We start from the raw sequence: 115343 nt of genomic DNA, 5'->3' as shown, positions 1-115343 counted from the left end.
CGGGCTGCGAGGTCTCGACCACGCTCTCGGCCGTGACCACCAGCCGGTCGTGCGTGGCCTCGAGCGCGAAGAAGGCACGCGCGTTGCCGTACAGGTCGGCCTGCTCGCTGCGCTGTGCCGGCGCGGGCTCGATGGAGAGCTTGTGGCTCACGAGCTTCTGCGAGCCGGTGACCAGCGGCTTCAGGTGCGCGAGATGCTGCGCCGTCTCGACCGGCGGCGAGTATTCGTAGCGTGTTTCGTGGGTGACGTGCAGCAGCATGGCGAAGCCAGTCGGGTGAGTGCGTCGCTCTGGCCGCCTACTTCGACTCTGCGCCGAAGTACGAGGCGTAGATCTTCGCGTAGGTGCCGTCGGCGCGGATCGCCTCGAGGCCCTGGTTGATCTTGGCGAGCAACTCGGCGTTGCCCTTCTTCACGGCGATGCCGTACTTCTCGACCGGGAAGCTGGTGTCGCTCACCGTCTTGAAGCCGCCGGCGGTGTTGTTGGCGAGGTAGTGCACCACCACGCCGTTGTCGGCCACCACGGCCTGCACGCCGCCGGCTTCCAGTTCCTTGAGCGCCAGCGGCGTCGACTCGAAGCGCTTGATGGCGGTGCTCGACTTGCCCAGCAGCTTGCCCACCACCTCGTCGCCGGTGGTGCCGTTCTGCACGCCGACCTTCAGGGGCTTGAGGTCCTCGAAGCTGTTGATGGGCGCGTCGTTGCGCACGGCGATGAGCTGGCGCGCGTCGAAGTAGGGCTGCGAGAAGTCCATCGTCTGGCGGCGCTCGTCGGTGATGGTGATGGCCGACACCAGCAGGTCACGGTCGCCCTGGGCGAGCGAGTTGAAGATGCCTTCCCACGGCGTGTTGACGAACTTCACCTCGAAGCCGGCCTTCTGCGCGACCGCCTTCACCACCTCGATGTCGAAGCCCACGATCTCGCCCCGGTCGTTCTGCGACTCGAAGGGCGTGTAGGCGGCGTCGGTGCCCACCACCAGCACGCGCGCTGCTGCCGGCGGGGCCGCGGCAGCGGCCGGCGCCGATGCGGGCTCCTGCTTGCCGCAGCCGGCGATGGCCAGGGCCGCGAAGACGCTCGCGGTGGCGAGTGCGAAGCGGCGGTTGATGGTGATATGGCGAGGCATGGCGGTGGTTCTCCTTGAACTTATTGTGGAACGCCGCGGAACCGGCTTTGCCGGGCCGCAGGCGTTGCCCCCGGCGAGGGGGTGTGCGTAGCGACACGAAGTGCGCGAAGCATGGGGGAGTACCTGTTCAGGCGCCGACCGAGCGCAGCGACTCGGAGGTCAGCGTGAAGTAGCGCGTGCCGATGGCGTCGGACACGTGGTAGGCCGCCGTCTCGCAGCCGGCGAGCAGCTTCACGAGCTCCGGGTAGTCGGCGTCGGGCCCGGCGGCGCAGAGGTGTTCGAGCGTCCAGCCGGACGGATCGGGCAGCTCGTACGAAAGGGCCGTCAGCTTGCCCGGCGCGCTGCCGGCCAGCCGCGCGATGCGCCCGCGCAGGGTCTGCGTGACCCAGGCCAGCGAGCGCGGGTTCTCGGCGTCGAGCACCAGCAGGTCGACCATGGTGGCGACGTCGCGGCGCTGCTGGTAGCGGGCGTGGAAGGTGATGGTGCTGTCGAAGAGGGCCACCATGGCCTCGAAGCCGCTCACCTCGTGCACCGCGCCGTTGTCGAAGCCGGCCTCCAGCGCATTCGCGAGGAAGCCCAGCCGCTCGATGTGGCGGCCGATGGACAGGAGCCGCCAGGCGTCGTCGCGCGTCATGCGGTCGGTCTGCGCGCCGGTCATGGCGGCGAGGGCGTTGCTGGCGGATTCGAGGGCGCGCAGCGCAGCGCTGGCGGCGAAGCTGCCTTCGTCGGCCTGCTCGGCGCAGCGGCGCAGGAAGTCGGCCTCGGTGCGCACGATCTGGTTCCAGGTGTCCTGCGAGAGCCGCTCGCGCACCGCGGCCGCGGCCTGCCGGATGCAGCGCAGGCTGAAGCCCACGCTGCCGCCGCGCGCCACGTCGCCCAGCTCGGCGATGAGCGCGCGCTCGAACACGCGTCGCGACTGCGGCGCGCTCGGCACGCCGGCGGGCACCAGCGCATTGCGCAGCGCCATGCGGTGCAGCCATTCGAGCAGCGGGCGTGAGGACTGGTCTTCGCTGCCCAGCAGGCTCAGCGTCAGGCGGGCCAGGCGCACCGCGTTCTCGGCACGCTCGGTGTAGCGGCCCAGCCAGAACATGTTCTCGGCCGCGCGGCTGGTGACCGGCGCGCGATGCCGCGCGAGCGATGCCGGCGTGCTGTGCGGCTGCAGCAGCGTGGTTCGGTCGACCTCTCCGTGCGTCTGCACCCACACGTCGGCACTGCTGCCGCCGCGCTGCATCGAGGCGAACTGCGCGTCGGGCTCGGTGAGCCGCGCCAGGCCGCCGGGCAGCACGCGCCACGACTGCGCGCCGTCGCTCACCGCGAACACGCGCAGCATCACCGCGCGCGGCGCGATGTGGCCCGGGCCGAGGTCGTTGGCCCAGGTGGGCATCTGCGACAGCGGCATGTAGCCCTGCACGGTGTGGACGTCGCCCTCGCGCACGATGCGGCCGGCCCATTCGTCGAGCTCGCGCCGGCCGAGGTGGCTGCCGAGCACGGCGTCGAAGCTCGCGCGGCCGTCGAAGCCGGGGTAGGTGGGCTTGATGGCGCAGTCGCCCAGCTGCGGCAGCACCGATTCGAGCGCGGCGCGCTCGCCGCACCACCAGGTGGGCAGGGCGGGGAGCATGAGCTTCTCGCCGATCAGCCGGCGCGCCAGCCCGGGCAGGAAGCCCAGCAGCGCGGGCGATTCGAGGAAGGCCGAGCCCGGCATGTTGGCCACCAGCACGTTGCCGGCGCGGATGGCCTGCAGCAGGCCGGGCACGCCGAGCGTGGAGTCGGGGCGCAGCTCCAGCGGGTCGAGGAACTGGTCGTCCAGCCGCTTGATGAGGCCGTGCACCGGGCGCAGCCCCTGCAGCGTCTTCAGGTAGAGCCGCTGGTCGCGCACCGTGAGGTCGCTGCCCTCGACCAGCGTGACGCCGAGGTAGCGCGCGAGGTAGGCGTGCTCGAAGTAGGTCTCGTTGTACGGGCCGGGCGTGAGCAGCGCGATGTGCGGCGGCACGCCGGCCGGGCACATGCGCTGCAGGCCTTCCATCATGGCGCTGTAGGTGGCGGCCAGCCGCTGCACGTGCAGCGCCTCGAAGGCCTGCGGAAACTGCCGCGTGATGGCGAGGCGGTTCTCCAGCAGGTAGCCCAGGCCCGAGGGCGCCTGCGTGCGCTGGGAGACGACCCACCAGTTGCCGTCTGGGCCGCGCGCCAGGTCGAAAGCGGCGATGTGCAGCCAGGTGTCGCCCGGCGGCTTCACGCCGTGCAGCGCGCGCAGGTAGCCGGGGTGGCCGCGTACTAGCGCGGGGGGAATGAGGCCCTCGGCCAGCAGCTGCTGGGGGCCGTAGGCGTCGGCCATCACGCGGTCGAGCACGCGCACGCGCTGCAGCACGCCGGCCTCGATCCGGCTCCAGCTCTCCGGCGAGACGATCAGCGGGAACAGGTCGAGCGACCAGGGCCGCTGCGGGCCGTTGGCGTCTGCGTACACGTTGTAGGTGACGCCGTTGTCGCGGATCTGCCGCTCCAGGCTGGCCGCGCGACGGGGCAGGTCGTTGAAGCCGCCCGGGCCCAGCTGCTCGAAGAAGGCGTTCCAGGCCGGGGTGAGCGGCGGTGGCTCGCCGGAGGCCTGTGTCTGCGCCTGGGATTGCGACTGGGTGGTCGGCTGCGTGGGTGACTGCGAATTGGGCTGCGCCTGGGATTGGGACTGCGACTGGCCCGCCGCGGCATCGTAGAGCTGCGGGGCGGCCGGGGCTGGGGCCGTTGTCGAAGGCCCGGGCGCCGGCCGGAGCGGCGCCGCCGGCGTGGCCAGCCCGCGCATTTCGTCGAAATGGCCGGGCAGGGCGGGCGGGGCGAGCGCCGACGCCAGGGCCGCCGGAAACTCCAGTGCCTGGGCGTCGAACAGGGATTCGTTCAAAGGTTCCACAGGGGGGTAATTGTCACACTGCCGTCACGGGGGGCGTTCGGGCAGTGTGACGGATGTCCCCTCAGCGCCGCAGATCGAGCGTGAACGGGAATTCGCGGCTGCCCGGCAACTCGATGGTGGCCGGCGGCGTGCGCAGCAGGCCGGGGGTGTGGCCGGTGCGGGTGAAGCGCGAATGGCGGCGGCTTTCGGCCTCGTAGGCATTGACCGGGAAGGTCTCGTAGTTGCGCCCGCCCGGGTGGGCCACGAAGTACTGGCAGCCGCCCAGCGAGCGCTTCATCCAGGTGTCGACCAGGTCGAAGGTCAGCGGTGCATGGGCCTTGATGCTCGGGTGCAGCGACGAAGGCGGGTTCCAGGCCTTGTAGCGCACGCCGGCCACGAATTCGCCGGTCACGCCCGTGGGCTGCAGCGGCAGCACCTTGCCGTTGACGGTGACGACGTGGCGGCTCTCGTTGAGGCCGGTCACGCGCACTTCGATGCGCTCCAGCGACGAATCCACATAGCGCACCGTGCCGCCGACCGCGCCTTCCTCGCCCATCACGTGCCAGGGCTCGAGCGCATTGCGCAGCGACAGCTCCACGCCCATCGCCTGAACCTGGCCCACCAGCGGGAAGCGGAACTCGAAGTGCGGCGCGAACCAGTCGGGATCGAAGGCGAAGCCGGCCTGGCGCATCTCGCTGATGACGTCGTCGAAGTCCATCTTCACGAAGGTCGGCAGCAGGAAGCGGTCGTGCAGCTCGGTGCCCCAGCGGGTGACGGGCGCCTTGTAGGGCTCGTCCCAGAAGCGGGCCACCAGCGCGCGGATCAGCAGCTGCTGCGCGATGCTCATGCGTGCGTGCGGCGGCATCTCGAAGGCGCGCAGTTCCAAGAGGCCGAGGCGGCCGGTGCTGGAGTCGGGCGAGTAGAGCTTGTCGATGCAGAACTCGCTGCGGTGCGTGTTGCCCGTGACGTCGATCAGGATGTTGCGCAGCGTGCGGTCGACCAGCCAAGCCGGCATGTTCTGGCCGTAGATCTCGCGGTTCTTCGCGATCTCCTTCAGCGCGATCTCCAGCTCGTAGACCTGGTCGTTGCGCGCCTCGTCCACGCGCGGCGCCTGGCTCGTCGGGCCGATGAACATGCCCGAGAACAGGTAGCTCAGCGACGGATGGTTGTGCCAGTACAGCAGCAGGCTGGCCAGCAGCTCGGGCCGGCGCAGGAAGGGGCTGTCGGCCGGCGTCGCGCCGCCCAGCACGAAGTGGTTGCCGCCGCCGGTGCCGGTGTGGCGGCCGTCGGTCATGAACTTCTCGGCCGACAGGCGGGTTTCGAAGGCGGCGTTGTAGAGAAACTCGGTGTGGTCGACCAGTTCCTTCCAGTTGTGGGCCGGATGGATGTTGACTTCGATCACGCCCGGGTCGGGCGTGACCTGCAGCAGCTTCAGGCGCGGATCGCGCGGCGGCGGATAGCCTTCCATCACGATGCGCACGCCCAGGTCGCGCGCAGTGGCTTCCACGGCAGCGACGAGGTCGAGGTAGTCCTCCAGGCGCGCAAGCGGCGGCATGAAGACGTAGAGCACGCCCGAGGCGCTGCCCTTCTTCTCGGCGGCGGGGCCGTTGGCGCGGCGCGGGTCGCGCACTTCGACGCACAGCGCGGTGCGGGTGATCCAGTGGGCGGATTCGCCGCGCCGTGGCTGGCGGTTGACCGTCGGATCGACGGAGTTGGCGGTGTCGTTGTCGTCCACGCCATGGCCTTCGCCGTCGCTCGCGGCGCCCGGCGTCTGCATGCGCAGCGAAGAGGGCACGGCGGGCGGTGCGCCGAAGGTATAGGGAACGGCACCCAGCCCCGTCGCGGCGCCGCCGGCATCGCCCGCGGCCATGGCGTAGCGCGCCTGGTAGTCGGCCCCGCTCGGCAGCGCGCCGCGCTGCGCGTTCGGGTCGCGCTCGATCATGTAGGGGTAGTCGCCCTTGCTGGCCCACGGTTGCGAATCGAGCGGCAGGCGGTAGCCCATGGGCGAGTCGCCCGGAATGAGGTAGAGCCGGTCGTCGCGCAGGAACCACGGGCCGGTCTTCCAGGCCGGGCCTTCGAGCGCGGGGGCGTCGCGGTTCGCGTTGCCGGGTTCCAGCGGCAGCATGTAGCCGATCACGGCATCGAGCTTCTGCGTGAACACGCGGCGCAGGCGCATGCGCTCCAGCTCGTCGTCGAGCTTGGAGTCGAAGGGGTCGACGTTCACCGGCAGGCGGCGTTCGCGCCAGAGGTAGTAGTAGATGTCCTCGTAGCCCGGCTGGATGTAGCGCTCGGTCAGGCCGAGCTTCTGCGCGAGCAGGTTGGTGAAGCGGCGCGCGTCCTCGCTCGTGTAGTGCGTGGGAAAGCGCTCGTCGGCGAACAGGTCGGGGTCGTGCCAAAGCGGCTGGCCGTCGGCGCGCCAGAAGATCGACAGTGCCCAGCGAGGCAGCTGTTCGCCCGGGTACCACTTGCCCTGGCCGAAGTGCAGGAAGCCGCCCTTGCCGTATTCGGCGCGCAGCTTGTGCACGAGCTCGGTGGCGTAGCCGCGCTTGGTGGGGCCGAGCGCGTCGGTGTTCCATTCGGGCGCGTCGCGGTCGGTGGTGGCCACGTAGGTAGGCTCGCCGCCCATGGTCAGGCGCACGTCGCCGGCCTTCAGGCGGGCATCCACTGCCTCGCCCAGCGCGAGCACGTCGGCCCACTGGTCTTCGGTGTAGGGCTTGGTGACGCGCGGCGATTCGTAGATGCGCGTGACCTTCATGTCATGGCCGAACTCGACCTCGGATTCGTCGACGCCGCCCTCGATGGGCGCGGCGCTAGAGGGCGTGGGCGTGCAGGCCAGGGGGATGTGGCCCTCGCCGGCCAGCAGGCCCGAGGTGGCGTCGAGGCCGATCCATCCCGCGCCGGGCAGGAACACCTCGCACCAGGCGTGCAGGTCGGTGAAGTCGACCGTGGTGCCGCTCGGGCCGTCGAGCGCCTTCACGTCGGGCGTGAGCTGGATCAGGTAGCCCGAGACGAAGCGTGCGGCCAGCCCGCAGTGGCGCAGCAGCTGCACCAGCAGCCAGCCCGAGTCGCGGCAGGAGCCGCTGCCGTTGGTGAGCGTTTCTTCCGGCGTCTGCACGCCGGGCTCCATGCGGATGAGGTAGTTGACGTCCTTCTGGACCTGCCGGTTCAAACCGACCAGGAAGTCGATGGTGCGCTGCTCCTTGCGGTCGATCTTGTCGAGGTAGGCCTGCAGCAGCGGCGTGACCGGGTCGGCCACGAGGTAGGGAGCCAGTTCCTCGGCCTGCGAGGGCGTGTACTTGAAGGGGAAGTTCTCGGCCTGCGGCTCGAGGAAGAAGTCGAAAGGGTTGTAGACCGCCATCTCGACCACGAGGTCGACGGTGACCTTGAACTCGCGCGTCTTCTCGGGAAACACGAGCCGCGCCTGGTAGTTGGCGAACGGGTCCTGCATCCAGTTGACGAAGTGCTCGGCCGGCTCGACCCGCAGCGAATACGAGATGACGTTGCTGCGGCAATGCGGCGCGGGCCGCAAGCGCACGACCTGCGGGCCCAGCTGCACCAGGCGGTCGTACTTGTAGTGGGTGACGTGGTGTAGAGCGGCGTGAATGGACATGCGTTTTTTTGTGCTGTGCTGGCAGATTGCATCGAGAAGATGTCTCTGGTGAGACGCATACTAGCCGAGATGCTTAGCAATTAACGCGCCATTGAGCGCGGGTTCGGGGAGGGTTTGCATCATGGGTTCGGGAGTTGTCCGATGACGCGGAATCGCGCGTCACGCCGGGCTGTGGGCGCTGCCGGCGCATTCGCGGCGCTGGGCGGTTCGCTGTTGGGAGCGGCCTTGCAACTGCAGCAGCCGGTGCTGTGGCCGGCATGGGTCTATGCCGGTTTGCTGTGGGCCGCAACGGCCGGAATGTGTTGGCGGCTGCTGCCGGGAAGGGCGCTCCTGCTCATCGCCCTGGCCTGCGGGGCGATGGCCGGCGCGGGGCTCGCGGGGTGGCGTGCCGTGGCCTATGCCGCAGGCGCACTGGCCCCTGCGCTCGAAGGGCAGGACCTGCGCGTCACGGGGGTCGTGTCCGAGATGCCCCAGCGCAACGAGGCCGGCACGCGCTTCACGCTGGATGTCGAATCCGCCCGTTGGGCCGACGCCGGCGCCCAGGGCCTGCCCGTCGTCCCCGATCGCATCGCGCTCGGCTGGTATGCCGAGGGTTCCAGCCTCTGGAGCCGCGCACCCCGGGCCGTTGCCGACGTCGCCGTGCTCCACGCGGGCGAGCGCTGGAGCCTGACGGTGCGCCTGAAGGCGCCGCACGGCAACCGCAACCCGCATGGCTTCGACGGCGAACTCTGGATGTGGGAGCAAGGCCTGCATGCCAGCGGCCATGTGCGCAGCGGCACGCGCGACGTGGCGCCGGTGCTGGTCGACTCCACCTGGCGCCACCCCATCGAGCGGGCCCGCGAGGCCGTGCGCGATGCGATCTTCGAGCGCGTGCCCGACCGCGCCCGCGCAGGCGTGATCGCGGCCCTCGTCACCGGCGACCAGAACGCCATAGACCGCGCCGGCTGGGACGTGTTCCGTGCCACGGGCGTGGCGCACCTGATGTCGATCTCGGGCCTGCACGTCACGATGTTCGCCTGGCTCGCTGCGCACGTGGTTGGCCTGCTCTGGCGCCACAGCGCAAGGCTGATGCTGAGGCTGCCCGCCCAGCAGGCGGCGCTGGTCGGCGGCGTGCTGCTGGCCGCACTCTATGCGCTCTTCAGCGGCTGGGGTGTGCCGTCGCAGCGCACGGTCTGGATGCTCGCGACGGTCGCGCTGCTGCGTCTCACCGGTCGGCGCTGGCCATGGCCGAACGTGTGGCTGCTGACCGCCGCCGTGGTGGTCGCGCTCGATCCGTGGGCCCTGATGCAGGCTGGCTTCTGGCTGAGCTTCGTCGCGGTGGGCGTGCTCTTCGCGACGGACGCCGGAATGCCGGGCGAGCAGCAGGCCGCCGGGGCCGCTCGGCTGCTGCGCTTCTTCCGCGAGCAATGGACCATCACGCTGGCCATCACGCCGCTGAGCCTGCTGCTGTTCCAGCAGGTGTCGCTGATCGGGCTGGTGGCCAATGCGGTGGCGATTCCCTGGGTGACGCTCGTGATCACGCCGCTGGCGATGCTCGGCGTGGCGGTGCCGCCCCTGTGGGACGCTGCTGCCTGGGCCGTGCATGCGCTCGCGCTCCTGCTGCAATGGCTGGCCGGCCTGCCGCATGCCACGCTGTCGATGGCAGCGCCTCCGCTGTGGATGGCCGCCTGCGGCGTGGGCGGCGGCGTGTTGCTGGCGATGCGGCTGCCGTGGTCGCTGCGCAGCCTTGGCGTTCCTCTGCTCCTGCCGGTGCTGCTGTGGCAGGCGCCCCGGCCTGCGATGGGCGAGTTCGAGTTGCTCGCCGCAGACATCGGCCAGGGCAACGCGGTGCTCGTGCGCACCGCCACACACAGCCTGCTCTACGACGCCGGCCCGCGCTACAGCCTCGAAAGCGACGCGGGCCACCGCGTGCTGGTGCCGTTGCTGCGGGCCTACGGCGAGCGGCTCGACACGCTGGTGGTGAGCCATCGCGATGCCGACCACATCGGCGGCGCGCCCGCGGTGCTCGCGATGCAGCCCGAGGCCGAGCTGCTGAGCTCCATCGAGGCCACGCACCCGCTGCAGGCGATGCGTGCGTCGAAGCGCTGCGAGGCAGGGCAGTCGTGGAGCTGGGACGGCGTGCGCTTCGAGGTGCTGCATCCCTTCGAGAGCGATTACCGCAGCTTCGGCAAGCCCAATGCGGTTTCGTGCGTGCTGCGCGTCGACAACGGACGCGCGGCGGCACTGCTGGCCGGCGATATCGAGCGGCTGCAGGAAGCGGCGCTGGTCGTGCGCACGCCCCAGCTGCTGCATGCCGACGTGCTGCTGGCGCCGCATCACGGGAGCAAGACTTCTTCGGGGGAGGCTTTCCTCGACCAGGTCAGGCCGCGCATCGTGCTCGTGCAGGCGGGGTACCGCAACCGCTTCGGCCATCCGGCCCGGGAGGTGGTCGCGCGCTACCTCGACCGGGGCGTGCGGCTGATCGAGAACACCCGCTGCGGCGCCGCGCATTGGAGCAGCCTGCATCCTGCCGACGTCGTCTGCGAACGGGAGCAGCGCGCCCGGTACTGGCAGCACCGCCTGCCCCCTTCGGAGCCCCCGGGCTCTTGAAACTGTGAATTAATTGTCAAAAGTAGCTTAAAGGTATTCATTTTCACGAATCCAAGCCGAAGAATCCTGCGTTTTACTGGGTAGCTACAACTCGGTAACAAGGGGGCAACATGTACAGACGTCCACGCTTGCAGCGGGGCGTGACCGCAGGGCGGGTTTCATGACGACAGCGGTTCCGGCCATCACCAGCGCGAGCGCCGCGCCCGCGTCGGGCGCCAGGCTCGACATGCACCGCGAAGGCCCGGTGCTCATCCTGACGCTCAGCAACCCGGAGGCGCGCAACGCCATCAATCCCTCGGTCTACCGTGCGGCGGCCAAGGCGATACGCGCCACCGCGGGCTTCCGCACGGTGCGCGCCATCGTGCTGCGCGGCGAGGGCGATCACTTCAGCGGAGGCGGCGACCTGCGGCGGCTGGCCCGCCAGCGAAAGCTGCCGGCCGCCGAGCAGCGCGGCCACATCGACGCGCTGCACGAATGGCTCATGGCGATCGAGGAGGCGCCGCAGCCCGTGATCGCCGCGGTCGAGGGGGCGGCGATGGGCGGCGGCTTCTCGCTGAGCCTGGCCTGCGACCTCATCGTGGCCGCCGAGGACGCGAAGTTCGCGATGTCGTACATCAACGTCGGCCTCTCGCCCGACGGCGGCGGCACCGATTCGCTGGCCCGCGCTCTGCCGCCGCAGGCCGCGCTGGAAATGCTGCTCGACGGCACGCCGTGCACTGCCAGGCGGTTGCATGAGCTGGGCGTGGTCAACAAGGTGGTGCCGCATGGGGAAGCCGGTGCCGCCGCGCTCGCCTGGGCGCAGCAGCTTGCGCGCGGGCCGTTCGAGGTGCAGGCGCGCATCAAGCAGCTCGTGTATGCGGCGCGCGGACGCAGCCGGCGCGAGCAGCTGGAGGCCGAGCGGGAGTCCTTCCTGACGAGCCTCTACAGCGACGAGAGCGGGGAGCGCATCAAGGGATTCCTGTCGCCCCGCAAGAAGCAGGAAGCGAGCGAGGCGGGGAGCGAGGAGGGCTCCGCCGGCTGAGCGAGGAAAGATCATCCGGCCCGTCTCCGGCCTTGGCATCAGGGGTTCTACTGGCCCTGAACTTGCTAAGCTACGAGCTCAAGGAGATTGGTCGTTCCATGCACAAATTTGACGAGATGTACGAGCAGCTTCCCTACGCTGGAGCTGCGATTCGACAGCATTACAAGCGCTACGACCAATGGCTCGCGAAGCAACCCGGTGAGGTGATGCGTTCGCGACGCGAAGAGGCGGAAATGATCTTCCGCCGGGTCGGCATCACCTTCGCGGTGTACGGCGCCAAGGACGAGGACGGCTCCGGCACCGAGCGGCTCATACCGTTCGACCTGCTGCCTCGCATCATTCCCGCCCACGAGTGGGACAGCATGGAAAAAGGGCTGGTGCAGCGCGTGACGGCGCTCAACCGCTTTCTTCACGATGTCTACCATGACCAGGAAATCATCAAGGCCGGCATCATCCCGGCCGAGCAGATCCTGAACAACGCCCAGTTCCGCCCCGAGATGATGGGCGTGAACGTGCCGCACAACGTCTACTCGAACATCTCGGGCATCGACATCGTGCGGGCGCCCGACGCCTCGGGCAACGGCGAGTACTACGTGCTCGAAGACAACCTGCGCGTGCCCAGCGGCGTGAGCTACATGCTCGAGAACCGCAAGATGATGATGCGGCTCTTCCCCGAGCTCTTCAACCAGAACCGCATCGCACCGGTCGCGCACTACCCCGACCTGCTGCTCGAAACGCTTCGCGCCAGCGCGCCGCCGGCCACGGCCGAGCCCACGGTGGTGGTGCTCACGCCGGGCATGTACAACAGCGCCTACTTCGAGCACGCCTTCCTCGCGCAGCAGATGGGCGTGGAGCTGGTCGAGGGGCAGGACCTGTTCGTGAAGGACAACTTCGTCTACATGCGCACCACGCGCGGGCCGAAGCGCGTCGACGTCATCTACCGCCGCGTGGACGACGACTTCCTCGACCCCGAGGTGTTCCGCCCGACCTCGACCCTGGGCTGCGCGGGCCTGATGCGTGCCTACCGCGAAGGCAACGTCGTCATCTGCAATGCGGTGGGCACCGGCGTGGCCGACGACAAGTCGATCTACCCCTACGTGCCGAAGATGGTGGAGTTCTACCTCGGCGAGAAGCCGATCTTGAAGAACGTGCCCACCTACATGTGCCGCAACAAGGACGAGTTGCAGTACACGCTCGACAACATGAAGGACCTGGTCGTCAAGGAAGTGCACGGCGCCGGCGGCTACGGCATGCTGATCGGCCCCGCCGCCACGCAGGCGGAGATCGAGGACTTCAAGAAGGCCGTGATCGCCAAGCCCGACGGCTACATCGCCCAGCCCACGCTGAGCCTGTCGACCTCGCCCACCTTCGTCGACGCCGGCATCGCGCCGCGCCACATCGACCTGCGCCCCTTCGTCCTCTCGGGCAGCGAAGTGCAGATGGTGCCCGGCGGCCTCACGCGCGTGGCGCTCAAGGAAGGCTCGCTGGTGGTGAATTCGTCGCAGGGCGGCGGCACCAAGGACACCTGGATTCTCGAAGCCGACCGTGTGCCCAAGTCCAAGGCTCCCGCACAGTCGCAAAGCCAATCGCAGTAGGAGCACGAACGATGCTGTCCCGCACCGCAGACCACCTCTATTGGATGTCCCGCTACACCGAGCGCGCCGAGAACACGGCGCGCATGCTGGACGTCAACTACCAGACCTCGCTCCTGCCGCAGTCCGCCGAAGTCGCCAAGTACGGCTGGCAGGGCGTGCTCTCCATCAGCGAACTGCTGCCCTGGTACAACCAGAAGTACGACCAGATCGCGCCCAAGGAGGTGATGGAATTCATGGTCAAGGACGAGAGCAACGCTTCGTCCATCGTCTCCTGCCTCAAGGCCGCTCGCGAGAACGCACGTGCCGTGCGCGGCGCGCTCACCACCGAAGCCTGGGAAACGCAGAACACCACCTGGCTCGAAGTCAATCGCATGCTGCGCTCGGGCGACTTCGAGCGCGACCCCGGCCAGTTCTTCGAGTGGGTCAAGTTCCGCTCGCACCTGTCGCGCGGTGTCACGCTGGGCACCATGCTGCAGGACGAGGCCTTCTACTTCTCGCGCCTGGGCACCTTCCTGGAACGTGCGGACAACACAGCGCGCCTGGTCGACGTGAAGTTCCACGCGCTCAACAGCGAGTTTTTCGGCGCCGCCACCGAGGAAGACCAGGAGTACGACTTCTATCACTGGAGCGCGATCCTGCGCAGCGTCTCGGCCTTCGAGGTCTACCGCAAGGTTTACCGCGACGTGATCAAGCCGGAGCGCGTGGCCGAACTGCTCATTCTTCGCGCGGACATGCCGCGCTCGCTGCATGCGAGCCTGGTCGAGGTGGTCAACAACCTTGCGAAGGTTCAGAACGAGCAGAGCGCTGAAACGCAGCGCCGCGCCGGAAAACTTCTGGCCGATCTGCAATATGCGCGTGTCGACGAAATTCTGGCGACGGGGCTGCATGCGTATCTCACGCAATTCCTCGATCGGGTGAATGAGCTGGGGGTTCGGATCAGCCAGGATTTTCTGGTTCCGGCGCATTGATCTTCTAGCGAAATGAGGAAGCATCGTCCTTCTGGCAAAGGCGATGCTTTACCTGTTTCGCTTCAATTTTTGACAATTGTTGACGTTGTGAAATATCAACAATATTTAATCCATAAGAATTAATCTTTCTGATAAGGCTCACCTAAGTCGTTGAAAAGCATGTATTAATTCCTTGAACGCAAGCGCCGCTCTTTCATAATCGCGCCCCGTAGCTTTCATTTCGTCACAGATTTGAATGTGACGTGACAACTATCAGGGAGCGTCAGAACAATGAATCGGCACTTGCACCGCGTGGTCTTCAACGCGGCCAGAGGGATGCGCATGGTGGTCCAGGAAACGGCCGCCAGCACTGGAAAGGGCGCCAGCAGGGCGACGACCGCCGCAGGTGCTGCCGCCCTCGCAGGTGTGCTAATCGCAGGAGCCGCACACGCCCAGATCGTCGGTGCCCCGAACGTCCCCGGCAACCTTCGCCCGACCGTACTGATGGCACCCAATGGCGTGCCGCTGGTCAACATCCAGACGCCTTCCGCCGCGGGCGTCTCGCGCAACGTCTACAACCAGTTCAGCGTCGGTTCGAACGGCGCCATCCTGAACAACAGCCGGGTGAACGTGCAGACCCAGCTTGGTGGGTTCGTTCAGGGCAACCCCAATCTGGCCACGGGCCCGGCGCGCATCATTCTCAACGAGGTCAACGGCGGAACGCCCAGCCAGCTTCGCGGCTACATCGAAGTGGGCGGCCAGCGCGCGGAAGTGATCATCGCGAACCCGGCGGGCATCAGCGTCGACGGCGGCGGCTTCATCAATGCCAGCCGCGCCACGCTTACCACCGGCACGCCGCAGTTCAACGCCGTCGGCGGCCTCGATAGTTTCCTGGTTCGTGGCGGAACCATCACCATCGACGGCGCGGGCCTCGATGCAAGCAAGACCGACTACGCGGCCATTCTTGCGCGTGCTGTGCAGGCCAACGCGAGCATCTGGGCGAGCGAGCTCAAGGTGGTGACCGGCGCGAATCAGATCAGCGCCGACCATGGCCAGATCACGCCCACGGCGGGTACGGGCGCTGCTCCGACCTTTGCGCTCGACGTTGCTGCATTGGGCGGCATGTACGCAAACAAGATCGTCTTGATCGGGAGCGAGGCTGGTCTGGGCGTGCGTAACGCCGGCAATATCGGCGCGGGTGCAGGGGGACTTGTCGTTACTGCGGCAGGCCGCCTCGAGAACATCGGCACGCTGGAAGGCCAACGCGTCGAACTGACCACGCCTGGCGATATCTCGAACCGTGGCGGCACGATCCGCCAGGGCAGCTCGGCGGGCCTGACGATTACCTCGCCGGTCTTGAGCAATACCAGTGGCGGAGTGATCGGTGCTGAGCCAGTGAGCGCCGGTACAAGCGGCGGCGGAACAGCAACCCCGGGGACCTCGACGCCAGGCAGCGGTGGGGGCTCCGCGACGCCATCGACAACGGATACTGGCGGCACCAGCACCGGTGGCGCGTCCACTCCGGCAACGTACACGCCACCCGCACCAGGCGTCATCGCTGCCGGCGGCACCATCTCCAACGACGGCGGCAAGATCTACGCGGGTGGTCCCATCACGCTCAACACGCCGCAGATCAACAATGCAGGCGGCTCGCTCAATGTCGCGGCGATGGCAGTGAGCGGTCCGAACTTCAGCAATGCGGGCGGCACGCTCAACGTCAGCAACAGCTTCAGCGCCAACGTGGGCCAGTTGGACAACAGCGGCGGCACCCTGCGCGCAGGCAGCCTGCAGATCAACACGACCGGCGATCTGCTCAATGTCGACGGCAAGCTCACCAGCGACGGCGATGTCAATCTGACAGTCGGCGGCAATGCCGACAACACGCGCGGCACTTTCTCAGCCACGGGCACATTGACCGCCAACGTCGCCGGAGCGATCCAGAACACCTCGGGCACACTGACGTCGAACCAGAACCTCGGTGTCTCGGGTCAATCCCTGAACAACAGCCAGGGGACCATTTCTTCGGCGAGCGGCAACGTCCAGCTCAACATGGGACAGCAACTCCTGAACACCGCTGGTCGTATCGCCAGCAGCCGGACGCTTGCGATCCAGACTGGCAGCCTCGATGGAGCAGGAGGCAACCTGCAAAGCACCGGTGACATGAGCGTCACGGCCATGCAGGCACTGACCTCCACCGGCACCAACCTCGCAGACGGCAACGCCGTGTTCAAGGGGGCTTCCGTCGATCTTTCAGGCATGCAGACCGGCGCGGCCAACATCACGATCGTGGCGACCCAAGGCAATGTGACCACCAGCGGTGCCACCATTGCTACTTCGAGCCCTTCTGGCACGCTCGCCATCACGGCCAACAGCCAAGCGACCCAGAGCCTCGTCAACAACGCTGGCCAACTCAATGCCGCTCAGTTGCAGATCAACGTCTCGAACATCGCCAACACCAACAGGGGCGAGATCGTGCAGACCGGCACTGGCGCAACTGTCCTTGCCGTCAGTGGCAACATCGACAACTCGAACGGCCGCATCGCTACGAACGGCCAGGATCTGACACTCCAGGCCACATCCATTACGAACAGCAGCGGCAAGATCGATCACGCGGGCGCTGGCACGCTGAACATCGCGGGTGGGAGCTTCAATGGCGCGGGCGGCAAGATCACCGGAAACGGCGCATTGGCCGTCGGCCTCGCTGGTGCGTTCAACCAGGACGCCGGCACCACCTACGCGAAACAGATCGACATCAAGGCTGGCTCACTGAGCAACCAGCGACTTGGCAGCATTGTGCAGGCCGGCCCTGGCAATACGACGCTCGATGTCGGCGGCGCTCTTTCCAACGATGGAGGCACCATCGCCAGCAATGGCGTCATCACGGCTAGCGCGGGCTCGATGACCAACCAGGGTGGGAAGCTGCAAGCAGCCGGCAACTCCGACCTGAGCCTCACCGTCACGAATTCCCTCGACAACTCCGCGGCGGGCCAGATCCTGGCGAGCGGGAATGCCGCCGTCCAGACAGGTAGCTTGAAGAACGACGCAGGCAACCTGACGGCCGTCGGCAACCTGAATGCAACCGTCGCACGTGCGGCAACCAACGCAGGCGGTACGTTGGCCTCCAATGGCAACACCACGATCACTGCCGCCAGCCTGGACAACAGCGCAGGAACGACCGCGGCCGTCAACGGCAATCTGGTTGTGACTACCACAGGCACCACCAACAACACAGGCGGAACATTACAAGCCGGCGGTGCTACGACGTTGAGCAATGGCGGCCTGAGCAGCGCGGGTGGCAAGGTCTTCGGCAGCAGCCTGAGCATCGACACCCATGGGGGAGCGCTGGACAACAGCGCCAAGGGAACCATTGCCGCGAACGCTAGCGTCGACGTGAAGTCCGGGGCGCTGAACAACGACACCGGTCTGATCCAGTCTGGCGCTGCGATGGCCATCGATACCAAAAACCAGGTGCTAACCAACACCAAGGCTGCTGGCTATGCCAATAGCCAGGGCGGTATCACGAGTGCCGACACGCTGACGCTCAACGCGGGTTCCATCAAAAATGACGAAGGCTTCATCAGCGCCAAGGGAGTGTTAAGCGCCACGACAACAGGTGCGCAAGGCTTCTCGAACACTACCGGCGGAAAGGTCATCGGGCAGGCTGCGGTCACTATCAACGCCACCGGCACGAGCTACGACAACGGCGGCGGCGAAACCCAGGCGGTCGGGTCTTTGACGGTCAGTAGCGGCGCGATCCTGAACGCACGTGGCTTGCTGCGCTCCAACGATGCCGCGACCCTGAACGCGGCGAGCGTCGACAACGCCGACACGAGTGGCACGAATCGGGGTATCGAGGGCATGAACGTCGTAGTCAACGCCGGAGGCCTCGGAAACAAGACCGGTGCCATACGAGCTGCGCAGACTCTCTCGGTGACCAGCGGTGGCACCGTTGACAATTCCACGGGCGGTCTTTTGTCGGCGGACGGCATCCTCAAGATCGTCGATCCGAACGCAGGGAATCCGAGCGTCAAGACGCTCAATCTGATGAACACGGGCGGCACCCTGACGGCTACCAACAGGCTCCAGATCGATGCTGCCAAATTCAGCAATGATGGGAGCTTCACGACGGGCAAGGACCTCTCCGTCGCGCTAACGCAGGACGTCGTCAACAACCGAGATATCAGCGTCAGCGGCAATCTGACCTATGGCACCACCGGCAACCTGACCAACAACGCAAAGTTGCTTGCGGGCACTACCCTGACGGTCAATGGGAGCGTCGTCGACAACACTGCCATGGGCGAGATGTCAGGCACGAACACGGTCGTCAACGCGGGCACCCTTAACAACAGAGGATTGATCGACAGCCAGGGCAACACGCAGGTCAACGCTGGAACCCTGAACAACATCGGTACAGGTCGCCTCTACGGCAACACCATCTCCATCGCCACCAACACCCTGCTCAACGACACCGAGACTCAGGGTGGCAGGACGTCCGCCGCGACCATTGCCTCACGCGGCGATCTGGACATCGGGGCGCGCAACCTCACGAACCGTGAACATGCGCTGATCTTCAGTGGCAACGACATGGCCATCGGTGGTGCGCTCGACGCCAGCCGCAAGGCTACCGGTCAGGGCGGCACGCTCGATAACTTGAGTGCTGACATCCAATCCCTGGGCAAGATGTCCATCTCGATGGCCAACGTCAACAACCGAGACGTACATATCCAGCGCGGTGCCCCGATCACCACGCAGAGTGTTCAGAAGGGCATCGAGCCCGCAACTCCCCTTGGCAGCGGCATCGGCCGCACCACGCAGTACAAGCTTGAGGAGGTCAATCTCGATCCGGTCAACGGCTGGGTCTACCGCAAGGACACTGGCGAGTTGGTGGGCATGGGCGGCTACAGCGTCTGGACCAACAACCTCACCACTGTCACTGACACGGCCATCAACGTCGATCCGGCGCATTTGATCTCGGGCGGCAGCATGACTGTCAATGGCCGCCTGTACAACGAGAACAGCCAGGTGTTGGCCGGAGGAACGATCACCGCAACCGCCTACGAAGGCTATCAATTGCCAGGCTCTGTCAATGTATCGGGCTTGGCGAGCGCGGAAAACAATCAGGGCCAAGTGCAGGCCGCCAACGTGCTTTTGGTAGCCGCGCCCCAGAGCATCGGGTTGGGGGCCTACAAGCGCGAGGAGAACCTCAATGCGACCACTGGCTACAACTCAGGTAGCGCAGCCAAAGGGTCCGGTAGTGCGACCGGTGGCGGCGCCAGTGGTGCAACCGGCAGGGCGGGCCCTGGAGTCACTGTAGAGGTGGCGGCCAATGTGGGCATGGTCATTGGTACCAGTGGCACAGGAGCTGGCACAACTGGCGGAGCTAATGCGGGCGGCACCCGGACCGTCCCGGCCGTGGTGCGCACCAGCACGCCGAACCTGAACGTGCCGCAGGCGAGCCTGTTCCGTACACAAGCTGGCGGCAACTACCTGATCGAGACCGACCCACGGTTTGCGAACTACCGGAACTGGCTCAGCAGCGACTATCTGCTCAACAGTTTCGGGTTCGATCCGAACAACATCCTCAAGCGCCTGGGGGACGGCTTCTACGAGCAACAACTCGTCCGCGAGCAGGTCGCCCGACTGACGGGCTATAGGTATCTGGATGGGTTCAGCAACGATGAGGACCAATACACCGCACTGATGAATTCGGGGGTGACCTTTGCGAAGCAGTATGGGTTGCGCCCTGGTGTGGCACTGACTGCGGCGCAGATGGCGCAGCTCACGAGCGACATTGTCTGGCTGGTCGAGCAGACCGTTACCTTGCCAGATGGTTCGACGCAGAGGGTACTTGTACCGCAGGTGTATGTGCGGGCGCTGCCGGGCGACATTGACGGCTCCGGCGCCTTGCTCAGCGCGGACGCCGTGAAGATCAAGGGCACGGGCGATGTGACCAACACCGGCACCATCGCCGGGCGCAGCCTGGTCAAGATCGATGTCGCGAACGTCAACAACCTTGACGGCGGGCGGATTGTGGGTGATGTGGTCAGCATCAATGCGCGAGGCAACATCAACAACATCGGCTCGAGCATCACCGCCAAGAACGCAGCCGTCCTGACCGCTGGCGGGGATATCAATGTGCAGACCACCACGCAGTCGCGGGGTGCGAACAGTGCCGTAGACCGCGTGGCCGGGGTCTACGTCACCAACCCGGGCGGCACGCTGATCGCTTCCGCGGGGCACGACGTGAATCTGATCGGTGCAGCCTTGGTCAGCGCGGGCTCGGTCGGCGTCGGTGCCGGGCATGACGTGAACCTCCGCACCGTGACCGAAGGGCACACGCTCGTGTTCAATGCACCAGGCGCGGCAGGTATTTCTTCGGAAAGCCGGGAGGTCGGCTCCGTCATCCAGGGGCAGGACAACGTGCGTGTGACCGCCGGTCATGATGTCAACGTGCGCGCAGGTGCGGTGCAGAGCGTGGACGGCGCATTGGTCGTCACCGCCACCAACGACATCAATATCACCTCGGGCCAAGCCACAACGAATACCGCCTCGGCCACCCAGAAGTCTTCTAAGAACCTGTTCAGGAAGAGCAGTTCGAGCACAGCAGATACCAGTGCGAAGACAGAAGTTCTTTCCAGCAGCCTGAGCGGCAAGAGTGTCACGCTGGTAGCGGGCAATGACATCGGCCTGCAGGCGGCGCAACTCCACGCCGACGACGCAATGAGCCTGTCCGCGGGCCGGGACATCAAGCTCACGACCGCCAACCAGACCGATCTGGAGCTGCATGCGGCACAAAGCAAGACCAGCGGCACGGCGTTCGGCATGGGCCTGGCCGCCGGCACCTTCATGGGCGATGCCACGGCGGTCGCCATCGCAGGCAACAAGAAGTCCTCTAACCACGCCGACGCGGGCATCTCCACTCAGGCCATCGGCACCACGATCTCGGCTGGCAGCCTGCAAACGGTGAGCGGAAGGGACACCCTGCTGCAGGGCGCAACCGTCGTGGCGGACAACCACATCACCATGATGGCGGGGCACAACCTGACCATCGAGAGCGCGCAGAACCAGCGGATTTCGAGTAGCTACGGCGCCAACAGCAAGTCCGGGATGGTGGGGCAGTGGTACAACCCGGCCATCGGCAATGTCAAGGGCTCGCAAGCCCATGCCGAGATCAGCACGACGCAGCAGGCCAGCCAAGTCGCCAGCCTGCAAGGCAATGTGACCCTGGTGGCGGGCAACGAATACCGCCAGACTGCCAGCAGTATCCTGGCTGCGGGACAGGCCGGCCCGCTGGTCGGCGGCGACGTCAACATCCTCGCCAAGAACGTCGTCATCAACGAGGCCTACAACACCACGCAGTCTGTGACCCTGGACAAGAGTTCCAGCACCATCGTGGGCGGCAGCGCGAACTTCATGGGTGTCGGCACCGATACCCTCAAGGGAGGACACAGCACGATCAAGGCCATGGGCGAGACGGGCGATGGCCGCATGCAGGCCCTGGGTGCCGTCAACCTGGCCCTGAGTGGCAAGCAGGCCTACGACGCCGTGCAGGCCATCGGGGGCACTGGCAGGCTGAGCTACGGCGTGAGCGTGAACGTCAGCCGCAGCACCAGTCAGAGCCAGAGCTTCACGAACATCCGCGAGGCCGTGGGCTCCAGCGTGGTGGGGGCGAACAACGTCAACATCGTCGCCACAGGGGGCGACAAGGGCTCGAACATCCACGCCGTGGGCTCCACCATCGCCGCGGGCAACACGGTCAACCTGGCGGCGGACAACGACGTCACCCTGGAAGCCAGCAAGAACACGAGCGTGACGGTGGGAGAGAACTCCAGCCGTGGCGCCAATGTGGGTGTGACCTTCGGTGCGGGCGCCCAGACCGGCTTCAGCATCCAGTTGGGCGTGCAAAAAGGCCAGGGCAGCAACAACCAGAACGACACCACGTACAACGCCACCCAGGTCTCGGGCGGCAAGGCGGTCAACATCTCCAGTGGCGGCAACCTCACGCTCAAGGGGGCAACGGTTGAAGCCAACCGTGTCGTGGCGGACGTGGGAGGCAAGCTGGACATCGAGAGCCTGCAGGACGTGAGCATTGGCCAGAGCCGGCAGTCCAGCGGCGGTTTCGGCGTGAGTCTGTGCATTCCGCCGATCTGCTACGGCGCAGTCGCCACCGTGAGCGGTAACGCGGCCGGCGCGAAAGCGGACGGGGTCTTCGTCAGTCCGGCCGTGCAGTCGGGCATCAAGGCCGGGGATGGCGGTTTCGATGTGAAGGTCGCGGGCAACACCGACCTGAAGGGCGCGGTGATCGAGAGCACGCAGGCGGCCATCGACGGCAAGAAGAACAGCTTCAGTACGGGCGGTGCGCTCACCATGACCGACTTGCAGAATGTCAGTCAGTCGAGCGGCAGCAGCTATGCGGTCAGCGGTGGGGTGAGCCTGGGCTACACCACGAAGGCCGATTCCGCGCCATCGTGGAATCCCAAGGAAGGACAGTCAGCGATTCCTCCCAGCGGCAGCGCCGGTATCGGCGGCTACAGTGGTTCCAACCAGGCTAACGTCACCAAGTCGGGAATCTCGGGCATCGCGGGCGATCAGAGTGTGCGAACGGGCGACAGCAGCAGCGCCGGCACGTTAGTCAAGGATTGGAACACCCAGACCATCGTCAAGGACGTGCGGGCGCAGGCGCAGCTCACGCAGCAGTTCAACCAGAACGCATCGCGCGAGATCGGGACGTATGCAGACAAGAAGTACAACGAGCTGAAGAACTCTGACCCGTCGGAGGCGGCGAAGTGGGCCGAAGGTGGGGAGTACCGGGTTGCTTTGCATACAGCGGCGGGCGCGCTTGCCGGTGGCATAGGGGGGGCGCTCGGCGCAGGTGCGAGTGCGGCTCTGATGCCAAGGATCGGATCGGCCATCAACGGCATGGGGCTAGCAACGCCAGTTGCCCAAGCATTGGGGGCCGTTACGGCTGCAGCAATCGGTGGGCTTGTCGGCGGAGATACCGGAACATCCAGCGCCTATTCCGTCGACATCAACAATCGACAACTGCATCCGACGGAGACGGAGGCTATTCATCGATATGCACTCCAACTGGCGCAGAACGATGCAAAAGATGAAAGAGGGAACACACTAACTGCCAATGAGTGGGAGCAACGTTTGGGGCGGCAAGCCTTGGCCGAAAGTGATTCGGCGTTCACAGGTTACGGTAATGACAGAGTCGCACAGCAGTACCTGGGCGAACTTCGGCGCGAATTGGGCACCACCTTTGTTGACGGGCAGGGGCGCACTCAGCAGTATTTTCAAGCGCGGAACGAGGCAGAGTTCACTAACCATGCGATCAATTCGGGCCTGCTCAGTGAAAGCAAATTCCTATATGACAACCTTGCTGCTCCGGGCGTCAGGCCCGGGACTACAGCGTATCTGTACGCACTGCAAGCAGCGGCAACTGACATTGGCAACCTAAAGAAGGAGCCTGATGGCGTTAAGCAGGGTCTTTTTACCGCGCTGAAGGAAGAGTACATCGCGAGCGGCAAGATGGTTACGGCGAAACTCATCCGCTCCGATCCGGGTGCCGTCGGGCGACTAGAGAATCAAATGCAGGGCTTGGGGAGCACCATCTTGCGTATGGTGGTCGATCAGGGTACGGAATTTCTGAGCTCAGAAGACCAGCGGTGGTACAAGGAAAACATTCAAAACCACGCAATGGCTGCTATAGGCGGCGTGGGCTGGGGCCTTGGAAAGATGGTGGCTAGCAGTGGAGGCGGGCGTGTCGCGATGTTGAAGCAGGCGATTAATGAGGCTGGTGCTGTGGCTGCAGCGAAACGAACAGAGATATCAGAGGTCAATGCGGCCTTGATCGGAATCAATGCGAATCGGGACGCTCCATTGGTCCCTCATGTGGTTTCAACCTCGGGTATGAAGCCGCACGAGGTACTTCAAATGGAAAGGTTAACCCAAGATGTTGGTGGCTACTTTGTTGGAGCGCCCAAACTGACCCCTGGCCAAGAGGTGAACGGACGGAGGTCTGCCGGTTCTGACTACCCTGCTATTGACGGTTGGTATGTTTCACAGAATCAAAGCAAGGCCGTGCCGATTAGTCTTAAGGAAACCTCATCCGCGTCCCCTTCGTACCTCTTGACACAGACAAGGAAGATCAATGAAGTCGGGGCCGATTTTTCAGTGAAAGATGTAACTTTGTACGCTGATGCACCAAATATGAGTGCGGCGAAGTTGATGGATTTTGCCCGTGGAGGGCCTTTGGCGGGGAACGCACTGAATACCGGCGTAGTAAATACCATCGTCGTAAAAACAGCGGAGGGGTATGTGACTATTGAAAGCGGTCGCGCAAGGATGGGCTTGCCAGATTGGTGGAAAAAATGAGGTTTGACTTTTCAACTAGAAGCTTCGAATTCATTGAGATTGACGTCGATGAATTACTGGAGAAGACGAAATCAAACTTGCTTTTCCTATTGAAACAAAATTCTCTTCCTTTTGATTTGGAGATCGTGACGAGAAATGAAAAAGGAGAATTTCAGAAGATTAAAAAAATTAATTTGGATCGACAGAATGTGTACTCCTATCTCTTGAAATGCGACCAAATACATGTTGATGGGGGGGCTTTGAGTTATCGCCTTAATGAATATTGGGAATTGGACTCTGAGAAGCCTTATTTTGAGTTTTCGACACTTGACATCAAAGAGAATGCTGAGTCGTCGAAAGGGGTTGTTGCAATATCATTGGTTTTGGCTGCGGCAACAATACTTCATTCAAGCGAAATTTGGGATGTGAATGAAGTGCTTTTTCAAGGGCTAAAAGAAGGCTGCCTTGAAATCGAGAGGGTGCTGACTCTTGCCGTTGATGAGGGGGATGAATATTTCAAATCGCTGAAAAAATTTTACGATAAAACTTTAATTGGAAAAAATTTGTGAGTCGATGAATGCTTCTTTGGGGATTTGAGTGTTTTGGGGTTGAAGATTTGGTCTCATTATATTAATAGATTGCTGTGAGGGGGTGAAATGAGAAAATCAAGTGGGCGCACGTTTTGCGTCGTGGTTGGGCAATGCCTATCGGTGATTGCGCTTGCCGGTTGCGCTTACTCGCAGATCAATCCGGAGGCGGCAGCGGCAGACGTGCGTGCCAATACTGGCTATAACGAGTTGAAGCACGTCGAGTCTGGCACCGCCAAGCTTGTTATGCGCACCTTCGGTAATTCGGCCAATGCTCAGTTTGCTGTGAGTACCGTCGAAACGCCTTGTCAGGGTTTTCAGCATTTGGGCGCTGCCGCCTATACGGGCAATGGCATTGTTTACCCATGGATCGCGAGTGCCTTGCGCGCTGGCACTCGTGCCAGTCCTTATCTGGTTCATGAGGCGAAGCCTGGACAGCCGATTCAGGTCCGTAGCACGGGCAGTTGGAGCACGGGCGGCGGGAACGTCAACTACCGTACCGGCAGTTGCGGCCCCGTGACAGTGAGTTTTAGGCCCGCGGAGAACCACGCGTACACCGTCGAGTTCGTCTGGGGGGAAAAGATGTCCTGCCGCCTCGCGGTCATGGATGCGACCGATCCCGACGCACCTCGGCCGGTTGAGGTTCGGAGTATCCCGAGTTGTCCCGCCGCTTCTCGCTAGATCTTGGCTTGCTTGAAACTATGAAACCATCACAAACATTTCCTCGCAGCATTGTTTTCGCTGCAGTCTTGGCCGCTGCATTCTTCGTGGCCGGTTGCGCTACCAAGCTTGCCCCGCCGATCACTGGCTACACCTGCTGCAACCTGCGTCCTGACTACGGCTGGGTTTCGAGCACCAACACGCTGGGCGGTGCCATCGTGCCGGCCGGCGAGCCCGTAGTGATCGATACCATGAAGCGCGATAAATACGCTTACGGCACGATTGGCGGCGATTACGTCTCTCTGCGAGATGACACAGCTCGTAGCAAGGAAGACATGCAGCGTTGGATGCGCCAGATCGTTGTTCCGACAGACCCCAAGCTGACGCTTGCGAGCTGGAGTTCCGACGTACAGAAAGCCGTCTATTCGGCCAAAGTCGTCGCCGGCATGACGAAGCCTCAGGTGCTGATGTCGCTGAGCTATCCGTCGCGCAGCGACACCAAGGACCTGAACGGCAACACCTGGCGGTACTGGACGACCCAGGAAGATGAGCCGGTGGACATCCTCTTCGGTGGCGACGGCACCGTGAGCGGTTTCTCCGGTAAGCCGTCCGCTGTCCGCGCGGTCGAGTTCAAGCGCTGATCATGATTCGTCCCGTTGGCGCGCATCGGCGCGCGAGCATGGCCGTGGCCGCAGCCTTTGCCGCGTCCCCTCTGATGGCATTGGCTCAGCAATCGCCTGCGACACCACAACCCTTCGTCGAACAGCAGCGCCAGCAAGAGCGCGAACGTGCCTTGCGCGAACAGAACGAGCGCACCATTGATCAACGCCCGCAGGCCACACCGGCCGCGCCTGCGCAGCGTATTCCCGAATCCGAGTCCCCGTGCTTCCGCATCAGTCGTGTGCTGCTGGTCGGCGAGCAGTCCGAATCCTTCCAATGGGCCGTCGCCGATTTGTCCGGTCTCGAGGGCAATGATTCACCCGTGGGCCGCTGTTTGGGCACGGCGGGTGTCAACGTAGTCCTTGCACGTGCACAGCAGACCGTGATTGCTCGCGGCTTCGTTACCACCCGCGTGCTGGCTGCACCGCAAGACCTGTCCACCGGAACGCTGACCCTCTCGCTAGTGTCCGGTCGAATCGCCGCCATTCGGACGACGCCTGATTCTTCATCTATGTTGCTCGGCAGTTCTGCCTTGCTGGCCACAGCCATTCCTGCACGTCCAGGCGACCTGCTGAACCTGCGCGACATCGAACAAGGCCTAGAAAACCTCAAGCGTTCCCCCACTGCCGAAGCCGACATCCAGATCGAACCCTCGACAGCAGCAAACGCCAAACCCGGCGACAGCGACCTCGTCGTCAAGTACGTCCAACCCAAAAAGTGGCGCGTCACCCTCAGCCTCGACGACAGCGGCACCGAAGCCACCGGCCGCTACCAGGCCGGCGCCACGCTGTCCCTGGACAACCCCTTCGGCCTGAACGACCTGTTCTACGTCAGCGCCAACCACAACATCAACAACCACCTCTTCGGCGATCCGGCCAAGGGCACCGAAGGCCAGACCGTTCACTACTCGCTGCCGTATGGCTACTGGCTGCTGGGCCTCACGGCCTCCAACAGCCAGTACCACCAGAGCGTGGCCGGCCTGAACCAGGACTACGTCTACGCCGGCAAGTCCAACAACGCCGAGGTCAAGCTCTCGCGCCTCGTCTACCGCGACCAGAGCCGCAAGACGAGCGTGGCGATCAAGGGCTGGCGTCGCGAGTCGCGCAACTTCGTGGATGACACCGAGGTCGAGGTACAGCACCGGGTGGTCGGCGGCTGGGAGCTCAGCCTCAATCACAAGGAGTACATCGGCGAGGCGACGCTCGAAGGGACGCTGGCCTATAAGCGCGGCACCGGCGGCTTCGGCTCGCGCACAGCGCCGGAAGAAGAATTCGGCGAGGGCACGTCGCGACTGAAGCTCTACACCGCCGACATCAGCCTCAACGCGCCGTTCAGACTCGGCGAGCAGAAGATGCGCTATTCCGGCTTGATCCGCGCCCAGTGGAACCGCACACCGCTGACGCCTCAAGACCGCTTCGCCATCGGCGGCCGCTATACGGTGCGCGGCTTCGACGGCGAGACGAGCCTGATGGGCGAGCGCGGCTGGCTCATCCGCAATGACATCGGATGGGCGGTTGGGCAAAGCGGGGCTGAGTTGTACGTCGGTGCCGACTATGGTCGTGTCAGTGGCCGTTCGACGATCGACCTGCTCGGTCGCAGCCTGGCCGGCGCAGTCATCGGCGTGCGCGGCCAGTGGAGCAAGCTGAGCTACGACTTCTTCGTTGGCGCGCCGATCAGCAAGCCAGAGGGCTATCGCACTGCGAAGGTCGCGCTGGGCTTCAATCTCAACGCAAGCTTCTAGTCAACTACTAAACAGAGGGAGGGTTCTCAATGGAAAAACACGCAATCGTCAAAGCGGCAGCAATACTTGCGATCGGGGTACTTCACGGATGCGGTGGGAGTGGCAGTGGAGGAGGAGCCGCCTTTCCGATGGCTACTGCACCTGTGGCTTCGCCGGCATCTGCCGAAGCCTCGGTTCCGGCGTCAGCACCAAGCCCGGCAGCTCCACCCGCCGCAGCACCGGCTCCATCTGCTGCCCCCGTTGCATCTCTTCGCCGGGCACTCGATACCGTCAGTCCTGTCGCGGTGAACGGTGATCTCGATATCGAGTTGTCTCCGGCGTTTGCGTCGGCGGTCGTTGTGACCTATTCGCTCGAGAATCCTGATGGCACGAATGCGGGGACAGTCTCATTGCGTGGCGGCTCTGCCGGGCTGTTCTTCCCGCATACCGCCAATCTGGTCAAGCTCCTCATGCCCAAGGTCAACCCGGGTTCTTATGTATTGAGAGCAAAAGGTCAGATCCTGAATTTTGCTACCGCAACCTCGACGTATGTCGAGGCGACCATGCCGGTTGAGTTGAATACGCTCTCATTGAATCTGGCGAGCCTGAGCTACTCGTCAGGCTTGGTTATCGGCGGATCTTCGCGTTTCCTGTCCCTGACCTACACCAGCGATGTCAGTGGCACCTTGTTTTTCTATCCGACCGGCCATGCGACTGGCGTGTGTGCATTGAAAACCGCTGCAGAACTCGCATTGGTGCCAGACGTCAAGACTTTTGCAGTCACCGGTTCTGCAAATTCCTCCTCCGGCGCACTGACATCGGCTACATCATTCGCTGACGCCGATACTGGTTGTCTGCAATTCGTCCGTGCCAGCGATTCGGTGGCGGAAGCGCCGTATACCTTCAATTTCCGCTATCAACCGCTGCCGACTTCGGGCGATCTGATTTTTTCCCTGGATGCAGACCCTGCGGCCATCGCCAAGAGCGCCATCAGCCTGATGTCGATGCCGCGAAGCGTAAATTCGAGTGGCTTCTTCGATTGGCTGGAGCGTCGGCAAGTTTTCACCTCCGGTGACGTGCTTCAGCATACAACGGCCAACAGCGCGCGCATCAGCCTGGAACAGGCGGGCGGAACCTGGCAGTACAGGCTGACCGCGCCAGTCGCTACTGATCACCCGTACTACGTTGCGAAGATCGAGGGGCGTCCTCCACTGGTCCTCTTTGTCAAGCCCTGACTTCACGCCGCCTTGTTTGCGGTAGCGAGCAAATCCAGAGCTGCCGCGATATGCCCGTCCTTGCACGGAGCCTGACTGCTGCGCGAGCGGGGACCGTCGTGGAGAGCACGCCGGATTCAATCTCGACGCAAATTTTTAACCAGAGGGAGAGTGAAATGAGAAAGATGCAGAAGGAGATGAGGGCGATGGTCACCGCAGTCGCGTTGCTCGCTCTTACGGGCTGCATGAGCGTTTCCGAAGTGGTTCAAGTCCCCGCTGAAAAGCAAGTGGCTGTAGCGAATTTCAGGCTACCGATCGCGCCCTCGGATACTGGAGAAGTAGTTGTCTACGTCGTCAACAAGGCCGAGACTGCTTCGAACAAGTGGGACCGAGGCGTTATCTTCACCACGGCCTTCGCCATCGAAGGAGCGATAGCGCCACTTGAAACCATTCCAGGGCAATACGCGGTGGCGAAGATCAAGCCCGGCAGGTACGCACTTCGAGCTCAACGCCTTTGCCATCCGGACGGGCCAGGCGGCAATGACGACGAACGCTTTCCAGCAGCCGGAACCGTCATGCCACCGTGGCAGACGGGTTGGAGCACCTATACGCGCTCCTATGGCCCGGGATTGCGCAGTGGCGAAGAGGTTTTCGAGTTTCAGGGCGGCAAGACCTATGTGTTTTCGATCAACCCCAACTGCGCCCTCGTCGTCAAGGCGGGCGGCGTTTTGCTGTATCCGCGTATCCGACAGACAGATGAGCCTGGTGGCAAGTACTTGGTCATGACCAGTACTCCAGCCAGGAAACAGTGAACCACCTGATGACTGTTCGCACTTCAACGCGCAGAGCTTGCCTGCAAGAGGAGAGATGAATTGTGCGTAGAAGAATCAGTTTGCCGGTCACGGCGCTGATAGCGACTGCTGCGTTGCTCGCGGGCTGCGCTGCCTCACCGTATCGCGTGCCGGGCACCGAGACGCAACCGTTGTCCAGCCTGGCTATCGTCAAGTCGGGACCGCGCGCAGCCAGCTATCTCGTGTCGATCGACGGGGTGAGGGTGCCTCACGTTCTTCGGCCGGTGGATCGCTGGGAACTGCCGCCCGGCGAGCACACGGCAGTGGTCGGCCTCAGGACGCACCCGCAGTTTTCGGCTGACCACATTTATCTGAAATTCACTGTTCTTCCGGGAAAGAGTTACGTCATCCAATATGAGGTCAACACCAGATGGGGGCGAGGCACTTGGCGGGGATGGATAGAAGACGAGGGAGGCGCCACGGTCTCCACTCCTGATCCCAGACCGGCTTCGACAACGAAGTAGAAGGGCTTCGATCCCAACGCAAGCTTCTGACGCGGCAGGGGATCGTGCGGCTTGCCAACTATCGCAAGAACGACTCAACCTTCACCGGAATCCCCGGCTCCTCCCACCGATAGGCATCCCCCAGCACATCCCGCTCCGGCTTCTGCCCAGTCCATCGAATATTGAGCAGATCCATCAAGGTCCACCCCGTCCAGTCCGCGCGAAACGGCTGCATTGCGGCAGCCTGCGAAAGCGGCTGCCCGTTGCGCCACACCACTGCCGGAATACGGTAACCCGAAGCAGTCGACGGGCTATGCCCCGCGCGGTCGCTCACATGCCCCACCTCCTGCCCGTGGTCCGACAAATACATCCACGCCCGGTACTCGCCCGGCTTGCCCGGCGCACGCGTCTGCTGCAGCAGCTCCGACACCACGAAGTCGTGATACAGCAGCGCTGCGTCGTACTCCTGCCGAAAGCGCCGCACCCAGGCCGAGCGACCGTCCTTCATCAGGCCGTTTTCCACCGCATCGACGTTGTCGTCGAACGGATTGGCGTTTGCGGGAAAGCGCAGGCTGTAGTGCGGGTGCGCGCCCATCAGGTGGACGACGATGAGCTTGCGGTCCGTGCTTGTGTCGGCCAGTGCTTCCTGCACGCAGTCGAGGATCTCGCCGTCGAGTGAAGCACTCGCGCGGCCCGGCGTGCGGTTGACCATGTCGACGACGTCGGCGAGGCGTGCGTGCTGCTGTTCGATGGCGAGGTCGTCGTGGTTGCTGATCCACCAGACCTTGTAGCCGGCGGCGCGTGCGAGTGCCAGCACGTGCGGCGGGTTCTCTGCCTCGGGCAGGCCGAAGTGGAACATGTTGCGAAGTGCGGGAAGGGTGCTGGCGTCCACCGACCATGCGTTCTTCAGCACCGCCATCTGGTCGCCGGTCTGCGCCTTGTGCGCGAGCAGGCGTGGCGTGGTCGGGCGGCCGTAGCCGTAGAGGGCCATGTTGTCGCGGTTGATGCTGTCGGTGATGACGAGCACCACGGTGGAGGGGCCGGACTGCGTGATGACAGGCGCGATGGCCTTGGCCTGCGCCATCAGGCGGTCGCGCTGCTTCTGCTGGTCGGCCCAGGCGGAGCGCAGCGTGTGGAGGGAATCGAACCACTGGGTCCAGAAGATCGCCGGATGCAGCCTGCGCCAAGGCTTGCTGGCGTAGGCCACGCAAGAGAGCAGGAGCAGCAGCGCGATCAGCGCCACCATCCATCGCGAAGGCCGAGCCGATGGTGTCGCGCCTGCCGCAGCACCGCGCCGCGCGAACATGCCCACGAGCACGCCCGCCACCACCAGCACCGCGCCCCACACGGCGGCCGAGCGCCAGTGCATCCACAGGTATTCGGTGCCCTCGCGCGCGTTGGTGTTGGCCGCCGCGCCCAGGACCATCGCGCCGTCGGGCGCGGCCTGGTAGGTGTCGAGCAGGTAGGCGCGCACCGTCCCGTCGATCGCGAAGCCCATCGCCCAGAGCCACACGAGCATCGTGCGCACGCGACGCATGCGGGCGCTGCGCAATGGCCACGCGAGCCACAGCACCATCGGCAGGGCGAGCACCGCGAGCTGCGCGATGCGACGGCCGTCATGGCCCAGCGCGATGAGCGCCAGCAGCGTCGCGCCGACCACGCCGCAGGCGAGCAGCGCGTTGCGCGACGGAGAAGCTTGTGGGGTCAGAGTGGTCAAGCAGGCGGCGCAGCGAGGCGAATCGGGGGAACGGGGGAGGGGAGGGCGCGCGCATTCTGCCCCGGCCCCTGCGCTGAGGCCTTCAGTGCCCCGATGGCGGCGAGGCCCTTTGGCCGGGCGGTGCGCTCAGGGATATCCCCGCGGAACTTATCGGGCCTCTGGTGCCCAGATGGGCTTTTCCATCAATCCACAGAAAGGAATTTCCGCTCCATGCTCAGATTCAGCCGGCTGCCCGCGCTTTTGCTCGCTTTCGTTCTTTCCTGGGTGGCTTTGCTGCCGTCCGCGACTGCCGCCCAGACACAGATGGTCAGCGCGGCGGTCAAGACGCTGAACATGCGAACTGGTCCCGGCCAGCGCTACGAGACGCACTGGACGGTCAGCAGGGGCTATCCGTTTCGCGTGATCGGCAGGAAGGGCGCCTGGCTGCACGTCAGCGACTTCGAGGGGGACAAGGCCTGGGTCTTCCGTTCGATGACCGACAAGACGCCGCACTACGTGGTGAAGGCGCAATCGGCCAACCTGCGCCGCGCGCCCGGCGCGCGCAGCCCGGTGGTGAAGCGGGCCGGCTATGGCGACGTGCTGCGCACCATCGAACGGCGCGGCAACTGGGTCAAGGTGCGGCACGAAGGCGGCGCCACCGGGTGGGTGCAGCGCAGCCTGGTCTGGGGCTGGTAGGGCGAGGGCGGCCCTGCGAGCGGTTCAGGTCGCCGTGGCCTGGCGCACGGCGCGCTCCCAGCGCGCCATCGATTCCTCGGCCTGCGCGCGGCCCATGGTCGGCATGAAGCGCCGCTCGATCTTCCACAGCTTCGACAGCTGCCGTGCGTCGGTATAGACGCCGGTCGAAAGGCCGGCGAGGTACGCGGCGCCCAGCGCGGTGGTCTCGATCACTTCGGGCCGCACCACCGGAATGCCCAGCAGGTCGGCCTGGAACTGCATCAGCAGGTCGTTCACGCTGGCGCCGCCGTCCACGCGCAGCTCGGCCACGGGCTTGCCGCCGGCGGCCACCGCGTCGCGGCTCATGGCCTGCAGCAGCGCGGCGCTCTGGTAGGCGATGCTCTCCAGCGCGGCGCGCGCGATGTGCGCCACGGTGGTTCCGCGCGTGAGGCCGGTGATCGTGCCGCGAGCTTCGGCGTCCCAGTAGGGCGCGCCGAGCCCGGTGAAGGCCGGCACCATCATCACGCCGCCCGCGTCGGGCACGCTCTCGGCCAGCGACTGCACCTCGGCGCTGCCCTTGATGGCCTTGAGGCCGTCGCGCAGCCACTGCACCACGGCGCCGCCGACGAACACGCTGCCTTCCATTGCGTACTGCGGCGTCGCATCGGTCTGCGCCGCGCTGGTCACGAGCAGGCCGTTGTGCGAGGGCTGGAACGCGCCGCCGGTGTGCATCAGCAGGAAGCAGCCGGTGCCGTAGGTGTTCTTGGCCATGCCGGCCTCGAAGCAGGCCTGGCCGAAGAGGGCGCTCTGCTGGTCGCCGGCCACGCCGCCGATGGGCAGCGCGTGGCCCAGCAGCGCTGCGTCGGTATCCGCGAAGTGCGAGCTCGAGGGCTGCACCTTCGGCATCAGCGAGGCGGGAATGTCGAGCGCCTTCAGCAGGTCGGCGTCCCACTCGTTGGCGTGCACGTTGAAGAGCATGGTGCGCGAGGCGTTGCTCACGTCGGTCACATGCACCTTGCCGCCGGTGAGCTGCCACATTAGCCAGCTGTCGACGGTGCCGAAGGCGAGCTCGCCGCGCGCGGCCTGCTCGCGCGCGCCGGGCACGTTGTCGAGCAGCCAGCGCAGCTTGGTGCCGGAGAAGTAGGCGTCGATGACGAGGCCGGTCTTCTCGCGGATGGTGTCGGCCATGCCTTCTTCGCGCAGCTGCGCGCACAGCGGCTCGGCGCGGCGGTCCTGCCAGACGATGGCGTGGTGCACCGGCTGGCCCGTCCTGCGGTCCCACAGCACGGTGGTCTCGCGCTGGTTGGTGATGCCGATGGCGTGGATGTCGGTGGGCTTGAGCTTGGCCTTCACGAGCACTTCGCGCGCGGTCGCGAGCTGGCTGCGCCAGATTTCCATCGGGTCGTGCTCGACCCAGCCCGGCTGCGGATAGATCTGCGTCAGCTCCTTCTGCGCAATGGCGACGATGTGCCCCTCGCGGTCGAAAACGATGCTGCGCGAGCTGGAGGTGCCCTGGTCGAGGGCGAGCAGGTAGGTGGTCGTCATTCGTTCTTGTTCCTTCTGTTCGTCTTCAGTTGTCGCGCGCGATCTCCAGGCGCACCTGGGCGGCGTTCAGCAGGTCGCTGAAGGGCGCGGGCGGCTCGGCGTCGGTGAAGAGCCGGTCGATCTGCGAGAGGGTGCCCAGCTGGATCATCGCCGGCCGGTTGAACTTGCTCGCGTCGGCGGCCAGCCACACTTCGCGCGCCTGCGCGATGATGGTCTGCGCCACCTTCACCTCGCGCAGGTCGAAGTCGCGCAGCGAGCCGTCGGCCTCGATGCTCGACACGCCGATGAGGGCGATGTCGACCTTGAACTGGCGGATGAAGTCGATGGTGGCCTCGCCCACCACGGCGCGGTCGCGCGGGCGCACCGAGCCGCCCGCCACGATCACCTCGCACGATGCGTTGCCGCTGAGGATGGTGGCCACGTTCAGGTTGTTGGTGATCACGCGCAGCCCCGTGTGGCGCAGCAGCGCCTTGGCGATGGCCTCCGTGGTGGTGCCGATGTTGAGGATCAGCGAGCAGTCGTTGGGCACCAGCTGCGCCACGCGGCGGGCGATGCGCGCCTTGCCTTCGGCGTGCAGCGTCTCGCGCTGCTGGTAGCCGATGTTCTCCGTGGTCGAGCTGGGCACGCGCACGCCGCCGTGGAACCGGGTGAGCAGCCCCTCGTCGGCCAGCCGCTGCACGTCGCGCCGCACGGTCTGAAGGGTCACGCCGAGCATGTCGGCCAGTTGCTCGACGGTGACGGAACCGCGCGCGCGCACGGTGTCCAGGAGGTTGATCTGTCGGGGGTTGGAGTTCACGGAGGCGTCGTGGAATGCGGGAAGACTGAGGCCAAGAGTACTCGGCGCGCCACTTTAAAGCGAACAAAAACGAATCGACCTAAGGGAAAACTCGGAGGAAAATCGCGCCAAAAGGAATCCAAATGAAAAAACTCGAAAATACAATGGCCGCCGTCAGTGACGAAAGTCACGCATCAACGGACCCAATTCCTGTGAGCGCTTCTTCTTCCGCTTCGCCCGCGCCTGCCACCGACTGCGACGTTCTGATCGTCGGCGGCGGCATCAACGGCTGCGGCATCGCGCGTGACCTCGCCGGCCGCGGCTGGCGCGTGGTGCTGTGCGAAAAGGACGATCTCGCCTCGCACACGTCGTCTTCGTCCACCAAGCTGATCCACGGCGGCCTGCGCTATCTCGAATACTACGAGTTCTCGCTGGTGCGCAAGGCGCTGCAGGAGCGCGAGGTGCTGCTCAAGAGCGCGCCGCACATCATGTGGCCGCTGCGCTTCGTGATGCCGCACGACCCGTCGATGCGCCCGGCCTGGATGATCCGCATCGGCCTGTTCATGTACGACCACCTCGCTCGCCGCGAGGTATTGCCGGGTTCGCGCAGCGTCGACCTGCGCGCGCATGCGGCCGGCAAGCCGCTGAAGGCGCAGTACAAGCGCGGCTTCATCTATTCCGATGGCTGGGTCGACGACGCCCGCCTGGTGGTGCTCAACGCCCTCGACGCGAAGGCGCGCGGCGCCGAAGTGCTGACGCGCACCCGCTGCGTGCATGCCCAGCGCGACGCCGACGGCTGGACCGCCACCCTGCTGGGCGCCGACGGCACCAAGCGCACGCTGCGTGCCCGCGCGGTGGTCAATGCCGCAGGGCCGTGGGCCGAATCCTTCCTGCGCGGCGTGGCCCGGTCGGCCAAGGGCGAGGCGCTCGCCACCAAGAGCCTGCGCCTGGTGAAGGGCAGCCACATCGTGGTGCCGCGCCTCTTCGAGCACGACCACGCCTACATCTTCCAGAACCCCGACAAGCGGATCATCTTCGCCATTCCCTACCAGGACGAGTTCACGCTGATCGGCACCACCGACATCGAACTCACCGGCGACGACCCCGGCGCCGCGCGCATTGCCGAGGAGGAGGTCGAGTACCTCTGCACCCAGGCCAGCCGCTATTTCGAGAAGCCCATCGCGCCTTCGGACGTGGTGTGGACCTATTCGGGCGTGCGCCCGCTGCTGGACGACGACTCGGGCGACCCTTCCGCCGTCACGCGCGACTACATGCTGGAGTCGAACACCGCGGCCGCGCCGCTGCTGTCGGTGTGGGGCGGAAAGATCACCACCTTCCGCAAGCTGGCCGAGGACGCCGCCGACGAGGTAGGGCGGATGCTGGGACAGTCTGCGCAACAGCGCCCGGCCTGGACCGACGGCGCGTTCCTCGCAGGCGGAGACCTGTCGTCCTGGATCGGCCCCGCCAGGCGCCCCGACGAGGATTTCGAGCGCTTCGTCGAAGCCGTGGAGGCAAGGTATCCGTGGCTCGGCAGCCAACTCGCGCGCCGCCTCGCGCGGGCCTACGGTGCGCGCATTGCCGATCTGCTGGGCGACGCGAAGGCCATGGCAGACCTGGGCCTCGAGGTTGCGCCCGGCCTGCATGAGCGCGAACTGCGCTTCCTGCAGGACAACGAATGGGCCGTGAGCGCCGACGACGTGCTCTGGCGCCGCTCCAAGCTGGGGCTGCACTACATGCCGGAGCAGCGCGAGCAGGTCGCGCGCTGGCTGCAGCAACAGCAACATTGACAACAAGCCCGTGCCGGCGACAGCCGGGCCGGACACAGGGACGAGAGAAGGGGAAGAGCGCCAATGCAATTGACACTCGAGCGCGTCACCAAGAAGGTGGGTGCGCAGACATGGCTCTACGAGCAGAGCATCGCGCCGAAGAGCGGCGCGGTCACCGTGCTCCTGGGCGCCACGCAGGCCGGCAAGACCAGCCTGATGCGGCTGATGGCGGGGCTCGACACACCCACCACGGGCAAGGTGCTGGTCGACGGCAAGGACGTGACCGGCATGCCGGTGCGCGAACGCAACGTCGCGATGGTCTACCAGCAGTTCATCAACTACCCGTCGCTCAAGGTGGCGGACAACATCGCCTCGCCGCTCAAGCTGCGCGGTGAATCGAACATCGATGCGCGGGTGAAGGCGCTGGCCGACAAGCTGCACATCGGCATGTTCCTCGACCGCTATCCGCAGGAGCTGTCGGGCGGCCAGCAGCAGCGCGTGGCCCTGGCGCGCGCGCTCGCCAAGAACGCGCCGCTGATGCTGCTCGACGAGCCTCTGGTCAACCTCGACTACAAGCTGCGCGAAGGCCTGCGCGAGGAGCTCACGCAGCTCTTCGCCACCGGCGATTCGACCGTGATCTACGCGACCACCGAGCCCGGCGAAGCATTGCTGCTGGGCGGCTACACCGCGGTGATGGATGCCGGCGAACTGCTGCAGTACGGCCCCACGGCCGAGGTCTTCCACGCGCCGCAGTCGCTGCGGGTGGCGCGCGCCTTCAGCGATCCGCCGATGAATCTGCTGGCCGGCACCGCCAGCGCCGGCCGCGTGCAGATGGCTGGCGGGCCCGCGCTTTCGCTGGCGTTGCCCGAGAGCGTCTCGGGCCCCGTCACCGTGGGCCTGCGTGCGAGCGCGCTGAACGTCGATGCGGGGGAGGGCGACATCGCCCTGCCCGGCAAGGTGGAGCTGGCCGAGATCTCGGGCTCCGACACCTTCGTGCACGTGGAGACGGCCGTCGGCGAGCTGGTGGCGCAGCTCACCGGCGTGCACCGCTTCGAGCTGGGTGCCTCGCTCACGCTGTACTTCAGCGCGTCGCAGGCGTATGTGTTCGATGCCGGCGAAAAGCTGGCGCTGGCGCCCGCGTGGCGCAAGGGAGACTAGCCATGGCACGCATCGACCTCGACCTCGCCCACGCCTACCGCCCGAACCCCACGCAGGACAGCGACTACGCGCTGCTTCCGTTGAAGATGAGCTTCCGCGACGGCGGCGCGTACGCCTTGCTCGGCCCTTCGGGCTGCGGCAAGACGACCATGCTCAACATCATCTCGGGCCTGCTCGTGCCTTCGCAGGGCACCGTGACCTTCGACGGCCGCGACGTGACGCGCGCCACGCCGCAGGAACGCAACATCGCGCAGGTGTTCCAGTTCCCGGTGATCTACGACACCATGACCGTGGCCGAGAACCTCGCGTTCCCCTTGCGCAACCGCAAGATGCCGGCCGACCAGATCAGGAAGCGCGTCGGCGAGATCGCCGAGATGCTCGACATGAGCGGGCAGCTCAACCAGCGCGCGGCGGGCCTCGCTGCCGACGCCAAGCAGAAGATCTCGCTCGGTCGCGGGCTGGTGCGCAGCGACGTGTCGGCGGTGCTCTTCGACGAGCCGCTCACCGTGATCGACCCGCACCTGAAATGGCAGCTGCGCCGCAAGCTCAAGCAGATCCATCGCGAGCTGAAGCTCACGCTGATCTACGTGACGCACGACCAGGTGGAGGCTCTCACCTTCGCCGAAGAGGTGGTGGTGATGACGCGGGGCAAGGCTGTGCAGGTGGGCAGCGCCGACGCGCTCTTCGAGCGGCCGGCCCACACCTTCGTCGGGCATTTCATCGGCTCGCCGGGCATGAACTTCCTGTCGGCGCAAAGCGGCAACGGCACTATCGAAGTGGCGGGAACGCCGCTGGTGCCCACGCGCGAACTGCCGCACGGTCCGCTGAAGATCGGCATCCGCCCCGAGTACCTGCGCCTGTCGAACGCGGGCGCGGCCGGCGCCGTGCCTGCCGTGGTGAAGCAGGTGCAGGACGTGGGCACGCACGTGATGCTGACGGTGGAGGCCGGCGGCAGCCTGCTGAAGGTGCGGCTGCATTCGGACGACCGCCCTCCGGCGGTGGGAGACACGGTGTGGGTGCGGGTGCTCGACACGCACACCTGCTATTACAAGGATGAGGAGCTGGTCGCATGAGCGCAGTGCCGGGCCGCCCCAAGCAAGCTCGCACCGGAGTGCGAAGCACGGAGGTATTGCAGTGAACGCTACCAACAAGCCGATCAACCAGAAGGCATGGTGGCTGGTGCTGCCGGTGCTGGTCTGCGTGGCCTTCTCGGCCATCGTGCCGCTCATGACGGTGGTCAACTACTCGGTGCAGGACATCATCTCGCCCGAGCGGCGCGTGTTCGTGGGAACCGAATGGTTCGCCGCGGTGATGCGCGACGACGAGCTGCACCAGGCGCTGTGGCGCCAGCTGGGCTTCTCGCTGTCGGTGCTGCTGGTGGAGATTCCGCTGGGCATCGGCCTGGCGCTGTCGATGCCGGCCAAGGGCTGGAAGTCTTCCGCCGTGCTGGTGGTGGTTGCCCTGTCGCTGCTGATTCCCTGGAACGTGGTCGGCACCATCTGGCAGATCTACGGCCGCGCCGACATCGGCCTGCTGGGCCATGCGCTGCAGAAGCTGGGCATCGACTACAACTACACCGGCAGCGCCACCGACGCGTGGCTCACGGTGCTGGTGATGGACGTGTGGCACTGGACGCCGCTTGTGGCGCTGCTTTGCTATGCGGGCCTGCGCTCCATTCCCGACGCCTACTACCAGGCCGCGCGCATCGATGGCGCGAGCAAGTTCGCGGTGTTCCGCTACATCCAGCTGCCCAAGATGCGCGGCGTGCTCATGATCGCGGTGCTGCTGCGCTTCATGGACAGCTTCATGATCTACACCGAGCCCTTCGTGCTGACGGGCGGCGGGCCGGGCAACGCCACCACCTTCCTGAGCCAGTACCTCACGCAGAAGGCCGTGGGCCAGTTCGACCTGGGGCCGGCGGCGGCGTTCTCGCTGATCTACTTCCTCATCATCCTGCTGCTGTGCTTCGTGCTCTACAACTGGATGCAGCGGGTCGGCACGCAGGAAGCGGAGGTGGAGAAATGAACGAGAAGAGATTTCACAAGCGCAGCATCTTCCTGGTGCTGTACATCCTGTTCGCGCTGTTGCCCATCTACTGGATGATCAACATGAGCTTCAAGACGAACGAGGAGATCCTGTCGAGCTTCTCGTTCTTCCCGCAGCAGCTCACCTGGGCGAACTACGCGCGCATCTTCACCGACGAGTCGTGGTACTCGGGCTACATCAACAGCCTGATCTACGTGGCGATCAACACGGTGATCTCGCTCACCGTGGCGCTGCCGGCGGCGTACGCCTTCTCGCGCTATTCGTTCCTGGGCGACAAGCACGTCTTCTTCTGGCTGCTGACCAACCGCATGACGCCGCCCGCGGTGTTCCTGCTGCCGTTCTTCCAGCTCTACAGCACGGTCGGGCTGATGGACACGCACCTGGGCGTGGCGCTTGCGCACCTGCTGTTCAACGTGCCGCTGGCGGTGTGGATCCTCGAAGGCTTCATGAGCGGCATTCCGCGCGAGATCGACGAGACGGCCTACATCGACGGCTACTCGTTCCCGCGCTTCTTCCTCACGATCTTCCTGCCGCTCATCAAGGCCGGCGTGGGCGTGGCGGCGTTCTTCTGCTTCATGTTCAGCTGGGTCGAGCTGCTGCTGGCGCGCACGCTCACCAGCGTGAACGCCAAGCCCATCGTGGCGACGATGACGCGCACCGTGAGCGCATCGGGCATGGACTGGGCAACGCTGGCCGCGGCCGGCGTGCTCACCATCGTGCCGGGGGCCATCGTGATCTGGTTCGTGCGTCACTACATCGCGAAGGGTTTCGCGATGGGTCGTGTTTGAGGAGGCACGGATATGTTCGATTGGATGGTCTGGACCACTCCGGTGGCCGTGTTCTTCATCTGCATCGCGCTGATGCTGGTCGGCATGACGATCTGGGAGTTCAAGTCGCCCACCACGCTGCGGCGCGGCTGGCTGCCGATGGCCACCACGCGCGGCGACAGGCTCTTCATCGGGCTGCTGTCGGCGGCCTACGTGAACCTGATCTTCGTCGGCCTGGCGGGCAAGTTCCAGGAGTGGTTCAGCCTCGAGGCCGAGCCCTCGGTGTGGATCAGCTTCGTGCTGTCGATGGGCCTGCTCGCGCTCATCATGCGCAAGGGCTGAGGGGCCCGTTCCGCTTCTTTCCTGATTTCCAAAAGCGTTCCGGCTCTCCGCCTCCCCGGAGCCGTGATCGGACAAAACACCGGGGAAGCAACAACCGAGGAGACAGTTCCATGAAGATGCGCTACACGGCATTGGCACTTGCGGCGGCGATGTTCGCCGCGCATGGTGCGGCAACGGCCGGCGAGGCCGAAGCCAAGAAGTGGATCGACAGCGAGTTCCAGCCATCGACCTTGTCCAAGGACAAGCAGATGGACGAGATGAAGTGGTTCATCGAAGCAGCCAAGAAACTGCAGGCCAAGGGCGTGAAGGAGATTTCCGTCGTCTCCGAGACCCTGACCACCCACGAGTACGAATCGAAGACGCTGGCCAAGGCCTTCGAGGAAATCACCGGCATCAAGGTCAAGCACGACCTGATCCAGGAAGGCGACGTCGTCGAGAAGCTGCAGACCTCGATGCAGTCGGGCAAGTCGATCTATGACGGCTGGGTCTCCGACTCCGACCTGATCGGCACGCACTACCGCTACGGCAAGATCATGTCGCTGACCGAGTACATGGGCGGCGCCGGCAAGGAGTTCACCAACCCCGGCCTCGACCTGAAGGACTTCATCGGCACCAGCTTCACCACCGCGCCCGACGGCCAGCTCTACCAACTGCCCGACCAGCAGTTCGCCAACCTGTACTGGTTCCGCGCCGACCTGTTCGCGCGCAAGGACCTGCAGGACAAGTTCAAGGCCAAGTACGGCTACGACCTGGGCGTGCCGCTGAACTGGAGCGCGTACGAGGACATCGCCGAGTTCTTCAGCACCGACGTGAAGACCATCGACGGAAAGCCGATCTATGGCCACATGGACTACGGCAAGAAGGACCCGTCGCTGGGCTGGCGCTTCACCGACGCATGGCTGTCGATGGCCGGCGCGGCCGACAAGGGCATCCCCAACGGCATGCCGATCGACGAATGGGGCATCCGCGTGGCGGCCGACAAGTGCACGCCCACCGGCGCCTCGGTGGCCCGCGGCGGCGCGACCAACTCGCCGGCCGCCGTGTATGCGCTGACCAAGTACATCGACTGGATGAAGAAGTACGCGCCCAAGGAAGCCATGGGCATGACCTTCGGCGAATCCGGCCCGGTGCCCGCGCAGGGCCAGATCGCCCAGCAGATCTTCTGGTACACGGCCTTCACCGCCGACATGACCAAGAAGGGCCTGCCCGTGGTGAACGACGACGGCTCGCCCAAGTGGCGCATGGCCCCCGGCCCGAACGGCCCGTACTGGAAGCAGGGCATGCAGAACGGCTACCAGGACGTGGGCTCGTGGACCTTCTTCAAGGGCCACGACGCCAACAAGACGGCCGCCGCATGGCTCTACGCGCAGTTCATCACCGCCAAGACCACCTCGCTGAAGAAGTCGATCACCGGCCTGACCTTCATCCGCGACAGCGACATCCGCTCGGACTACTTCACGCAGAACGCCAACAAGTACGGCGGCCTGATCGAGTTCTACCGCAGCCCCGCGCGCGTGGCCTGGACCCCGACCGGCACCAACGTGCCCGACTACCCCAAGCTGGCCCAGCTGTGGTGGAAGAACGTGGCAGAGGCCGTGACGGGCGAGAAGACGCCGCAGAAGGCCATGGACAACCTGGCCGACGAGATGGACAACGTGATGGCCCGCCTGGAACGCGCCGGCATGGCCAAGTGCGCGCCCAAGCTCAATCCGAAGGGCGATCCGGCCAAGTACCTGAGCGACGACCACGCTCCGTGGAAGAAGCTGGCCAACGAGAAGCCGAAGGGCGAGACCATCGACTACAACAAGCTGCTGACCGCCTGGAAGGAAGGCAAGGTGCGCTGAGCGCCCGGCGACTTGCTCATCCGGCAGCAACAGCCGGCAGCAACCCGGCAGACAGGGCCGTGCCGCGAGGCGCGGCCCTTTTTTTGCCTGTTTTCCGCATTGCCGGCCTTTCCGGTGCAATTTGGCCGCTTCGAGCGTCTGATTGCCGCGACGCCATGACCATTGGCAGATGCGCTAGCCCAAGGCTTCGCTTACATTCGACGGCCCCCGAAATGCCCGAGCCAGTGAATTCCAGTCTTTCCAGCCCTTCCAGCGTGCCTGCGAGCGTCAAGCGCGTCCTGGTCCTGCGCTATTCGCAGTCCGGCCAGCTCGACGAGGTGGCCGACCGGATCGTCGCGCCGCTGAAGGCGGACCCGGCCATCCAGGTGCACGAGGAGGTGCTGCGGCCCCTGAAGCCGTACCCCTTTCCCTGGCCCTTCCTGACCTTCTTCGACGCCTTCCCCGAATCGGCTCACATGAAGCCGCAGCCGCTGGCGCCGCTCTCGCTCACGGGCGACGAAGACTTCGACCTCGTCGTGCTGCCCTACCAGGTGTGGTTCCTGGCGCCTTCGCAGCCGGTGGCGGCCTTCCTCAAGCATCCGGTTGCGGCCCGGCTGCTCAAGGGCAAGCCGGTGGTCACGGTCATCGCCTGCCGCAACATGTGGCTGCTGGCGCAGGAAAAGCTCAAGGGCATGCTCGACGACGTGGGCGCGCGGCTGATTGACAACGTGGTGCTCACCGACCCCGGCCCCACGCTCGCCACCTTCTTCACCACCCCCGCCTGGCTGATCTGGGGCCGCAAGCGCGGCTTCTGGGGCATGCCCGACGCCGGGCTCAGTACCGACCAGATCGTGGGTACGGCCCGTTTCGGCCGGGCCCTGCGCGACGCGCTGCACCAGGGCCTGGAGCGCGGCACGCAGCCGCTGCTGGCCGGCCTCGGAGCGGTGCAGGCCGATGCCCGCCTCCTCATCAGCGAGAAGGCCGGCACCCGCAGCTTCTACCTCTGGGGCAAGCTCATCATGGCCGCGGGCGGCCCCGGCGCCCGGCAGCGCAAGCCGCTGCTGCTGCTGTACGTGCTGTTTCTGCTGGTACTGATCATTACGGTGGTGCCCGTGAGCCTGAGCCTGCAGGCGCTTCTGCGACCGCTGTTCAGGGGGTGGCTGACTAGAATGACGGCCAAATTCGAGTGCCCGTCGGGCTCAGCCACGGACCGCACCCCTCTCTATGACGACTGATGTCTTCCTGACCCGTACTGCCGCTTTCCTGCCCTTTTCCCCGGTCAGCAATGAAGACATCGAAGACGTCCTCGGTCGCATCGGCGGCAAGGCGTCCCGTGCGCGGCGGCTGATCCTGCGCAGCAACGGCATCCAGTCGCGCCACTACGCCATCGACCGCGCCACCGGCGAGCTGGCGATGACCAATGCGCAGCTCACGGCCGGCGCCATCCGCGCGCTGGGCGACGTGGGGCAGGTCGACTGCCTCGTCACCGGCACCTCGCTGCCCGACCAGCTCATGCCCAACCACGCGGTGATGGTGCATGGCGAGCTCGGCTGGCCGCGGCTCGAAGTGGTGGCCTGCGCGGGCATCTGCCTGGCCGGTGCCGCGGCGCTGAAGCATGCATGGCTGTCGGTGCGCGCGGGCGACGCACGCCGCGCGGTGGCTACCGGCTCCGAGCTGGCCTCGGCCGTGATGCGCGGTTCGCGCTTCGAGGCCGAGTTCGAGCACAAGATCGAGGCGCTGGAGGCGCGGCCCGAGCTGGCCTTCGAGAAGGACTTCCTGCGCTGGATGCTCTCCGACGGCGCCGGCGCCGTGCTGCTGGAGAACGCGCCGCGCGGGCCGCTGTCGCTGCGCATCGACTGGATCGACCTTTCCTCGGCCGCGCACGAACTGCCGGCCTGCATGTACGCCGGCGCCGAGAAGAACGCCGAAGGCGGCCTCGACGGCTGGGCGCGCAAGTCGCCCGACGAGTGGCGCAGCGAGTCGACCTTCGCCGTGAAGCAGGACGTGCGCCTGCTCAACGAGAACATCGTGCGCGCCACGCTGTCCGAGCCGCTGGCGCAGGTCATCGAGCGCAGGGGCCTCAAGCCGGCCGACGTCGACTGGTTCCTTCCGCACCTCTCGTCGCAATATTTCGTGGAGCCGGTGAGCCGGGCGCTCGAGGCGCTGGGCTTCCCGATCCCGCGCGAGCGCTGGTTCAGCAACCTCGCGACCAAGGGCAACACGGGCTCGGCGTCGCCTTACATCATGCTCGACGAGCTGTTCCGCTCGGGCCGCATCAAGCCCGGCCAGAAGCTGCTGATGTTCGTGCCGGAAAGCGGCCGTTTCTCCAGCGGCTTCATCCACATGGAGGCGGTGGCATGAAGTACTCCCCCGGGCTTGCCCACTTAGTTTGGCCTCCCACCCTCTCGCCGGGGGCAACACCGGCGGGCCGGCAGAGCCGGTTCCGCGGTGCTCCCGGACCAAGGCCTGCATTGACGAATTCGGACGGGTGAGATGGATCTGGATGCAGTACCGCAGGAGGGCAACGCGACCCTCGACGGCCATTCGAAGCTGATGTACGCACGCGATGCGCAGGGCCGCGTGGTCACGACCACCTCGCGTGGCTGGGAGGCGGAGGAGATCGTCACCAGCCATGCGGTCGAAGTGCTCGTGGAACAGGCGCAGGCCGCCAGGGAGCGCGTGAAGGCCGGGCTGGCCTCGCCGCTCGAATACTGGATGTACGAGCGCCGCATGGACGTGGCGCTGCTCTCGCAGACCAGCGGCTTCTGGCAATGGCGGGTGCGCCGCCACCTGCAGCCGCGCCACTTCGCCGCGCTCTCGCCGGCGCAGCTCGCCCGCTATGGCGAGGCGCTGGGCCTGCCCGTTTCCACCTTGCAGAGGCTGCCGTGAACTTCCAGCACCAACAGGCGGCGCATTGCGAAAGCGGCGTCATCTCCAGCCTCATGCGCCACCACGGCGCGCCGATGAGCGAGAGCATGGCGCTGGGGCTGTCGTCGGCGCTGTCGTTCGCGTACCTGCCGTTCATCAAGCTGTCGGGCCTGCCGCTCATCTCTTACCGCATGCCGCCCAAGGCCATCATCAAGGGCCTGCTGGCGCCGATGGCCGCGCGGTTCCGCTTCGAGACCTTCGGCAGTGCCGAGGCCGGGCAGAAGCGGCTCGACGCCTTGCTGGCCGACGGCAAGCTGGTGGGGCTGCAGACCTCGGTGTACTGGCTGCCGTACTTTCCGCCGAACATGCGTTTCCACTTCAACGCGCACAACCTGCTGGTGTACGGCAAGGACGGCGACGACTACCTCATCAGCGACCCGGTGTTCGAGGAGCCCGTGCGCTGCCCGAGCAGCGACCTTGCGCGCGCCCGCTTCGCCAAGGGCGTGCTCGCGCCCAAGGGCCTCATGTACTACCCGCAGGCCATCGAGCGCAAGGCGGTGGACGCGGCCTCGGTGGTCAAGGCCATCCGCAAGACGGTGCGCACCATGCTCGCGCCCATTCCCATCGTCGGCGTGCGCGGCATGCGGACGCTGGCCGCGCGCATGCAGAAGCTGTCGCCGGCCGATCCGCGCAGCGTCGACTTCATCGGCCACGTGGTGCGCATGCAGGAAGAGATCGGCACCGGCGGGGCGGGCTTCCGCTTCATCTATGCGGGCTTCCTGCAGGAGGCCGCGCAGCTGCTCGACAAGCCGCAGCTGCAGCAGATGTCCGAGCGGCTCATCGCCATCGGCGACGGCTGGCGCGCCTTCGCGCTCAAGGCCGCACGCATGGTGAAGGGGCGCGAGGCGGTCGATCCGGCCGCGCTGGCTGCGAAGCTGCGCGAGCAGGCCGAGCAGGAGGAACGCTTCTTCCGCGACCTCAAGGCCGCCGTCGCCTGATATGGGCGCTTCGGGGCTTGCCACTGCGCGTGCCGCGCCAACCCCTGAGGGGGAGGGCCGGGCCGGTGGCGGTCCGATGCTGGAGCTGCGAGGGCTCGCCTACCGCTATCCGCATGCCGACGCACCCGCATTGGCCGGGGTGTCGCTGGCAGTGCCGCGCGGCAGCGTGCTGGGCCTTTTGGGGCCGAACGGCGCGGGCAAGACCACGTTGATCTCGCACCTGTCGGGCGCGCTGGCAGTGCAGTCGGGCGAGATCCGAATCGACGGCCAGCCGCTGAAGGAAGTGCGGGCCAAGGCGCCCACGCGCATCGCGGTCGCCCCGCAGGAGCACGCGTTCTATCCGATGCTGACGGTGGCCGAGAACCTTGCGGTATTTGCCGCGGCGGGCGGTCTCTCGGTGGCGCGCAGGAGGCAGCGCATCGAGGCGTGCATTCAGTTCGCGCAGCTCGAGCAGTTCGCCGCCGTGCGCGCGGAGCGGCTCTCGGGCGGCCTCAAGCGCCGCCTCAACCTCGCCATCGCGCTGCTGCCCGAGCCCGAGCTGATGCTGTTCGACGAGCCCACGGTGGGCGTCGATCCGCAGTCGCGCGCCTTCATCCTCGATGCCATCAAGAGCCTTGCCCAGCAGGGCGCGGCGGTGATCTACGCCTCGCACTACATGGAGGAGATCGAGGCGATCGCCGACCGTGTCGCGATCCTCGACCGCGGCCATGTGCTGCGCGAAGGTTCGCTCGAGGAGCTGCTGTCGAAGAGCGCGATGCTGCTCACGCTGGCAGCCGACGGACTCGATGCCGGCATGCTCTCGCGCTTCGGCACGGTCGAGCAGGGGGGCGTGCACTGGCGCATCCACCTCCACCCCGGCAGCGGACCGGGGCCGGTGCTGGCCACACTCGAGGCCGAGGGCGTCGAGGTGCGGCATGCCGAGTTCGGCCGCCATGACCTCGAGCAGCTCTTCATGGCGCTCACCCACCGCTCGCTGCGAGACTGAGGCAGACGAGGCCATGCTGCTCGCGCTCATCAGGAAGGAACTGATCGCCCTCACGCGCGACATGCACGGCCTTGCCGCGCTGTTCCTGATGCCGATGGTCTTCATCGTGCTGATGTCGCTCACGCTGAAGGACATCTACCGCCCGCCGCTGGCCGAACTGAGCTATGCGATCGAGATGCGCGACAACGCGACGCCCGCGCAGTGGCTCAGGCAGCTCTGGCAGCGCAGCCACGGCGCACCGCAGGCGCTGGGCGCCGACTGGCAGGAGCGGCTGCGCAACGGCTCGCTGAAGTACGTGATCGTGATGGAGCCCGGGCTTTCCGAAGAGCTCGAATCGGCCACGCTCTCGACCGAGGCGCGCATCCGGCTGCTGACCGAGCCGGGCATCGACGCCAACCTGTTCAATGCGCTGCGCGCCGAGCTCATCGGCGCATCGGGCGAGCTCAAGGCGCGCCTCGCGCTGGCGGTGCCGGGCACGGCGGGGCCGGCGCCGGATGCGTCGATCCAGGCGATGGTGCATGCCGAGCGTTTCTCCACCGCCGGGCCACGGCCCACCTCGGTGCAGCAGAACGTGCCGGCCTGGCTGGTGTTCGGCATGTTCTTCGTGGTGGCCTCGCTCTCCAGCCTGTTCGTGCAGGAGCGCAGCTCGGGCGCGCTCGGCCGGCTGCAGAGCCTGGGCGTGTCGCGCGGCATGCTGCTGGCGTCGAAGGCGCTGCCTTACCTGGGCGTGAACGCGGTGCAGGCGGTGCTGATGCTCGCGGCCGGCATCTGGTTCATGCCGCTGATCGGCGGCGATGCGCTCTCTCTCGCGGGCATCCACTGGGGCGCCTTGCTGCTGTCGCTCGCCGCGGTGAGCATGGCGGCCGTGAGCCTGTCGCTGGCGCTGGCCTGCGTGGTGCGAAGCCATGCGCAGGCCGCGACCCTCGGGCCGATGGTCAACGTGCTGATGGCGGCGGCGGGCGGCATCATGGTGCCGAAGTTCGTCATGCCGGGCTTCATGCAGCGGCTGGTCGAGATCTCTCCGATGAACTGGGGGCTGGAGGCCTTGCTGACCGTGCTGCTGCGCGGCGGCGGCGTGGCCGACACCCTGCCGCAGGTCGGCCGGCTGGTCGCGTTCGCGGCGCTGATGTTCGTCCTGGCCGTTCTTCTTTTCCGCAGGCGCGCATCGTGAGCATCACCGTTACCCCCGAATTCATCGCCAGCCTCAAGGCCATGGTGCTCGAAGCTGTCGAGAAGGGCGCGCCGCCCGGCGGCCTGGGCGACGACGAGCCGCTCTTCGGCCCCGAGTCCCGGCTCGACCTCGATTCTCTCGATGCCCTGCAGGTGTCGATGACCATCCAGCAGCGCTTCGGCGTGCGCATGCCCGACAGCAAGGAAACGCGTCGTGCGCTGACTTCCATCGCGCACCTCGCGGAGCACCTCTCGCAGGCTCTTTCGGCTGGTCCGGCTGGCAAGGCATGAGCAACGTCCACCTGGCCGGCATCGGGCTGGCCTGTGCGCTGGGCGACGATCTGCGCTCCTCGATCGAATCGCTTCGGCGCGGCGGCGTGCCGCCGACCTCGGTGGCCGTGGCCGACGGCATCGCGTGGCCGGTCCACCTGCTGGCGGCCAGAGGCGGAGACTGGACGCAGCGGCTGCGCGACACGGTGCGCGAGGTGGCCGCGCAGACCGGCGACTGGGCCGAGCGCACCGCGCCGCTCTTCGTCGCCTCGTCCTCGCTCGACATCGGGTTCATGGAGCACGAGCAGCAGGAGAAGCGCCTCGGTGGCGACCTGCAGGACTTCGCCTGCATCGTGGCCGAATCGCTCGACTGGAAGGGGCCGGTGTTCACCGTGTCCACGGCGTGTACCTCGGCGCTGAACGCACTGCTGGCTGCCGCGGACCTGATCCGCGCTGGCGAAACCGACGAGGCGCTGGTGATCGGCGCGGAGATGGGCAATCGCTTCACCGTGGCCGGTTTCGGCGCGATGCAGCTGCTCTCGCCCGACGGCGCCCGGCCCTTCGGCCAGGGGCGCAACGGGCTGGTACTCGGCGAGGCGGTGGCGGCGCTGCGGCTGGGGTCGCGCCCGGCGCGCTGGCAGCTCGCAGGTGGCGCCAACGTGGTCGACGGGCGCAATCCCTCGGGCACCGAGGCCAGCGCCGTCCATGCGATGTGCCGCGGCGCGCTGGCGCAGGGCGGACTGCATCCCGAGGACATCGATCTCATCAAGGTGCAGGCGGCCGGCAGCCCAGTCAACGATGCCATCGAGGCCGAGGCGCTGAAGCAGGTGTTCGAGCCGCTGCCGCCGCTGGTGTCGCTCAAGCCGTCGCTGGGGCACACGCTCGGCGCATCGGGCGCTGCGGAGCTGGCGCTGCTGATCGGCTGCATCGAAGGTGGGGCGTGGCCGTCGGTCGACTATCCGCTCGATGCTTCGCTGGGCATCGCGCTGTGCGAGGAGGCACCGCGAAGGCTGCGCAACGTCCTGCTGAACTTCGCGGGCTTCGGCGGCGGGCATGCCTCGCTGGTGTTGAAGGACACAAGCCCATGACCGCCTGGCGCACCGTGGCCCACTTCGTCGCGCATCCGCCGCCCGAGGAGTGGCGTGACGATCTTGCCCGCCGCATCGGTCGCCGCCCGCGCCGCGCGGGCGTGTGGACCGAGCTGGCGATGTACGGCGCACGCTGCTGCCTCGACGCCGCCGGCGAAGCCTCGCTGCCGGCCGGTGCGCGTATCCGCGTCTCCAGCCAGCGCGGCGCATGGGGCGCCACGCACGCGGGGCTGGCCCAGCTCGATGCCGGTCTGCCGATGCCCTTCACCTTCATGCAGAGCCAGCCGGCGCTGATGCTGGCGGAGGTCGGCCGATGCCTGGATTGGCAGGGCGACGCGAGCTTTGCGCTGTGCCGCGATCCTGCGCGCGTGCTGCAGCTCGCGAAGCTGGGGGCGCCGCGCGAGGGGCTGCTGTTCGGCATCGTGGAGGAAGAGCGAAACGCAGAACCCGCGCGCTCGGAGTGGTGGCGGCTGGTGCCGGCCTGAAGCCTCAGCCCGAGATCGATCGCTTCAGGTTGGCGCGTGCCTGCGCTTCCAGCAGCGCGTGCATGCGCGCCGTGGCGTAGATCGCCTTGCGGTCCAGGAAGCGCTGCAGTATCGCGCGCCGGCGGGGCAGCCGCACTTCATCGGGAACGAAGGCGTACTCCGCCTGTACCTGACGCTCGTACTCGTCGAAGCGCCGCCGTTCGGCGCCGAGGATCGACAGGTCGATGTCGATCAGCAGCTCCGCATCGCGGCCCTCGGGCACGGCGTCGTGGCGCGTCGCCATCACCAGGGCATGCACGCGTCCAGCTGCATCGCCGCTGGCTCCGGCGTCGAGCAGCGCCTCGCGCGCCCAGTCCGCGCTGCGCGCTTCGTTGTCGTGCGCGTGCACGTCGTAGATCGCGTCGTGGAACCACAGCGCGAGCGCGACTTCGCCCGGGTGCTCGGCCAGCGCCTTCTCTCGCTCGAACCAGGCCAGGCATTCGCCCAGGTGCTGCATCGTGTGGTAGTGGCGCTGCGGCTCGGCGTAGCGGCGCTGGAGTTCGTCGCACAGGGCGTCGCCGGGCGAAGCGACGCCCAGCGCATGCCATGCGGAGCTCCAGTTCGCGCGCAGCGCCTCGGGCGTCATCGCGCGGCCTGTTGCTGCTGCTCCATCGCCGCCTTGACCTCCTGCCCCAGGTCGAGCACGGACATGGCGTAGTAGCTGCTCCAGTTGTAGCGCGTGATCACGTAGAAGTTGCGCGTGCCGGCCACGTAGGTCGGCGGCATGTCCAGGCCGTTCTGCAGCTCCACCAGCGCGAACAGGCCCTTGTGGTTGATGCCGTCGCCCTCGGGCACCGCGCCGGCGGCCACGAAGCTGTCGGCGCTGAAGGTCGGCAGGATGTCGGGCGCCAGCAGCAGCGCCTTCTGCAGCCGCGCTTCTTCGAAGTGCACGGGATAGATGGCCGGCACGCCCGGCTGCCAGCCGAAGGCCTTGAAGTAGTTGGCGACCGAGCCGATCACGTCGGCCGGGTTGTTGACGAGGTCGATGCGGCCGTCGCCATCGAAGTCGACCGCGTACTTGGCGATGCTGCTGGGCATGAACTGCGGCATGCCCATGGCACCGGCGTAGCTGCCCACGGGCACCAGCGGGTCTTCGGCGGTGCGGCTCTCGGTGCTGAGGAAGCTTTCTAGCTCGCCGCGGAAGAAGGCGCGGCGGTCGGCTGCGCGCGGATGGGCGTCGGGGAAGTCGAAGGAGAGGGTGGCCAGCGCGTCGATCACGCGGAAGTTGCCCATGTTGCGGCCGTAGATGGTCTCCACGCCGATGATGCCGACGACGATCTCCGGCGGCACTCCATACGCCTGCTCGGCGCGCGCCAGCGTGTCGGCATTGGCGCGCCAGAAGCGCACGCCGGCGGCGATGCGCACCGGGTCGATGAAGCGGCCGCGGTAGGTCTGCCAATTCTTCACCGTGCCCACTGGGCCCGGCAGCATCAGCCGCGGCACGTTGGGCAGGAAGCGCGCGCTGCCGATGGTGGCGCGCACCCATTCGCGGTCGAGGCCGCGGCGTTGGGCGACGTCGTCGGCGAACTGCATCGCGTCGTCGCGCGTGGCGTAGGGCGTGCTCCCGCGCACCGCGCTGGTGGCTCCGCTACGGCCATTGGCGGACTTCTGGGCCAGGGCGCCGGTCGACCATGCGAGGCTGCAGGCGGCAAGAAGGGCTGCAGCCGCCGTGGCGGTGCGCGAAGGCTTGGTAAGAAGTAATCGCATGGACCGATTGTGCCGTCCGCCCGCTCGGGCCTTCTTCAGCGACACATGTGGTTTCAGCCCCTTGCGGGACCGGCGCTCGGCCAGACCAGGCGGCGGAACTCGGCGCGCAGGGCCGAAAGCGAGGCAGATTGCGACTGCGGCGCGGCCGGCGCATAGCGCTGCGCCTCGAGCTTGAGCAGCCAGTCGCGCACCGATTGCGCGGCGGGGCCGAAGCGCGCGTCGGCGGCCTGCGCCATCTGCCGGGGCGGTGCGGTGTCGGGCAGCTTCAGCCCGGCCTTCGCCAGGCGCGCGCGGGCCTGGCCCAGCAGGCGCAGCCACGGATCGTGCCGGCTGCGCTCCCACAGCGTCCAGCCGGCGCCGGCCAGGCTCGCGGCGACCAGCAGGTACAGCAGCACGTAGCCCAGGTCCTCGATGCTCGGCGCGTCGAAGCCGAGGTTCTTCAGCAGGTCGAGCTGGCGGCTCTGGGTGTAGTTGAGCACCCACTGGTTCCAGCCGTTGTTCACAGCCTCCCAGACGGCGCGCAGGTTCTGCGCGAGCGTGGGGCTCATCGAGCCGATCGCGCCCGCGATCAGGCCGGGCTGCGGCGTGAGGCGCTGGAACTGGCCGATGCGCCCCGGCGCGACGGAGCCGGTCGGGTCCACGCGCATCCAGCCGGTGTCTTCCTGCCAGACCTCGGCCCAGGCGTGGGCGTCGCTCTGGCGCACGACCCAGTAGTTGTCGACGTTGTTGAGCTCGCCGCCCTGGTAGCCGGTGACGATGCGCGACGGGATGCCCAGGTTGCGCATCAGCACCACGAAGGCCGAGGCGATGTGCTCGCAGAAGCCTTCCTTGCGGTCGAACCAGAATTCGTCGGCGGTGTCGTTGCCGTAGACGCCCGGCTCCAGCGTGTAGCTGTAGCCTCCGGTGCGAAGGCGGCGCAGCGCGGCCTGCACGAAGGCCTGCGTGTCGGCCTGGGCCAGCGCGGGTTCTGCGCGCATCTCGGCGGCAAGGGCGGCCGTGCGCGGGTTGGTGCCGGGCGGCAGCGCGAGGTAGGCCTGCAGCTGGCCGCCGGTGCGCTTGAGCGGGCCGCTCTGGAACTGCGTGTAGCTCTCGGCGCTGTAGCGCACGAGGTCGTTGATGGGGCGGCTGGCGAACCACTGCAGGTCGGGCGTGCCGCTGACCTCGAAGCCGGGCACCTCGGGCGGTCGCTGGGCGACGTCGAGCGTCAGCAGCCAGGGGCGGTTGCTGGCTTCGAGCGTCACTTCGTAGCGCACGGGCGAGCCGCTCACGCGCAGGTTGGAAGCCCACTGCGAGCCGCGCGCCCAGGAGGGCAGCGCGGTCCACTCGCGGCCGTCGAACTGCGCCAGCACCGGTCCGCGGAAGTACATCTGGCTCTGCGCCGGCGTGCGGCCTTCCTCGAACTTGATGCGCGCGGCGATGCGGTCGTCGAGCGCCAGTTCGGCGATGGTTCCCACGCGCATGGTGTTCGACAGGCCGCTGCGGCCCATCATCGCGTCGCTGGGCGTGCCCCACAGCGGCGCGAAGCGCGGGAACAGCAGGAACAGCGCGAGCATGATCGGCGCGCCTGCCAGCGCCATCCACCCGGCGGTGCGCGCGGCCTGCATCAGCGGCGGCCGGCCCACTGGTATGTGCGCGTTCACCAGCGCCGTCAGCAGGCCCAGCAGCGCCAGCAGCATGGTGAAGGCCGTCAGCAGCGACTGCGAATAGAAGAAGTTCGTGAGCATCGTGAAGAAGCCCAGGAAGAAGACGACGAAGGCGTCGCGCCGCGCGCGCAACTCCAGCGTCTTGAGCGCGAGCAGGCTCACGATCAGCGTGACGCCCGCGTCGCGGCCCAGCAGCGTGCGGTGGGTGGCGTAGGTGGCGGCCAGGATCAGCGCGAGCAGGCCGAGTCGCCACCACCTGCTGGGAAGCGGCCGCGCCTGCACGGCCAGCGAGGCGCGCCACAGCAGCACCATCGCGGTGATGGCCGAGCACCACCACGGCAGGTTCTCGATCTGCGGCAGCAGGATCAGGCCGATCACGCAGAGAAGGAAAAGCGTGTCCCGCGCGTCGCGGGGCAGCGCGGCGAGCTCGCGCATCACTCGGTTCATGCGGCGCTCCGGTTCAGCACAGCGCCAGGGCCTCGAGGCAGGCCCGGCGGTGGGCCTCGCCCTGGGAGGGCTTCACGACCCGTCCGGCCACCCGCAGGCCGTAGTCGACGCCCAGCCTGTCGGCCATCAGCACCCAGGCGCAGAGGCGAGACAGGCGGCTCTCCGTGTCGGGCAGGCCTGTGGCCTGCGCGTCGAGCCAGAGCTCCTCGCGCTGGGTCTGCTGGGTGTCGCGGCTGACCAGGTCTTCGGAGCCGGTCGCCTGCGCGCGCGCGGCCTTCTTCCAGACCACGAGCTTGAGCGGGTCGCCGCGGCGGTAGGCGCGCACGCCGTCGTATTCGCCGGCGTTGTGGGCGCGCATCGAGGCGCTCAGCGCAGCCGGCCCGGAAAGCGGCTCGCCCGGCGGCAGCGGCGGCGGATGGGCCTCGGGCGTCGGATAGACCAGCATCTGCGCAGCCGGCCGCCAGACCGTCCAGACGCGGAAGGTGCCGAGCGGAAAGCGCGTCTCGGCCGTGAGCGGCGGCACCGGGTGCAGCCCGCGCCGCTCGGGCTGGAAGGCGATCTCCACGGTGGAGGTGCCTTCGGCAGGCACGTCGGTCCAGGCCCATTGGCCGCTGCCGCGCACCGCCATGCCGATGCCGTAGCGCACGCGGCGCCGGGTGTTGTGCAGCACCACCCGGAAGGCGGCGGCCGCGCCCGCGTAGTGCGGATCGGGCTGCACCATGTGCATCGCCAGCCCGCGCAAGGTGCCGTGGCACACGTGCATGCCCACGGCCACGCTGCCGGCGAGCAGGAAGGTGAGCAGGTAGCCCAGGTTGAGCTGGTAGTTGATCGAAGCGATCAGCAGCACCAGCAGCGTCGCGCCCAGCGTCCAGCCGGCCCGCGTGGGCAGGATGTAGACGTTGCGCTGGGTGAGTTCCAGCGTGTCGGACGGCGCACGGCGCGAAAGGAACCAGCCGTCGATGCGCGAGCGTAGGACGCCCAGAGGGTTCACGGCAGCGGCACCGCGGCGATCATTGCGCGCACCTGTTCGACGGCGCCCCGGCCCGCATCGCCCACCGGTGTGAGGCGGTGCGCGATGGTCTGCGGCAGCACGGCCTGCACGTCGTCGGGCGCGACGTAGTTGCGGTTGGCCAGCAGCGCCTGCGCCTTGGCGGCGCGCAGCACCGCGATGCCGGCACGCGGCGACAGGCCCTGCAGGAACCAGCGGCCCGAGCGGGTGGCCGCGATCAGGTCCTGCACGTAGTTGAGCAGCGGATCGGCTGCATGCACCTGCTGCACGCGCTGCTGCAGCGCGGTCAGCTCGCCGGCGGTCAGCATCGCGGGCAGGGTGGCCAGCATCTCGCGGCGGTCGATGCCGGCGAGCAGCTGGCGTTCGGCGGCTCGGTCGGGGTAGCCGAGCGAGATCCGCATCAGGAAGCGGTCGAGCTGCGACTCGGGCAGGGCGAAGGTGCCGAGCTGGTCCTGCGGGTTCTGGGTGGCGATGACGAAGAAGGGCGAGGGCAGGGGGCGGGTCTCTCCCTCGATGGTGACCTGCTTCTCTTCCATCGCCTCCAGCAGCGCGCTCTGGGTCTTGGGGCTGGCGCGGTTGATCTCGTCGGCCAGCAGCACCTGCGCGAAGATCGGCCCGGGATGGAAGGTGAAGGCCTGCTGGCCCCGGTCGTAGATCGCCACGCCGGAGAGGTCGCCCGGCATCAGGTCGGCGGTGAACTGCACCCGCGAGAACTGCAGCCCGAAGGTGTGCGAGAGCGCGTGGGCGAGCGTGGTCTTGCCCACGCCCGGCACGTCCTCGATCAGCAGGTGGCCGCCGGCCAGCAGGCAGGCCACGCAGTCGCGAACCTGGGCCTCTTTGCCCACGATCACCGTGTTAAGCTGGGTTAACAAAGTGGCTAGCTTTGCGGCAACGTCCATATTTGTATCCATATGCAAACGATACCGTAAGACCTGCCGGCCCCATGCCGCGTGAGGTCTAGACGTGGCGATAGAGACACATGGGCAAGACAGGCTACTTCACACACCGGGACTTCTGGAAGCACGACATGGGCGGAGGGCATCCCGAGTGCCCCGGCCGACTGGATGCCATCGAGGACCGCCTGCTGCTCACCGGCGTGGGCGACGCGCTGGAGCACCGCGATGTGCCGCTGGCCACGCTGGAGCAGCTCACGCGGGCGCACAGCACCGAGCACGTCGAGCACCTGGAGTCGCTGCACCAGCGCCTGGTGGCCGACGAGCCCGCCGGCGGTCCGGACCATGCGCAGATCGACCCCGACACCACGCTCACCCGCTACACCCTGCTGGCCGCGCGCCGCGCCGCCGGTGCCGCGATCGCCGCCACCGACGCCGTGATCGCCGGCGACCTGGAAAACGCCTTCTGCTCGGTGCGCCCGCCCGGCCACCATGCCTGCCGGGAGCAGGCGATGGGCTTCTGCTTCTTCAACAACGTGGCCATCGCCGCGCGGCACGCCGTCGAGGTGCACGGCATCGAGCGCGTGGCCATCGTCGATTTCGACGTGCACCACGGCAACGGCACCGAGGACATCCTTTCCAACGACCCGCGCGTGCTGATGGTGGGCTTCTTCCAGCATCCGTTCTACCCGTACAGCGGCACCAGCCATCCGGCATCGAACATGCTCAACCTGCCGATGCCGGCGTACACCCGGGGCATGGACGTGCGCGAGATGATCGAGGCCACCTGGATGCCGCGGCTGGAGGAGTTCAGGCCGCAGATGATCTTCGTGAGCGCCGGCTTCGACGCGCACCGCGAGGACGACCTGGGCCAGCTCGGCCTCAACGAGAACGACTTCGCCTGGATCACCGGACGCATCCACGATGTTGCGAAGCGCCACGCCAAGGGCCGTATCGTCTCGATGCTCGAAGGCGGCTACAACCTCGACGCACTGGCGCGCAGCGTGGAAGCCCACATCCGCGTGCTGGCTTCCCTGTGATGTGACGCAGCGGACACGGCGGCCGCCGCCGATGTCCTTTTCCGACAGATGAACTTCAACGATTTCCTCCAACGACTGAACCAGGTCGACGCGCGCGGCCTGGGCATCGAGCTGATCGCGCTGGTGGCCTGCGTGGCGCTGGCCTGGGCCATCTGCAAGTGGTTCGGCCGCGACCAGCCCAAAGACTCGATCTGGTTTGGCGAGAGCACCTTCGACGGCCTGCTGTTCCCGCTGCTGGCGCTGGTGTTCACCGACCTGGCCCGTCGCTTGGCGCTCGACTTCCAGACCGTGCTGGTGCTGCGCATCGCGGTGCCGGTGTTCCTTTCGCTGGCGGTCATCCGCCTCTTCGCGCGGGTGCTGCGGGCGGTGTTCCCGGCCTCCAACCTCGTCAGGCTGGTCGAGCGCACGATCTCGTGGCTCGCCTGGATCGCGGCGGTGCTCTGGATCGTGGGGCTGCTGCCGCCGGTGCTGGCCGAGCTCGACGACATCACGCTCGCCTTCGGCAAGACGCGCGTGAGCCTGCAGACCATCTTCCAGGGCGTGCTGTCGGCGGGCGTGGTGCTGATGATCTCTCTGTGGATTTCCAGCACCATCGAGAAGCGCATCCTGCGCGAAGCGGTCTCCGATCTGTCGATGCGCAAGGTGGCCTCGAACGCGGTGCGCGCCTTCCTGCTGCTGGTGGGCCTGCTGTTCGCGCTCTCGGCGGTGGGGGTGGACCTGACGGCGCTCTCGGTGCTGGGCGGCGCGCTCGGCGTGGGCCTGGGCTTCGGCCTGCAGAAGCTCGCGGCCAACTACGTGAGCGGCTTCGTCATCCTGCTGGAGCGTTCGATCCGCATCGGCGACAACGTCAAGGTCGACACCTTCGAGGGCCGCATCACCGACATCAAGACCCGCTACACGCTCATCCGCGCGGGCAACGGACGCGAGGCGATCGTGCCGAACGAATCGCTCATCACCAGCCGGGTCGAGAACCTCTCTCTGGCCGACCGCAAGTTCAACATCACGACCACCATCGTGGTCGGCTACGACAGCGACGTGGCGCAGGTGCAGTCCATTCTCTGCGAGGCCGCCAAGGCCCAGCCGCGCGTGATGACCGACCCGGCGCCGGTCGCCTTCCTCATGAACTTCGCGCCCGACGGGCTGGAGTTCACGCTCAACTTCTGGGTGACCGACCCCGACAAGGGCAAGGACAACCTGCGCTCGGCGATCAACATCGCGATCCTCGACGGGCTGCGCGGGGCGGGGATCGACATTCCTTATCCGCAGCGGGTGGTGCGGGTGGAGTCGCTGCCCGCCGGGGCGACCCCTGTAGGCGAGGGCGCGGAAAAATAGGTTCTCCGGGCTTCGCGCTGTCGGATATCGGCTATCGCGCGCTGGACGCCGAGGGCCCTGGGCGCACGACAATGCCCAGCGCGAGCCACGCCTCCTGCGCATCCACCACATCCCAGTGCTCGACCAATAGCCCGTCTTGCAGGCGATAGCGATCCGCCGTCGAGAAATGCAGCGCCTTGCCGGTGGGCGGCACGCCGAAGAAGACACCGGTGTGCGTTGCCTCCCACCGAGTCATCGCCATGAGGCCTTCGTCTTCGATCATGACCTCCTGGCGCACCGGCCTGAGGTCGGGCAAGCCGACGTAGAAGGTTTTCACGAATTCCTTGTATGCGGGCCGTACATCGACGTGCGGTCCACCGCCCGATCGGGCCGCCTCCAGCAGAGGACGGACATTGGGGCTGTGGCTCGAGAACTCCGGATGCATGTGTTCGTCGACGGCCGTGAGGTCGTGCCGGTCGTAGAGCCGGCTGCGAAAGTCCAGAAAGCGTTCCCTGGTGCGGGCTGTGGAGGTCATCGGGTGTTCCTTCGTCGGTTGAAAAAACCAGCGTAGAGCGCCTAATATCCCTCGACAAGACAGGAAGTTATCCAGGTATCGGAACCACCAGCCTCGCGCAATGAGCCATCCGTCCAGTCCCCAGGCGCGTGCTGAAGTGGCAGCGTTCCTGCGCAGCCGCCGCGAGCGGCTGAAGCCCGAGGAAGTCGGTCTCCCCACGACGGCGAGGCGGCGCACGCCGGGCCTGCGGCGCGAGGAGGTCTGCCATCTCGCGGGCGTCGGCCTCGCCTGGTACACGTGGCTGGAGCAGGCGCGCGAGATCGAGGTGTCGGCGCATTTCCTCGACCGCATCGCCCAGGCGCTGAAGCTCGATGCAACAGAGCGCGCGCACCTTTTCACGCTGGCACACAACCGTCCGCCGCCGATCGTCCCGGGTCCCTCGCTGGCGGTCACGCCGCACCTGCGCCGCATGCTCGATGCGGTCACCGGGCCCGCCTACCTTGCCACCGCCTCGATGCACGTGATTGCCTGGAACGACGCGCTCTCGGCTGTGTTCGGCGACCTCTCGACCATCGCACCTGAAGACAGGAACATGCTGTGGCTGGTGTTCGCGAGCCCGGCGCATCGGGCGGCGATACCGCAGTGGGAGACCGATGCGCGCGCGATGCTCGCGCGCTTTCGCGTCGAGTTCGGGCGGCATCGCGACGACCCGGCCTTCCTGGCATTGATAGAGCGCCTGCAGGTCGCCAGCCCGGAGTTCAGGCAGTGGTGGCCTGACCATGACGTCAGCATGCGCACCGACCGGACCAAGCGCTTCGAGGTGCGCGGCGTCGGCCGGATGGAATTGGAGCAAAGCTCCTTCATGGTCGAGGAGTTGCCAGACATGCGGCTTGTCGTCTACACGCCGGTCGATGCACCGAGCATGCGGAAGCTGAGGCTGCTGGAGCGCCGCAGGACCGAGGCACGGCATCCAGGTTCGGCTGGACGCTAGCGACCGGTCATCCTGCACGAAGTATGGGCGGGCTCGAAGCCGGCCTGCTCATCGAGCGTCGGTAGCGGTCGGCAAACGAGAGCGCGGTTCCGACCGGCGCGCGCCGACGTGCGATCAACGGCATCGCAGCTATTGAAGAGTGCCCAGCACCTCGTCCAGCCGCTCGACCAGCAGGTCGGCATGCTTGCGTTCGAACACCAGCGGCGGCCTGATCTTGAGCACGTTGCCCTGCGGCCCGGTCGCGCTCAGCAGCACCTGCCGCTGCCGCAGGCCGTTGACCACCTTGGCCGCCTGCGCGGTGGCCGGCGCGCGCGTGGCGCGGTCGGCCACGAGTTCAAGGCCTATGAAGAGCCCGGCGCCGCGCGCCTCGCCGACCAGTGCATGGCGCTGGCCGAGCGCGGCCAGGCGCTCGCGCAGGTAGGTGCCGACCTGCAGGGCGTTGTCCTGCAGGCCGTTCATCTGGATCACGTCGAGAACCGCCGAGGCTGCTGCCATGGAGACCGGGTTGCCGCCGAAGGTGTTGAAGTAGCGGCTGGCCTGCCCGAAGGCCTTCATGACCTCGGGGCGCACCGCCAGGCCCGCGACGGGGTGGCCGTTGCCCATGGGCTTGCCCATGGTCACCATGTCGGGCACCACGCCGTGGCGCAGGAAGCCCCAGAAGGCCTCGCCGGTGCGGCCGAAGCCGGGCTGCACCTCATCGGCGATGAACACGCCGCCCGCCGCATGGATCGCCTCCACCGCCTCGCGCAGGAACCCGGCCGGCGCGGTGAACACGCCGTCGCTGGAGAACACCGTGTCCACGAGCAGCGCCGCGGGCGCGATGCCGTGCGCCTTCAGGTCGGCGATGGCCGCGCGCACGCCGTCGGCGAAGCGCCTGCCCGTCTCGGCATCTCCTCCCTCGGGCGCATCCACCAGCCGCACATGCTCGCCAATGCGCACGTACTGCCCCAGCGAGGGCGAGGCGCAGGCGAGGGCCGAGGTCACGCCGTGGTAGGCGAAGCGGGTGACGATGAGGCCGGTGCCGCCCGTGTGCGCCGTCGCGATGCGCATGGCGAGGTCGTTGGCCTCGCTGCCTGTGCAGGTGAAGGTGGCGTGGCCGAGCTCGGGCGGCATGGTGGCCAGCAGCCGCTCGGCGTAGTCGAGGATGCCTTCGTGCAGGTAGCGCGTGTGCGTGTTGAGCACCGATGCCTGGCGTGCGATGGCCTCGACCACTTCGGGCCGTGCGTGGCCCAGCGGCACCACGTTGTTGTAGGCGTCCAGCCAGGGCGTGCCCGCGGCGTCGTAGAGCCACACGCCTTCGCCGCGCACGGGGTGGAAGGGCTCGTCGTAGAAGAGCCGGTAGGCCGGCCCGAGCAGGCGGGCGCGGCGTTCGAGCAGCTCGGCGGTGGGTTTCTCAGTCATGGATCGGTTCCGTGGATTGGGCGGCGCGGCAGGCGGCGCGGATGGCGTCCTGCACCTGTTCGGGCGTCAACGTGGCGCAGGCCTGCAGCCGTGCCCAGGAGACGGCGTTGTTGCGCATGAGGTAAGGGGCGTTGTCGGGCTGACGCGCCGCGCGCCAGCCGCTGATGGCGACCACCATCGCCAGCCGTGCACGCACGAGGTCGAGCAGCGCGTGGGTCTCGCCATCGGTCAGCGGCGAGACGGCGTGGTAGTCGGCCGCGAAGCGCGCGATCGTCGCGAGCGCGTCGCCCTGCTCGTCGACGTGGTACGAGGCCGCGACGGCCAGGTCGTCCACGAGCGGCGCATGCACCATGTCGCCGAAGTCGAGGATGCCCGCCACGCGCGCCGGCTCGTCCGTATCGACCAGCAGGTTGTAGAGGTTGAAGTCGTTGTGGATGGCCTGCCGGCGCAGCCCGGCCAGCCTTGGTTTGGTGCGTTGCACGAAGCCGTCGAGCGCGGCCTCCGCCAGCGCGCGGCGGGCGGGGTCGGCCACGTGCACCAGCAGCGCCCGCACGCGGTCGGCGCGCTGGATGTCCCAGGGCAGTTCTCGGGCGCCGGCGGGATGCTCGAAGCCGGCCAGTGCGAGGTCCAGCCGGGCGAGCATGTGCGCGACACAGGTACGCTGCGCCGCCGAGCGCGGCGCCTGCGGCATGGGCATGCCCTCGAGGTAGCTGAAGAGGCGCGCCACGCGCGTGCGGCCTTCCGCGTCCTCGATCTGCACCGAGGCCGCGCCGTGGCGGTCCGGCAGCAGGCGCTGCACCGGCAGGCCGGGGTCCGTGCGCGCCAGGTGAAGCAGGGCCTGCGTCTGGAAGTCGGCTACCAGCGGGTCTTCGTCGGGATGCGAGAGCTTGAGCATGCAGCGCGCGCCGCCGTCTTCCGGCTCCAGCAGGAAGTTGGCATCGCGCTCGCCGGTGAGCGGCTTGAGCCGGCCCCGCTTGCCGTACAGGCGCTGCAGCAGCTCGCCCGCCCAGTCCGTCGCGACGGGGGCGGGCGGCGAGGTCAGCACCGCCGCCTCGGGCAGGGCCGCCTTGATGGCGTCGTCGAGCTCCTGCGTCATCACGCCGCCTTCTCGAAACCGCCGAGCGCGCTGGCCAGGTTGCGGCCCAGGTCCTCCGACAGGTAGCCGCCTTCCTGCACCAGCACCGTGGGCAGCCCCAGGCGCGCGATCTCGCCGAGGATGCGGCCGAAGCCCGCAGTGCTCACGGCCAGTGCCTGGTAGGGGTCGTTCTCGTGCGCGTCCAGGCCCAGGGCCACGACCAGCGCGCCGGGCGCGAAGGCGCGGATGGTCGCGTGGGCGGTCGCCAGCGCCGCGAGGAAGCCGTCGTCCTGCGTGCCGCGCGCCAGCGGCAGGTTGAGGTTGTAGCCCAGGCCCTCGCCTTCGCCGGTCTCGTGCGCATGGCCCGTGAAGAAGGGCGTGCAGAAGTGCGGATCGCCGTGCAGCGAGATCGTCAGCACGTCCTTGCGGCGCCAGAAGATGCCCTGCGTGCCGTTGCCGTGGTGCACGTCGATGTCGAGGATGGCCACGCGGTCGTGCCTGCTGCGCAGGTGCTGGGCCGCGATGGCCGCGTTGTTGAGGTAGGTGAAGCCGTTGGCGCGGTCGGCGTAGGCATGGTGGCCGGGCGGCCGGCACAGCGCGTAGGCCGCGCGTTCGCCGTCCAGCACCAGCTGCGCGGCATGCGTGGCCACGTGGGCCGACCACGTCGCGGCGTGCCAGGTGTGGCGGCCGATGGAGCAGGCCATGTCGCCCATGTGGTAGCCGGCCTGGCCGACCAGGCTGTCGGGGTAGGTGAAGGGCTGGCCCGGGAACGGGTGCACGTTGGGAATGACTTCCTCCGAGGCGCCCTCGAGCTGCTGCCAGCGCTCCCAGGCGGTTTCCAGGAAGCGCAGGTACTGCGGCGTGTGGATGGCGGCGCGCGGGCCCGGGCCGTGGTCCTCGGGCGCGACGATGTCGTGGCCCTGCGCACGCGCGGCGTTCAGCAGCAGCGTGCCCCGCTCGGGCTGCTCGTTGCTGCGCTTCATGCGCCCGCGCACGATGAACTGCTGCGGATCGTGGCCGGTGTGCTGGTCGCTGTAGATGACTTTCATGTCGGGCTTTCAATATTGGGGTTCGACGGTCCAGCTGATGGGAATCTCGGCGACGCTGGCCGAGGCCGGCAGCTCGAGCACCGTCCGAGCGATGCGGGCCACGTCCTCGGGGCGCGTGGCCTGCCGCTGCTGCTCGGGCGGCAGGGCGGCCGCCATGTCGGTGGCGACGAAGCCGGGGCACAGCGCGGTGCAGCGCACGCGCGACTCGGCGCCGCAGTGCCGGATGCCGTGGGCCAGCGAAAGCACCGCCGCCTTGCTCAGCGCGTAGAGCGAGGCATCGGCCGTGCGCACGCGCTTGGCCGCGAGCGAGGCCATCACTAGCACCTTGCCCTCGTCCGCCGCGAGCAGGTGCGCCCAGGCCTTGCGCGTGAGCCGCAGCGGCGACTTGACGTTGACTTCCAGGAGCCGGTCGACTTCCGCGTCGTCCGCATCGACCACCGAGCGCGTGCTGAGGATGCCGGCGTTGTGCACCAGCGCGTCGATGCCGCCGAAGTCGCGCACGGTCGCGGCCACCCAGTCGGTCTCGCTGCGCGCGTCCTCGGCGTCGAAGCGATAGGTGCGCACCTGCGCCGGGTCTTGGCCGTCGAAGGCATCGGTGGCGCTGCGCGTGCCCACGCTCACGCGCCAGCCGTGCGCGAGCAGTTCGCGCACGATGGCAAGGCCGATGCCGCGGTTGCCTCCGCTGACCATGGCGACGCGGGGCAGCGCGCTCATCTCAGGGCTTGGTGAAGAGGCCGCGCACGTGAGCCTTGGCGGTTTCGAGGTGGTAGCGCAGCGCGTGCTGTGCGGCGTCGACGTCGCGCGCCGCCATGGCCTTGGCGATGGGCCTGTGCGTCTCGGCCAGCACCTTCAGGTCGCCGTAGCTGTCCTCGCTGAGCGCGAGGAACATGCGCACCTCGGTCTGCATGTTGTCGAACAGCCGGTGCAGGTAGTGGTTGCCCGACAGCGCACTGATGGCGAAGTGGAAGTCCAGGTCGAGCGCCACCCGCTCGGGCGACGACAGGATCTCGGCGCGCTCCACCATGTCGTCCACGCGCGCGTCGAGCTGCGCCAGCTCGGCGTCGGTGGCGTGCGTGCAGGCCAGCGATGCGCCCAGCAGCTCGAGCTGGATGCGCACTTCGTACAGGTCGTTGACCTGCTTGGGAGAAACGGTGCGCACCGCGAAGCCGTGCCGCGGGCGCGAGATCAGCAGCCCCAGGCTCTCGAGGCGGCGCGCGGCCTCGCGCACGGGCGCGCGGCTCACGCCCATCTGCCGGGCCAGCTCGGCCTCGACGATGCGTTCGCCGGGCGCGATGCGGCCCGACAGGATGGCTTGCTGCAATTGCGCCTCCACCACGCCGACCAGGTCGGGCACCTGGATCGACGAGAAGGCGGGAGGGGTGGCGGCTTCGGGCCGGCTGGTGTTCATCGGAATTCCTTGTCTCGGTCTCTTGTACGTATCATGCCGGCCCCTTCATTCCGCTCGCCTCGCGCCGGCCGCCGCCCGAGCGGGCCAGGTAGACGCCAGCCACGGCGATCAGCGCCATGCCGGCCAGAGCCGGCGCATCGGGCGGGCGCTGGAACCACAGCGTGCTGATCAGCACCGCCAGCAGCAGCTGCACGTAATTCAGGGGCGCCAGCGTGGCCGCGCCGACGCGGCGGAACGCGGCCAGCAGCAACAGCTGGGCGCTGCCGCTGACGGCGCCGCCGGCGACCAGCAGCGCCATCTCGGGCCAGGGCGGCAGCGTCACGTGCGGCATGAACAGCACGGGCAGGTTCGTGATGACCAGGCAGGCCAGCGCCATGTGCGCGAACTGCACGGGTGCCGGCACCAGCCCCGAGAGCCGCCGCGTGAGCACCTGGAAGAGCGCATAGCAGACGGCGGACACCGCCATCAGCAGCGTGCCCGCCAGCGGCAGGCTGCCGCCCGGGCGCACGATGCACAGCATGCCCGCGAAGCCCAGCAGCACCGCCGTCCACTGCGCGCGGCCCACGCGCTCCCCGAGCAGCCAGGGCGACAGCGCGACCATGATCAGCGGAGCGGTGAAGTAGATCGCGGTGGCCTCCGCCAGCGGCATGGTGACGAGCGCGGTCATGAAGCAGGTGGCCACGATGGCCAGCGCCACGCTGCGCGCGGCCAGCAGCTTCTGGTGCGGCTGGCGCCACAGGTGCAGGTCGCCGTGGCGCAGCAGCAGCACCAGCGCGATGACGCCGATCGCGCTGTATCGGCCCAGGTTGACGACCGCCGGCGCATGCGTGGCGACCATCTGCTTGGCGAAGGCGTCGTACGCCGCGAACAGCACCAGCGCGCAGAGGAAGAGCGCGATGCCCGCGCCCGCGCTGTTCTCGCCACGGTCGTCGCGTGCAAGGGAGACGGCGGCGCGTGCGGCACTCATGCCGGCTGCGACTGCGTCGCTTCCGTCACTGCATCGGAGCTCGCACCGGTATCGGCACCGCGGCAGGCCGTCGTGCAGACGGTCATGCGCGAAGACCTTCCAGGAATGCATCGAGCGCAGCGCCGATCGCCTCGACCATGTAGCCGCCTTCCTGCACCACCACCGTGGGCAGGCCCAGTGCGCGCACGCGCTCGCCGGCGAGGCGGAAGGCTTCCATGTCGAACTTGAGCACGCTGATCGGATCGTCCTTGTAGGTGTCGAAGCCCAGCGGCAGCACCAGCGCCTGCGGCTGGAAGCGCTCGATGGCGGCGGTGGCCTGGTCCAGCGCCTGCGCGAATTCGGCGTTGCCGCTACCGTGCGCCAGCGGCAGGTTCAGGTTGCAGCCTTCACCCTCGCCGGTGCCGCGCTCGTGCGCGTAGCCCGTGTACCAGGGGTAATAGCCGGACGGGTCGGCATGCGTGGAGACGGTCAGCACGTCGCCTCGCTCGTAGAAGATCTGCTGCGTGCCGTCGCCGTGGTGGGCGTCGATGTCGAGCACCGCCACGCGCGCATGGCGCCGTCGCAGCGTGGCGGCCGCGATGGCGCTGTTGTTCACGTAGCAGAAGCCTGCCGCGCGCGCACGCTGCGCATGGTGGCCTGAAGGGCGACACAGGGCATAGGCGATGCTTCCGCCTTCGAGCACCGTCTCGGCCGCCGCCAGAGCGGCGTGGGCCGAGCGCAGGACGGAGCGCCAGGTGTTCGGGCCGATGGGGCATGACAGGTCGCCGACGTACCAGCCCGTCTGCGCCAGGACCGAGGGCGAAGGACAGGGGCCCACGCGCGGTCCGTGCGGCGACATGTTGGGCAGCACCTCGATGCCCGGCTCCAGCCCGAAGCTTTCGACCTTGCGCCAGCGCTCGAACGCGGTTTCCAGGTAGTCGAGATAGTCCGTGCTGTGCACCTGCTCCAGCGCGGCGCGGCCGGCGTCCGGTGGCGCACTGACCGCGATGCCGCATGCGGCCAGCGTTCCCATCAAGGCCTCGGCGCGCGTGGGCAGGTCGGCGGGCTTGCAGATGCGGCCCACGCGCATGTACTGCTGCGGATCGTGCAGCAGCTGGTCGTCGGAGAAGAAGGCCTGCATGTCAGTGCTCCTTCTCGAAGCGGTCCATCGCGCGCGTCAGGCGCGCGAACAGGTCGTCCAGCTCGGCCCGTGTGATGATCAGCGGCGGGCACAGGCCGATGCTGTCGCCCATGGCGCGCACGATCAGGCCTTCTTCCAGCGCCAGGGCCGCGAAGCGGTAGCCGGCCTTGCGGTCGGCGGCGAAGGGCGTGCGCGCGGCCTTGTCGGCGATGAGCTCGATGGCGCCGATCAGGCCCACGCCGCGCACGTTGCCCACCCAGGGCCGTTCGGCGAAGGCGCGCAGCCCGGCCTGGAAGACGGGGGCGAGTTCGCGCACGTGGTCGAGGATGCGCTCGTCCTCGTAGACCTTCAGCGTCTCCAGCGCCACGGCGCAGGCGACCGGGTGGCCCGAATAGGTGTAGCCGTGGCCGAAGCTGCCGAGCTTGCCGCTGTTGGCGGCGATGGCGCTGTGCACCTTCTCGTTGACCATGACCGCCGAGATCGGCACGTAGCCCGAGGACAGCGCCTTGGCGCAGCTCAGGATGTCGGGCTGGATGCCGAAGGTCGTGGAGCCGAACATGTTGCCCGTGCGGCCGAAGCCGCAGATCACCTCGTCGGCGATCATGAGCACGCCGTACTTGCGCAGCACGGCCTGCACCTTCTCGAAGTAGCCGGCCGGCGGCACCAGCACGCCGCCCGCGCCCATCACCGGCTCGGCGATGAAGGCAGCCACGGTCTCGGGCCCTTCGGCCAGGATGGTCTGCTCGAGCTGCTGCGCGAGGCGGCTGGAGAAGTCCTGCTCCGTCTCGCCGGGCTCGGCATAGCGGTAGTGGTGCGGGCAGTCCACGTGCAGGAAGCGCGCGGGCGCGGTGGCGATGGGCAGGTCGAAGTCGCGGTGGTTGCCGTCGAGCCCGCCCATGCTGGCGGCGGCCACGGTCACGCCGTGATAGGCATTGCGCCGCGCGATGATCTTCTTGCGCTGCGGCTGGCCGATGGCGTTGTGGTAGTACCAGACCATCTTCACCGCGCTGTCGTTGGCCTCGGAGCCCGAGTTGGCGAAGAACACGCGCGCCATGGGTGATGGCGCGAGCGCCAGCAGCCGCTCGGCCAGGTCGGCCACCGCCACGTTCGTGCGCTGGTTGAAGGTGTGGTAGTAGGGCAGGGTGTTCAGTGCCTTCGCGCCGGCCGCGGCCAGGCGCTTGTTGGAGAAGCCCAGCGAGGCGCACCACAGGCCCGACATGGCCTCCAGATAGCGCTTGCCCTGTTCGTCGACGACGTGGATGCCGTCGCCCTCGACGATGACCAGCGGCGGCGTCTGCGGCAGCGCGGCCAGGTTGGTGTACGAATGCAGGTGGGTGGCGACGTCCTTGTCGCCGGTGCCGAGGGGTTCTGCCATGGGGTTCCTCTTTGAATGTCGGGCGCTGAAAGAAGGCGGCTACAGGCTCGCCAGGTTGTCGTGGGTCTGACGCGCGATGGCCTCGGGCCGGGTGCGGGTCGCGATGTGGGGCGTGACGATGATGCGCGGATGGCTCCAGAAGGGGTGGGCCGCCGGCAGCGGCTCCTCCACGAAGGCGTCCAGCACGGCGGATGCGATCTGGCCGCTCTCCAGCGCCGCGAGCAGGTCTTCCTGCACGAGGTGGGCGCCGCGCCCGGCGTTGACCAGGCGCGCGCCGCGCGGCAGTTGAGCGAACAGCGACGCATCGAGGATGCCGCGCGTGTCGTCGGTCAGCGGCAGCAGGCAGACCAGGGTGTCGCAGCCGGCCAGGAATTCGGCGCGCGCCGCATCGCCGTGGAAGGCCTCGATGCCCTCGGGCAGATCGCTCTTGGGGCTGCGGCTCCAGCCGCGCACGCGGTAGCCGATGGCGAGCAGCGCCCGCGCGACCGACTGGCCCAGCACGCCCAGGCCGGCAATGCCCACGCGGTGGTGCCGGGGCGGCTCGATGGGCGCTTCCTCCCAGGCCGCGCGGCGCTGGCTCTCGAGATAGGAGCCCATGTGGCGCTGGCCGTGTACCACGGCCCAAGCCACGTAGGCATTCATGCCGTCGGCCATGTCGGGGTCGACGATGCGGCGCACCGGCACGTCGGGAAGCGCCGGGTCGCGCGTGATGTGGTCGGTACCCGCTCCCACCGACTGCACCAGCCGCAGGCGCGGCATGCGCGCGAGCAGCCCCGGCGGCGGCGACCAGCAGACAACGGCTTCGATCTCGCCGAGCGCGTCCAGCTCCTGCACTTCGGTGTCGATGCGGTGCAGCCGCGCCTGCGGAAAGCGTTCGCGGAAGGCGGGCTGCAGGTAGCCCATGGCGATCTGGTCGGAAACCAGTGCGATGTCGAGCGTCATGCGGCCACCGCCTGTTCCGCGGCCGCCGCCGAGAGCCTCGGCTGCGCCTCGATCAGCGTGCGCGTGTACGCATGCTGCGGATTCGCCAGCACCCTGGCGGTCTCGCCGTACTCGACGATCTCGCCGCGCTGCATCACGGCGATGTGGTCGCACATCTCGCCGGCCACCCGCAGGTCGTGCGTTATGAACACCATGGCCAGCTGGAAGCGCTCGCGCACCTCGGCGAAGAGCTTCAGCACCTGGGCCTGCACCGATACGTCGAGCGCGGAGACAGGCTCGTCCGCCACCAGCAGCTGCGGCTCCATGGCCAGGGCGCGCGCGATGCCGATGCGCTGGCGCTGGCCGCCGGAGAACTCGTGCGGAAAGCGCTCCGCCGCGTCGGGCTTGAGGCCCACCAGCTCGAGCAGCTCCATTGCGCGGGCCATGGCCTGGGCCTTGGGCATGCCCTGGGCGATGGGGCCGGCCGCAATGGCCGGGCCGATGCGGTGGCGCGGATTCAGCGAGGCATACGGGTCCTGGAACACCATCTGGATCTTTCCTTGCGACTGCGCCCGGAACTGCGCGCCCGATTGCAGCGTGCGACCCTTGAACAGCACGCGGCCGCTGTCGAAGGGCGCGAGGCCCACGATGCAGCGCCCCACGGTCGACTTGCCCGAGCCGGACTCGCCGACCAGCCCCAGCGTCTCGCCGCGGCGCAGCTCGAACGACAGGCCCTTGGCCGCCTCCACCCGGCGGCCCTTGCTGAACAGGCCGCCGCCGGTCACGTAGGTCTTGCGCAGCTCCTGCACCTGCAGCACGTGCTCGACGGGGCGCTGGTCGGCCGGCGCACGCACCTGCCCATTCGGAATGGCCGCGATGAGCTTGCGCGTGTAGGCGTGCTGCGGCCGGGCCAGCACGGCAGAGGCCGGTCCGGCCTCGACCACCTCACCCGTCTGCATCACGACCACCTCGTCGGCGATCTCGGAGACCACGCCGAAGTCGTGCGTGATGAACAGCACCGCCGTGCCCTTGCGCTGCTGCAGCTCGCGGATGAGCTTCAGGATCTGCGCCTGCGTGGTCACGTCGAGTGCGGTGGTGGGCTCGTCGCAGATCAGCAGCGCCGGCTCCAGCACCAGCGCACAGGCGATCATCACGCGCTGGCGCTGCCCGCCGGACAGGCGGAACGGATAGCTGTCGATCAGCACCTCGGGCTCGGGCATGCCGACGTCGGCCAGCGCCGCGAGGATGCGCTGGCGCTTCTGCGCGGCCGAGAGCTTCACATGGGCGTCGAACACCTCGGCGATCTGCTCGCCGATGCGCATCACAGGGTTCAGTGCCGTCATCGGCTCCTGGAACACCATGCCGATGCGCCGGCCGCGCAGCGTGCGAAGCTGTGCCTCGTCGAGCTGCAGCAGGTCCTGGCCGTCGAAGAGGATGCGGCCGGCCACGGGCTCCACGTGCGGCCGCGGCAGCAGGCCCATGATGGCGTTGGCGATCATCGACTTGCCGGAGCCCGATTCGCCGACCACGCACAGCGTCTGGCCCGGCAGCAGCTGCAGCGAAGCGCCGCGCACCGCCAGTTCGCGGTCGGCCCCCTGGGGCAGGCGGATGTCCAGGCCCTGGACGTCGAGCACGGGAAGTACGAGCTTTTCCATTTTCATTTGCCCCTCCCGTCGGCGCGCGCGTTGAGGCCGTCGTTCAGGCCCTCGCCGACCAGGTTCAGCGCGAGCACCGTGAGCAGAATGGCCACGCCCGGGAACACCGCCATCCACCAGGCCTGGCGCAGCACCGTGCGCGCCGAGCCGACCATGTAGCCCCAGCTCATCTGGTTCGGGTCGCCCAAGCCCAGGAAGCTCAGGCTGGACTCCAGCAGGATGGCCGTGGCCACCATCAGCGAGGCCATCACCACGATGGGCGAGGCGGCGTTGGGCAGGATCTGCGTGAGGATGATGCGCGGCGTCGACTGGCCCGCCAGCTGGGCCGCCGCCACGAAGTCGCGCTGGCGCAGCGTCAGGAACTCGCTGCGCACCAGCCGCGCCACAGGCGGCCACGACACGATCGCGATGGCCGTGACGATCGACTGCACCGAGGGCTGGAATATGGCCACCAGCACGATGGCCAGCGCGAAGCTCGGGATGGCCTGGAACAGCTCGGTGAAGCGCATCAGCGTGGCGTCGATCCAGCCGCCGAAGTAGCCCGAGACGGCGCCGATGCTCACGCCGATCAGCAGCGAGACCACCGTGGACACCACGCCGATCAGCAGCGAGACGCGCGCGCCGGTGACGATGCCCGACAGGATGTCGCGGCCCATGGTGTCGGTGCCCAGGAGCAGGCCCTGTTCCGCCATGGGCGCCGCGAAGGGCGTGCCTACCATGTCCCAGGGGTTGTTCTGTGCGACGAAGGGCCCGAGGGCCGTGACCAGCGCCACCAGCATCAGCACGATCAGGCCGAAGACCGCGCCCTTGTTGCGGCTGAAGCGCCGCCAGAATTTGCTTTTCATGAAGGGCTCCTTGGCTCAGCTCAGCTCGATGCGGGGATCGACGAGCGTGTAGACGAAGTCGGTGATCAGGTTGAACAGCACGGCCATGGCCGCGGTGAACAGGAAGCAGCCGAGCAGCAGGTTGTAGTCGCGCTGCAGCAGCGCGTCGAACATGAGCCGGCCGATGCCGGGCCAGGCGAACACCGTCTCGGTGAGCACGGCGCCGCCGATCATTCCGCCGGCCTGGATGCCCGCGAGCGTGACCACCGGCAGCAGCGCGTTGCGCAGGGTGTGCTTGCGCTGGATGCGCCCGGGCGCCACGCCCTTGGCGCGCGCGGTCTTCACGAAGTCCATCTGCGCGACTTCCAGCATGGAGGCGCGCGTCATGCGCGCATAGACCGCCATGTAGAACAGCGCCAGCGTGAGCGAGGGCAGGATCAGGTGCTTGGCGATGTCCAGCGCCTTGTCGATGCCCGTGAGGTCCGCGCCCACGGTGAAGAAGCCGAAGGCGGGCAGCAGGTCGAGCTGCACCGTGAAGAGCAGCACCGCCATCATCGCCAGCCAGTAGAGAGGCGTTGCGTAGAACACCAGCGCGACCACTGTGATGAGGCTGTCCTGCCACTTGCCCGCGTTGCGGCTGGCCAGCGCGCCCAGCACGATGCCGAACAGCAGCGAGAGCCCGAAGGCCGTGCCCGTCAGCAGCAGCGTGGCGGGCAGGCGCTGCAGGATCAGGTCGACCACGGGCTGCTGCTGGCGGTAGGAGAAGCCCAGGTCGAGCTTGAGCACGTGGCCCAGGTAGTTGCCGAGCTGCACGGGCAGCGGCTGGTCGAGGCCGAACTGCTGGCGCAGCTGGGCCACGAACTGCGCGTCGGACGCGCCGGCCTCGCCGGCCATGACGGACACCGGATCGCCCGGCGCCGCGCGAACCAGCAGGAAGTTGACGGTGGCGATCACCAGCAGGGCCATCAGGCCCTGCAGCAGCCGCACGGACATGAACTGCAGTCGTTTCATGGCAAGCTCGATTCGGGCATGCGGTGGCCCGGCCCATCAGGTCGGCATGGCCCGGCGCCGCACGCGGGGGAGGGAGGTCAGGCCAGCTTGACGCGGCCCAGGCTGTCGTTCAGGCCGATGCCGGAGGACACCACGTTCTGGATCTTGGTGCGGTACAGCGTCGGGAAGTTGATCTCGTGCAGCCAGGCCACGGGCACCTCGTCGACCAGCAGCTTCTGCACTTCCAGGTAGATCGCGCGGCGCTTGGCCGGGTCGCTTTCGCGCGCACCGGCGGCGAACAGCTCGTCGACCTTGGGGTTGGAGTAGCCGGCCACGTTGTTGAAGGGTGAGCCCTTGGCGATGTTGTCGCTGGTGTAGTTGCGTGCCACGCCGAGCGCCGGGTCGCCGTACTGGTAGACGTAGGTGAAGGCCAGGTCGAAGTCCCACTCGCTGTTGCGCTGGTTCCAGCCGGCCACGTCGGTGGCGACCATCTCGATCTTGATGCCGGCCTGCGTGAGGTTCTGGCGCACGATCTCGGCCTGGCGCTGCCACGATTCGCCGTAGGGCAGCGGCAGCAGGCGCAGCGTCTCGCCCTTGTAGCCCGATTCGGACAGCAGCTTCTTGGCCTTGGCGAGGTCGCGCGGGTACTTGGTCACCTCGTCGCTGGCGTAGGCGATGTGGCTGTTGAACGGGCCGGTGGCCGGCTTGGCGTAGCCGTACCAGGCGACCTTGGCCATGGCCTCGCGGTCGATGGCGGTCCACACGGCCTGGCGGAACTTCACGTTGTTCATGGGCGCCGTGCGGTTGTTCATCCACAGCCAGCTGTGCGGCGCGAAGAACTCCCAGCCCTTGGTGGTCACGGCCGCGCCCGGCAGCTTGGCCAGGCGGCCCACGTCGAAGTACTCCACCGTGCCGCCCGGGGCGATGTCGACCTTGCCCGACTCGAAAGCCGCGGCGCGCGCGGCCGCGTCGGGGATGACGTGGAAATACACGCTCTCCACGCTCACGACGCCGGGCTGGTGGTAGTTCTCGTTGGCCACGAGGTTGATGTAGGAGCCCTTGACCCATTCCTTGAACTTGAGCGGTCCGGTGCCGATGGGCGTGGCGTTGGCGGGGTTGGTCGCGAAGTCGGTGCCTTCGTAGATGTGCTTGGGCACCATGGGCATGGTGCCGTTCTCGAAGATGCCCATGAAGGGGCCGAAGGGCTGCTTGAGCTTGAACTCCACGGTGAGCGGGTCGAGTGCCTTGATCGATTCCACCTGCGCCAGGCTGGCGCGGAAGCGCGCGTGCGTCTTGCGCAGGAACACGTCGCACGAGAACACCACGTCGTCGGCGGTGAAGGGCTTGCCGTCGTGCCACTTGACGTTGGGCTTGAGCTTGAAGACGTAGGTCTTGCTGTCCGCGCTCACGGTCCACGAAGTGGCGAGCTGCGGCTGGGGCTCGAGCTTCTCGTTGTAGCGCAGCAGGCCTTCGTAGATGTTGCCGGCGATCAGCTGAGTGGGGCCGTTCTGCACGATGCCCATCATCAGGCCGGGCGGCTCGGGCTGCACCAGCACGTTGACGACACCCTTCCTGGCCTGCGCCAGGCTGTGCAGGGGCACCCCGGCGATGGACAGGCCTAGGGCGGCGGAGCCGGCTTGGATCAGGTTGCGGCGTTTCATCGGAGCGGACCTTTCGAAGTGGGTAGGGCAGTGAAGAACGGGTGAATCTCAGTCGCGGAAGGAGGCTGGGCTGGCCGGGGCCAGGCGCTGAAGGAGCGCGCGCCATTCGCGGGCGTAGGGGTCGTGCGGTGCGGAGGCGAGGCGGTTGGTGTCGCCGCTTTCGTACTGGCGCGCGGTCAGCTCGCAGACCTCCTCGGGCACCGGGTGCACGGCCTGGCCGGTGCCCTGGATGGCGACCTGCACGCGGCAGGCGCGCTCCAGGTTGTGCATCAGGATGAAGGCCTCGGCCACGCTGCGGCCCAGCGTGATCAGGCCGTGGTTGCGCAGGATCAGTGCGCGGGAAGTCGGGCCCAGGTCGGCGACCAGGCGCTCGCGCTCCTCGTGGTTGAGCGCGATCCCCTCGAACTCGTGGTACGTCACGCGGTTGTGGAACTGCAGCGCCCACTGGTTGCACGGCTGCAGCCCGCCGGCCAGCGAGGACACCGCGACACCGGCGACGGTGTGGGTGTGCAGCACGCAGACCGCGTCATGGCGCGCGGCATGCACCGCGCTGTGGATCGTGAAGCCGGCCGGATTCACGTCGTATTCGGAGGGCTCGACGATGTTGCCGTCCAGGTCGATCTTCACGAGCGAGGACGCCGTGATGTCGCGAAACAGCATGCCGAAGGGGTTGATCAGGAATTGGTCCGTGGTGCCGGGCACGCGCGCGGAGATGTGGGTGTAGATGCTGTCGTCCATCCCGTAGAGGGCGACGAGCCGGTAGGCGGCTGCCAGGTCCTGCCGGAGCTGGCGCTCCGCGGCCGTCATGGGCGGGCGGGCGCTGCCGCGTACGTCCGGGATGCTTCGTTCTGTTGTTTCCATTGAATCTCCGAAGATCGACTGTCAGCTGTCGACAGTATTCATCATGCAGGTTGCGTGCCAGCCCAGACATCGGCGAAAACCCGGAAATTGGCGGCAGATGGCGCCTTGGCGGGGTTGCGCGTGCACCGCGAGCGGGCGCGGTTCTCGATTTGCGTGCAAGCCGCACAGCACGACGGCGCGGATGCTTCCGCGCTGGCGGCCTCACAAATATCTTTGTCGGCCGAAAGGCTCAGTGCTTCGACGCTGCCTTATAATCACGAAAAAGCACGATCGTTCTTTTTTATGGCGCCAGCGCCAGCGGGAAGAATGGAGAGGCGGCAAAGGTCGCGCCCTAGAATGACCGGTTTGCCCTCGAAGCCCCCTTTTTGCAATCCAATGGAGTCAAGTCAATGAAGGTTCTTGTGCCTGTCAAACGGGTCGTCGATTACAACGTGAAGGTGCGCGTGAAGAGCGACGGCACCGGAGTGGACATTGCCAACGTCAAGATGAGCATGAACCCCTTCGACGAGATCGCCGTTGAAGAAGCGGTGCGGCTGAAGGAAAAGGGCGTGGTCACCGAAGTGATCGCCGTCTCCTGCGGCGACGCCAAGAGCCAGGAAACCCTGCGCACCGCCATGGCCATCGGCGCCGACCGCGGCATCCTGGTGGAAACCGCTGAAGAACTGCAGCCCCTGGCCGTGGCCAAGCTGCTGAAGGCGCTGGTCGACAAGGAACAGCCCCAGCTCATCATCCTCGGCAAGCAGGCTATCGACGACGACGCCAACCAGACCGGCCAGATGCTGGCTGCGCTGGCAGATCTTCCCCAGGCTACTTTCGCCTCGAAGGTCGAAGTCGCCGGTGACAAGGCCACCGTCACCCGTGAAGTCGACGGCGGCCTGGAGACCGTGGCGCTCACGTTGCCCGCGGTCATCACCACCGACCTGCGCCTGAACGAGCCGCGCTACGTGACGCTGCCCAACATCATGAAGGCCAAGAAGAAGCAGCTGGACACGGTCAAGCCGGAGGACCTGGGCGTGGACGTGAAGCCTCGCCTGAAGACGCTCAAGGTCGCTGAGCCGCCCAAGCGCGGTGCCGGCATCAAGGTGCCTGATGTTGCAACGCTGGTGGACAAACTGAAGAACGAAGCGAAGGTGATCTGAACATGACCGCACTTGTTATTGCCGAACACGACCACGCCAGCATCAAGCCGGCCACCCTCAACACCGTGACCGCAGCGCTGGCTTGCGGTGGTGACGTCCATGTGCTGGTGGCTGGCGCCAATGCCGCCGAAGCTGCCAAGGCGGCTGCCCAGATCGCTGGCGTCTCCAAGGTCATCGCAGCCGACAGCCCGAGCCTGGCCGAGAACCTCGCCGAGAACGTCGCAGCCCAGGTGCTCGCGATCGCCGGCAGCTACAGCCACATCCTCTTCCCCTCGACCGCCAACGGCAAGAACGTCGCCCCGCGCGTGGCCGCCAAGCTGGACGTGGCGCAGATCAGCGACATCACGGCCGTGGTGAGCGCCGACACCTTCGAGCGTCCGATCTACGCGGGTAACGCGATTGCCACCGTGCAGAGCAGCGACGCCACCAAGGTGATCACCGTTCGTACGACCGGTTTCGACGCAGCGGCTGCCACCGGTGGCAGCGCTGCAGTGGAAAACGCTGCAGGCGTGGCCGACAGCGGCAAGAGCAGCTTCGTGGGCCGCGAAGTCACGAAGAGCGAGCGCCCTGAGCTGACGGCAGCCAAGATCATCGTCTCCGGTGGCCGCGCCCTGGGCAGCGCCGAGAAGTTCACCGAAGTGATGGCACCTCTGGCCGACAAGCTCAACGCCGGTCTCGGCGCCAGCCGCGCAGCCGTCGACGCGGGCTACGCCCCGAACGACTGGCAAGTGGGCCAGACCGGCAAGATCGTCGCGCCGCAGCTGTACATCGCAGCGGGCATCTCGGGCGCGATCCAGCACTTGGCCGGCATGAAGGACTCCAAGGTGATCGTGGCGATCAACAAGGACGAAGAAGCCCCGATCTTCTCGGTGGCCGACTACGGCCTTGTGGCCGACCTGTTCACGGCCGTGCCGGAACTGGTGAAAGCGCTCTGATCGCATCGCTGCACTGAGCCAGAGGGCATCGTTCGCGATGCCCTTTTCGTATCCGCTGTATCTGGAGACATGACATGAGCTATACCGCCCCCATCAAGGACATGCTGTTCGACATCGAACACCTGGCCAACATCGGCGAGATCGCGAAGCTGCCCGGCTTCGAGGATGCCGGCCTCGAAACCGCACAGGCCGTGCTCGAAGAGTGCGCGCGCTTCAACCAGGACGTGATCGCGCCGCTGAACGTGGCGGGCGACCGCGATCCCTCGTCGTTCAAGGATGGCGCCGTCACCACCACACCGGGCTTCAAGGAAGCCTTCGCGCAGTACGTGGCGGGTGGCTGGCAGGGGCTGCAGCATCCGGCGGACTTCGGCGGCCAGGGTCTGCCCAAGACCATCGGCGCGGCCTGCGGCGAGATGCTCAACTCGGCCAACATGAGCTTCGCGCTGTGTCCGCTGCTGAGCGACGGCGCCATCGAGGCGCTGCTCACGGCCGGCTCGGACGAACTCAAGGCCACCTACCTCGAGAAGCTCGTGAGCGGCCAGTGGACCGGCACGATGAACCTCACAGAGCCGCAGGCCGGCAGCGACCTCGCCCTGGTGCGCACCCGCGCCGAGCCGCAGCCCGACGGCACCTACAAGGTGTTCGGCACCAAGATCTTCATCACCTACGGCGAGCACGACATGGCGGAGAACATCGTGCACCTCGTGCTGGCACGCGTGGCCGGCGCGCCCGAGGGCGTGAAGGGCATCAGCCTGTTCGTCGTGCCGAAGTTCCTGGTCAACAAGGACGGCACGCTCGGCGAGCGCAACGACGTGCACTGCGTGAGCATCGAGCACAAGATGGGCATCAAGGCATCGCCCACGGCTGTGCTGCAGTATGGAGACCACGGCGGTGCCATCGGTTACTTGGTGGGCCAGGAGAACCGCGGCCTCGAGTACATGTTCATCATGATGAACTCCGCCCGCTACGCGGTGGGCATGCAGGGCATCGCGATCGCCGAGCGTGCCTACCAGCACGCGGTGGCCTACGCCAGGGAGCGCGTGCAGAGCCGTCCGGTGGACGGCTCCATGAACACCAGCGCGCCGATCATCCATCACCCCGACGTCAAGCGCATGCTGATGACGATGCGCGCCTATACCGAGGGCTGCCGCGCGATGTCCAGCGTGGCCGCCGCCGCCTACGACGCCGCGCACCATCACCCCGATGCCGATGCGCGCAAGCAGAACCAGGCCTTCTATGAGTTCATGGTGCCGCTGGTGAAGGGCTACAGCACCGAGATGAGCCTCGAAGTGGCCTCGCTGGGCGTCCAGGTGCACGGCGGCATGGGCTTCATCGAGGAGACCGGCGCGGCGCAGTACTACCGCGACGCCAAGATCCTGACGATCTACGAAGGCACCACCGCCATCCAGGCGAACGACCTCGTGGGCCGCAAGACGGCGCGCGACGGCGGCCAGACGGCCAAGGCGATCGCCGCGCAGATCGAGAAGACCGAGGCCGAGCTGGCCAGGATCGACAACCCCGCTGCCGCGGCCGTGCTCAAGCGCCTGAAGGCTGCGCGCGAAGCCTTCGTCGAGGTGGTCGACTTCGTGGCGGGCCAGACCAAGGCATCGCCCAACGCGGTCTTCGCGGGCAGCGTGCCCTACCTGATGCTCGCGGGCAACCTGGTGGCCGGCTGGCAGCTGGCGCGCTCGCTGATCATTGCGCAAGACCTCGCCTCGCGCAGCTTCGACACCGACTTCATGCTGGCGAAGATCGCCACCGCGCGCTTCTACGCCGAGCACATCCTCAACAAGGTGCCGGGCATCCGCGACAGCATCGTCGACGGTGCCGAGAGCGTGACGGCGCTGGCGCTCGAGGCTTTCTGAATACGGACAGCCGAACGCAGCAGTCGCAAAGGTTACGCAGAAGTCGCAGAAGAAAAACCAGAATTTGTCTTCGGGTCCTTTCGCGACCTTTGCGTAGTTTTTGTCTTCCTTCTGCGTTCGGCTGCCCGATCCCGCATTCAACACAACTTTCAAGAGACAAGCATCATGTCGAAACTGCCCCCCGTCCTCGCGAACCTGCCGCTGCCGATCATCGGCTCGCCGCTGTTCATCATCAGCAACCCCAAGCTCGTGATCGCGCAATGCAAGGCGGGCGTGGTGGGTTCGATGCCGGCGCTCAACGCGCGTCCTGCGGCGCAGCTGGAAGACTGGCTCGCCGAGATCACCGAGGAACTGGCGGCCTACAACAAGGCCAACCCCGACAAGCCCGCTGCACCGTTCGCCATCAACCAGATCGTGCACAAGAGTAATGACCGGCTCGAGCACGACATGGAGATGGTCGTGAAGTACAAGGTGCCGATCGTCATCACCTCGCTGGGTGCGCGCACCGACGTGAACGACGCGGTACACAGCTACGGCGGCGTGACGCTGCACGACATCATCAACAACAAGTTCGCGCAGAAGGCGATCGAGAAGGGCGCCGACGGCATCATCGCCGTGGCGGCCGGTGCCGGCGGCCATGCGGGCACGAAGAGCCCGTTCGCGCTGGTGCAGGAGATCCGCCAGTGGTTCGACGGCCCGATCGCGCTGTCGGGCTCCATCGCCACCGGCGGCGCAGTGCTGGCCGCGCAGGCCATGGGTGCCGACTTCGCCTACATCGGCACCGCGTTCATCGCCACCGAGGAAGCGCGCGCGAGCGACGACTACAAGCAGGCCATCGTCGACGGCACCTCGGACGACATCGTCTACTCCAACCTCTTCACCGGCGTGCACGGCAACTACCTGGCGCCCAGCATCGTCAAGGCCGGCATGGACCCGAACAACCTGCCCGAAGGCGACGTGAAGACGATGAACTTCGGCGGCGGCGAAGGCAGCAAGGCCAAGGCCTGGAAGGACATCTGGGGCTCGGGCCAGGGCATCGGCGCGGTGACCGAGGTGGCGACCGCCGGGGCGTTCATCGAGAAGCTCAAGCGCGAATACCAGGAGGCAAGGCAGCGGCTCGCGCTGTGACCCCGCTAGCGAACGGCGTCGCGCCCGTCGCGGTCGCGCCGCCGTCTTCTCCATCTTCTCCGCCGGCTCCGTCCTCTCCCTCCGCGGGGCGCATGCCGCTGCTCGATGCCGCCAAGGGCATCGCCTGCGCGGTGATCGTGGGGCATCACTTGTCGCGCTACGGCCCGATGCCGGCCGGTGCGTATACGCTCGCGCCCGACTTCTTCGGCTGGCTCTCCGAGGACGGGCGGCTGGCGGTGCAGGTGTTCCTGGTGATCGCCGGGTTCCTGGCGGCCGCCAGCCTCGCACCCGATGGAACGCTGCGAGTGGAGCGGCCGGTGGCGCGCATCCTGCAGCGCTATGGGCGGCTCGTGATGCCTTACCTAGCCGCGCTCACGGTGTGCGTGATCGTCGCTGCGGTGGTTCGGCCGTGGCTCGACGAAGAGGTTGTGCCGGCGTCGCCCACCTTCGGGCAGCTGGTCGCCCATGGCTTGCTGCTGCAGGACCTGCTTGGCTACGAGTCGCTCTCCACGGGCGTGTGGTACGTGGCCATCGACTTCCAGCTCTTCGCGCTGGCCTTGGTGCTCGTCGGGCTGCCGTCGATGCTGCAGCGCGCCGGCGGCGCCGTGCCGCAGGGCCTTCGCGCGCGATGGCTGCCGGTGGCGCTGGTCTTCGGGCTGGCGGTGGCTTCGCTCGTGCTCTTCAACCGCAATGCAGGGCTGGACGACACGGCTTTCTATTTCTTCGGCACCTACGGGCTGGGCATGCTGGTGTTCTGGATCGGACGCGCGACGCGGTTCAGCATCTGGCAGAGCGGCATCGCGTTGCTGGCGCTGATCGGGGCGGGAGCGCTCGCCATCGACTGGCGCAGCCGCATCGCGACGGCGCTGGTCGCCGCGCTTTTGATCGCCGTCGCGCAACGCCGCAACTGGCTGTCGCCGAAGCACTGGCCGGTGGCGGCCATGCCGCTCGTGCGGCTGGGGCGGATGTCGTATTCGCTGTTTCTCATCCACTTCCCGGTGCTGCTCGCCATGAACGCGGCGGTCGCGAACGCGGGGCCGCATGGCTCGTGGTTCGACGCGGCGGGGCTTGCCGCGACCTTCGGCCTGTCGGTGGTCGCGGGGGCGCTGCTGTACCGCTGGGTGGAGGCGCGTCCCGCTTCATGGCGCGCAGTGTTCGCGCTGTTCGCTGCGCTGCTGGTCAGCGGAATAGTCGTTTCTCATTAAGGAGCGGGCGCGCCGGCGCAGGCGCACCGTCCAAATCCTCCTGAACCTGTTGCGCTCCCGTGCGGGAGAGGGCAGTCTGCGGGCTCGTCAGTCGCCTCCGTCTCCGGTATGATTGTGGAAATTTCAGTAAATACTGAAAATTCACGAAAACAAGGAATGACCAAGCACCTGCCACCCAGATCGCCGCTGCGGGCTTCCGCGTCGCTGGACGCGGGTGGTGTGGTGCAGGGCGCGGCCGCGCTGTTCTGGCTGCCACAGGCGGCGTTGCTGGCGATGGCGGTGCAGGGCCTGGCTTCGGGGCATGGCTTCGCGGCCGTCACCTGGCCTGCCGCGGCGATCCTGCTGCTCGGGCTGGCGAGGGCTGCGTGCGAGGCCTGGGGTGCCCGCCGGACCTTCACCCGTGCACGCGCGCAGCTCACCGCGCTGCGCGCACAGACCGCCTTGGCGCTGGCTGCCGGTTCGCCGCTCGATCGCAGCCGCGCGCATTCAGGTCTGGCTGCCAGCGTGCTCGCCGAGCAGGCCGAGGCGCTGGTGCCGTACCTCGTGCGCTACCAGCCCGCGCGTTGGCGCGCGACGGTGGTGCCGATCTTCATCCTGTGCGCGGTGGCCGCTTTCTCCTGGGTGGCTGCGCTGGTTCTCCTGGCCGCCGCGCCGCTCATCCCGATCTTCATGGCCATCGTCGGATGGCGTGCCAGGGCCGCGAGCGAGGCGCAGATGGTGGAGCTCGGCGGCATGAACGCCTTCCTGCTCGACCGGCTGCGCGGCCTCGCCACGCTGCGCTCGCTGGGCGCCGTCGAGATCACCGCCCGGCGCCTGGGCGATGCGGCCCAGTCGCTGCGCCGCCGCACGATGGCCGTGCTGCGCATTGCGTTCCTTTCCTCGGCCGTGCTCGAGCTCTTCTCGGCGCTGGGCGTGGCGCTGGTGGCCGCCTACGTCGGCTTCCACCTGCTCGGCTCCATCGGCTTCGGCACCTGGGGGCGCACGCTGAGCCTGGGCGAGGGCCTGTTCGTGCTGCTGCTGGCTCCCGCGTTCTTCGAGCCTCTGCGCGAGTTGTCGATGGTCTGGCACGACCGCGCCGCCGGCGAGGCCGCGCAGGAGGCGCTCGACCGCCTGCAGCGAAACGAACTGCCTCTGCCCGGCGCGAGCGCCTCGCTGACACGCGCGACGACGAATGCTCACGCTGGAGCGCCGGCCGTCGTCATCCGCGACCTGCATTTCTCCTGGCCCGGCGAGCCGCAGGAAGTCTTCGACGGCTGCCAGCTGCGCATCGCCTCCGGGGAGCACGTCGCGCTGACGGGCCCGAGCGGCAGCGGCAAGACCGCGTTGCTGTCGATGATCGCGGGCCTCGTGCCGGCGACGCGCGGCGAGATCTCCATCGGCGGCGTTGCACTTACCGGCCGCACGGTGGCCTCCCTGCGCGAGCGCATGGGCTGGATGGGGCAGGCGCCGCACGTCTTTGCCGGTTCGGTCGAGGCCAACGTAGCCCTGGGCCGCCTCGATGCCGACACCCGGCGTGTCACCAAAGCCATGCGCTTCGCATCGCTTCAGTCGGTGGTGCAGGCGCATCCGGCCACCTCGCTGGGCGAGGGCGGGCAGGGCCTTTCCGGCGGCGAGGCCGTGCGCCTCGCGCTCGCGCGCATCGCGGTCCATCCGCATGCCGACCTGCTGCTGGTCGACGAGCCCACCGCGCACCTCGACACCGAAACCGCCGAGCGGGTGACCGATGCGCTGCTGGCGCTGGCCCGCGGCAAGACCCTCATCGTCGCGACGCACGACCCGGCGCTGGCCGCGCGCATGGACCGCGCCGTGAGCCTGGGCAGCGCAGAAGCGATGGAGAAGGCGGCATGAACAAGACTTCCCGCCCGAGCACGAACTGGCGCGACCTGCGCCTGGTGCTGCGCCCCTTCCTCGCCACGCAGCCGCGGTGGCTGCTGCTGGGCTGCCTGCTCGCGGCTATCACGGTGCTCGCGGGCATGGCACTGCTGGGCCTGTCCGGCTGGTTCATCACAGCGACCGCGCTGGCGGGCCTGCATGCCGCCACGGCCTTCACCTTCGACGTGTTCATGCCTTCTGCCGGCATCCGCCTGCTCGCGCTCGGCCGCACCGCATCGCGCTATGGGGAGCGTCTGGTGACGCACGATGCCACCTTCGCCGTGCTCGCCGACATGCGCGTGCGCCTGTTCCGTGGCTGGTCCAGGGCAGAGGCGGCGCGCCGGCTGCTGATGCGTCCGGCGCGTCTGCTGTTCCGGCTGACTGCCGATATCGACGCGCTCGAATCGCTCTATCTGCGCCTGCTCGTGCCGGCGGCCGCGGCGCTCGGCGCTGCCTTGCTGGCGGGCGCGGTGCTCGGCTTCATGCATGTGGCCATGGGCCTCGCGCTGGCGCTGTGGCTGGTGGCCGTCGGCTGGGGCATCGCGTCGATCGTCGCCAGGCGTGCCCGCCGGCCGGCCGTGCGGCGCGCCCATGCCATCGAGGCGATGCGTGCCCGCGCCGTCGATCTGGTGGCGGGGCAGACCGACCTGGTGATGGCAGGCCGCATCGATGCCCAACGCGAGGCCTTGATGGCCGCAGATGCGCAACTCGCCAAGGCCGACCTCGCGCTGAACAGGCTCGAGGCATCGGCAGGGTTCGCCTACGGCAGCGCCGGCACCCTGACGCTCGTCGGCGTGCTGCTGGCCGTCGGCCTGCTGGTAGGCGACGGCGTGATCGGCGCACCGGCGGCGGCGCTCGCGCTGCTGGTGGCGCTCACGGCGACGGAGCCCTTCGCAGCCCTGCGCCGCGGTGCGCTCGACGCGGGCCGCACCTGGCTGGCGGTACGGCGACTTGCTCCCCGCATGGATGGATCCGCCGACGAGCCCGGTGAAATGACGAACTCCCCAGGCTCCGGAATCGCACTGCGACTTGAGCAAGTCTCCGTGACCTATGGCGACAGTGGCACGCCGGTCCTCACCGAAGCCTCGTTGACCCTGCGCGCAGGCGAGCGTGTCGCGCTCATCGGGGCGAGCGGCGCGGGCAAGTCCACGCTGCTCGCCGCCATCGCAGGCGAGATCGCGCCCCTGTGCGGCAGCGTTCTCGCGCAGCCAGCCTGCCTGCTGACCCAGCGCACCGAACTCTTCCAGGACAGCCTGCGCGACAACCTTCGCCTCGCAGCCCCGGAAGCCACCGACGAACAACTGCATGTCGTGCTGCAGGCGGCAGGACTGCAAGACGAGGTGCGTGCCCTGGGCACCGGCCTCGACACCCGCCTCGGTGAAGGCGGCCTCGGCCTCTCTGGCGGCCAGTCGCGCCGCCTCGCGCTGGCCCGGCTGCTGCTGCGCGACGTGCCCCTGTGGCTGCTCGACGAGCCCACCGAGGCGCTCGACGCCGCGACCGCACACGACGTGCTGCAGCGCCTCGCCCAGCAAGCAGGAGGCCGAACCCTGCTGATCGCCACCCACTTGCGCCGCGAGGCCGCGCTCGCCGACCGCCTCGTGCGTGTCGACCAGGGCCGCATCGTCGCCGACCTGCACCGCGGCAGCGAGGCTTTCGATGCCGCGCTGCGCAGCCTGCGGCCCGACTGAACCGCAAAGCCGCCGAACAGGGAAAGAAAAGCAAAGAAGGAAGAACCACATCATGGACTTAGACATCGTCGCGCTATCGCGCCTGCAGTTCGCCGTCACGGCGCTGTACCACTTCCTGTTCGTGCCGTTGACGCTCGGACTCTCGATCATCATCGCCATCATGGAGACGGTCTACGTCATGACCGGCCGCGTGATCTGGCGCGACATGACGAAATTCTGGGGCGTGCTCTTCGGCATCAACTTCGCGATGGGCGTCGCCACCGGCATCGTGATGGAGTTCCAGTTCGGCATGAACTGGAGCTACTACAGCCACTACGTCGGCGACATCTTCGGCGCGCCGCTGGCCATCGAGGGTCTGATGGCCTTCTTCATGGAGGCCACCTTCGTCGGGCTGTTCTTCTTCGGCTGGGACAAGCTCTCGAAGGTGGGCCACCTGATCTCGACCTGGGCGGTGGCCATCGGCTCCAACTTCTCGGCGCTGTGGATCCTCATCGCGAACGGCTGGATGCAGAACCCGGTGGGCGCGGCCTTCAATCCGCAGACCATGCGCATGGAAGTGACCGACTTCGCCGCGGTCCTGACCAACCCGGTCGCCCAGGCCAAGTTCGTCCACACCGTGTCGGCGGGCTATGTGTGCGCGGCCGTGTTCGTGCTCGGTGTCTCCGCCTGGTACGTGCTCAAGGGGCGCCACCTCGAACTCGCCAAGCGCTCGATGACGGTCGCAGCCTCGTTCGGCCTGGCTGCTGCGCTGTCGGTGGCGGTGCTCGGCGACGAGAGCGGCTATCTCTCCGGCGAACACCAGAAGATGAAGCTCGCCGCCATCGAGGCCATGTGGGAGACCCAGCCCGCACCCGCCGCCTTCACCGTCGTCGGCTTTCCCGACCAGGAGGCGCGCGAGACGCACTACGCCATCCACATTCCCGGCGTGATGGGCCTGATCGGCACGCGCTCGCTCGACACCGTGATGCCCGGCATCGACGAACTCGTGAAGCGTGCAGAGGTGCGCATCCGTGAAGGCCTGAAGGCCTACGACGCGCTGCAGAAGATCCGCGAGGCTGGCGGCCCCGACAAGGTGACGCAGGGCGTGCGCGGCGACTTCGAGGACAACGGCATCAACATGGGCTACGCGCTGCTGCTCAAGCGCTACGTGGACGATCCGCGCCAGGCCACCGACGAGCAGATCGCCAAGGCCGCATGGGACACCGTGCCGCAGGTGGCGCCGCTGTTCTGGCTGTTCCGCGTGATGGTGGGCATCGGCATGCTGCTGATCGCGCTGACCGCGACCTTCTTCGTGCTCTCGGCGCGCCGCAGGCTCGACAGCCACCGCTGGCTGCTGAAGCTCGCCGTGTTCGCGATCCCGCTGCCTTGGATCGCCATCGAGTCTGGCTGGCTGGTGGCCGAGTTCGGCCGCCAGCCGTGGGTGATCGAGGGCGTGCTGCCGACCGCGGTGGCGGTGTCGAACCTCGGTGCGAAGACGCTGCTGCTGACGCTCGCGGGCTTCATCGCGATCTACACGACGCTGCTGGTCATAGAGATGAAGCTGATGCTCAAGGCCATCCGCAAGGGCCCGCAGGCCGAGCACGCGCCCGACGAGGGCGACACGCTCTCGCACATTCCGCCGGCCCACGCGGGCGCGGCCATTCCTTCGCCTTCCACCCGGAGCGCAGCATGACCCTCCACACACTCCTCGACTACGACACCCTGCGCTTCATCTGGTGGCTGCTGATCGGCGTGCTGCTGGTGGGCTTCGCCGTGACCGACGGCTTCGACCTGGGCAGCGGCATGCTGCTGCCCTTCGCCGCGCGCAACGACGTGGAGCGCCGCGTCGTCATCAACAGCGTCGGCCCGGTGTGGGAGGGCAACCAGGTGTGGCTGATCCTGGGCGGCGGCGCGATCTTCGCGGCCTGGCCGCAGCTGTACGCCGTGTCGTTCTCGGGCTTCTACCTGGCGATGTTCGTGATCCTCACGGCACTGATCCTGCGGCCCGTGGCCTTCAAGTTCCGCAGCAAGCGCGAGTCGCCGCAATGGCGCTCGCGCTGGGACTGGGTGCTGTTCTTCAGCGGCTTCGTCCCCGCGCTGATCTGCGGCGTGGCCGTGGGCAACGTGCTGCAGGGCGTGCCGTTCCGCTTCAACCCCGACATGCACATCTTCTACGACGGCAGCTTCTTCGGCCTGCTGAATCCGTTCGCCATCCTGTGCGGGCTGGTGTCTGTGGCGATGCTGGTGATGCACGGTGCTGCCTGGCTGCTGCTGAAGACCGCCGGGCCGGTGGCCGAGCGTGCGCGCAGCTACGGCATGGTCGCCGCCGTGCTCACCATCGCGCTCTATGCGCTGGCCGGCGTGCTGCTGGCGACGAGCATCGGCGGCTTCCGCATCAGCAGCGTGATCGATGCGACGGGGCCGTCGAACCCGATGCTGAAGACGGTCGAGCTGCACGCCGGTGCATGGACCGCCAACTATGCGGCCCATCCGTGGACGCTGGCCGCCCCCGTGGCCGGTTTCGTCGGCGCGCTCGGTGCGCTGCTCGGGCTCGCGTTGCGCCGGCCGGTGTTTTCGCTGCTGGCTGCGGCGCTGGGCATCGCCGGCATCATCCTCAGCGTTGGCGCCTCGATGTTCCCGTTCATCCTGCCGTCTTCCATCGACCCGCGCGCCAGCCTCACGGTGTGGGACTCGTCCTCGAGCCATCTCACGCTGTTCATCATGCTGGTGGTCACGGCCGTCTTCATTCCGCTGGTCGTGGCCTACACGAGCTGGGTCTACCGCGTGCTGTGGGGCAAGGTCGACGAACAGGCGATCCGCGACGAGAGCGGCCACGCCTACTGACAACCAAGGAGGAACGAAAGATGTGGTACTTCGCCTGGATCCTCGGCCTGCCGCTGGCGGCCGCATTCGCAGTGCTCAACGCCATGTGGTACGAGCTCATGGACGACGAGGCCGTCCGCAAGGCCAAGCTCGAAACGCCGGAGCCGTCCGCAGGGCAGGAGCGGCTCTAGCGGTACTAGAGATAGAGATGGAAAGGCCGCCGGCCTACTCGGCGGCCTTCTTCTTCGACGCCGAGCCGCCCGAGATGCGGTCCTTGAGCGTCAGCACCTTCGTCACGGTCGCGCCCATGCCCATGAGCTTCATGGCGGTCTCGGGCGCGAGCCGCTGCACGTCGTCGAACCACTTCATCAGCCGGTCGATCAGGTCGTGCATCTCGCGCATGCGCTCCTGCGCGTGGCGTTCGGCGTCGCTGGTGGGAGATTCGAGCAGGGCGTTGCGCAGCATCGAGAGCGTGGGTTCGATCTCGCGGCGGCGGCGCTCCTCGGCCAGCACGCGGAAGATTTCCCACACGTCGGATGGCGCCTCGAAGTACTCGCGACGGTCGCCGGGATGGTGCCGCAGGCGCACCAGCCGCCAGGCCTGCAGTTCCTTCAGGCCCATGCTGACGTTGGAGCGCGAGAACTCGAGCATTTCGGCGATCTCGTCGGCGTTGAGCGCGCGCTCCGAGAGGAAGATGAGTGCGTAGATCTGCCCGACTGTGCGGTTGATGCCCCACTTGCTGCCCATCTCGCCGAAGTGGGCGACGAACTGGCGGTTGAGGGGTGGGAGATCGGAAGAGTTGGCCATGCGACGGATTGTCGCGCGGATGGCTGTAATTCCGGAAAGTCCTGAAAACTCAATCAGCCTGCTGGCGCCGCCTGTACGAGCCGGGCGCGCCGCCGGTCCATGCCTTGAAGGCGCGCTGGAAGGCCGCGCTGTCGGCAAAGCCCAGCTCCTCGGCCAGCGCCGCCAGCGGCACGGTGCTGGTGTTGAGCCGCACGATGGCGAGGTCGCGCCGCAGCTGGTCCTTCAACGCCTGGAACGAGGTGCCCTCGGTCGCCAGATGCCGCTGCAGCGTGCTGACCGACATGTGCAGCACGCCCGCGGTGGTCGCAAGGTCGGCCCAGGCCGGGCGGTGCTGCTGCAGCACCGCGCGCACCTTTGCGCTCACCGCCTGTTCGGCGAGCCGGGGCAGGATCACGTTGGCCGGGGAGGCCGCCAGGAAGGCCTGGATCTCCTTCGCGTCGCGGTGCACCGGCGTGTCGAGCGCGGCGCCGTCGAACCACACGGCAGACAGCGGCTGGCCGAACTGCAGCGGGCCCGGGAACACCTTCGCGTAGCCGTCCGCATAGGGCGGCGGCTCGAAGCCGAAGTCGAAGCGCCGGGCCGCCAGCCGGCCGCCGTGAAGCCATGCGAAGAGCCGCCAGTACACCCGCAGCATCAGCTCGTGCAGGAAGTTCTGGTGCATGGGCGGCTGGATGTTCAGCCGCAGCCCGAAGCCGGCCAGGGGGCCGTCGTGCAGCAGCACCAGCGAGAGATCGTCCTGCAGCAGGTCGAAGGTGCGTGCCACGCGGCGCAGCGCCACCTCGAAGGTGCGTGCGCCCAGCGTGGAGCGCGTCATCAGCGCGAAGCTGCCGCAGCGCAGTCGGCGCGTGAGAAAGCCCAGCGCCTCGTCGTCCATGCGCTCCATCAGCAGCGCGAAGAGGGCCACGTACTGCTCGGCGGTGATCCGGGCGGCGGCTTCGTCGAGCAGCGCGGGGGCGATGCCCGCGTCCTCCAGCGCCTTGTCGACGTCCACCAGCGCTTCGCCCGGACGCGCACGGATGCCCGAGAGCATGCCGAGGACGAAGGCGATCGGAATGGTGACGGGCGGCTGGAGCATGTGTCTGTCGATTGACCTTTTCTGCCATGCGATCGAAGCGAAGTGCAATCGCCGGGCGGCGGCCGGATTTCTACCATGCGCCTGCACAAGAACGAGACGGAGACAAACCCATGTACCTGACCCAGGGCCTTCACCGGGCCGTGCAGCAGCGCCCCGATGCCATCGCCGTGCGTTTCGCCGGCCGCGCACGGACATTCCGCGACTTCGCCGACCGTGTGGCGCGCCTGGCCGGCGCGCTGCAGCGGCTGGGCATGCGCGCGGGTGACCGCGTGGCCATGCTGTCGCTCAACTCCGACCGCTACCTGGAGTACCAGCTGGCCGTGCCCTGGGGCGGCGGCGTGCTCAACCCCTGCAACATCCGCTGGTCGCCCGCGGAGATCCTGTATTCGCTGGAAGACTCCGGCTCCGGCATCCTGCTGGTCGACGAGACCTTCCGCGGCGTCGTCGAGCAGATGCGGGGCCAGTCGAAGAGCCTGCGAGAAGTCGTCTACTGCGGCGACGGCCCCGTGCCCGCCGGCATGCAAAGCTACGAAGGCCTGATCGACGCCGCAGCCCCCGTGCCCGACGCCGTGCGCCGCGGCGAGGACCTGGCCGGCATCTTCTACACCGGCGGCACCACCGGCTTTCCCAAGGGCGTGATGCTCAGCCACACCAACATCTGCAGCTCGGCGCTCGCGGCGCAGGCCGAAGGGCTGGCACCGGCCGACGGCTGCTATCTGCACGCCGCGCCGATGTTCCACCTGGCCGACATGGGCCTGGCCACGCCGCACTGGTTCACGGGCAACACGCACGCCATCATCCCGATGTTCACGCCCGAGGGCGTGCTCGACACCATCGAGCGCGACCGCGTGACCAGCATGCTGCTGGTGCCGACCATGATCCAGATGCTGGTGGACCACCCTGCGATGCGGCAGCCGCGCGACCTGAGCAGCCTGAAGAACATCACCTATGGCGCCTCGCCGATCTCCGAGGCGGTGCTCAACCGCGCGATGGAGGCGTTCCCGGGCGTGGGCTTCGTGCAGGCCTACGGCATGACGGAGCTGTCGCCCATCGCCACGCTCAACCCGGCGTACTTCCACACGGCCGAAGGCCGCAAGCGCGGCAAGCTGCGTTCGGCCGGCCGCGCCAGCGTTTGCATGGAGGTTCGCGTGGTGGATGCGGACGACAACGAGGTGCCGCGCGGCACAGTCGGCGAGGTGGCGGTGCGCGGGCCCAATGTGATGCAGGGCTACTGGAACAAGCCCGAGCAGACCGCCGCCGCACTGCGCGACGGCTGGATGCACACCGGCGACGGCGCCTACATGGACGACGACGGCTTCATCTTCGTGGTCGACCGCATGAAGGACATGATCATCAGCGGCGGCGAGAACGTCTACTCGGCAGAGGTCGAGAACGCCATCAACCAGCATTCCGCGGTGGCGGCCTGCGCCGTCATCGGCATTCCGAGCGACGAGTGGGGCGAGGCGGTGCATGCGGTGCTCGTGCTCAAGCCGGGGCAGGGCGTGCAGCCGCAGGAGCTGATCGCCCACTGCAAGACGCTGATCGCCGGCTACAAGTGCCCGCGCAGCGTGGCCATCGTCGACGCGCTGCCGCTGTCGGGCGCCGGCAAGGTGCTGAAGACCAAGCTGCGCGAGCCCTTCTGGCAGGGCCGGCAGCGCAGCGTGGCCTGAGCCCGTCCAACTTCCTTTCTTTTCGAACTTCCAAGGAGCCTTTCATGAGTCAAGACGTTCACGTGGTCGGGGTCGGCATGATCCCCTTCACCAAGCCGGGCGCGAACCAGCCCTATCCGCAGATGGCAGCGCAGGCGACCAATGCCGCGCTGAAGGACGCCGGCATCGGCTACGAGCTGGTGCAGCAGGCCTACGTGGGCTACGTCTATGGCGACTCCACCGCCGGCCAGCGGGCGCTGTACGAGGTGGGCATGACCGGCATCCCGGTCGTCAACGTCAACAACAACTGCTCGACCGGCTCGACCGCGCTCTTCCTGGCGCGCCAGGCGGTGGCCAGCGGCGCGGCCGACTGCGTGCTGGCGCTGGGTTTCGAGCACATGAGCCCCGGCGCCCTCGGCGCGGTGTTCAACGACCGGCCCAGCCCCTTCGACCACTTCGAGAACATCACCGACGAGCTGGTCGGCAACGAGCAGGTGCCGCTCGCGCTGCGCTACTTCGGCGGCGCCGGGCTGGCTCACATGCAGCAGTACGGCACGCAGATGTCGACCTTCGCGAAGATCCGCGCCAAGGCCAGCCGCCACGCGGCGAACAACCCCCTGGCGCTGTTCCGCAGCGTCGTCACGGAGGAGGAAGTAATGGCCGCGCCCGTCATGTGGCCCGGCGTGATGACGCGGCTGATGGCCTGCCCGCCCACCTGCGGCGCGGCGGCGGCCATCGTGTGCTCGCCGCGCTTCGCAGAGCGCCACGGGCTCGACCGCAGCGTGCGCATCAAGGCGCAGGCCATGACCACCGACCGCCCCATCACCTTCGAGAGCCGCGACATGCGCGAGGTGGTCGGCTTCAGCATGGCGCAGGAAGCCGCGCAGAAGGTGTACGACGCAGCCGGCGTCGGACCGCAGGACGTCGACGTGGTCGAGCTGCATGACTGCTTCGCGCACAACGAGCTGCTGAGCTACGAGGCGCTGGGCCTGTGCCCGGTGGGCGGCGCGGAGAAGTTCGTGGTGGATGGCGACAACACCTACGGCGGCAAGGTCGTCACCAACCCGTCGGGCGGGCTGCTGTCGAAGGGGCATCCGCTGGGCGCCACGGGGCTGGCGCAGTGCACGGAACTGGTCCAGCAGCTTCGCGGCACGGCCGACAAGCGGCAGGTGGAGGGCGCGCGGATTGCGCTGCAGCACAACCTGGGGCTGGGCGGCGCCTGCGTGGTCACGCTCTACGAGCGGGCTTGAGAGAAAGGGCCGCCAGATGATCGACAGGAAATGGATTGGCCACGAACTGCCGCCCTCGGTGCTGCCCATCGAGCGAAGCCGGCTGCAGTTCTTCGCCAAGGCCATCGGCGAGACCGACCCCGTCTACACCGATGCCGCCGCCGCGCGCGACGCCGGCTACCCCGACCTGCCCGCGCCGCCGACGTTCCTGTTCGCGGCCGAGCTGGACTCGGGGGCGTCGGACCGCCTGCTGGCCGATCTGGGCATTCCGCTGTCGAAGCTGCTGCACGGCGAGCAGGGCTTCAGCTACCACAGGCCCGCATGCGTGGGCGACACCGTGACGGTGCGTTCCACCATCACCGACATCTACGACAAGAAGAACGGCGCGCTCGAGTTCGTCGTCAAGACGTCGCGCGCCACCAACCAGCGCGACGAGCTGGTCGCCGAGCTGCGCGCGGTGATCGTCTGCCGCCATTGACGAAGGAACCCGCACCGATGAATGCACCGACCTACGACACCGTGAACGTCGGCGACGAGCTGCCCGCGCTGCAGCTGCCGCCCGTGAGCCGCACCACGCTCGCGCTGTTCGCGGGCGCCTCCGGCGACCACAACCCCATCCACATCGACACGGACTTCGCGCGCAGATCGGGCATGCCCGACGTGTTCGCGCAGGGCATGCTGGGCATGGCCTGGCTGGGCCGGCTGCTCACGCAGTGGGCGCCGCAGTCGCAGCTGAGGCGCTTCGACGTGCGCTTCCAGGGCATCACGCACCTGGGGCATGCGGTGCGCTGCAGCGGCCACGTGGTCGAGAAGCTGGAGCACGAAGGCGAGCACTGCGTACGCGTGGAAGTGCACAGCGCCAATCAATACGGGCAGACGCGCATCGCCGGCGAAGCGCTGGTCGCGCTGCGTTGAGAACTCACACCAACAAGGAAGGAACTCGGACATGACACCCAAGCTCGACGGCAAGGTCGCACTCATCACCGGCTCGGGCCGCGGCATCGGGCGGGCCATCGCGCTCAAGCTGGCTTCGGAAGGCGCGCGCATCGTCGTCAACGACCTCGACGCACAGCCGGCGGAGGAAACGGTGCAGGAAATCCGTGCGGCCGGCGGCCAGGCGGTGGCATGCACCGGCAGCGTGGCGGCGCCCGACTTCGCCGAGCGCTTCGTCGGCACGGCGGTGAGCGAGTTCAAGGGGCTCGACATCATCGTCAACAACGCCGGCTACACATGGGACAGCGTCGTGCAGAAGATGACCGACGAGCAGTGGTACGCCATGATCGACGTGCACCTGACCGCGCCGTTCCGCATCCTGCGCGCGGCGCAGCCGGTGATCCGCGCGCTGTCGAAGGCCGAGACCGAGGCGGGCCGGCGCGTGGTGCGCAAGGTGGTCAACATCTCGTCCGTGGCGGGGCTCTTCGGCAATGCGGGGCAGGCGAACTACGCGGCGGGCAAGGCCGGCATCGTGGGGCTCACGCAGACGCTGGCCAAGGAGTGGGGCCGCATGAACGTGACGGTCAACTGCGTGGCCTTCGGCTTCATCCAGACGCGGCTCACCGCGAGCACCGCAGAGGCTTCCACCGCGAACATCGAGGGGCGCGAGATCAAGGTGGGCATCAACCCGGGGCTGCTGGCGATGATGGAGCAGTCGATTCCGCTGGGGCGCGGCGGCACGCCCGAGGAAGCGGCCGGGGCCGTGTACCTCCTGTGCGCGCCCGAGTCGGACTACGTGAGCGGCCAGACGCTGATGTGCAGCGGCGGCCTGACGGGCATCTGAGCATGGAGACCGCCGAAGGCATCGCCTGGGGCGTGGAGGAGGGCATCGGCCGCATCGTGCTGAAGCGGCCGGAGCGCGCCAACGCGATAGGGGTTCGCAGCGGCCACGCGCTGGTGCGGGCCATCGACGAAGTGCTGGCGGGCAAGCCGCGCGTCATCCTGCTGACCGGAGAGGGCCGCGTGTTCTGCGCCGGCGGTGACATCGACGAGTTCGTGGCGGCTGGCGAAGCGCTGCCGGCCCTGGTCGATGAGATCCTGGACCGCTTGCACCCTGCACTGCTGCGACTGTCGAACAACCCTGCGCCGCTGGTCGTCGCGGTGAACGGATCCGTCGGCGGCGCAGGCGTGGGGCTGGCACTGTGCGGCGACTTCGTGCTCGCTGCCGAATCGATGAAGCTGCGTACGGGCTATGCGGCCATCGGGCTGTCGCCGGATGCGGGTGCCTCGTACTTCCTCGCGCGCCGCGTGGGGCCGGTGCGCGCGCAGCAGCTGCTGATGCTCAGCGATGCCATCGACAGCCAGCGCTGCCTTGCGTGGGGTGCGGTCGATGCGCTTCACCCGGACGACGAACTCGCGGCTGCTGCCGAAGCGCTGGCGGCTCGGCTCGCGCGTGGTGCGAGCGCATCCTTCGCCGGCATCAAGGAGCTCTGCGCGGGCGCGCCCGGCCGGCCCTTCGAGCAGCACCTTGCGCTGGAACACAGGCTGCTGCGCGAACGTGCAGGCAGCGCCGACGCCCGGGAGGGCGTGACCGCGTTCGTGGAGAAGCGCGCGCCCAGTTTCAAGGGAAGCTGAACGCCGCGGTCCTCAGCCGTTGCGCTTGAACAGCTTCGCGATGCCCCACAGCGCCGCGCCGCCGGCCACCACCGCCAGCTTCGCGAACTTGGCGAGGAAGGCCGCGATGACCGCGAACAGGCCCAGCTTCTTCACTGCCGCGCCGGCCACCAGTGCGGCCAGCCCATAGGCGGCGACCTTGTCGGTGGACGAGTTGAAGTCCGCGTACTTCTTCCCGTCGTCGTACTGGATCGCACCGAGGAGCTTGCTCGCGTCGGGCTTGTACTTGTCGAGGTCCTTCGCGTTGGTGATGAGGTTCAGGCTCAGGTAGCCCTCGCGGCCCAGTGCGTAGGTGTTGTAGTTGACGCCCTGGTTGCCGTCGGTGCTGCCCTTGCGCTTCGACAGGGCCGACCACACGAGGCGGTGCGAGGAGGCGTCGTACTGCGGCTTCTGCGCCCAGCCCGTGACCTCGATGGACGGGATGCCGCGCTTGGCGCGCTCCTCGTTCGCGGCCTCGGTGCCTTCCTTCAGGCTCTTGAGCAGGTCGTCGGCGTTCCAGTCCTTGGCGTCGTCGTCCTTGATGTAGCCCTCCTTCACGAACTTCACCACCGCCATCCAGTCGGCGTCGTCGGCGGGGAAGATCGCGCCGATGAAGGTGTCGTCGGTGCGGTTGCCCATGCTGCGCATGAGCTGCGCGGCAGCGGGCGTCGGCACCCACACGTAGCCGGCGGGCAGGTGGAGGTGGGCCTGGTCGCGCAGCGTGATGTCGACGGGGCCGACCTTCTGCACGGCTTTTGCGGCCTTGAAGGCGGCGTCCTGTTCGGCTTCGAGCGAGCTGGCGGTCGAGGCCTGAGTGGAAGGTGTGGACGGGGTGGTGGTCGGCGATGCGGCTTGGCTGGTTTGCGCCACGAAAGCGGCGCACGCGAGCAGCACGCCGGCCGTCAGGCGGGCGGTTTGAATACGCAAGTTCTCTCTCCTCGGTTGTTTTCGGTTTGGTGAGCGGGGCAAGTTTAAAGAGCTCAGCTATCGCGCCGGTTGCCGAACAGGTTGTGCGCATGACCGCCCGAGGCCGGCAGCACGACGGACATCACCGTGCCCCGACCGGGCCGTGACCGCAGCCGAACCCTCGCTTCCTGCAGATCGGCCAGCCGCTGCACCGTGGCCAGCCCGAGTCCCAGGCCGCATTCGTGCGCGGCTGGCCGCTCGGGGGAGTCGATCCTGTAGAACGCCTCGAAGACGCGTGCCTGATGCTGCGCAGGAATGCCGATGCCGGTGTCGCAGACATCGATGCGAATGCCTTCCCGATGCCGCCGCGCACCCACGAGCACGCCACCATGGGGGCGAGATCTGCAGGAGCTGCCCGATGGCGTCGAAGCTGAGGCCCTTGGCCGTGAGGCGCAGCAGTTCCGTCTCTCGCGGCGTCAGCACCGCATCCCGCGGGCTCTCGTTGCGCGGAGGGCTCGTGGCCGTGCGCATGCGCGCCAGGATGCGGCGCGCGATGCCCGGGCTGATGGGTGAACCGCCTGCGTGCAGCTCATGGATGCTGGTGGCGATGCGGTCCGCGCCCGCGTCCTTGAGCAGGTAGCCGGTCGCACCGGCTTCCAGCGCGGCGATCACATGCTGGTCGTCGCCGAACATGGTCACCACGAGCACGTCGCATGCGGGGTGGTGAATGGCGATGTGGCGGATCAGCTCGGTGCCATCCATGTCCGGCAGGCCGAGGTCGAGCAGCAGTACGTCCGGAGGCTGGGCCGCCAGCAGCGCCATCGCCGCGGCACCGGTCGATACCGATGCCGTCAGTGAAAGTCCTGGGTCGGCCAGCACGGCGGTGGAGAACCGGCGCATGAATTCCGGCTCGTCCTCGACTATCAGCACGCGGATTTTCATTCCCACTCCAGGCTGTTCGGGCGCAGTGTATGACTCCATTCTTTGCCGTCGTTCGCCGTCGATCCATAGCGCTTATGCGGTATCGCCATCCGGCGGCGCCCCGGTTATTTTCGGAGGAAGAGCCCGAAGGAGCCGTATGTACCGAGTTGACGATGTCCTGGAGCGTGCGCATTCGGCCTGTGGGCAGGGCACTGTCTACTGGCTCGGCGAGGGTGGGCGGTCCGCAGCCGCGGCATCGCCGACGAGCCCGTTGCCGGTCGGCCAGTTGTGGCCGACGCTTCCCGTGGCGCAGCAACACGCCCTGGAGCCATTGGCTCAGGCGGCGGGACTCGACGTGCACGATCCGGCGCTGGTGGTGCCCGCCTGCGACTGCTCGGGCTTCGTGTGCTGGGCGCTCGGCTTCGGCAGAAAGAGCGATCCGGCGCCTTACACGGATGCCGCCGGCTGGATCTACACCGACAGCATCTGGGCCGATGCCATGGGCGCCGGCGTGCGCTTCGAACGGCGAGCCCGGGCCACCCCGGGCGCTCTCGTCGTCTACCCGAAGGCGGGGAGCGGCGAGAACTACGGCCACGTGGGCCTTGTGATGGAAGCCGATGCCGATGGCCACGCCCGGCTGGTGGCGCACTGCTCGGCGGTCAATTTCAAGGTGGCGCCGTTCGACGCCATCAAGATCACCTCTCTGGAGATCTTCGAGCGGCAGCCGCGCAGCATCTATGCGTGGTGCCGCACGATCGTGGTCTGACTTGCTGTCCGCCCGGCGTGCTGCGGGAGTTCAATCAACTCAGGTGTCGCTCCATTTGCGAAGCAGGTTGTGATACGTCCCGGTCAGCGTGCGGCGGGCCGACTCGTCGGCGCCGCTCTGGTTGAGGCGCTGGATGGCGTTGTCCATGTCGAAGAGCAGCGCACGGTCGCCCGCGTCGCGCACGAGGCTCTGCACCCAGAAGAAGCACGCGAGCCGCACGCCGCGGGTGATGGGCGTTACCTGGTGCAGGCTGGTGGCGGGGTAGAGCACCATGTCGCCGGCCGCGAGCTTCACCGTCTGCATGCCGTGCGTGTCTTCCATCTGCAGCTCGCCGCCGTCGTAGCTGTCGGCCTCCGACAGGAAGATCGTGGCCGAGAGATCGGTGCGCAGCTTGCGGCCGGTGCGCGGGTCGATGCGCACGCCACCGTCCACGTGCAGGCCGAAGCGCATGCCCTCGCCGTAGCGGTTGAACATCGGCGGATACAGCAGGTTGGGCAGCGCGGCGCTGATGAAGGTGGGGTGCCGCTCCAGCGCGCTCGCCACGATGGACTGGCATTCGAACGCGACCTGCGAGCCTTCGTCGATCTGCTGGTTGAACTTGACCGGCGCGCCCTGGTGGCCCGCGGTGACGCGGCCATTGACCCATGCGTCGCCCGCGGCTTCGAGGCGCGAGCGGACCGCCGCGAGCGCCTCGCGGTCGAGGATGCCGGGAATGCAGACCAGCATGGCGTGTCTTTCTTTCCGATGCGCTTCGAGGCGCTTGCGAGGCCCCGTCAGAGCCGGTAGGTGAACGACAGCGTGGCGGCTCGGCCCGAGCCCGGCACCGCGCGGCCGCCGTCCGAGGGGATCAGCGCGTCGTAGTAGTGCCGGTTGGCCAGGTTGAACAGGTTCAGCCGGATGTCGTACTTCGGCTGATGGTAAGCCAGCATCGCGTCCAGCCGCACGTAGCCGCCGACCTGCACCAGGTCCGTGTTGTTGGCGAATCGCTTCGCGCTGTAGGTGGTGCCGCCGCCGATCTCCCACTCGGGTGTGATCGCGTAGGTGGCCCACAGGCTGGCCGCATCCTTCGGCGTGTTGGCGGGCACCTTGCCGAGCGTGCCCGGTGCGATGCCGTCGACGATGGTCGCGTCCAGGTGCGTGTAGGCACCGAAGAGCTGCAGCTTGTCGGTGACGCGGCCCGCGACGCCTGCGCGCGCGCCGTTCACGCGTACGGTGCCGGTCGCGCTGTAGGTGCCGTCGCTGTTCTGCGAGCGCGCGTTGGTCTGCGTGATCTGGAAGGCCGCGGCGGTCAGCGACAGATTGCCGTCGTTGAAGTCCCACTTGCCGCCGAGCTCGTAGGCCTTGTTCTTCTGCGGCGGCAGCGGCTGCGTGGCGCCGGTGGTGGCCACGAGCTGCTCGAGCGAGGGGTTGAACGAGGTGCTGTACGACACGTAGTACGACTGCTCGGGCGTGGGCTGCCAGATCGCGCCGGCGCGCACGCTGGTGAAGTCGACGGTCTGGCTCTCGGTGGCGAGCGTGGTCGCGGTCGGGATGGAGTTGTAGATGCGTGCGCTGTAGTGGTCCTGCCGTACGCCGGCCACCAGCTTCCACTGCGGGGTCAGCTCGATGGTGTCGTTCACGTAGCCAGCCACGGTGGTCGCGTGTGCGGTGGCCAGATTGCCGGGCAGCGAAGGCGCCGTGGCTGGCGTGTCGCCCTGGTAGGGCGCGAGCAGCGGCGAGCAGGTCGCGTAGCCGCTGGTGCCGCCGGCCGGGTTCAGCGCCACGCCCGCGCAGCTGCCGTTGCGGTAGTAGGCCTGGTTGGCGTAGGTGTCGTGGCCCAGTTCCAGGCCCGCGAGCAGCGTGTGCTTGATGGAGCCGGTGGCGAACTTCGTGTTGAGCTCGGTCAGGTTGAACAGAGACTTGTCGCGGATCCTGCGGTCATGGCTCTGCTGGCGCACCCACAGCGTGTCGAGCGGCAGCGTCGAGAACGCGGCCGCCGGCACGGCCGTGGTGCCAGTGGAAAAGGGCGTGAACACGCCCTTGGCCGACAGCGTGCCGATGCTCTGCGGCGCCGTCTCGCGCGCATCGGTGGTCACGTCGTTGTATTGCGTCTGGTTGCGGATCGAGGTATCGGGCGTGAGCTTGTGCTGCACCACCGCGCTGAAGGCCTGGATGTCGGAGATGGTGCGGTCGTCCTTGAAGCCGTAGGCCGTGTCGCGGTCGACCTTCACCGGATGGCCGTTCAGCGGCGGCAGGCCGTAGTCGGGCTGGTCGCGGTTGTGCTGCACCAGCGCCGAGAGCGTGACCTGCGTGGGCGTGTTGATGCCGAACTTCAGCGAGGCGTCGAGGCCGAAGTCCTTCAGCTTCGTCTGCTCCCGCGTGCTGGCGTCGCCTTGCTGGCCCATGGCCGCGATGCGGAAGGCCGAGGTGTCGGACATCGGACGGTTGACGTCGATGGTGGAGCGCACGAGGCCGGTGGTGCTCGCCGACACCGAGACCTCGCCAGAAGGCGTGAGCGAAGGCTTCTTGGTGACCTGGTTGATCACGCCGCCGGTGGAGCCGCGTCCGAACAGCATCGACGACGGCCCCATCAGCACCTCGACCGACTCTAGCGCGAAGGTGTCGCGGTAGTACTGGGCGCGATCGCGTGCGCCGTCGAGGTAGATGTCGGTGCGCGCCGAGAAGCCGTTGAGGTTGATGTTGGTGCCGATCTGCCCGCCTTCGGCGCCGCCGATCGTGAGGCCCGGCACATTGCGCAGCGCGCTCGCCAGCGAGGTCGCGCCCTGCGACTGCATCACTGCCTGGTTGATCACGGTGATGGACTGCGGCGCATCGCGCAGGTCGGCCGGCAGACGGCTCAGCGAGGACGCGTTGGCGCCGAAGCTGTCCTTATCCTGGGCGCCCTGGACCTGCACTTCACGCAGCGTGCCGGGGACCGAGGTGCCGGGAGCGGGGGAGGACTGGGTGGTCTGTTCCTGGCGTGGCGGCTGCTGTTGCTGCTGCTGCTGGGCGAAGGCGGCGGGAAGGGGAGAGGCGCACAGGCCGATCAGGGCAAGTGCGACCGGCGTGCGGCGACGCGAGGGAAGTGAGGTGCTGGTCATCGTCGAATCTCGGAAGGTGCGGACAAAAGCACCACCGGCCGGGATTCTGGCTGCGAATGACTCTCGTTTGTGGCTTGCTTGCCCCTGGTGTCTGGCTGAGGAGACAGCTCGCCTTCTTTACCGTGGAGGTCAGGTGGAAGACAGGTTTCCTGCCGTCGGCTTCAGGCCCGCCGTCTTCCGGGCGATCGACCCGGTTTCACTTCCAGGGCGTAGGCGCCGGCACCTCGCACACCGGCTCCACGTCGATGCTCTTGAAGTCCGCGGGCGAGACGATCTCCAGGTACTCCATGTCGGGCGAGTAGTCGAACAGGAAGTGGCGGATGCCCGGGCGCTGGTGCACCACGTCGCCGGCCTCGACCAGGGTTTCCTTGTCCTCGTACATGAAACGGGCCCAGCCCTTGACCATGATCACGATCTGGAAGTCCGCCTCATGGCGGTGCCAGCCGGTGCCCGTTTCCGGTGCCATGTTGGCCTTGACCAGATGCGCGATCACCTTGCCGTTGGTGGCCTCCGCCACGCCCAGGTCGCGATAGAGGAAGAAGTCACGCAAACCACCCGACACGAATTCGGTGTCACCGGGCTTCACGTGGGAGAACTGGGTGGCGGTACGGTCCAGCATGGGGCGCTCCTTCGCAGGTGGTGGGTGTTGCAGTGCAGCACGCATAAAGCGTTCCCGCGCAGGGCCGTGGACGAGCGGCTCAGCGGCTGGCGAAGCCGTCGGTCGCGCGCAGCAGCCGGTCGAGGATGCCGGGCTCCGAATAGGCATGCCCCGCACCTTCGATCAGGTGGAACTCCGCCTCTGGCCACGCCTTGTGCAGCGCCCAGGCGTAGCGCGCGGGGCAGGGCATGTCGTAGCGGCCGTGCACGATCACGCCGGGGATGCCGTGCAGCCGATGCGCGTCGCGCAGCAGCTGGCCTTCCTCCAGCCAGGCGTCGTGCACGAAGTAGTGGTTCTCCAGCCGTGCGAAGGCCAGTGCGAAATGATCTTCGGCGTGGGACTGGGCAAGCCCGGGGCTCGGCAGCAGTGTGATGGTCTCGGCCTCCCACACGCTCCAGGCGCGTGCCGCCTCGATCCGCACGACCGGGTCGTCACCGGTGAGCCGCTTGCGGTAGGCGGCGATCATGTCGCCGCGCTCGGCCTCGGGAATGGGCGCCTGGAACTTCTCCCACTTGTCGGGGAACATCTCCGACACGCCGAACTGGTAGTACCACTGGAGCTCCGCACGGGTCACGGTGTAGATGCCGCGCAGCACCAGTTCGCTCACGCGCTCGGGGTGCTTCTGGGCGTAGGCGAGGGCGAGCGTGGAGCCCCACGAGCCGCCGAACACCAGCCACTTGTCGACGCCGGCGCGCTCGCGCAGGCGCTCGATGTCGGCGACCAGGTGCCAGGTCGTGTTGGCTTCCAGGCCTGCATGCGGCAGCGAGCGGCCGCAGCCGCGCTGGTCGAACAGGGTCAGGTCGTAGCGCGCGGGATCGAACAGCCGGCGGTGCTCCGGCGAGATGCCGCCGCCGGGCCCGCCGTGCAGGAACACGGCCGGCTTGGCACCGGGCGTGCCGCAGCGCTCGTAGTAGATCTGGTGGCCGTCGCCGACGTCGAGCATGCCGCTTTCGTAGGGCTCGATCGGAGGATATGGCTGGCGCATTTCGGTCATCGGATGCTTCCTCTGTCTGTTCGTGATTGGGCGATGGGCAACATGGTCGCATGGCTCGAAGCATGACTTGACGGCCTCCCGGACCTTTTTGATACTCAACCGCATGGTTCAGTCAACAGCCCGACCCGACGCCGAAGCGCTCGACGCAGTCTTCGCTGCGCTTTCCGATTCCACCCGGCGCGCCGTGCTCGAAACCCTTGGCGAACGCACCCTCAGCGTGACCGAGCTGGCCGAGCCGCACGACATGTCCCTCACGGGGTTCATGAAGCACCTGCGCGTGCTGGAAGACGCCGGCCTCATCTCCCGCACGAAGGAGGGCCGCATCGTGCGCTGCGAACTCTCGCCCCGGCCCATGCAGGAGGCCGCCGTGTGGCTGTCGCGGTACGAGAAGTTCTGGAACGGGCGCCTCGATGCGCTCTCGCGCTTTCTCTATCACCAGGAGGAGACCGAATGGAGAAACCTTCCGCCGGCGACGCCGGACGCCCCTCGCTCACCCTCCGACGGCACTACCGCGTCTCGCCCGACAAGGTCTGGCGCGCGTGGACCGACCCGCAGGCGCTGAAGCTCTGGTTCGGGCCCGGGGAGATCGTTTCGGTGCCGATCGCCGAGGTCGACCTGCGCGTGGGCGGCCGCTTTCGCGTGGCGATGCTGGCTGACGACGGCGAGACGCACGACGTGAGCGGCACGTACCTCGAGGTCGTGCCCGAGCGCAAGCTGGTTTTCAGCTGGGCCTGGCACAGCACGCCGGAGCGCGAGTCGCGCGTCACGTTGCGCATCGAGCCCGATGCCGATGGCTGCGAGCTGGTGCTGATCCACGAGCAGTTCTTCGACCAAGCCGCACGCGATGCGCATGAGCACGGCTGGAGCGGCGCGCTCGTCAAGCTGCAGGGCTGGCTGAGCCCGGCGGCTGGCTGAAGCGGACCCGGGTGCCGCCGCATTGCCGCAGCGCCTTCCAAACCCCATACTGGGGTTCCCTCGACGCGATCACCGGAGCCTTCCATGAGCAATGAACTGCGCAAGAAGCTGCATGACCTGGCCGAACTCTGCGACAGCACGGCCGACCCGCAGACCAAGGCCATCATCGAGGCGATCCGGCTCCAGACGGCGGTGCTGAACGAGCGGCTCTTCGCCATCGAGCTTCAGGTGTCGGCCCTGTCCAAGCGCCTGGAGAGCACGACCGACTGAGAGGGGGAGCGCTTTGGCGGGATAATCCCGGCCATGAGCGGCAATACCTTCGGCAATCTTTTCGCGGTCACCAATTTCGGCGAGTCGCATGGCCCGGCCATCGGCTGCGTCATCGATGGCTGCCCCCCGGGCATGGAACTCAGCGAGGCGGACATCCAGGGCGACCTGGACCGTCGCCGCCCCGGTACCAGCCGCCACGTGACGCAGCGCAACGAGCCCGACACGGTACAGATCCTCTCCGGCGTGTACGAAGGCAAGACCACCGGCACACCCATCGCCCTGCTGATCCAGAACACCGACCAGCGCAGCAAGGACTACGGCCAGATCGCCCAGCAGTTCCGACCGGGCCACGCCGACTTCACCTACTTCAAGAAATACGGCATTCGCGACCCCCGCGGCGGCGGGCGCTCCTCGGCGCGGCTGACGGCGCCCATGGTCGCCGCCGGCGCGGTCGCCAAGAAGTGGCTGGCCGAGAAGTACGGCATGGTCTTTCGCGGCTGCATGACGCAGATCGGCGAGATCGCCATTCCCTTCGAGAGCTGGGACCACGTGCCGAACAACCCCTTCTTCGCCCCCATCGCCGACGTGAGCGCGCTCGAAGACTACATGGACCGCCTGCGCAAGGCGGGCGACTCGTGCGGCGCGCGCCTTCGCGTCACCGCCACGAGCGTGCCCGTGGGCCTGGGCGAGCCGCTCTTCGACAAGCTCGACGCCGAGATCGCCTACGCGATGATGGGCATCAATGCGGTGAAGGCGGTGGAGATCGGTGCCGGCTTCGACAGCGTCACCCAGCGCGGCACCACGCACGGCGACTCGATCACGCCCACCGGCTTCGTCACCAACAACGCGGGCGGCATCCTTGGCGGCATCAGCTCCGGGCAAGACCTGGAGGTGAGCATCGCGATCAAGCCCACCAGCTCGATCATCAGCCCGCGCCAGTCCATCGACATCCACAACAACCCCGTCGAGGTCGTCACCAAGGGCCGCCACGATCCTTGCGTGGGCATCCGTGCGACGCCGATCGCCGAAGCCATGCTGGCGCTGGTAGTGATCGAGCACGTGCTGCGCAATCGCGCGCAGTGCGGAGACGTGCCGCAGGCCACCCCCAGCGCGGGCAGCAAGACAGAAGCCGCGTCGCCGCAGGCGTCCTTCCTCTAGTGTCCGCCCCGCCACCAGTGGCCGCTGCCAAACGCGGCCACCTGCTGGCATTCGCTGGCCTGTCGGCCAGCTATTTCGCGCACATCGGTTTCTTCAACCCCTACCTGCCGCTGTGGCTGAAGGACCTGGGGCTGCCGATCTTCACCATCAGCCTGCTGGCCTCGGTGCAGTCGATCACGCGCGTGTTCGCGCCCTATGCCTGGGGCGCGCTCAGCGACCACACGGGGCAGCGCGTGAAGCTGCTGCGCTTCAGCGCGGCGGTGGCGCTGGCCAGCTCGTTCGGACTGTGGTGGAACGGTGGTGCCTGGTGGCTCGCGCTGGTGCTGCTCGTGATGTTCACCCACACCAGCTCGATGATGTCGCTCACCGAAGCAGCGATGGCGCAGCTTGTGGCCGGCGACTGGGGCCGCTACGGGCGCATCCGGCTGTGCGGTTCGGCCGGCTTCCTGCTCACGGTGTTCGTGGCTGGCGAGTGGTTCGACCGCTTCGGCATGAAGCACTTTCCGGCATGGGCGGCGGGCACGCTGGCCATCGTGCTGATCGCGACCATGAAGCTGCCCGACGTGCGCGAGCCTCCTGCGGCGCACGGCACCGTGCGGGAGCCCATCGGGCCGGTGCTGCGCAGCCGGGCGGTGCAGTGGTTCTTCGCGTCGCTCTTCTTCCAGGTGATGTCGCACTTCTCGGTGTATGCGTTCTTCTCGCTCTACCTCGACTCGATCGGCTACGGCAAGAGCACCATCGGGCTGCTGTGGGCGCTCTCCGTGGTCGCGGAGATCGTGTGGTTCTTCCTGCAGGGCAGGCTCATCGGCCTGATGCCGATGCCGCGCTGGATGCTGGTGTGCGGTATCGCAGCCGTGGCGCGGCTGGGGCTGACCGCCGGCCTGGGCGGATGGATCGCCGCGCTCATCGTGGCGCAGTGGCTTCATGCGCTGAGTTTCGCGGCACACCACACGACTTGCATCGCCATGGTGTCGCGTCGCTTTCCCGGTCACCTGCGCGGGCGAGGGCAGGCGCTGTTCACGGTCATCGGCTATGGATTCGGCGGCGTGCTCGGTGTTCTGCTCGGAGGCGCGGTCGCGCAGGCCGTTGGATATCGCACGATGTTCGCGGCTGCGGCCCTGCTGGCCGTGCTCGGCAGCGTGTGTGCATGGCGGGTGATGAAGCTGGATGGGATGGAGCGGGCGAGCAGGGTCTGATGGCTTTTTCTGCGACATCGGTGAAGTTCGCGCCGTGGCTGCAGCGCCGACCCCGGCGCAGCCGCTCACGGCACGCAGGCCCTCCTGCCGGCTTGCCTATTTCTTCTTGCCTGTCCTTCCCGCCTTCGCCACCTTGGGTGTCTTCGCAGCACCCTTGCCATTCTCCTTCTCGAAGATCTCGAAATACTCCGAAGCCAGCTTGCGCAGCGACCTCCCGATGTTCGCGTAGTCGTATTCGTTGAGGTTCGCAAGCGACACCCGCCCCGACGCGTGCTTGCCGCCGAAGCCGCGCCCCGGCAGCAGCACGATGCTGGTCTCCTCGGCGATGCGGAAGAGGGCTTCGTTCGGCTGCAGCTTCGTCACGATCCATTTGCCGAACTGTTCGCCATGCATCTGCGTGGCGATCTCCTGGAGGTCGAGCAGGTGGTAGTAGCTCACCGAATTGGGGTCCAGCTCCAGCGGGAGGCCGAGTTCCCGGTACAGCGCTTCCTTGCGGCGCAGGACGATGCGCTTCATCGACTTCTTGTAGGCCTCGGGTTCGTCCATCAGGCAGAACAGCGAGAACATCACCATCTGCGCCTGCACCGGCGTCGAGAGGCCTGCCGTGTGGTTCAGCGCCACGGTGCGGCTGTCGGCCACCAGCCGGTCTATGAACTTGAGCTTGCGCGGCTCGGTGGTGATGGAGCTGTAGCGCGCATCGAGTTCCTTCAGCTGCGCCTCGGGCAACTGCGCGATCTTGCGGTCGATGATGTTGTCCTCGTGCGTGGCCACCACGCCCATGCGCCAGCCGGTCGCGCCGAAATACTTGGAGAACGAGTACACCAGGATCGTGTTGTGCGGGCAGATCGCGAAGAGCGAGCGGAAGTCGTCGGCGAAGGTGCCGTACACGTCGTCGGTGAGGATGATGAGGTCGGGCCGCTGCTTCACGATGTCGGCGATGTAGCCCAGCACCTCGTCGCTGATCTTCACCGACGGCGGGTTGCTCGGGTTGCAAAGGAAGAAGGCCTTGACCTTCGGATCGAGCAGCTTCTGCAGCTCCTTCTTCGTGAACTGCCAGCCGTTTTCCGAAGGCGCGTCGATCAGCGCCTCGATCAGCTGGTAGTCGTTCAGGTGCGGGATCTCGATGTACGGCGTGAAGATCGGCATGCCCAGCGCGATGGTGTCGCCGGCGCGCAGCAGCAGGTTCTCGCGCAGGCTGTTGAACAGGTAGGTCATGGCGGCCGTGCCGCCTTCCACCGCGTACATGTCGAAGGTGCCCACGAAGGGGTGCGTGCCGATCATCTCCTGGTGGATGTACTTGCCCACGATGATCTCGCTCAGGCGCAGCATGCGGTCGGGCACCGGGTAGTTGCAGCCGAGGATGGCCTCGCACATCTCGTAGATGAAGTCGCCGGCCGACAGGCCCAGCTGGTCGCGCACGTACGACACGGCTGCCTCGATGAAGCGCACACCGGGTTCGCCCTCGTGCGCCTTGGTGAAGATCTCGAAGCGCGCCTCGATGCCCTCGCGCTGCGGGAAGCCGCCCACGCCCTCCATGTAGATGTAGGAGCGCTCGCTCTCGGTCATCGCGAAGAGGCCGAACTGGAAGAAGCCATGGCGCGGCGTGGTCGCCAGGAAGTTCGGATTGCCGCGGCCCGCATTCAGCATCAGCCGGTCGCTCTGCCGGGCCACCTGGATGAGCGCGTCCTTCAGTTCGAAGGGGCTCAGGCCGCCGAGTTTTTTCACGTCGCTGAAATCCATTGGATGCTCCTGTCTGAAGGGATGGATGGAAGGGAAACGGAGGAAGACGCGCCGTGCTCAAACGAGCGCGACGATCAGCGGCCCGAGCAGCGTGAGGAACACGTTCGCCAGCGCATAGGTGATGGCGAAGGGCACGGTGGGAATGGAGTTCTCGGCCTTGTCGAGCACCTCGCCGAAGGCCGGGTTGGCGCTGCGCGAGCCGCTCAGTGCGCCCGCGAAGATGGCCGTGTTGCCATAGCGCAGCACGTAGCGGCCGAACAGCATGGTCAGCAGCATCGGCACGATGGTCACGACCACTCCCACGCCGAAGATGGTCAGGCCCAGCTGCCTGATGGTCTGCACTGCCTGCAATCCCGAAGACAGGCCTACCACGACGACGAAGCCCGCGAGGCCCAGGTCCTTCAACAGTTGCACGGCGCTGGGAGGCAGGGCGCCGAAGGTCTGCCGCTTCGCGCGGTACCAGCCGAAGAGCAGGCCCGACAGCAGCGCGCCGCCGCCCGCGCCCAGCGTGAGCGGGATGCTGCCGATCTTCACGCTCAGCAGGCCGACCAGCAGCCCCACGACGAGGCCCGCGCCGAGATAGACGAAGTCCGTCTTCGCACTCGGCACGATCACGTCGCCGACGATGGCCGCCACGCGCTTCACGTCCTGCTCGGCGCCGAAGATCGACACCAGGTCGCCGCTCTGCACCACGGTGTCGGGCTTCATCGGCAGGACCTTGCCCATGCGGCTGATCTGCACCACGAAGATGCCGTGGCGCACGCCGCCTGCGGTGGCCTTGCGGATCTCGTCGACTGTCTTGCGGTCGAACTCCTTGTTGGTCAGCACGATCTCGCGCCTCTGCATGGTGAGCTCCATGCCGTCGACCGCGTAGACCTCCTTGCCCAGCAGCGGCGCACTGGCCACCACCGCGTCGCGCCGCCCGACGGCCAGCACGATATCGCCCTGGCGGAGCACGAGCTCGGGGCTCACCTCGACGAACTTGCCGTCGCGCTTCACCCGCTCGATGGTGATGGTGGTGGCCGGGTTGGCGTTCTCTATGTCGGCGATGGTGCGCTTCGGGTCGGCCACGAGCTCGTAGATGCGGCCCACCAGCGAAGGCGCGGCCTCCTGCTGCTCCGGACCCAGCACCTTCACGCCGGCCTGCTGCGCGGTCTCGGCCGCGATGGCGTCGTCGCGGATGGTGCGGACCATGAACTTCGGCAGGATGTTCACGCACACGATGATCGCGCCGAAGGAGCCGAACACGTAAGTCACCGCGTAGCCGATGGCGACGTTGGCCTGCAGCCGCGCGGTCTCGGCGGCATCGAGCCCGAGCTTGGCGATGGCGTCGCCGGCGGTGCCGATGATGGCCGACTGGGTGAGCCCGCCTGCGGCCACTCCCGCAGCCAGGCCCTTGTCCAGCTCGCAGAGCCTGGCCATGACCACCACGGTGGCCAGGCCGGTGGCAGCCATCACCGCGGCCAGGCCGGTGGCAGCCATCACCGCGGCCAGGATGATCTCCTTGACCGACTGCCTTCCCAGCGAGCTGAAGAACTGCGGCCCGCTCTCGAAGCCCACCGCGTAGATGAAGAGGGCGAACAGCACGGCCTTCACGCCGGCGTCCACCTGCACGCCGACCTGGCTCACCAGGACCGCCACCAGCAGCGAGCCGGCCACGCCGCCGAGCTGGAACTTGCCGAACTTGATCTTGCCGATCCAGTAGCCGACCGCCAGCGAGAGAAAGAGTGCCATCTCCGGCGACTTCTTGAAGAGTTCGTGCAGCCATTCCATGGGTCAGGTTCCTTTCGGTGTCTCGACTTCGTCCAGGGTCATCTCGCCGCGTGCGCCACCAGCCCGGCCAGGGCCACGATGAGCGGGCCCATCAGCGGCAGCACCACGTTGGAAATCGCATAGGTGATCGTGTAGCCCAGCAGCGGCGTTGCGTTGCCCGCGGCGTTCTGCACCGCGCTGAGTGCCGGTGTGCTGCATTGCTGGCCGGCGATGGCGCCGAGCAGCACGGGCGCTTCGAGCCTGAGCAGTTTGTGTCCGACGAACAGCGAGATGGTGGCGGGCACCAATGCGATGGCCACGCCGACCAGCGGCAGCGCGATGCCGAACTTCTTCACCAGCGCCAGCGCCTGCGGTCCGGAGGCGAGACCGACGCACGCGATGAAGGTGGCCAGGCCCAGGTCCTTCATCAGCGCAAGCGCCTCGGGCGGCACGCTCAGCCGGTGCGGATTCTTCGCCTGGTACCAGCCGAAGAGCAGGCCCGTGACCAGCGCTCCGCCGCCCGTGCCCAGCGAGAACGGAATGCCGCCGAGCCTGACGCTGAAGCCGCCGATGAACACGCCCAGCAGGATGCCCATGGCCGCGTAGCTGATGTTGCTGTGCGTGGATTCGACGACGCGGTCGCCGATCAGCGGCAGCGCCCGGGTCACGTCGAGCACCGGACCGTAGAGCTTGAGCACGTCGCCGCGGCGCAGTTTCACGTCTTGCAGCAGCGGCATGGCGTTGCCGTCCCGCTTCAGGCCGACGATCTGCACTCCGGGCGGAAGCGGGGCATGTTGCAGTTCGTGCAGTTCGCGGTCGAACCATTCGCGCCGGTTGATCACGACTTCGGTGGTCTCCACCACGGCATCGAAGGCGGTGGTGTTGGCGAATTCGCGGCCCAGCAGCTCGGCCACGTTCACGAGCACGCTGCGCCGTCCGATGGCGAGCACCTGGTCGAAGGGCTGCAGCCGCAGCGTGGGCTCGACGGTCAGGCTCTGTCCGCGCCGCACCACGCGCTCGATGCTGGCGCGCCCTGCGAAGATCGAATTCAGCTCTCCGACCGTTCGGCCCCGGCCCACGGTGACCAGGAACACGCGGCCGATCATTTCGGGCGTGGCGCTGGCGGCGTCGGGGTCGGAGTCGCCGCCGCCCATCGTCTTCCAGAGGCGGTCGGCCTCGGCGCGCAGGTCCACGCGCAGCAGCAGCGGAAAGACCTGGCTCGTGACCACCACGATCGCGATCAGCCCGAAGACGTAGGTGATGGAATAGGCGGTGACCACGTTGGCTTGCAGCTGCCGGATGTCTGCGAGCGACAGCGCCAGCCTGGAGATGGCGTCGGTCGCCGTGCCGACCACGGCCGACTCGGTGGCCGCGCCCGCCATCAGCCCTGCGGCGGTGCCCTGGTCGAGCGAGAGGAGGAAGGTGGCGCCGAGCACCAGCACGAGCACCGTCACGACTTCGACGAGGCACAGGAGCCCGATCCGCAGCCCTTTGGCGTCGAGATTGGCAAAGAACTGCGGCCCGCCCGCATAGCCGAGCGCGAAGATGAAAAGCATGAAGAACACGTTCTTCACGCTGTCGTCGACATGAATGCCGAGCTGACCGATGACGAGGGCGGCAATCAATGTGCCGCAGATGCCGCCAAGCTGAATGGGGCCGAAGCGGATCTGGCCTACCGCATGGCCAATGGCGAGCACGAGGAATAGCGCGATTTCAGGCTGGTTTCTGAGTATTTCCACCAGACCGCCGACCACGATCAGATCCTTTGCGCGGAATGTGCCGGCAGACGGGGCACGCCCTCAATTGCCTGTTGGTTGATTCGGGTGCCGCAATTAATTCGAATCTCAGCAGCGTGACTTTGAAAATGGCAGCCACGGATCGAAACTTTATGCCGATTTGGAGAATCGTCTATTTCTCGCATTGGTTCTTACGATAAACCAACACTTAGAATAATTGTGAAAATATGCGTCAGGGAGGCGGATATGCCGCTCAATTTGAAAACGATATTCGTACCTATTGAATTTCAATTAATCGGTTTGTGTTATCTGCAAGCCGAAGCGCCGCAATGAGCCGGCGCGTCAGCATCGAGACGCCCGCCGGCGAGGCGCTGCAGTTCCGCCAGCTGGTAGGCCGTGAAGCGCTGAGCCAGCTGTACGCCTTCGACATCGAGCTGCTGGGCAACAGCAATGCCATCGATCCGAAGAGTCTGCTCGGCAAGAGCTGCAACGTGGTGGTGGAAACCGAAGGCGGCGTGCGCTACCTGGGTGGCATCGCCACACGATTCGGACTGCAGCAGGAGGATTCGCGCCATTCCTTCTACCGCCTGCGCATTCGTCCCTGGCTGTGGCTGGCCACGCGGCGCAGCGACTTCCGCATCTTTCAGGGCAAGAGCGTGCCCGAGATCGTCATGGAAGTGCTCGGGCGCTACGGCCATCCCGTCGAGCAGAAGCTCAGCCGCGGCGACTACCGGCGCTGGGACTACTGCGTGCAGTACCACGAGAGCGACTTCGACTTCATCTCGCGCCTGTGCGAGCTCGAAGGCATCTACTACCACTTCCGGCACGAGGCCAGCCAGCAGGTGCTCGTGTTCGCCGACGACATCGCCAACTCCCACAGCCCGCTGCCCGGCGGCGAAGAGGTTCGCTATCACCCGCTGGAGAAATCCGGCATGGGCCAGCGCGAGCGCATCTATGCATGGGAGATCGCCGAGGAGGTGCGCTCGGGCCATCACTACAACGACGACTACGACTTCGAGAAGCCCAAGGCCGAGCTCTCGCACCTGCGGCAGATGCCTCCGGGGCACGACCACGATGCCTACGAGAACTACGAATGGCCCGGCGGCTTCGTGCAGCACGGCGACGGCGAGACCTATGCGCGCATCCGCAACGAAGAGCAGCTGAGCCAGCGCAGCCGCGCCACCGGCCGCGCCAACCTGCGCGAGCTGGCCACCGGCCACACCCTTCGGCTGACCGGCCATCCCAAGGCCGACCAGAACCAGCAGTACCTGCTCGTGGGCGTGAGCTACCACCTGCAGGAGAACCTGCAGGCCAGCGAAGGCGCGGAAGGCACCGAAGGCTCCGTGCAGCGTTTCGCCTTCGAGGCCCAGCCCACCAGCTATGCATGGCGGGCGCCGCGCACCACGCCCAAGCCGCGCACGCGGGGCCCGCAGACGGCGATGGTCGTGGGACCTTCGGGCGAGGAGATCTGGACCGACCAGTACGGCCGCATCAAGGTGCAGTTCCACTGGGACCGCCTGGGCCGGGACAACGAGAACTCCAGCTGCTGGCTGCGCGTGTCGACCGCGTGGGCCGGCGCCACCTTCGGCATGACCAGCGTACCGCGCGTCGGCATGGAGGTGATCGTCGACTTCCTCAACGGCGACCCCGACTACCCGATCGTGGTCGGCTGCGTGCACAACGCAGACACCATGCCGTCGTGGGAACTGCCCGGGCAGAAGCACCTGTCGGGCATTCGCAGCCGCGAACTCGGCGGCGGGCGCGGCAACCACCTCGTGCTGGACGACACCCAGGGCAAGATCCAGGCGCAGCTGCGCAGCGACCACCAGTCCAGCCAGCTGAGCGTGGGGCACATCGGTCGCATCGAGGACACCGCAGGGCGCAAGGAGCCGCGCGGACAGGGCTTCGAGCTGCGCACCGACGGGCATGGCGTGTTGCGCTCGGGCAAGGGTCTGCTGGTGACCACCGAGGCCCGGCCGAATGCCCAGGCACATGCCACCGACATGGGCGAGACCGTGGGCCGCCTCACGCAGGCCCGCGATATGCACGAAGGCCTGAGCGGGTTGGCGCAGGGCGCGCAGGCCCATGAAACGGGCGACCAGGACGAGGTCACCGCGAGCATCAAGGAGCAGAACGACGCCATCAAGGGCCAGGGCGGCAACCGCGATCAGGGCGAGTTCCCCGAGTTCCAGGAGTCGCACCTGACGCTGGCCAGCGCCAAGGGCCTGCAGACCGTGGCGCAGGGCTCGACGCATGTGGTGAGCGACGAGCACACCGCGCTCACCAGCGGCGGCCACACGAGCGTGAGCGCGGGCAAGAGCATGCTGGTGAGCGTGCAGAGCGCGATCCGCATGTTCGCCGCCAAGGCCGGCATGCGGCTCGTGGCGGCGGGCGCGGACATCGACATCAAGGCGCTGAAGGACAGCGTCAACGTGCTGGCCAAGCTCAACATCACGCAGACAGCCAACAAGATCACCATCCAGGCGAAGGAAGAAGTGGTGATCAACGGCGGCTCCAGCTACAGCCGCTGGAGTTCGGGCGGCATCGAGCACGGCACTGCCGGCACCTGGCGCGAGCACGCTGCGGTCCACAGCCTCGTGGGGCCGGCCAACGACGGCAAGCCCGCGCTGCCCAATCCGCAGCCGGTGCCCAAGGGGCAGCTCGACCTCTATCACCAGTACATCAAGCCGACCGGCGAAAAGCGCCAGGGCGTGGCACAGGGCGATTTCAACGTGGTCGATTCGGAAGGCGGCACGCATTCGGGCACCTTCGACCGCAACGGCTTCGCGACGGTATCGGGCCTGCCCATCGGCACCGCCAAGGTCACCTTCGGCAAGGACCCGCGCGACCCATGGGACGAGGGCAGCTACTACGGCACGCCCGAAGACTGGAAGGCGAAGGGCGCGACCGGCGCGGGTGCGGGCGGAGCGGGTGGCGGGGTGTCCGGTATCTCTGGCATCTCCGGCCTCATGGGCAACGCAGCCGGACTGACCGGTTCGGCAGGCGGTGCGGCAGGCGCTCTTGCGGGCGTCGCCGGCATGGGCAGCAAGGCGGCGAGCGCGCTGAACCAGGTCACCCAGGCGGCCGGTGTTGCGCAGCAGGCCGTGGGCGCGGCGCAGGCGATCCAGCAGGGTGGCGCCAAGGCGCTGCTCGGCCAGGCGAGCCAAGCGGCGACCGGCATGGCGATCCAGGCGGCCGGCGCCAAGCTCGGCCCGATGGGCGTGCCGATCACCGGCGTGATGAGCGGCATCGCTTCCGGCGGGATGAAGCAGCCAGGCATCGCCACCGCGGCTGCGAACCCCGTCGCCACAGGCCGGACGCCGGGCTTCGCGGGCTGACCCTCTCAGCGTCCCCAGTGGCCCGTGGGCCACCCAACCTGAAACGAGAGTTCGAGAGAAAAAGAAAAAATGGCAGAACAGGAGGCGGCCTCGAAGCCGCAGGCAACCGAGCGCGAACCGCAGACGGCGGTGGCGCCGCTGAACACGATCGTGAAGGAGGACGTCGCCGCTGCGAGCAAGGCGGTGGACGAGTGGCTGCGCTCGTTCAGCGGCGGCTACGTGACGCTGGAGCGGCTGACGATGGTGCTGGGCAGCATCCCGATCGTCGGCAACATCATGGCGCTGGTGGATGTGTTCCTGGACATCATCAACATCGTCGAGAAGAAGGC

At 67.3% G+C, this 115343-nt stretch carries 93 protein-coding genes and 1 pseudogene (1 of these 94 running past the window's edge); 54 read left to right on the top strand and 40 right to left on the bottom strand.

Annotation, left to right across the window (positions count from 1 at the left end):
• The 4 genes from FHY06_RS32990 to FHY06_RS32975 form a co-directional block, all read right to left on the bottom strand.
• On the bottom strand, positions 1-259 hold the start of the coding sequence (locus tag FHY06_RS32990) for a transglutaminase family protein (protein WP_132800688.1). The gene continues 710 nt to the left of window position 1, outside the view; the window shows 259 of its 969 coding nt (coding positions 1-259); it begins with the start codon at positions 257-259; its stop codon lies beyond the left edge, outside the window.
• A 37-nt stretch (positions 260-296) separates the two neighbouring features.
• Positions 297-1118, bottom strand: coding sequence for a basic amino acid ABC transporter substrate-binding protein (locus FHY06_RS32985; protein ID WP_132751530.1), 822 nt, complete (start codon positions 1116-1118; stop codon positions 297-299).
• 127 nt (positions 1119-1245) lie between these two features.
• On the bottom strand, positions 1246-4014 hold the full coding sequence (locus tag FHY06_RS32980; RefSeq protein ID WP_184607520.1) for a circularly permuted type 2 ATP-grasp protein: 2769 nt from the start codon (positions 4012-4014) through the stop codon (positions 1246-1248).
• 61 nt (positions 4015-4075) lie between these two features.
• Positions 4076-7603 carry a transglutaminase family protein gene (locus tag FHY06_RS32975; RefSeq protein ID WP_184607519.1) on the bottom strand — a complete coding sequence of 1176 codons (3528 nt, stop codon included), beginning with the start codon at positions 7601-7603 and terminating at the stop codon, positions 4076-4078.
• A 141-nt stretch (positions 7604-7744) separates the two neighbouring features.
• Here FHY06_RS32975 and FHY06_RS32970 point away from each other — a divergent pair, with 141 nt between their 5' ends.
• The 10 genes from FHY06_RS32970 to FHY06_RS32925 all read left to right on the top strand — a co-directional run bounded on the left by FHY06_RS32970 (position 7745) and on the right by FHY06_RS32925 (position 29764).
• Positions 7745-10192, top strand: coding sequence for a DNA internalization-related competence protein ComEC/Rec2 (locus FHY06_RS32970; protein ID WP_184607518.1), 2448 nt, complete (start codon positions 7745-7747; stop codon positions 10190-10192).
• Positions 10193-10352: 160 nt separating this feature from the next.
• Positions 10353-11213 (top strand): oxepin-CoA hydrolase, alternative type, encoded by an 861-nt coding sequence (locus FHY06_RS32965; protein WP_019656030.1) that lies wholly within the window; start codon positions 10353-10355, stop codon positions 11211-11213.
• Positions 11214-11311: 98 nt separating this feature from the next.
• Positions 11312-12808, top strand: a complete 1497-nt coding sequence (locus FHY06_RS32960; RefSeq protein WP_019656031.1) for a circularly permuted type 2 ATP-grasp protein — start codon at positions 11312-11314, stop codon at positions 12806-12808.
• An 11-nt stretch (positions 12809-12819) separates the two neighbouring features.
• Positions 12820-13776, top strand: coding sequence for an alpha-E domain-containing protein (locus FHY06_RS32955; RefSeq protein ID WP_019656032.1), 957 nt, complete (start codon positions 12820-12822; stop codon positions 13774-13776).
• Between the two features lie 270 nt (positions 13777-14046).
• Positions 14047-24132, top strand: coding sequence for a hemagglutinin repeat-containing protein (locus FHY06_RS32950; protein ID WP_184607517.1), 10086 nt, complete (start codon positions 14047-14049; stop codon positions 24130-24132).
• Entirely contained in the window at positions 24129-24680 is a 552-nt protein-coding gene (locus tag FHY06_RS32945) for a hypothetical protein (RefSeq protein ID WP_184607516.1), read from the top strand. The genes FHY06_RS32950 and FHY06_RS32945 overlap by 4 nt, the downstream gene beginning before the upstream one ends.
• A 677-nt stretch (positions 24681-25357) precedes the next feature.
• Entirely contained in the window at positions 25358-25999 is a 642-nt protein-coding gene (locus FHY06_RS32940; RefSeq protein WP_184607515.1) for a hypothetical protein, read from the top strand.
• 38 nt (positions 26000-26037) lie between these two features.
• A complete protein-coding gene (locus FHY06_RS32935) occupies positions 26038-27759 on the top strand; it encodes a ShlB/FhaC/HecB family hemolysin secretion/activation protein (RefSeq protein WP_184607533.1) in 1722 nt (573 codons plus the stop codon).
• 29 nt (positions 27760-27788) lie between these two features.
• Positions 27789-28973, top strand: coding sequence for a hypothetical protein (locus FHY06_RS32930; RefSeq protein WP_184607514.1), 1185 nt, complete (start codon positions 27789-27791; stop codon positions 28971-28973).
• Between the two features lie 155 nt (positions 28974-29128).
• Complete coding sequence (locus FHY06_RS32925) at positions 29129-29764, top strand: hypothetical protein (RefSeq protein WP_184607513.1); 636 nt, start codon at positions 29129-29131, stop codon at positions 29762-29764.
• Between the two features lie 561 nt (positions 29765-30325).
• Here the strand turns inward: FHY06_RS32925 and FHY06_RS32920 are convergent.
• Both FHY06_RS32920 and FHY06_RS35010 read right to left on the bottom strand, forming a co-directional pair.
• Positions 30326-31963: a phosphoethanolamine transferase gene (locus FHY06_RS32920; protein ID WP_184607512.1), complete on the bottom strand. Its 1638-nt coding sequence runs from the start codon at positions 31961-31963 to the stop codon at positions 30326-30328.
• 182 nt (positions 31964-32145) lie between these two features.
• Positions 32146-32298 carry a hypothetical protein gene (locus tag FHY06_RS35010; RefSeq protein WP_260310838.1) on the bottom strand — a complete coding sequence of 51 codons (153 nt, stop codon included), beginning with the start codon at positions 32296-32298 and terminating at the stop codon, positions 32146-32148.
• Here FHY06_RS35010 and FHY06_RS32915 point away from each other — a divergent pair.
• The gene (locus FHY06_RS32915; protein ID WP_244164364.1) at positions 32297-32638 is read left to right on the top strand and encodes an SH3 domain-containing protein; all 342 of its coding nucleotides are present in this window, start codon (positions 32297-32299) and stop codon (positions 32636-32638) included. The genes FHY06_RS35010 and FHY06_RS32915 overlap by 2 nt on opposite strands.
• A gap of 24 nt (positions 32639-32662) precedes the next feature.
• Here the strand turns inward: FHY06_RS32915 and glpK are convergent, their stop codons facing one another.
• Together glpK and FHY06_RS32905 are read right to left on the bottom strand one after the other, a co-directional pair.
• Positions 32663-34162 carry a glycerol kinase GlpK gene (glpK, locus tag FHY06_RS32910; RefSeq protein ID WP_184607511.1) on the bottom strand — a complete coding sequence of 500 codons (1500 nt, stop codon included), beginning with the start codon at positions 34160-34162 and terminating at the stop codon, positions 32663-32665.
• 25 nt (positions 34163-34187) lie between these two features.
• Positions 34188-34958, bottom strand: a complete 771-nt coding sequence (locus FHY06_RS32905; protein WP_019656040.1) for a DeoR/GlpR family DNA-binding transcription regulator — start codon at positions 34956-34958, stop codon at positions 34188-34190.
• Between the two features lie 122 nt (positions 34959-35080).
• Here FHY06_RS32905 and glpD point away from each other — a divergent pair, with 122 nt between their 5' ends.
• The 16 genes from glpD (at position 35081) to FHY06_RS32825 (ending at position 50703) form a co-directional block, all read left to right on the top strand.
• Positions 35081-36724, top strand: coding sequence for a glycerol-3-phosphate dehydrogenase (gene glpD, locus FHY06_RS32900; protein ID WP_184607510.1), 1644 nt, complete (start codon positions 35081-35083; stop codon positions 36722-36724).
• A 63-nt stretch (positions 36725-36787) separates the two neighbouring features.
• On the top strand, positions 36788-37861 hold the full coding sequence (locus FHY06_RS32895; protein WP_126021791.1) for an ABC transporter ATP-binding protein: 1074 nt from the start codon (positions 36788-36790) through the stop codon (positions 37859-37861).
• A 2-nt stretch (positions 37862-37863) separates the two neighbouring features.
• Positions 37864-38934, top strand: coding sequence for an ABC transporter ATP-binding protein (locus tag FHY06_RS32890; protein WP_132800722.1), 1071 nt, complete (start codon positions 37864-37866; stop codon positions 38932-38934).
• A gap of 61 nt (positions 38935-38995) precedes the next feature.
• Entirely contained in the window at positions 38996-39886 is an 891-nt protein-coding gene (locus FHY06_RS32885; protein ID WP_126184868.1) for a carbohydrate ABC transporter permease, read from the top strand.
• The gene (locus tag FHY06_RS32880; protein WP_019656045.1) at positions 39883-40695 is read left to right on the top strand and encodes a carbohydrate ABC transporter permease; all 813 of its coding nucleotides are present in this window, start codon (positions 39883-39885) and stop codon (positions 40693-40695) included. The genes FHY06_RS32885 and FHY06_RS32880 overlap by 4 nt, the downstream gene beginning before the upstream one ends.
• Positions 40696-40707: 12 nt before the next feature.
• Positions 40708-41016, top strand: coding sequence for a DUF2160 domain-containing protein (locus tag FHY06_RS32875; RefSeq protein ID WP_019656046.1), 309 nt, complete (start codon positions 40708-40710; stop codon positions 41014-41016).
• A gap of 110 nt (positions 41017-41126) precedes the next feature.
• A complete protein-coding gene (locus FHY06_RS32870) occupies positions 41127-42860 on the top strand; it encodes an ABC transporter substrate-binding protein (RefSeq protein ID WP_019656047.1) in 1734 nt (577 codons plus the stop codon).
• A 212-nt stretch (positions 42861-43072) separates the two neighbouring features.
• A complete protein-coding gene (locus FHY06_RS32865; protein ID WP_184607509.1) occupies positions 43073-44074 on the top strand; it encodes a dialkylrecorsinol condensing enzyme in 1002 nt (333 codons plus the stop codon).
• Entirely contained in the window at positions 44064-45200 is a 1137-nt protein-coding gene (locus FHY06_RS32860; RefSeq protein ID WP_184607508.1) for a beta-ketoacyl-ACP synthase III, read from the top strand. Before FHY06_RS32865 ends, FHY06_RS32860 begins: the two co-directional genes overlap by 11 nt.
• A gap of 132 nt (positions 45201-45332) precedes the next feature.
• On the top strand, positions 45333-45728 hold the full coding sequence (locus tag FHY06_RS32855; RefSeq protein ID WP_126184865.1) for a DarG family dialkylresorcinol biosynthesis protein: 396 nt from the start codon (positions 45333-45335) through the stop codon (positions 45726-45728).
• Complete coding sequence (locus FHY06_RS32850) at positions 45725-46705, top strand: BtrH-related acyltransferase DarH (RefSeq protein ID WP_019656051.1); 981 nt, start codon at positions 45725-45727, stop codon at positions 46703-46705. Before FHY06_RS32855 ends, FHY06_RS32850 begins: the two co-directional genes overlap by 4 nt.
• Positions 46706-46781: 76 nt before the next feature.
• Positions 46782-47690: an ABC transporter ATP-binding protein gene (locus FHY06_RS32845; RefSeq protein ID WP_184607507.1), complete on the top strand. Its 909-nt coding sequence runs from the start codon at positions 46782-46784 to the stop codon at positions 47688-47690.
• A 13-nt stretch (positions 47691-47703) separates the two neighbouring features.
• Positions 47704-48861, top strand: a complete 1158-nt coding sequence (locus FHY06_RS32840) for an ABC transporter permease (protein ID WP_184607506.1) — start codon at positions 47704-47706, stop codon at positions 48859-48861.
• Positions 48858-49151 (top strand): phosphopantetheine-binding protein, encoded by a 294-nt coding sequence (locus FHY06_RS32835; protein ID WP_311733760.1) that lies wholly within the window; start codon positions 48858-48860, stop codon positions 49149-49151. The genes FHY06_RS32840 and FHY06_RS32835 overlap by 4 nt, the downstream gene beginning before the upstream one ends.
• Entirely contained in the window at positions 49148-50218 is a 1071-nt protein-coding gene (locus tag FHY06_RS32830; RefSeq protein WP_184607505.1) for a beta-ketoacyl synthase N-terminal-like domain-containing protein, read from the top strand. The genes FHY06_RS32835 and FHY06_RS32830 overlap by 4 nt, the downstream gene beginning before the upstream one ends.
• On the top strand, positions 50215-50703 hold the full coding sequence (locus FHY06_RS32825; RefSeq protein WP_184607504.1) for a hypothetical protein: 489 nt from the start codon (positions 50215-50217) through the stop codon (positions 50701-50703). The genes FHY06_RS32830 and FHY06_RS32825 overlap by 4 nt, the downstream gene beginning before the upstream one ends.
• A 4-nt stretch (positions 50704-50707) precedes the next feature.
• On the opposite strand, the gene FHY06_RS32820 is transcribed toward FHY06_RS32825, so the two are convergent.
• The 5 genes from FHY06_RS32820 to FHY06_RS32800 are packed head-to-tail and all read right to left on the bottom strand — an operon-like array spanning position 50708 to position 56447.
• Positions 50708-51328 (bottom strand): HD domain-containing protein, encoded by a 621-nt coding sequence (locus FHY06_RS32820; RefSeq protein ID WP_184607503.1) that lies wholly within the window; start codon positions 51326-51328, stop codon positions 50708-50710.
• Positions 51325-52449, bottom strand: coding sequence for a lytic murein transglycosylase B (mltB, locus tag FHY06_RS32815; protein ID WP_126184859.1), 1125 nt, complete (start codon positions 52447-52449; stop codon positions 51325-51327). Before mltB ends, FHY06_RS32820 begins: the two co-directional genes overlap by 4 nt.
• 53 nt (positions 52450-52502) lie before the next feature.
• The gene (locus FHY06_RS32810) at positions 52503-54539 is read right to left on the bottom strand and encodes a transglutaminase TgpA family protein (protein WP_184607502.1); all 2037 of its coding nucleotides are present in this window, start codon (positions 54537-54539) and stop codon (positions 52503-52505) included.
• Positions 54540-54552: 13 nt separating this feature from the next.
• Entirely contained in the window at positions 54553-55530 is a 978-nt protein-coding gene (locus tag FHY06_RS32805) for a DUF58 domain-containing protein (protein WP_184607501.1), read from the bottom strand.
• Positions 55527-56447 carry an AAA family ATPase gene (locus tag FHY06_RS32800; protein WP_019656061.1) on the bottom strand — a complete coding sequence of 307 codons (921 nt, stop codon included), beginning with the start codon at positions 56445-56447 and terminating at the stop codon, positions 55527-55529. The genes FHY06_RS32805 and FHY06_RS32800 overlap by 4 nt, the downstream gene beginning before the upstream one ends.
• An 80-nt stretch (positions 56448-56527) precedes the next feature.
• Between FHY06_RS32800 and FHY06_RS32795 the strand changes: the two genes are divergently transcribed.
• The gene (locus FHY06_RS32795) at positions 56528-57481 is read left to right on the top strand and encodes a histone deacetylase family protein (protein ID WP_184607500.1); all 954 of its coding nucleotides are present in this window, start codon (positions 56528-56530) and stop codon (positions 57479-57481) included.
• Positions 57482-57529: 48 nt separating this feature from the next.
• Positions 57530-58813: a mechanosensitive ion channel family protein gene (locus FHY06_RS32790; protein ID WP_019656063.1), complete on the top strand. Its 1284-nt coding sequence runs from the start codon at positions 57530-57532 to the stop codon at positions 58811-58813.
• A 31-nt stretch (positions 58814-58844) separates the two neighbouring features.
• Here FHY06_RS32790 and FHY06_RS32785 read toward each other — a convergent pair whose 3' ends face one another.
• Positions 58845-59327 (bottom strand): ester cyclase, encoded by a 483-nt coding sequence (locus FHY06_RS32785; RefSeq protein ID WP_184607499.1) that lies wholly within the window; start codon positions 59325-59327, stop codon positions 58845-58847.
• 100 nt (positions 59328-59427) lie between these two features.
• Here FHY06_RS32785 and FHY06_RS32780 point away from each other — a divergent pair, with 100 nt between their 5' ends.
• On the top strand, positions 59428-60297 hold the full coding sequence (locus FHY06_RS32780; protein ID WP_184607498.1) for a helix-turn-helix transcriptional regulator: 870 nt from the start codon (positions 59428-59430) through the stop codon (positions 60295-60297).
• A 129-nt stretch (positions 60298-60426) separates the two neighbouring features.
• Here FHY06_RS32780 and FHY06_RS32775 read toward each other — a convergent pair whose 3' ends face one another.
• The 14 genes from FHY06_RS32775 to FHY06_RS32710 form a co-directional block, all read right to left on the bottom strand.
• Positions 60427-61698 carry an aspartate aminotransferase family protein gene (locus FHY06_RS32775; protein WP_184607497.1) on the bottom strand — a complete coding sequence of 424 codons (1272 nt, stop codon included), beginning with the start codon at positions 61696-61698 and terminating at the stop codon, positions 60427-60429.
• A complete protein-coding gene (locus FHY06_RS32770; protein ID WP_184607496.1) occupies positions 61691-62794 on the bottom strand; it encodes a phosphotransferase in 1104 nt (367 codons plus the stop codon). Before FHY06_RS32770 ends, FHY06_RS32775 begins: the two co-directional genes overlap by 8 nt.
• On the bottom strand, positions 62794-63822 hold the full coding sequence (locus tag FHY06_RS32765; RefSeq protein ID WP_184607495.1) for a histone deacetylase family protein: 1029 nt from the start codon (positions 63820-63822) through the stop codon (positions 62794-62796). Before FHY06_RS32765 ends, FHY06_RS32770 begins: the two co-directional genes overlap by 1 nt.
• 9 nt (positions 63823-63831) lie before the next feature.
• The gene (locus FHY06_RS32760; protein ID WP_184607494.1) at positions 63832-64536 is read right to left on the bottom strand and encodes an SDR family NAD(P)-dependent oxidoreductase; all 705 of its coding nucleotides are present in this window, start codon (positions 64534-64536) and stop codon (positions 63832-63834) included.
• A gap of 1 nt (position 64537) precedes the next feature.
• Positions 64538-65230, bottom strand: coding sequence for a GntR family transcriptional regulator (locus FHY06_RS32755; protein WP_184607493.1), 693 nt, complete (start codon positions 65228-65230; stop codon positions 64538-64540).
• A 31-nt stretch (positions 65231-65261) separates the two neighbouring features.
• Entirely contained in the window at positions 65262-66197 is a 936-nt protein-coding gene (locus FHY06_RS32750; protein ID WP_184607492.1) for a DMT family transporter, read from the bottom strand.
• A gap of 82 nt (positions 66198-66279) precedes the next feature.
• Positions 66280-67317 (bottom strand): histone deacetylase family protein, encoded by a 1038-nt coding sequence (locus FHY06_RS32745; protein ID WP_184607491.1) that lies wholly within the window; start codon positions 67315-67317, stop codon positions 66280-66282.
• A 1-nt stretch (position 67318) separates the two neighbouring features.
• Complete coding sequence (locus FHY06_RS32740; protein WP_184607490.1) at positions 67319-68692, bottom strand: aspartate aminotransferase family protein; 1374 nt, start codon at positions 68690-68692, stop codon at positions 67319-67321.
• A gap of 39 nt (positions 68693-68731) precedes the next feature.
• A complete protein-coding gene (locus tag FHY06_RS32735) occupies positions 68732-69634 on the bottom strand; it encodes a 2-hydroxyacid dehydrogenase (protein WP_132751503.1) in 903 nt (300 codons plus the stop codon).
• Positions 69631-71268 (bottom strand): ABC transporter ATP-binding protein, encoded by a 1638-nt coding sequence (locus tag FHY06_RS32730; protein WP_184607532.1) that lies wholly within the window; start codon positions 71266-71268, stop codon positions 69631-69633. Before FHY06_RS32730 ends, FHY06_RS32735 begins: the two co-directional genes overlap by 4 nt.
• Before the next feature lie 2 nt (positions 71269-71270).
• On the bottom strand, positions 71271-72113 hold the full coding sequence (locus FHY06_RS32725; protein ID WP_019656076.1) for an ABC transporter permease: 843 nt from the start codon (positions 72111-72113) through the stop codon (positions 71271-71273).
• A 15-nt stretch (positions 72114-72128) separates the two neighbouring features.
• Positions 72129-73103, bottom strand: a complete 975-nt coding sequence (locus FHY06_RS32720; protein WP_184607489.1) for an ABC transporter permease — start codon at positions 73101-73103, stop codon at positions 72129-72131.
• 77 nt (positions 73104-73180) lie between these two features.
• Positions 73181-74743: an ABC transporter substrate-binding protein gene (locus FHY06_RS32715; RefSeq protein WP_019656078.1), complete on the bottom strand. Its 1563-nt coding sequence runs from the start codon at positions 74741-74743 to the stop codon at positions 73181-73183.
• 48 nt (positions 74744-74791) lie between these two features.
• Entirely contained in the window at positions 74792-75604 is an 813-nt protein-coding gene (locus FHY06_RS32710; RefSeq protein WP_184607488.1) for a class II aldolase/adducin family protein, read from the bottom strand.
• 389 nt (positions 75605-75993) lie between these two features.
• Here FHY06_RS32710 and FHY06_RS32705 point away from each other — a divergent pair, with 389 nt between their 5' ends.
• The 10 genes from FHY06_RS32705 (at position 75994) to cydX (ending at position 88429) form a co-directional block, all read left to right on the top strand.
• A complete protein-coding gene (locus FHY06_RS32705; RefSeq protein WP_019656080.1) occupies positions 75994-76743 on the top strand; it encodes an electron transfer flavoprotein subunit beta/FixA family protein in 750 nt (249 codons plus the stop codon).
• 2 nt (positions 76744-76745) lie between these two features.
• The gene (locus FHY06_RS32700; RefSeq protein ID WP_132751499.1) at positions 76746-77678 is read left to right on the top strand and encodes an electron transfer flavoprotein subunit alpha/FixB family protein; all 933 of its coding nucleotides are present in this window, start codon (positions 76746-76748) and stop codon (positions 77676-77678) included.
• 74 nt (positions 77679-77752) lie between these two features.
• On the top strand, positions 77753-79543 hold the full coding sequence (locus tag FHY06_RS32695; protein ID WP_132751498.1) for an acyl-CoA dehydrogenase: 1791 nt from the start codon (positions 77753-77755) through the stop codon (positions 79541-79543).
• A 165-nt stretch (positions 79544-79708) separates the two neighbouring features.
• On the top strand, positions 79709-80671 hold the full coding sequence (locus FHY06_RS32690) for an NAD(P)H-dependent flavin oxidoreductase (protein WP_019658660.1): 963 nt from the start codon (positions 79709-79711) through the stop codon (positions 80669-80671).
• Positions 80672-80763: 92 nt separating this feature from the next.
• The gene (locus FHY06_RS32685; RefSeq protein ID WP_184607487.1) at positions 80764-81876 is read left to right on the top strand and encodes an acyltransferase family protein; all 1113 of its coding nucleotides are present in this window, start codon (positions 80764-80766) and stop codon (positions 81874-81876) included.
• A 156-nt stretch (positions 81877-82032) separates the two neighbouring features.
• The gene (cydD, locus tag FHY06_RS32680; protein WP_184607486.1) at positions 82033-83724 is read left to right on the top strand and encodes a thiol reductant ABC exporter subunit CydD; all 1692 of its coding nucleotides are present in this window, start codon (positions 82033-82035) and stop codon (positions 83722-83724) included.
• Positions 83721-85436, top strand: coding sequence for a thiol reductant ABC exporter subunit CydC (cydC, locus tag FHY06_RS32675; RefSeq protein WP_184607485.1), 1716 nt, complete (start codon positions 83721-83723; stop codon positions 85434-85436). Before cydD ends, cydC begins: the two co-directional genes overlap by 4 nt.
• A gap of 52 nt (positions 85437-85488) precedes the next feature.
• Complete coding sequence (locus tag FHY06_RS32670; RefSeq protein ID WP_184607484.1) at positions 85489-87108, top strand: cytochrome ubiquinol oxidase subunit I; 1620 nt, start codon at positions 85489-85491, stop codon at positions 87106-87108.
• Positions 87105-88259: a cytochrome d ubiquinol oxidase subunit II gene (cydB, locus tag FHY06_RS32665; protein ID WP_132798487.1), complete on the top strand. Its 1155-nt coding sequence runs from the start codon at positions 87105-87107 to the stop codon at positions 88257-88259. Before FHY06_RS32670 ends, cydB begins: the two co-directional genes overlap by 4 nt.
• 20 nt (positions 88260-88279) lie before the next feature.
• Entirely contained in the window at positions 88280-88429 is a 150-nt protein-coding gene (cydX, locus tag FHY06_RS32660) for a cytochrome bd-I oxidase subunit CydX (protein WP_019658654.1), read from the top strand.
• Between the two features lie 34 nt (positions 88430-88463).
• Here the strand turns inward: cydX and FHY06_RS32655 are convergent, their stop codons facing one another.
• The gene (locus FHY06_RS32655; protein WP_019658653.1) at positions 88464-89045 is read right to left on the bottom strand and encodes a GbsR/MarR family transcriptional regulator; all 582 of its coding nucleotides are present in this window, start codon (positions 89043-89045) and stop codon (positions 88464-88466) included.
• A gap of 49 nt (positions 89046-89094) precedes the next feature.
• Positions 89095-90120, bottom strand: a complete 1026-nt coding sequence (locus tag FHY06_RS32650; protein WP_184607483.1) for an AraC family transcriptional regulator — start codon at positions 90118-90120, stop codon at positions 89095-89097.
• 110 nt (positions 90121-90230) lie between these two features.
• Between FHY06_RS32650 and FHY06_RS32645 the strand changes: the two genes are divergently transcribed.
• Genes FHY06_RS32645 through FHY06_RS32620 form a run of 6 tightly spaced genes read left to right on the top strand, consistent with a single transcriptional unit; the run spans position 90231 to position 95566 of the window.
• On the top strand, positions 90231-91790 hold the full coding sequence (locus tag FHY06_RS32645) for a long-chain-fatty-acid--CoA ligase (RefSeq protein WP_184607482.1): 1560 nt from the start codon (positions 90231-90233) through the stop codon (positions 91788-91790).
• Positions 91791-91834: 44 nt separating this feature from the next.
• A complete protein-coding gene (locus FHY06_RS32640; RefSeq protein ID WP_184607481.1) occupies positions 91835-93019 on the top strand; it encodes a lipid-transfer protein in 1185 nt (394 codons plus the stop codon).
• Positions 93020-93035: 16 nt separating this feature from the next.
• Positions 93036-93476, top strand: coding sequence for a MaoC family dehydratase N-terminal domain-containing protein (locus tag FHY06_RS32635; protein ID WP_019658649.1), 441 nt, complete (start codon positions 93036-93038; stop codon positions 93474-93476).
• 17 nt (positions 93477-93493) lie between these two features.
• Complete coding sequence (locus FHY06_RS32630) at positions 93494-93913, top strand: MaoC family dehydratase (protein ID WP_019658648.1); 420 nt, start codon at positions 93494-93496, stop codon at positions 93911-93913.
• Between the two features lie 31 nt (positions 93914-93944).
• On the top strand, positions 93945-94775 hold the full coding sequence (locus tag FHY06_RS32625) for an SDR family NAD(P)-dependent oxidoreductase (RefSeq protein WP_019658647.1): 831 nt from the start codon (positions 93945-93947) through the stop codon (positions 94773-94775).
• 2 nt (positions 94776-94777) lie between these two features.
• Positions 94778-95566, top strand: a complete 789-nt coding sequence (locus FHY06_RS32620; protein WP_019658646.1) for an enoyl-CoA hydratase/isomerase family protein — start codon at positions 94778-94780, stop codon at positions 95564-95566.
• Positions 95567-95578: 12 nt separating this feature from the next.
• Here the strand turns inward: FHY06_RS32620 and FHY06_RS32615 are convergent, their stop codons facing one another.
• The 3 genes and pseudogenes from FHY06_RS32615 to FHY06_RS35200 form a co-directional block, all read right to left on the bottom strand.
• Positions 95579-96511 carry a DUF2167 domain-containing protein gene (locus FHY06_RS32615; protein ID WP_026346872.1) on the bottom strand — a complete coding sequence of 311 codons (933 nt, stop codon included), beginning with the start codon at positions 96509-96511 and terminating at the stop codon, positions 95579-95581.
• Between the two features lie 53 nt (positions 96512-96564).
• A complete protein-coding gene (locus FHY06_RS35205) occupies positions 96565-96867 on the bottom strand; it encodes a sensor histidine kinase (RefSeq protein ID WP_409327481.1) in 303 nt (100 codons plus the stop codon).
• A 229-nt stretch (positions 96868-97096) separates the two neighbouring features.
• Positions 97097-97432, bottom strand: a pseudogene (locus FHY06_RS35200) (response regulator); the annotation flags it as partial.
• A 136-nt stretch (positions 97433-97568) separates the two neighbouring features.
• On the opposite strand from FHY06_RS35200, the gene FHY06_RS32600 reads away from it, so the two are divergent.
• Positions 97569-98177: a CHAP domain-containing protein gene (locus tag FHY06_RS32600; protein WP_184607480.1), complete on the top strand. Its 609-nt coding sequence runs from the start codon at positions 97569-97571 to the stop codon at positions 98175-98177.
• Positions 98178-98216: 39 nt separating this feature from the next.
• On the opposite strand, the gene FHY06_RS32595 is transcribed toward FHY06_RS32600, so the two are convergent.
• The 4 genes from FHY06_RS32595 to pip form a co-directional block, all read right to left on the bottom strand.
• Complete coding sequence (locus FHY06_RS32595; RefSeq protein ID WP_184607479.1) at positions 98217-98903, bottom strand: Fe2+-dependent dioxygenase; 687 nt, start codon at positions 98901-98903, stop codon at positions 98217-98219.
• A gap of 47 nt (positions 98904-98950) precedes the next feature.
• Positions 98951-101257, bottom strand: coding sequence for a TonB-dependent receptor (locus tag FHY06_RS32590; protein WP_184607478.1), 2307 nt, complete (start codon positions 101255-101257; stop codon positions 98951-98953).
• Positions 101258-101453: 196 nt separating this feature from the next.
• Positions 101454-101876 carry a cupin domain-containing protein gene (locus FHY06_RS32585; protein WP_019658636.1) on the bottom strand — a complete coding sequence of 141 codons (423 nt, stop codon included), beginning with the start codon at positions 101874-101876 and terminating at the stop codon, positions 101454-101456.
• Positions 101877-101955: 79 nt separating this feature from the next.
• On the bottom strand, positions 101956-102909 hold the full coding sequence (pip, locus tag FHY06_RS32580; RefSeq protein ID WP_184607477.1) for a prolyl aminopeptidase: 954 nt from the start codon (positions 102907-102909) through the stop codon (positions 101956-101958).
• A gap of 103 nt (positions 102910-103012) precedes the next feature.
• Between pip and FHY06_RS32575 the strand changes: the two genes are divergently transcribed.
• The 5 genes from FHY06_RS32575 to FHY06_RS32555 all read left to right on the top strand — a co-directional run bounded on the left by FHY06_RS32575 (position 103013) and on the right by FHY06_RS32555 (position 106448).
• On the top strand, positions 103013-103471 hold the full coding sequence (locus tag FHY06_RS32575; protein WP_184607476.1) for an ArsR/SmtB family transcription factor: 459 nt from the start codon (positions 103013-103015) through the stop codon (positions 103469-103471).
• The gene (locus FHY06_RS32570; RefSeq protein ID WP_132798466.1) at positions 103360-103824 is read left to right on the top strand and encodes an SRPBCC family protein; all 465 of its coding nucleotides are present in this window, start codon (positions 103360-103362) and stop codon (positions 103822-103824) included. The genes FHY06_RS32575 and FHY06_RS32570 overlap by 112 nt, the downstream gene beginning before the upstream one ends.
• Before the next feature lie 84 nt (positions 103825-103908).
• Positions 103909-104094 (top strand): hypothetical protein, encoded by a 186-nt coding sequence (locus FHY06_RS32565; RefSeq protein ID WP_019658632.1) that lies wholly within the window; start codon positions 103909-103911, stop codon positions 104092-104094.
• A 33-nt stretch (positions 104095-104127) separates the two neighbouring features.
• Complete coding sequence (gene aroC, locus FHY06_RS32560) at positions 104128-105252, top strand: chorismate synthase (RefSeq protein WP_184607475.1); 1125 nt, start codon at positions 104128-104130, stop codon at positions 105250-105252.
• 17 nt (positions 105253-105269) lie between these two features.
• On the top strand, positions 105270-106448 hold the full coding sequence (locus FHY06_RS32555) for an MFS transporter (protein ID WP_311733759.1): 1179 nt from the start codon (positions 105270-105272) through the stop codon (positions 106446-106448).
• Between the two features lie 96 nt (positions 106449-106544).
• Here the strand turns inward: FHY06_RS32555 and FHY06_RS32550 are convergent, their stop codons facing one another.
• The 3 genes from FHY06_RS32550 to aspT (FHY06_RS32540) are packed head-to-tail and all read right to left on the bottom strand — an operon-like array spanning position 106545 to position 111637.
• Positions 106545-108188, bottom strand: a complete 1644-nt coding sequence (locus FHY06_RS32550) for a bifunctional aspartate transaminase/aspartate 4-decarboxylase (RefSeq protein WP_184607473.1) — start codon at positions 108186-108188, stop codon at positions 106545-106547.
• Between the two features lie 57 nt (positions 108189-108245).
• Complete coding sequence (gene aspT, locus FHY06_RS32545) at positions 108246-109961, bottom strand: aspartate-alanine antiporter (RefSeq protein WP_184607472.1); 1716 nt, start codon at positions 109959-109961, stop codon at positions 108246-108248.
• Positions 109962-109999: 38 nt separating this feature from the next.
• Positions 110000-111637: an aspartate-alanine antiporter gene (gene aspT, locus FHY06_RS32540; RefSeq protein WP_311733761.1), complete on the bottom strand. Its 1638-nt coding sequence runs from the start codon at positions 111635-111637 to the stop codon at positions 110000-110002.
• Positions 111638-112005: 368 nt separating this feature from the next.
• Here aspT (FHY06_RS32540) and FHY06_RS32535 point away from each other — a divergent pair, with 368 nt between their 5' ends.
• Both FHY06_RS32535 and FHY06_RS32530 read left to right on the top strand, forming a co-directional pair.
• Positions 112006-115014 carry a type VI secretion system Vgr family protein gene (locus FHY06_RS32535; protein ID WP_184607470.1) on the top strand — a complete coding sequence of 1003 codons (3009 nt, stop codon included), beginning with the start codon at positions 112006-112008 and terminating at the stop codon, positions 115012-115014.
• Between the two features lie 69 nt (positions 115015-115083).
• The coding region (locus FHY06_RS32530) for a hypothetical protein (RefSeq protein WP_184607469.1) at positions 115084-115343 on the top strand (260 nt) is incomplete at its 3' end.

This window comes from Variovorax atrisoli (assembly GCF_014195185.1).
Taxonomy (GTDB): Bacteria; Pseudomonadota; Gammaproteobacteria; order Burkholderiales; family Burkholderiaceae_C; genus Variovorax; species Variovorax atrisoli.
This window is presented reverse-complemented; position numbering and strand designations above follow the sequence as displayed.

Excerpts from the sequence above, each read along its gene's own strand:
- FHY06_RS32985 (WP_132751530.1), bottom strand. The coding sequence starts at position 1,118 with ATGCCTCGCCATATCACCATCAACCGCCGCTTCGCACTCGCCACCGCG.
- FHY06_RS32975 (WP_184607519.1), bottom strand. The coding sequence starts at position 7,603 with ATGTCCATTCACGCCGCTCTACACCACGTCACCCACTACAAGTACGAC.
- FHY06_RS32970 (WP_184607518.1), top strand. The coding sequence starts at position 7,745 with ATGACGCGGAATCGCGCGTCACGCCGGGCTGTGGGCGCTGCCGGCGCA.
- FHY06_RS32965 (WP_019656030.1), top strand. The coding sequence starts at position 10,353 with ATGACGACAGCGGTTCCGGCCATCACCAGCGCGAGCGCCGCGCCCGCG.
- FHY06_RS32960 (WP_019656031.1), top strand. The coding sequence starts at position 11,312 with ATGCACAAATTTGACGAGATGTACGAGCAGCTTCCCTACGCTGGAGCT.
- FHY06_RS32955 (WP_019656032.1), top strand. The coding sequence starts at position 12,820 with ATGCTGTCCCGCACCGCAGACCACCTCTATTGGATGTCCCGCTACACC.
- FHY06_RS32950 (WP_184607517.1), top strand. The coding sequence starts at position 14,047 with ATGAATCGGCACTTGCACCGCGTGGTCTTCAACGCGGCCAGAGGGATG.
- FHY06_RS32945 (WP_184607516.1), top strand. The coding sequence starts at position 24,129 with ATGAGGTTTGACTTTTCAACTAGAAGCTTCGAATTCATTGAGATTGAC.
- FHY06_RS32935 (WP_184607533.1), top strand. The coding sequence starts at position 26,038 with ATGGCCGTGGCCGCAGCCTTTGCCGCGTCCCCTCTGATGGCATTGGCT.
- FHY06_RS32930 (WP_184607514.1), top strand. The coding sequence starts at position 27,789 with ATGGAAAAACACGCAATCGTCAAAGCGGCAGCAATACTTGCGATCGGG.
- FHY06_RS32925 (WP_184607513.1), top strand. The coding sequence starts at position 29,129 with ATGAGAAAGATGCAGAAGGAGATGAGGGCGATGGTCACCGCAGTCGCG.
- FHY06_RS32915 (WP_244164364.1), top strand. The coding sequence starts at position 32,297 with ATGCGAACTGGTCCCGGCCAGCGCTACGAGACGCACTGGACGGTCAGC.
- FHY06_RS35010 (WP_260310838.1), bottom strand. The coding sequence starts at position 32,298 with ATGTTCAGCGTCTTGACCGCCGCGCTGACCATCTGTGTCTGGGCGGCA.
- glpK (WP_184607511.1), bottom strand. The coding sequence starts at position 34,162 with ATGACGACCACCTACCTGCTCGCCCTCGACCAGGGCACCTCCAGCTCG.
- glpD (WP_184607510.1), top strand. The coding sequence starts at position 35,081 with ATGAAAAAACTCGAAAATACAATGGCCGCCGTCAGTGACGAAAGTCAC.
- FHY06_RS32895 (WP_126021791.1), top strand. The coding sequence starts at position 36,788 with ATGCAATTGACACTCGAGCGCGTCACCAAGAAGGTGGGTGCGCAGACA.
- FHY06_RS32890 (WP_132800722.1), top strand. The coding sequence starts at position 37,864 with ATGGCACGCATCGACCTCGACCTCGCCCACGCCTACCGCCCGAACCCC.
- FHY06_RS32880 (WP_019656045.1), top strand. The coding sequence starts at position 39,883 with ATGAACGAGAAGAGATTTCACAAGCGCAGCATCTTCCTGGTGCTGTAC.
- FHY06_RS32875 (WP_019656046.1), top strand. The coding sequence starts at position 40,708 with ATGTTCGATTGGATGGTCTGGACCACTCCGGTGGCCGTGTTCTTCATC.
- FHY06_RS32870 (WP_019656047.1), top strand. The coding sequence starts at position 41,127 with ATGAAGATGCGCTACACGGCATTGGCACTTGCGGCGGCGATGTTCGCC.
- FHY06_RS32865 (WP_184607509.1), top strand. The coding sequence starts at position 43,073 with ATGCCCGAGCCAGTGAATTCCAGTCTTTCCAGCCCTTCCAGCGTGCCT.
- FHY06_RS32860 (WP_184607508.1), top strand. The coding sequence starts at position 44,064 with ATGACGACTGATGTCTTCCTGACCCGTACTGCCGCTTTCCTGCCCTTT.
- FHY06_RS32855 (WP_126184865.1), top strand. The coding sequence starts at position 45,333 with ATGGATCTGGATGCAGTACCGCAGGAGGGCAACGCGACCCTCGACGGC.
- FHY06_RS32845 (WP_184607507.1), top strand. The coding sequence starts at position 46,782 with ATGCTGGAGCTGCGAGGGCTCGCCTACCGCTATCCGCATGCCGACGCA.
- FHY06_RS32840 (WP_184607506.1), top strand. The coding sequence starts at position 47,704 with ATGCTGCTCGCGCTCATCAGGAAGGAACTGATCGCCCTCACGCGCGAC.
- FHY06_RS32830 (WP_184607505.1), top strand. The coding sequence starts at position 49,148 with ATGAGCAACGTCCACCTGGCCGGCATCGGGCTGGCCTGTGCGCTGGGC.
- FHY06_RS32825 (WP_184607504.1), top strand. The coding sequence starts at position 50,215 with ATGACCGCCTGGCGCACCGTGGCCCACTTCGTCGCGCATCCGCCGCCC.
- FHY06_RS32820 (WP_184607503.1), bottom strand. The coding sequence starts at position 51,328 with ATGACGCCCGAGGCGCTGCGCGCGAACTGGAGCTCCGCATGGCATGCG.
- mltB (WP_126184859.1), bottom strand. The coding sequence starts at position 52,449 with ATGCGATTACTTCTTACCAAGCCTTCGCGCACCGCCACGGCGGCTGCA.
- FHY06_RS32810 (WP_184607502.1), bottom strand. The coding sequence starts at position 54,539 with ATGAACCGAGTGATGCGCGAGCTCGCCGCGCTGCCCCGCGACGCGCGG.
- FHY06_RS32800 (WP_019656061.1), bottom strand. The coding sequence starts at position 56,447 with ATGGACGTTGCCGCAAAGCTAGCCACTTTGTTAACCCAGCTTAACACG.
- FHY06_RS32795 (WP_184607500.1), top strand. The coding sequence starts at position 56,528 with ATGGGCAAGACAGGCTACTTCACACACCGGGACTTCTGGAAGCACGAC.
- FHY06_RS32790 (WP_019656063.1), top strand. The coding sequence starts at position 57,530 with ATGAACTTCAACGATTTCCTCCAACGACTGAACCAGGTCGACGCGCGC.
- FHY06_RS32785 (WP_184607499.1), bottom strand. The coding sequence starts at position 59,327 with ATGACCTCCACAGCCCGCACCAGGGAACGCTTTCTGGACTTTCGCAGC.
- FHY06_RS32780 (WP_184607498.1), top strand. The coding sequence starts at position 59,428 with ATGAGCCATCCGTCCAGTCCCCAGGCGCGTGCTGAAGTGGCAGCGTTC.
- FHY06_RS32775 (WP_184607497.1), bottom strand. The coding sequence starts at position 61,698 with ATGACTGAGAAACCCACCGCCGAGCTGCTCGAACGCCGCGCCCGCCTG.
- FHY06_RS32770 (WP_184607496.1), bottom strand. The coding sequence starts at position 62,794 with ATGACGCAGGAGCTCGACGACGCCATCAAGGCGGCCCTGCCCGAGGCG.
- FHY06_RS32765 (WP_184607495.1), bottom strand. The coding sequence starts at position 63,822 with ATGAAAGTCATCTACAGCGACCAGCACACCGGCCACGATCCGCAGCAG.
- FHY06_RS32760 (WP_184607494.1), bottom strand. The coding sequence starts at position 64,536 with ATGAGCGCGCTGCCCCGCGTCGCCATGGTCAGCGGAGGCAACCGCGGC.
- FHY06_RS32755 (WP_184607493.1), bottom strand. The coding sequence starts at position 65,230 with ATGAACACCAGCCGGCCCGAAGCCGCCACCCCTCCCGCCTTCTCGTCG.
- FHY06_RS32750 (WP_184607492.1), bottom strand. The coding sequence starts at position 66,197 with ATGAGTGCCGCACGCGCCGCCGTCTCCCTTGCACGCGACGACCGTGGC.
- FHY06_RS32745 (WP_184607491.1), bottom strand. The coding sequence starts at position 67,317 with ATGCAGGCCTTCTTCTCCGACGACCAGCTGCTGCACGATCCGCAGCAG.
- FHY06_RS32740 (WP_184607490.1), bottom strand. The coding sequence starts at position 68,692 with ATGGCAGAACCCCTCGGCACCGGCGACAAGGACGTCGCCACCCACCTG.
- FHY06_RS32735 (WP_132751503.1), bottom strand. The coding sequence starts at position 69,634 with ATGACGCTCGACATCGCACTGGTTTCCGACCAGATCGCCATGGGCTAC.
- FHY06_RS32730 (WP_184607532.1), bottom strand. The coding sequence starts at position 71,268 with ATGGAAAAGCTCGTACTTCCCGTGCTCGACGTCCAGGGCCTGGACATC.
- FHY06_RS32725 (WP_019656076.1), bottom strand. The coding sequence starts at position 72,113 with ATGAAAAGCAAATTCTGGCGGCGCTTCAGCCGCAACAAGGGCGCGGTC.
- FHY06_RS32720 (WP_184607489.1), bottom strand. The coding sequence starts at position 73,103 with ATGAAACGACTGCAGTTCATGTCCGTGCGGCTGCTGCAGGGCCTGATG.
- FHY06_RS32715 (WP_019656078.1), bottom strand. The coding sequence starts at position 74,743 with ATGAAACGCCGCAACCTGATCCAAGCCGGCTCCGCCGCCCTAGGCCTG.
- FHY06_RS32710 (WP_184607488.1), bottom strand. The coding sequence starts at position 75,604 with ATGGAAACAACAGAACGAAGCATCCCGGACGTACGCGGCAGCGCCCGC.
- FHY06_RS32705 (WP_019656080.1), top strand. The coding sequence starts at position 75,994 with ATGAAGGTTCTTGTGCCTGTCAAACGGGTCGTCGATTACAACGTGAAG.
- FHY06_RS32700 (WP_132751499.1), top strand. The coding sequence starts at position 76,746 with ATGACCGCACTTGTTATTGCCGAACACGACCACGCCAGCATCAAGCCG.
- FHY06_RS32695 (WP_132751498.1), top strand. The coding sequence starts at position 77,753 with ATGAGCTATACCGCCCCCATCAAGGACATGCTGTTCGACATCGAACAC.
- FHY06_RS32690 (WP_019658660.1), top strand. The coding sequence starts at position 79,709 with ATGTCGAAACTGCCCCCCGTCCTCGCGAACCTGCCGCTGCCGATCATC.
- FHY06_RS32685 (WP_184607487.1), top strand. The coding sequence starts at position 80,764 with ATGCCGCTGCTCGATGCCGCCAAGGGCATCGCCTGCGCGGTGATCGTG.
- cydD (WP_184607486.1), top strand. The coding sequence starts at position 82,033 with ATGACCAAGCACCTGCCACCCAGATCGCCGCTGCGGGCTTCCGCGTCG.
- cydC (WP_184607485.1), top strand. The coding sequence starts at position 83,721 with ATGAACAAGACTTCCCGCCCGAGCACGAACTGGCGCGACCTGCGCCTG.
- FHY06_RS32670 (WP_184607484.1), top strand. The coding sequence starts at position 85,489 with ATGGACTTAGACATCGTCGCGCTATCGCGCCTGCAGTTCGCCGTCACG.
- cydB (WP_132798487.1), top strand. The coding sequence starts at position 87,105 with ATGACCCTCCACACACTCCTCGACTACGACACCCTGCGCTTCATCTGG.
- cydX (WP_019658654.1), top strand. The coding sequence starts at position 88,280 with ATGTGGTACTTCGCCTGGATCCTCGGCCTGCCGCTGGCGGCCGCATTC.
- FHY06_RS32655 (WP_019658653.1), bottom strand. The coding sequence starts at position 89,045 with ATGGCCAACTCTTCCGATCTCCCACCCCTCAACCGCCAGTTCGTCGCC.
- FHY06_RS32650 (WP_184607483.1), bottom strand. The coding sequence starts at position 90,120 with ATGCTCCAGCCGCCCGTCACCATTCCGATCGCCTTCGTCCTCGGCATG.
- FHY06_RS32645 (WP_184607482.1), top strand. The coding sequence starts at position 90,231 with ATGTACCTGACCCAGGGCCTTCACCGGGCCGTGCAGCAGCGCCCCGAT.
- FHY06_RS32640 (WP_184607481.1), top strand. The coding sequence starts at position 91,835 with ATGAGTCAAGACGTTCACGTGGTCGGGGTCGGCATGATCCCCTTCACC.
- FHY06_RS32635 (WP_019658649.1), top strand. The coding sequence starts at position 93,036 with ATGATCGACAGGAAATGGATTGGCCACGAACTGCCGCCCTCGGTGCTG.
- FHY06_RS32630 (WP_019658648.1), top strand. The coding sequence starts at position 93,494 with ATGAATGCACCGACCTACGACACCGTGAACGTCGGCGACGAGCTGCCC.
- FHY06_RS32625 (WP_019658647.1), top strand. The coding sequence starts at position 93,945 with ATGACACCCAAGCTCGACGGCAAGGTCGCACTCATCACCGGCTCGGGC.
- FHY06_RS32620 (WP_019658646.1), top strand. The coding sequence starts at position 94,778 with ATGGAGACCGCCGAAGGCATCGCCTGGGGCGTGGAGGAGGGCATCGGC.
- FHY06_RS32600 (WP_184607480.1), top strand. The coding sequence starts at position 97,569 with ATGTACCGAGTTGACGATGTCCTGGAGCGTGCGCATTCGGCCTGTGGG.
- FHY06_RS32595 (WP_184607479.1), bottom strand. The coding sequence starts at position 98,903 with ATGCTGGTCTGCATTCCCGGCATCCTCGACCGCGAGGCGCTCGCGGCG.
- FHY06_RS32590 (WP_184607478.1), bottom strand. The coding sequence starts at position 101,257 with ATGACCAGCACCTCACTTCCCTCGCGTCGCCGCACGCCGGTCGCACTT.
- FHY06_RS32585 (WP_019658636.1), bottom strand. The coding sequence starts at position 101,876 with ATGCTGGACCGTACCGCCACCCAGTTCTCCCACGTGAAGCCCGGTGAC.
- pip (WP_184607477.1), bottom strand. The coding sequence starts at position 102,909 with ATGACCGAAATGCGCCAGCCATATCCTCCGATCGAGCCCTACGAAAGC.
- FHY06_RS32575 (WP_184607476.1), top strand. The coding sequence starts at position 103,013 with ATGGTTCAGTCAACAGCCCGACCCGACGCCGAAGCGCTCGACGCAGTC.
- FHY06_RS32570 (WP_132798466.1), top strand. The coding sequence starts at position 103,360 with ATGGAGAAACCTTCCGCCGGCGACGCCGGACGCCCCTCGCTCACCCTC.
- FHY06_RS32565 (WP_019658632.1), top strand. The coding sequence starts at position 103,909 with ATGAGCAATGAACTGCGCAAGAAGCTGCATGACCTGGCCGAACTCTGC.
- aroC (WP_184607475.1), top strand. The coding sequence starts at position 104,128 with ATGAGCGGCAATACCTTCGGCAATCTTTTCGCGGTCACCAATTTCGGC.
- FHY06_RS32550 (WP_184607473.1), bottom strand. The coding sequence starts at position 108,188 with ATGGATTTCAGCGACGTGAAAAAACTCGGCGGCCTGAGCCCCTTCGAA.
- aspT (WP_184607472.1), bottom strand. The coding sequence starts at position 109,961 with ATGGAATGGCTGCACGAACTCTTCAAGAAGTCGCCGGAGATGGCACTC.
- FHY06_RS32535 (WP_184607470.1), top strand. The coding sequence starts at position 112,006 with ATGAGCCGGCGCGTCAGCATCGAGACGCCCGCCGGCGAGGCGCTGCAG.